The organism is Nocardiopsis sp. CC223A (assembly GCF_030766825.1).
Lineage (GTDB): Bacteria > Actinomycetota > Actinomycetes > Streptosporangiales > Streptosporangiaceae > Nocardiopsis.
Window position 1 is genome coordinate 1 of record NZ_JASFDV010000018.1, and the last position, 94,562, is coordinate 94,562.

Here is a 94,562-nt window from a genome sequence, read left to right on the forward strand (position 1 = left end):
CGTCCCGGCCACCAGCGCGCCCAGCCCCTCCGGCCGCGCCGCGGGCACCCCCGGGGTGCACGCCCACGTGATCGCCGTCCGCCCCGCGGCACCCGCCGCCACCGCCCCGGCCAGCACCGCTCCCGGTGACACCTCCGCCAGCCGGCCCAGCGCCAGCACCTGCGCGCCCAGCACGACGACCAGGGTGATCACGCCGAAGGGGCCGATGTCGGAACGGCGCATCACCTCCAGCGCACCCGCCGCCGGACGGGCGCTGCCCAGCCCGTCGGCCAGATCCGCCAACCCGTCCAGGTGCAGCCCCCGGGTGAACAGCGCCCCGGCGCCCACCCCCAGCAGGGCCGCCAGCGCCGCGGGCAGCCCCGCCGCCGTCCCGACCGCGGCCACCGCCCCGGTCAGCGCGCCCGCCAGCGCCCCCAGCGCGGGGGCCCACAGCATCGCCCACCGGGCGGCCGCCCGGTCCACCCGCTCCACCCGGACCGGGACCACGGTGAACGTCCCCACCGCCAGACGCGCGCCCGCGCCGACGGCACCGCTCACGGGAGCTCCAGTACGCGCCCGGCCGTCACCAGGACGACCTCCTCGGACTCGGCGGCCACCCATTGGTTCAGCCGCCCCAGGTGGTCGCGGAACAGCCGGCCCGACCGGGTCGCGGGCACCACGCCCGAGCCCACCTCGTTGGTCACCGCCACCGCGTAGGCCTGGGTGGCCCGCCAGGCCTCCAGCAGACCGTGCACCTCGGCCTCGACCCGCTCCTCGGCGTCCGGCGGCGGCTCCTCGTCCCACAGGCCGTGCTCGCCCATGACCGCCGTCAGCCAGGTGCCCAGGCAGTCGATGAGCACGGCGCCCCGCGCCCGTTTGAGCAGCGACGACAGGCCGCGGGTCTCCTCGGTCTCCCACCACCACGGCCGGCGGGCGGCGTGCCGGGTCACCCGTTCGGCCCACTCCGGGTCGCGTGCGGGGTCGGCCGGCTCACCGGTGGCCACATAGGACACCTTCGGCTCGGTGAGCAGCCGCAGCTCGGCCTCGACCGACTTGCCCGAGCGGGCGCCGCCGGTGATGAGCACCCGGTGCGGACCGTGCGGCCGCGACTGGGGCCAGACCGCCGGCGGGCACGACATGACGTGGCCGTCCCCGGGGGCGAACGCGCCCCACAGCCGGGCCCGGCGGGCGAACTCCTGCGGGGAGCGGACCCGGTGGTCGCCGCCGACCGCGACCACGGCCGTGGTCACCCCGATCACCCCGCTGCGCCGCAGCTCGCCGATGGCCTCCGGGCGCTGGGCGGCGTCCACGATGACCATGTCCACCTGCTGGGGCGGCGCCGAAGCGAACCCCGAGCCGGGTGAGGTCGCCTCCACCGGGGGCACCGCGGGCAGCGCCGCGGGCCCGGTGCGGGCGTAGAGCAGCCGCCCGCCGTCGGGGCTCGCCACCAGGATGCCGTCGGGCGTGGGCGTCACCGAGTAGTCCGGGGGCACCGGGCCCACCGCCCCGCTCTCGCGGAGCCGGAACCGGTCGTCGACGGTCACGCGCAGCGGCAGGCGACGGTCGGCCTGGGCCTGGTTGCACGAGGCGCAGGTGCACTGGGGGGCGGGCCATCCGGCGTGGCCGGCCGTTCCCGGGAATCGGATTCGCACCTGAAGAAGTAAACCGCATCCTCCACCAAGCCATGGTTAAGCTCGGCATTGGATCGCGGTGACCCGTAGGCCGCGACCTAACGGGACGAAAGGGCGGTCGACGATGGCGTGGACCTGGCGGTACCGCGAGGCCGACGGGGCGGACCAGTTGGCGGGTGACCTCCCCGCGGAGTCGTTCACCTCGCGCGGCGACGCGGAGAGCTGGCTGGGCGAGAACTGGGGCGAGCTCACCGAGGGCGGGGTGGACCGGGTCGTCCTGCTGGAGGACGGCAGGGAGGTCTACACGATGTCCCTGGAGCCCGCCGAGTAGCCGACGGGGCCGCGGGGCCCCGGCCCCCACCCCACGGGGGACCGGGGCCCGGCGTCCTCAGGCGCGGATGTCCTCCGGGCTGCGGGTGAGCGCCGGGTCGCGGTCGACGCTGTCGCCGAGGATCTCGTCGATCCGGGCCAGCAGCTCCGCGTCCAGCTTCACACCGGCCGCCCGGACGTTGTCCTGCACCTGCTCGGGCCGGGTGGCGCCGACGATGGCGGTGGAGACGTTGTCGTTCTGAAGGACCCAGGCCACGGCCAGCTGGGGCAGGGTCAGACCCGCCTCGGCGGCCAGCGGGGCCAGCTTCTGCACCCGCTCCAGCAGCTCCTGGTCGCCGACCCGGTCGGCGATGAAGTGCTTGCTGTTGGGGTCGGTGGCGCGGGTGTTCTCCGGCAGCGGCGCGCCCGGCTTGTACTTGCCGGTGAGGATGCCGCCCGCGATGGGCGACCACACGACCTGGCCCAGGCCCTCACGGCGGGACACCGGGACGACCTCGGACTCGATGACCCGCCACAGCATGTTGTACTGCGGCTGGTTGGAGACGATGCGGTCGAACCCGGACTCGTCGGCGATCTTCAGGGCCCGCTCGATCTGCTCGGCGTTCCACTCCGAGACGCCCACGTACAGGACCTTGCCCTGGCGGACCAGGTCCTCGAAGGCCCGCAGGGTCTCCTCCAGCGGAGCCCCGTTGTCGAACCGGTGGGCCTGGTACAGGTCCAGGTAGTCGGTGCCCAGGCGGCGCAGGGTGTCCTCCACGCCGCGGATGATGTGCTTGCGCGACAGGCCGCGGTCGTTCTTGCCCGGGCCCATCGGCCAGTAGACCTTGGAGAAGATCTCCAGACCGTCGCGGCGCTCGCCCTTGAGCGCCCGGCCGAGGACCTCCTCGGCCTTGCCGCGGGCGTAGACGTCCGCGGTGTCGAACGTGGTGATGCCGGCGTCCAGGGCGGCGCGGACACAGGCGACGGCCGCGTCCTCCTCGACCTGGGAGCCGTGGGTGATCCAGTTGCCGTAGGCGATCTCGCTGACGACGAGACCGCTCTTGCCGAGATGGCGGAATTCCATGGCGGGCACTCTAGCCGGGCACCGGGCCCTTTCGCGAGGGCGGCCCCCGAGAGCGATGGGAACGCTCCCGGTCGCCCTTGCGGAGAAACCCGGGAAAGATCGGGGAAGGCCCGGGGGCGGGTCCGGGGAAAGGTCGGGGGCCGGTGCGCGTGCGCGCACCGGCCCCGGGTGTTCGCGGGGGACGCGGGCTCCCCTGCCCCTCGCCGGTACCAGGGCCCGTCCGGCGGACGCCCCTGTGGGGGACGGCCGTCGGACGGTCTCTCGCAGGACGACGGGCACGGCCCGCCCGGCGCCCGGCGGTGGTGCGGCCGACCCGGAGGCGTTCGGCGGCCCGTCGCAGGGCCGCCCGTGCCGGACGGCTCAGCGGGCCAGGGGCAGGTGCCCGGCAGGACACCGGGACCTCCCGCACATGCGGGCACCACCGTCCAGGCGCCGCCCGGTCGGCAGACCGCGGCAACGTGCGAGCGGGGTCCCGGTCCTCTCGCCGACCCTCACCGCATACCGTCTAGCGCGGGACCGGGACCTCGCCGACCTTGACCTTCGGCTTGGGCAGCCGCAGCCGGCGGAACTGGATCTGGCGCATGACCGCGTACCAGCCGATGCCGCGCAGCATGTCGTCGTCCGGGTAGTGCTCGGCGGTCTCCCGCTTGACCCGGCGCGAGGTGAAGATGCCCTCGATGATCAGCGACACCATCATCAGCGGCCAGGCCACGTACGCCACCCCGACCTGGAACAGCGGGCTGGGCACCATGATCAGCAGGATGACGACGATCGACAGCGGCAGGAAGAACTCGCTGAGCGTGCGGCGGGAATCCACCAGGTCACGGGCGTAGCGGCGGGCCGGGCCCAGGTCGGCGGGGCGGTAGAACCGGGCCTCGTCGGCGGGAACGCCCTTGAGGCCCCCGGAACTCACCTTGCCGACCCCGCGTTTACGTTCGGAGCGGGCGCGGTGGATCTCGTAGGCCTCCTTGCGGGTCTCCGGAGCCTTGACCAGCTTGCGCGGGTTGGACTCGGATTCCTTGCGCTTGGGGGTGGGCACACCCTTCTTCGGGGTATATCCCTTAGGTTGGGTGGCCTCAGAGGCCTCAGGGCTGGCGGATTCGGTGGTCTTCGAATCCGTGTCTGCGGAAGCGGAGCGACGTCGGAACACACCCTCAGGGTAGCCGGTCACAGCTTTATGGCGACCGCGGGTCAGACCGCGTAGGGTTGGGCAAAGCGCCCGCTGGGAACAGCCGATGTACGCACCGAGAAGGGGACGGCCACGCTGATGAGCGTGTTTCAGCGACTTTCCATGATCTTCAAGTCCAAGGCCAACAAGGCCCTGGACTCGGTCGAGGATCCCAGGGAGACACTCGACTACTCGTACCAGAAACAGCTCGAACTCCTACAGAAGGTCCGGCGCGGCGTGGCCGACGTCGCGACCTCCCGCAAGCGGGTCGAGCTCCAGATCCAGCAGCTCGAACAGCAGTCGTCCAAGCTGGAGACGCAGGGCCGGGCGGCCCTCACCCAGGGGCGCGAGGACCTCGCGCGCGAGGCCCTGACCCGCCGCTCCGGTCTCACCCAGCAGATCGACGGCCTGCGCGAGCAGCACGCCAACCTCCAGGGCGAGGAGCAGAAGCTCACCCTGGCGGCCCAGCGCCTACAGGCCAAGGTGGACGCCTTCCGTACCCGCAAGGAGACGATCAAGGCGACCTACACCGCGGCCCAGGCCCAGACGCAGATCAGCGAGGCCTTCACCGGCATCTCCGAGGAGATGGGCGATGTCGGCCTGGCGATCCAGCGCGCCGAGGACAAGACCGCCCAGATGCAGGCCCGCGCCGGGGCCGTCGACGAACTGCTCGCCTCGGGCGCGCTCGACGACGTCACCGGGTCCGGCCCGCGCGACGACATCCAGGCCGAGCTGGACCGCATGGCCAGCACCAGCGGCGTCGAGGACGAGCTGGAGCGCATGAAGCTCGAACTGGGCGGCGGCTCCTCCTCCACCACCCCGCAGATCGAGGGTGGCAACGGCAACTCGGGTCGGGGGGAGGGCGCGTGATCGTCCGCATCATGGGTGAGGGTCAGGTCGACCTCACCGACGCCGACCTCGACCTGCTCAACTCGTTCGACTCCGCGCTGGAGTCGGCGATCGAGAAGGGTGACGAGGCCGCCTTCCGCAAGGCACTGCACGACCTGCTCGACAAGGTGCGCGAGCACGGGACGCCGCTGGCCGCCGACGCGCTGGAGCCCTCGCAGTTCATCCTGCCCCACGCCGACGCCGGCATGGAGGAGGTCCGTCAGATGTTGCAGGACGACGGCCTGATCCCGGGCTAGGGCGTGTCCTCTTGAACCTCCGCTCCGCTTCGGCCCGCCCGTCGCCCACCGCCACCCTCGACGGGTGGCCTGCGGCCACGGACCCGCCACCCGGCCCGGCGCCCTTCGAGGGGTGCCTCGCGCATTTCCGCGGAGCGGGAGGGCGTTGAGAACGGGCCCTGAGCGGCCCGTTTCGACCGGTCCCTGCCACCACCGTCCTCGGCGGGGCCGGCTCGGTGCCTGCGCGCATGCAGCCCCGGGGCCGCCGCGACCTCCCGGTCGCGGCGGCCCCGGCGTGTTCACGTGGGGTTTTCACCCTTTTCTCACTTTCGCGAACTAGACTCCGAGACGTCCGAACCAGCGGGAAGGGCGCAGCGCATGGCGGGTTCCAAGTTCACTCCTGACCGAGGCCTCACCGGCCGGATGGCCCTCACCATGTTCCTGCTGGTCCTGGTGTACGTGGCCTTCGTCGTCGGGTTGGTCGCCGTCGGGCTGAACATCTGGCTGGTCCTGGTCATCGTCCTCGGGTTCGCGCTGTTCAGCTACTTCTCCTCGGACAGGATCGCCATGTTCGCGATGGGCGCCAAGGAGGTCTCCCCCCGGCAGGCGCCCGAGCTGCACGCGCTCATCGACCGGCTGTGCGCCATGGCGGACATGCCCAAGCCCCGGGTCGGCATCGCCGACACCGACGTGCCCAACGCCTTCGCCACCGGGCACAGCAGCAGGACCGCCGTCGTCTGCGTGACCACCGGGCTGCTGCGCCGCCTGGACGGGCCGGAGCTGGAGGCGGTGCTGGCCCACGAGCTGTCGCACATCGCCCACCGCGACGTCACGGTCATGACCGTGGCCGGGTTCCTGGGCATCGTGGCGGGCTTCCTCACCCAGGCCGGGCTGCGCTTCGCCGCCTTCTCCGGGGCGAGCCGGGGGAACAACAACGGTCCGGCCCCGGCGGTGGTCGCCCTGCTGGTGGTGCTGGTCAGCGCCATCGCGTGGGCGCTCAGCTTCCTGCTGACCCGGGCGCTGTCGCGTTACCGGGAACTGGCGGCCGACCGCGCCGCCGCCTACCTCACCGGGCGCCCCTCGGCGCTGGGCAGCGCCCTGACCAAGATCACCGGCGACATGTCGCGGATCCCCAGCCGGGACCTGCGTCAGGTGGAGCCGTTCAACGCCTTCTTCTTCGCCCCGGCGTTCACCAAGGGGTTCAGCCTCAACAGCCTGATCGCCACCCATCCGCCGGTGGAGCAGCGTCTGACGCAGCTCTCCGACATCTCCCGGCAACTGGGCCGGGGGGCCTGACCATCCCCGCCGCCGAGGAGGCAGTGTGAGTTTCTGGAGGGCCCTGCTGGGCCGGTCCAAGCCCGTCCGACCCGACCTGGACGCCCTCTTCGGGCTGCCGTCGGCGGCGGTCACCCTGCGTGCGGCGGCCGGTTTCCGCCCCACCGGGGCGGGGTCGGTGGCCTTCCGGCCGACCGAGGGCGCGGCCTTCGCCGACCTGGAGAAGGACATCACCGCGCTGTTGGAGGCCGGGGACGGCCCGCCGGTCGGCCAGGTCGCCGACGAGTACGGCTACACGTGGCTGGTGGTGCGGTCCGACCACCCGCCGACGGAGCAGGGCGACGTCACCGACCCCGACATCACGGGGCTGGTCACCTCGTTGCACGCGGTCAACTCCACGCTGGAGGAGAACGGGTACGGGCCCTCGCTGCTGTGCTCGCTGGTGGGGTTCACCGACGGAGAGCGCTCACTGGGCCTGGTCTACCTGTACAAGCGCGGCACCTTCTACCCGTTCGCGCCGCTGCCGGGGCAGCGTCGCGACAACGCCCTGGAGCTCCAGGCCGAGGCGGCCATCGGCGGGGATCTGCCGATCGAGTCCGACCGGTCGCGCTGGTTCCCGGTGTACGGCGCACCGGGCCTCTGATTTTCGCATCCCGGAAACGAAAATCCGGGATATGAATTTTTTTGGCTCCGAACCCTGGCGTCGGGCCACGTGACCCAGCACACTGAACACGTGCACATCGTGATCGCACCGGACAAGTTCGCCGGAACCCTCAGCGCCCTGGACGCCGCCCGCGCCGTCGCCGACGGCTGGCGGTCCGCCGACCCCTCCGCCCGCATCGACCTGCTCCCGCTCTCCGACGGCGGCCCCGGCTTCGTCGAGGTCCTGCACACCGCCCTGGGCGGCAGCCTGCGCGAGACCTCCGTCACCGGCCCCCTGGGCGCGCCCGTCGCCGCCAGCTACCTGCTCGTCGGCGACACCGCCTACGTGGAGAGCGCACAGGCCTGCGGCCTGCACCTGGTCCCCGCCGACCGGCGCGACCCCGCCCGCACCACCAGCGCCGGGGTCGGCGAGCTGATCGCCCGCGCCGTCGCCGACGGGGCCCGCACGGTCGTCGTCGGCCTGGGCGGCAGCTCCACCAACGACGCCGGGGCCGGACTGCTCGCCGCACTGGGCGCGACCCCCGCCGCCGACCTCACCCGGGGCGGCGGCGCGCTGGCCGACGTCGACGAGGTGGACCCCGGCCCGGCCCGGGAGGCCGTCGCCGGGGTGCGCCTGGTCGCCGCCACCGACGTCGACAACCCCCTGCTCGGGCTGCACGGGGCCAGTGCGGTCTTCGGCCCCCAGAAGGGCGCCGACCCCGCCCTGGTCCAGCGCCTGGACCTGGCCCTGACCGCATTCGCCGACCGGGTGGACCCCCGGGGGGCGGCCCGCTCCGAGCCCGGCTCCGGTGCGGCCGGCGGCCTGGGCTTCGCCCTGCTGCTGCTCGGCGGCACCGTGGCATCGGGCATCGGCCTGGTGCTGGACGCCGTCGGCCTGGCCGACCGGCTGGCCGGGGCGGACCTCGTCATCACGGGGGAGGGGTCCTTCGACTCCCAGTCCCTGCGGGGCAAGCTGCCCCACGGCGTCGCCCGCCTGGCGGGGGAGCACGCCGTCCCCTGCGTGGTCGCCGCCGGCCGGGTCGCGGTTGGCCGGGCCGAGGCCGCCGCAGCGGGCATCACCGAGACCTACTCCCTGGTCGAGTCCACCGGTTCGGTGGCCGCCGCGATGGAGCACCCCGCCCGGGGGCTGCGGGACCTGGCCGCCTCGATCGCCCGCCGCTGGGCCCGCTGAACCCCGCCGTGCGCCCCCGCCGTCCGGTGTGACGGCGGGGCCGGGTGGGTACCCTGGTGGAACACGCGCAAGTCGGCCCGTACCGGACCCCGCGAGCGGGGCCGGGTGGGGCGGACGGACACGGCGGCGGCACGTCGGAATGCGGCGCCGGGCCCGGGTGTTGGCACCCGTTGAAGAGGACATCCGTCCCGGCGGCGGGCGTCAGACCGGGGCCGCGGGCGCAAGCGGGCCGCAACCCCTTTCCACGAGGAGCTTTACACGATGACGGTTCAGAGCGAGACCACCGAGGGGATCATCCTCACGGAGGACGCGTCCAGCAAGGTCCGGGCGCTTCTCGAACAGGAGGGGCGGGACGACCTGCGCCTTCGCGTCGCGGTCCAGCCGGGGGGCTGCTCCGGGCTTCGCTACCAGCTCTACTTCGACGAGCGCGAGCTCGACGGCGACATCGTCACCGACTTCGGCGGCGTCGAGGTCGTGACCGACCGGATGAGCTCCCCCTACCTCGTCGGTGCCACGATCGACTTCGTCGACACCATCGAGAAGCAGGGCTTCACCATCGACAACCCCAACGCCACCGGTTCCTGCGCCTGCGGCGACTCCTTCAACTAGGACGCGCGGTCCCGGGGCGACCCGGGGAACGCCGACGGCCACCGAGGGGAGGGCGGACCCGGTCCGCCCTCCCCTCGCGCTCCACCGGGAGCCGACCGACGGTGATGGGCGGGTCGGTACCCTGGGTCAGTCCGAAAGGGCGCGCCGTCGGCGTGCTCGGAGCAGTGTCCGGCCCCGGGCCGGCGCGTCCCGACCAAGGAGACCTCGTCCCGTGCGTATCGCGGTTGCCGGATCCATCGCCACCGATCACCTGATGTCCTTCGAGGGGCGGTTCGCGGAACAGATCATCCCCGAGCAGATCCAGCAGTTGTCCCTCTCCTTCCTCATCGACGAACTGGACGTGCGGCGCGGCGGCGTCGCCGCCAACATCTGCTTCGGCCTGGGCGGCTTCGGGCTGTCCCCGGTCCTGGTCGGCGCGGCCGGCGCCGACTTCGAGGACTACCGCGCCTGGCTGGACCGCCACGGCGTGGACACCGCCCACGTCTACATCTCCGAGCTGCGCCACACCGCCCGGTTCATCTGCACCACCGACCGCGACCAGAACCAGATCGCGTCGTTCTACGCGGGCGCCATGGCCGAGGCCCGCAACATCGAGCTCCAGCCGATCGCCGACCGCCTGGGCGGCCTGGACCTGGTCCTGGTCGGCGCCGACGACCCGGCCGCGATGGTCCGCCACAGCGAGGAGTGCCGCACCCGGGGCATCGCCTTCGCGGCCGACCCCTCCCAGCAGCTCGCCCGCATGGAGGGCCCGCAGGTGCGTACCCTGATCGAGGGGGCGACCTTCCTGTTCACCAACGAGTACGAGAAGGCCCTCGCCGAGCAGAAGACCGAATGGTCCGACGCCGAGATCCTGGCCAGGGTCGGTACCCGCATCACCACCCTGGGCGCCAAGGGCGCCCGGATCGACCGCGCGGGCGAGCCGAGCGTCCACGTGCCCGCCGCCGCGGTCGGCGACCTGGTCGACCCGACCGGCATGGGCGACGCCTTCCGCGCCGGGTTCCTGGCCGCCCACTCCTGGGGCCTGTCCCTGGAGCGCGCGGCCCAGGTGGGCAACGCCACCGCGGTGCACTGCCTGGAGGTCGACGGCCCGCAGGAGTACACGCTCACCGGCGCCTCGCTGCTGGACCGCCTGGAGCGTTCCTACGGCGCGGAGGTCGCCGCCGAGGTCCGCCCGTTCGTCTAGGGTCCCCGGACCCCGTAGAGTAGACAGTCGTGACCCCGTGTCCCGTGTGTTCGCATGCCCGGGACGCGACCCGCACGGACCCCGCCGTTCTTCCTCGGCGGGTCCGCCGTGCCCGCCGGTGCGCTGAAACGCGTGCCGGTGTGTAGAGCCCGAACCGTTCGCGCAGGGTCACCGCGACGGTGGGGAACCCGCTCCGTCGGCGCCGCGAGGCGCACGGGGCCCGGGCGTGCCCGCACGCCTCCCAGTTCTAGGTCAGCCTTACCTGGGATTCCCCGCATTCCATGTGAAAGGACATTGCATGCGCTACACCGGACCCAAGGTGCGGTTGTCGCGGCGCGCCGGAATGCCGCTGACCCGTAAGGCGGTCAGCTACTTCGAGAAGCGCCCCTACCCGCCCGGTGAGCACGGCCGTCGCGTTCGCCGCAACAGCAGCGACTTCGCCGTCCGCCAGGCCGAGAAGCAGAAGGTGCGCTGGTACTACGACCTGACCGAGAAGCAGCTGGTCAGGATCTACGAGAACGCCAAGAAGCGCCCCGGCCGCACCGGTGAGGAGATGCTGGCCGAGCTGGAGCTGCGTCTGGCCACGGTCGTGCTGCGCGCCGGCTTCGCCGCGTCGATCTACGCCGCCCGCCAGTTCATCAACCACGGCCACATCACCGTGGACGGCAAGAAGGTCGACATCCCGTCGTACCAGGTCAAGCCGGGCCAGATCATCGAGGTTCGGGAGAAGTCCCGTTCCATGGTGCCGTTCGTCGAGGCCGCCGAGGGCGTCCACGCCGACGACAAGATCGCCGGCTTCCTGGCGGTCAGCCACAAGGACCTGCGCATCGCGGTCGTCGACCGCCCCAAGCGTGAGCAGATCCCGGTGCCCTTCGACGAGCAGCTCGTCGTCGAGTTCTACGCCCGCTAGCGGTCGGCGCCCCCGCGGCGCCGCGTGAGCGAGCACCGGCCGCACGGACCCCCGGGTCCGTGCGGCCTTTCTCGTGCCACCGCACCGCCCGGGATTCGGTGTGCCCGAATCGTTACGGATTGGGAACCGGAACCGGGAACGGTTCAGTACATCCGCCGGATGTGAAACGCGCTACCCCGCGCCAGGGGCACCTCCGCGACGAATTCGTGCATCTTCATCCGGCACCAGGCGGGGATGTCCGCCTTGGCGGCCGGATCGTCCGCGGTGACCGCGATGACCCCGCCGATGGGCACTTCGTGCAGGCGCTGCGCCACCCAGATGATCGGGATCGGGCACTTTCGGCCCACCGCCTCCACGATCACCGACGGCGTGGTCGCCCCTGGCAGCGGCCGTCCCTCGGACACGGGAACCCCCTGTGCGTTGTCGTTCCGTGTCCCAATCTTGACCCCTCCCGCGCGGTAAGGCGAACCCGGTTAAGGGTGTCGTGAACCCAGCGATACGCTCACCTTGTTCTCTCCCCGTGGGACGCCGGAGATCGGACGCACCCGCTGTGGACACGGGCGCCGCCCGACACCCGGACGGGTGCCCCGGCCGCCTCACGGGGGAGGGGCCCGGGGGAACGCCGGGCCGTGCCTCGCCGACCGCCGGAAGGGGTCACCTCCGGCGCGCGGGCGGGTCCGGCTCCACGGACCACCGAGCGTCCCGTATCACGGGCCTTCGGCAACACGCTGACCAGGCAAGCCCATGAACGGGACCCTGGGCGGTTCGCGATAATGTTTCCCCCTGACAAGCTTTGGATACTTAGGCCGCCCGTGGAAGTCCACGGGCTACACCGCTGGGAAGGCAATCCGTGAGTCCGACCCGCCAAGAAAATCGGCGCTCCACTCTGCGCCGATGGGCACCACGCGGCGCCGCGCTCGCCGTGCTGGGGCTGGCCGCGACCGGCTGCGCGTCGAACGAGCTCACTCGTTTGGGCATGCCGGAGCCGATCACCGAGCAGGCCGAGCGTGTTCTCTCGCTCTGGCAGGGTTCCTGGGTGGCGGCGTTCGCGGTCGGCATTCTCGTGTGGGGACTGATGATCTGGTCGATCATCTTCCACCGCAAGCGCTCTGAGCAGCTGCCGCCCCAGGTGCGCTACAACATGCCCATCGAGGCGCTCTACACCGTGCTGCCGATCGTCGTCATCGCGGTGCTGTTCTACTTCACCGCGCGCGATCAGAGCTACCTGCTGGACACCGAGCAGGAGGCCGACGTCCACGTCGAGGTCGTCGCCTTCCAGTGGGCCTGGCAGTTCAACTACCTGGACGCCCCCAAGGACGAGGGCGGCGAGGTGCTGTTCTCCGAGGTGGGCACGCCCAACCCGGACGGTACCGCCGACCCCTCCACCCAGTCCACGCTGGTGCTGCCGGAGAACGCGGTCGTGCACTTCGACCTGTACTCCCCGGACGTCATCCACTCGTTCTGGATCCCGGCGTTCGGTTTCAAGATGGACGTCGTCCCGGGCCGCGACAACGCGTTCCAGGTGAACCTCAACGACGGCACCGCCGGCGAGTACATCGGCCGCTGCGCCGAGCTGTGCGGTGTGGACCACACCCGCATGCTCTTCAACGTCGACGTCCTTCCCGAGGACGAGTACGAGGTGTGGGCCGCCGAGCAGGAGCAGGCCGCGGCCGCCGAGCAGACCGAGGCCGACGAGACCCCCGACACCGCGGACTCCGCTGAGGACACCGGTGCCGAGGGCTCCGGTGCCGAGGGCACGGGCTCCGGTGCCGACGAGGCCGAGGAGACCAACGAGTAATGAGCACGACCACCACCCCCACGCACACCGCGTCGCAGGGGCTGCCGGGCCGCAAGGGCTCGATGATCGTCAACTGGCTGACGTCGACCGACCACAAGATCATCGGGTACATGTACCTGATCACCTCGTTCGGCTTCTTCCTCTTCGGCGGGGTCCTGGCGCTGCTCATGCGCGCCGAGCTGTTCCTCCCGGGCATGCAGGTCATGTCCAACGAGCAGTTCAACCAGATGTTCACCATGCACGGCACGATCATGCTGCTGATGTTCGCGACCCCGCTGTTCGTCGGGTTCTCGAACATCATCATGCCGTTGCAGATCGGCGCCCCCGACGTGGCGTTCCCCCGGATGAACCTGTTCGGGTACTACCTGTTCCTGTTCGGCAGCCTCATCGCCGTCAGCGGGTTCATCACCCCCGGCGGCGCGGCCAGCTTCGGCTGGTTCGCCTACACCCCGCTGTCCGACGCGGTCCGCTCGCCGGGCCTGGGCGGCGACCTGTGGATCCTGGGCCTGGCCGTCTCCGGTCTGGGCACCATCCTCAGCGCGGTCAACTTCATCACCACCGGCCTGTGCATGCGCGCGCCCGGTATGACGATGTTCCGCATGCCGATCTTCACCTGGAACACCCTGCTCACCAGCGTCCTGGTGCTCATCGCGTTCCCGGTCCTGACCGCCGCCCTGATCGCCCTGGGCGCCGACCGCATGATCGGCACGCAGGTCTACAACGCCGAGCACGGCGGTGCGATCCTGTGGCAGCACCTGTTCTGGTTCTTCGGCCACCCCGAGGTGTACATCATCGCGCTGCCCTTCTTCGGCATCGCGACGGAGATCCTGCCGGTGTTCAGCCGCAAGCCGATCTTCGGCTACAAGAGCCTCGTGGCCGCGACGATCGCCATCGCGGGCCTGTCCGTCACCGTGTGGGCCCACCACATGTTCCCGACGGGCGCGGTCCTGCTGCCGTTCTTCTCGTTCATGACGTTCCTCATCGCGGTCCCGACCGGTGTGAAGTTCTTCAACTGGATCGGCACGATGTGGCGCGGCCAGCTCACCTTCGAGACGCCGATGCTGTTCACCATCGGCTTCCTGGTGACCTTCCTCTTCGGCGGTCTCACCGGCGTGCTGCTGGCCTCCCCGCCGATCGACTTCCACGTCACCGACTCCTACTTCGTGGTGGCCCACTTCCACTACGTGGTGTTCGGCACCGTGGTGTTCGCGATGTTCGCGGGCTTCTACTTCTGGTGGCCCAAGTTCACCGGCAGGATGCTCAACGAGTCGCTGGGCAAGGCCCACTTCTGGCTGCTGTTCCTCGGCTTCCACGGCACGTTCCTGGTCCAGCACTGGCTGGGCGCCATGGGCTTCCCGCGCCGCTACGCCGACTACCTGCCCGGTGACGGGTTCACCGAGCTGAACCAGATCTCGTCGGTGTCCTCGTTCGTGCTGGCCGCCTCGACGCTGATCTTCTTCTGGAACATCTACATCACCGCGAAGAGGGCGCCCAAGGTCGAGGTGGACGACCCGTGGGGCTACGGCTGCTCGCTGGAGTGGGCGACCTCCTGCCCGCCGCCGCGGCACAACTTCACGTCGCTGCCGCGGATCCGGTCCGAGCGCCCCGCGTTCGACCTCAACCACCCGCACGCCGCCGCCCCCGGCGCGGTCCCCGTCGGCGCCACGAAGGAGTAGGGGCTCATGAAGACGCAGGCCTATCTGTTCATGGGCGTCTCGACCTTCTTCGGTCTTGCGGCCCTGCTGTACATCTACTGGTCCTGGCAGGACACCGGGGCCATCGAGTGGACCGGCACGACGGCGCTGGTCGTCTCCATCGGCTTCGGCTGGATGATCGGGTACTGGCTCTGGCAGTCGGCCCGCCGCAGCGAGCACTTCCACGGGCTTCCGGCGGAGGAGCGGCTCGACGGTGAGATCGCCGAGAACGCCGGCGAGTACGGCTTCTTCAGCCCGCACAGCTGGTGGCCGATGTTCGTGGCCCTGTCCGTGGCGTTCACCGCGGTGGGCGTGGCCATCGGCTGGTGGATGGTGATCATCGGCGGTTTCGCCATCATCCTCACCGCCATCGGCTGGGTCTTCGAGTACTACCGCAAGGAGTTCCAGCACTAGCCGGAACACCGGGCATCCGCCCCGGCGGCGACCGCACGGTCGCCGCCGGGGCTTTTCCGTGCCCGGACACCGCGGTGCGGGGGTGCGTGAGGTGCTGGGGTGGCAAATGCCGGGATTTCCCTCATGTCCGTTGTAGCCTATTAATTACTTAACGTGACATCTGGGGGTTCTGTCATGAACCGACGAGTCCGGTTCGCCGGGCGTTTGGCCACCGGCACCGTCGCCGCGGCCCTGGCGGCCACGGCCTGCACGGCCACCGAGGAGGAGCCGCAGGAGGCGCCCGGGCCGCGGATCTCCATCACCCCGGTCCCGGGGGAGGCCGGGGTCGCGCCCAACACACCGGTGCGGGTGTCCGTGGAGCACGGCGTCCTCACCGACGTCACCGTCGAGCAGGTCGACCGGGAGCGGTGGGCCGCGGCCGAGACGGCGGACGGCGAGGGGCCCGTGCGGGCACCGGTCACCGGCACGCTCGCCCAGGACGGCTCCGCCTGGGTCAGCGACTGGAACCTGGCCCCCGACGGGCTCGTCGCCGTCTACGCCACGGCCCGGGACGCCGACGGCGAGCGCACCGAGGTCGTCTCCACGTTCGACACCCACGCGGTGGCCGAGGACGCCCGTCTGGCCGAGCCCTTCGTACTGCCCCAGGACGGGCAGACCGTCGGAGTGGGCATGCCCGTCGTCGTCACCTTCGAACAACCGGTGGAGAACCGCGAACAGGTCGAGAACTCCATGCACGTGACCTCGGAGCAGGCCACCGAAGGCGCCTGGAACTGGCCGAACGAGACCACGGCGGTGTTCCGGCCGCAGGACTACTGGGAGCCGCACCAGCAGGTCACCGTCGACCTGCGGCTGACCGGTGTGGAGGCCGCCGAGGGGGTGTTCGGCACCGCGGACCGGCGCATCGGGTTCGAGGTGGGCCGCGAGCTCATCGCCACCATGCACGTCCCCGAGCACCGGATGCACGTGGAGGTGGACGGCGAACGCGTCCGCTCCATCCCGGTCAGCAACGGCAGGGGGGAGCGGCACTTCAACACCACCACATCCGGGATCCACGTCCTCATGGAGAAGTACAGCAGGCTGGTGATGGACTCGGCGACCGTCGGCATCCCGGCGGGCTCGCCCGGCTACTACCGGGTCGAGGCCGACTGGGCGGTGCGCACCTCCAACAGCGGCGAGTTCACCCACGCCGCACCCTGGAACGGGAGCATCGGCTACGCGAACCGGTCCAACGGCTGCACCAACATGTCGGTCTCCGACGCCCGCTGGTTCCACGACAACACCCTGATGGGCGATGTGCTGGAGACCACCGGCACCGCGCGGGAGCTGGAGTGGGACAACGGCTGGGGGTTCTACCAGCGCTCCTGGGAGCAGTGGCTGGAGCACAGCGAGACCGGCGAGCCGCAGGCGACCGACTCCGCCGCCCCGCCCGGCAGCGTCCACGGGGACGACCTGTGAGGGCCGGTGTACTGACCTGAGAGGTCGGGAACACGGGAAGCGGGAGGGCCGCCGATCGCGGTGTGGAACCGGTGGAGATGCCGCGGTCCACACCGACGACCGGAGGCCCTCCTTGCCTGTGCCGGGCGGGGTGGGTGTCACCAACCTCCATGGTCGGTACAGCTAGGCCGTCAGCAGGTCCGTGAGACGTGCTCGGGCCCGGTCCCAGCTCCACTCCCGCCGCACCCATTCCCGGCCGCGTGCGCCCATCCGGGCGGCGCGGTCGGGGTCCTCCAGGAGCCGGATGAGCGCCCGGGCGGCGGGACCGGGGAGGGAGCCGTCGACGACGTGCCCGGTCTCCCCGGGCAGGACCGCGTCCGGGGCTCCCCCGGAGTCGCCCGCCACCACCGGCAGCCCGGTGGCCGACGCCTCCAGGTAGACGATCCCCAGGCCCTCCACGTCCAGACCGCCCCGCCGGGTGCGGCAGGGCATCGCGAACACGTCCCCGGCGTCGTAGTGGGCGGGCAGCTCCGCGGCCGGGACCGGGCCGGTGAACACCACCGAGTCCAGCCCGGCGGCCGCCGACCGCAGCCGCCCCGCGTAGGGGCCGTCGCCGACGATGAGCAGCGCCGCGTCGGGCACGTCGGCCAGCACCCGGGGCCAGGCGCGCAGCAGCGTGTCCTGGCCCTTGCGGGGCACCAGCCGGGAGACGCACACCACGACCGGGCGGCCGCCCAGCCCGTGCCGCCCACGGATCCGGTCGCCGCCCGCACCGGGGCGGAACCGGTCGGTGTCCACCCCCGGCGCGACCCGCCGCATCCGTGCCGCGGCCGGCGCGGACAGCGCGCGGGACAGGTGCCGCCGGGAGTACTCGCCCAGGTAGGTGACGGCGTCGGTGGTGTCGCCGATCCGGCGCAGCGCCTCGCGCGCCCCCGGCAGCAGCGCCCACCCCGTCTCGTGCCCGTGCGTCAGCGCCACCTGGCGGCCAACGACGTCCCGCAGGGGCCCGGCGGCCAGCCCCAGCGGCGCCGCCGCCCCGTACAGCACGGAGTCGCAGTCCTCCAACCGGGCGACGGCGGCCGCCCGCCGCACCACCCGGGGCGAGGGGAGCAGCACCTTCGCGGCGTCGCGCACCACGGGGAACGGCAGCCGCAGGTCGAAGTGGGGGTCGGCGGCACCGTCCGCCGCGGCGGGCGAGGACGTGTACACGACGACGTCGGGCAGGCGCAGCGCCACCTCGTGGACGAAGGCCTCGATACCCCCGGCCCGGGGCGGGAAGTCGTTGGTGATGATCAGCGTTCGCGGCACGCCACGAGCGTAGCGGCCCCCGCAGCGCGCAGCCCCGCACCGAAATACCGGTGCGGGGCTCCGCGGAGACGTTTCGGACACCGCCCCCCGGGGTCCTACGGCGGCTTCGGCGGATCGTTCCGGGCCCGCCCATCGCCCTCAGCGGACACCCTGGGCGCGGTGCTTCCACGGATCCGCGAGGTCGCTCCCAGCGCTCGGCGCAGGCGCCGAGCCACTCGAAGGCATCCGCCGGAAACGCCCTAGGGGCGGACCGCCGCGACGAAGTTGGAGCGGTAGTAGTCGCTCAGGGCCACGGTGCCGATCGGCTTGCCCGAGGTCGAGGCGTGGACCATGATGCCGTCGCCCGCGTACAGGCCCACGTGGCTCGGGCTGGAGCCGTAGAAGAACAGCAGGTCACCGGGCTGCTTGTTCTCCCAGGAGACCCGCTGGCCCGCGTTGACCTGGTCGTAGGTGGTGCGCGGCAGGCTCACGCCCGCCTGGGCCCAGGCGGCCTGGGTCAGCCCGGAGCAGTCGTAGCCGTTGGGACCGGTCCCGCCCCACACGTACGGTTTGCCGATCTGGGCGTAGGCGAAGTCCAGGGCGACCCGGGCGTTGCCCGAGGCCGGACCGGTGTAGCTGCCGCCGCCACCGGTACTGCCCCCGCCCGTGTTGGAGGTGTTGGAGGTGGCGGCGGCCCGCTCGTCCGCGGTCAGCTCGCCGAGCAGGGTCTCCTGCTCCTCCATCTTCTCCTCGGCCTCCTCGGTGGCCTCCTCGGCCTCCTTCAGGGCCTCGGCGGCCTCCTCCTCGGTCTCCTCGGCCTCTGCCTCCAGGGTCTCCAGCTCCTCCAGCTCCTCGATGTACTGTTCGAGGCTGGCGTTGTGCTGCTCGGAGAGGTAGCCCAGGTCGGCCTGGTGGAACATCGCCTCCTCGGGGGCGCCCGAGCCGATGAGCTGGGTGGGGGAGGTGAAGTCGGTGCCGGTGTAGGCGAGGTTGGCCAGGGCGCGCACGCCCCGGCTCAGCGTCTCCACCCGCTCCTCGGCCTCCTCCAGGTCCTTGAGGATGTCCTCCAGCTTCTCCTCGGCGACCTCGTGGGTCTCCTCGGCCTCGTTGTAGGCCGCGTTGAGTTCGGCGAACTCCTCTTCGAGGCGCTCGATCTCCTCACGGACCTCCTCGACGGTCGGCTCGGCGTACGCGACCGACGCGGGCAGCAGGAACGCCCCGCATGCCAGGACGGACACGACCGATACACGGCGCGATACGGACACGGTGGGAAACACCTTCCTCAAGGGAGGCGCCGACCGGAACAGGGGCTTCCGGGGTGCGGTGCGGGGGACCGGACCGGCGCGGTGAAGGGACCGAAAGACGTTCGGCGTTGAACACTAGTGCATCACCGAGACGCTCTCAACCTTTTCGTGATGTTCAGAACCATGGCCGGACATGGCCGAAAAAGGGATGTAAGAAACGCTGTGCGGCCCCGGAAACGCCGCGAGGCCGCCCCCCCGTGAAAGGGGACGGCCTCGGCGGGAACGCAGGGTGCGTCAGGGACGCACGGCGAACTCGAACACGCCCGCCCAGTAGGCGGCCAGCCCGACCACCTCGATGTTGCGGCCGGTGCGCGGGGCGTGCACCATCTGCCCGCCGCCCGCGTACAGGCCGTTGTGGCTCAGCCCGGTGAAGAACATGATGTCGCCCGGCTGAAGGGCGTTGATGTCGTAGATGCGGTTGCCCACCTCGGCCTGCGAGTACGTGGTCCGGGGCAGGTCCACGCCGCCGGCCCGCCAGGAGGCCTGCACCAGGCCGGAGCAGTCGTAGCCGTTGGGGCCGGTGCCGCCGTAGACGTAGGGCTTGCCGATCTGGGCGTAGGCGAAGTCCAGCGCCGCGCCCGCGCTGCCCGAGGCACCGCCGGTGTAGGACTGGCCGCCGGAGTCGTCGGCGCCCTCGGTGGAGACGTCGGCGTCGGGGAACTCGGCGAGCAGCTCCTCCTGCGCCTCGATCTTCTCCTCGACCTCGTCCTTGGCCTCCTCGGCCTCCTCCAGCGCCTCCTCGGCCTCCTTCAGGGCCTCTTCGGACTCGTCCTTGAGGGAGAACAGGCGTTCGGCGGACTCGCCGAACTCGTCGAGCTGCGTCTGCTGGGTCTCGGAGAGGTAGGTGAGGTCGGCGTTCTGCTCCAGCAGCCCCTCGGGGCCGTCGGAGGTCAGGATGTTGGTGATCGAGTCCATGTCGCCGGACTGGTAGGTCGCGTTGGCGAGCTTCTGGACCTTCTCCTTGAGGGCCTCGTAGTTCTCCTGCTCGTCCCCGACCTGCTCGTCGAGTTCCTCGTACCGGGCTTCGGCGACCTCGTGGTCCTCCTTGGCCTGGTTGTACTCCTCGACCGCTGCGGAGGCCTCCTCGTTGAGGCGCTCGATCTCCTCCTCGACCTCCTCACGGGTGGGGTCCGCGTGGGCGGTGCCGGGGACGAGGAGGGAGCTTGCGACGACCGCTCCGATTCCGGTCGAGGCAGCGATGCGGCGAGCCGTACGCCGACCACCGGTGTTCTTCATGGCGGGCCACGCTCCTTGGGGTGTGAGAAGTCCGCACGGGGGTGCTGGGGAGACACGTACAGGGGGAGCGCCCGCGTCCGGGACACGGGCACCGGGTGTGAGTGTGCGGGACCCACCGGGGGCACAAGGGTGGCGTTCTATCCGGTAGAGCACTCACGTTCCCGCTAGAACCTAGCGGACCGCACGGCACGGCTCAACCACACGGCCGAACACATGGCGAGGATCTCAGGGGGACGCGGAAGCGGGTGCGGTGCCCCGGGCACCGCACCCGCTTCACCCGTGCGACTCCAACCTGCGCAGGAAGATGGGCGAGGAGATCGCCCGCGCCCCGGCCCGGCGCACCGCGCCCACGATCTCCCGGTCGGAGGTGACCACGGCGATCGGCCTGCCGGGCGGTTCGGCCCGCACCAGGCGCACGATCAGCTCGTCCGCCGTCTCCCCGGGCGCGCTGAACAGCAGTCGCACCCGGCGGGTCTGCGCCACCGCCGGCGGGGCGTCCACGTCGGCCCCGTCGAAGACACAGGTGATCTCCGCCTTGGTCCGGCTGGCCAGCCCCTCCAGGGAGGACAGCAGCCGGGTGCGCTGGTCGGCCAGCGGCAGGGTCCCGTAGCCCGTCTTGGTGACGTTGTAGCCGTCCACCAGCAGGTGCACGCGCGGCACCGTCAGCAGGTGTTCGAGCAGGCCGGGGTCGTCGTCGGGCAGCCCGCCCAGCGAGACCCGGCGGCGCTCGTCCGCCTCGGCCGCCACCAGGTCGGCGGGGGAGTCCACCGCGGCCGGCAGCGCGAGCTCGCGGCGCAGCCCGTGGGAGGCGTCGACCAGAACGTCCAGCAGGACGCGCAGTCGCGCCTCGTCGGCGTTGCGGCCCGCGCGCACGGCCCGCCGGGCGTTCTCCACCTGCGCCTCGGCCGCCGACAGCCTGGACTTCAGCCGCCGGTTCTCCGACTCCAGGGCACCGACCCGGCCGGTGGCCTCCGCGGCGCGCTCGTCGGCCCGGAGCGCCACCTGCTCGGCGCGGGCCGTCGCCTCCCGGGCGCGGCGCCGCTCGGTGTGCACCTTCTGGCGCAGCTCCGAGATCTCGGCCTTGTGCTCCTTGATCAGGGCGCGCAGCCGGTCCGTCTCGGCCCTGTGCTCCTCGCGGGCCTGGGCCAGGCGGTGGTTCACCTCCTCCAGGGCCTCGGCGGCCTCGTCGGCCTCCTTGGCCCCGGCCTCCCGGTCCAGTTCGCTGTGGACGCCCTCGACGATGTCGACCCACCCCGGTGGGCGCAGCAGGTACGCGCAGGCCCCCACCGCCACGGGGTCGGCGGCCGGGGGCACCACGCCCGAGCGCAGCCCCTCGGCCAGTTCGGGCCACACCTGCTCGACCCGTTCGGCCACCAGGGTCCGAAACGCCGGGTCGGTCTCCAACTGGGCGGCGATTTGCGGCCCCGCCAGCCGGGCCCGGCGGCGCGGCTCGAACTTGGCCACCCGCCGCAGCGGGGCGGGCAGTTCGGCGGCGCGCATGCCGCCCAGCACGTCGGACCCGTAGTCGATGACCCGGGAGCGCACGGCCTCGGGCAGCGGGCGCGGCAGCCGTTCCCCGTCCTCCCCGTTGCCGTGCTCGGGTGCCGCCCCGTTCCCGGAGTCACCGGCCTCCGGGCGGGTGCTCATGCCCGACCCGTCGGGCTCTCCGCCGAAGTGTCGGAGACCGACCGGTCGGCGTCGGGGCGGGCGATGGTCTCGATGCGGTCCGTGGCCCCGCACCAGCGGCACTTCACCTGCTCGATCGTCTCGGACAGGACGGTGCGCTCCTCCACCCGCCCCTCACCGGACAGGTCCAGGTGCACGAAGTCCTGGGAGCGGACCGTGCGCGTCACGTCGAACCGCGTGAGGTTGCCGCATCCGGTGCACCGCCACCGCTCATTGTCACCCGGCATCGCGATCCCCACGGTTCCTCCTCTTGATCGGGTAAGCGGGGGCTTTACGCCCCATCACCCACATCTTTCCACGTCGGGTGGCCCGGACCGGAGGGCGGCCGTGTTCGGTCGTCGGCTCCGATTAACCTGACCGGGTGGTTCGACGGTCCGCGACGCCCACGGGCGACCAACTCGACATCGGTGACATCGGCACTCCGCTGGGCGCCGTGTCCTTCGTCGTGCTGGACCTGGAGACGACCGGTACCAGCGCCACGAACTCCCGGATCACCGAGATCGGAGCGGTGCGGGTGCGCGGCGGACGGGTGGAGGAGGAGTTCACCGCACTCGTGGACCCGGGTGTGGTCATCCCCGCCGAGATCACCCTGCTGACCGGCATCACCCAGTCCATGGTGGCCACCGCCCCGCCCCTGGAGGAGGTGCTGCCCCGGGTGCTCGCCTTCCTCACCGCGCGGGAGCACACCGCCCTGGTCGCCCACAACGCCCCCTTCGACGTCGGGTTCCTCAAGGCGGCCTGCGAGCGCCACGGCGCGGTCTGGCCGGACCCGCCGGTGGTGGACACCCTGCGCCTGGCCCGCGCCGTCCTGCCCCACGGGCAGACCCGCAACCACCGGCTGGGCACCCTGGCCGCGTTCTTCGGCTCGCCGGTCACCCCCAACCACCGGGCCCTGGACGACGCCCGCGCCACCGTCACCGTCCTCACCGGGCTCATCGACCGCCTCACCCCGCTGGGGGTGGGCAGCCTGGAGGAGCTGCGCGCGGTCACCAAACCGCCCACCAAGGCCCAGCGCGCCAAACGGCACCTGGCCGAGGGGCTGCCCGAACGCCCCGGGGTGTACGTGTTCACCGACGCGCGCGGCGCCGACCTGTACGTGGGCAAGAGCAACAACCTGCGCCGCCGGGTCGCCTCCTACTTCACCGCCGCCGAGAACCGGCAGCGCATCCGGGAGATGGCCGGGGTGGTGGCGGGTGTCACCCCCATCGTGTGCGCCACCGACCTGGAGGCGTCGGTGCGCGAGCTGCGCATCATCGCCGAGCGCAAACCCCCCTACAACCGGCGCTCGCGCAACCCCGAGCGGGTCCGCTGGGTCACCCTGACCGCCGAGGCCTACCCCCGCCTGTCGGTCGTGACCACCGTCAAGGCCGACGGCGCGCCCTACATCGGCCCCTACGCCTCGGCCAACGAGGCCGAGCGGGCCAGGGAGGCGCTGCTGCACGCCCTACCGCTGCGCCAGTGCGCGCACCGGCTCACCCCCGGCGGCACAGACGGGGTCGCCCCCTGCGTGCTCGCCCAGATGGGCCGCTGCGGCGCGCCCTGCGACGGCACCGAGCCCCTGGACGCCTACCTGGAGCACGCCGCGGCCGCCCGCACCGCCATGACCGGCGACCCCGACGCCGTCGTGGCCGCCCACACCGACCGCATCGCCGAACTCTCCGCCGCCCTGCGCTATGAGGAGGCCGCCGCGCTGCGGGACCGGCTCGCCGCGTTCCTGCGCGGCGCCCGCCGCGCCCAGCGCATGGCCGCCCTCGCCGCCGTCCCCCACCTGGTCGCCACCCGGCGCGGCCCCACCGGTTGGGACACCTGCGTGGTCCGCCACGGGCGGCTGGCCGCCAGCGCCGTGCTGGAACCCGGAACCGACCCCGCGGCGTTCCTGCGCGCCCTGGCCGCCACCGCCGAGACCGTCGAACCGGCCGTCGCCCCGCAGTCCGCCGCACTGCCCGGCGAGACCGAGCTGATCCTGGCCTGGTTGGAGGACCCCGCCACCCGCCTGGTGGAGATCGACGGGGAGTGGACATGCCCGCTGCGGGCGGCCGAGGCGCACCCGGAGATGACACACTGGGCGCATGGCCGCGCTACCGCTCAATGACGACCACCCCGTCCGCCGCGCCCCCGTCGTCGCCTACCTGCTGATCGCGGCCAACGTCCTGGCCTACCTGATGTCGCCGCAGGCGACCACGGCGGTCTGGTACCCGTCCGACATGGTGGAGCGGTTCTGCTCCATCCAGGACTACTTCATGCGCTGGGGCGCGGTCCCCGCCGAGATGTTCGGGCACACCGCCCTGGCCGACCCGGTCGTCCCCCAGTGCGGGGGCATCGAGGGCAAGCAGGTGTGGCTGTCGGTGTTCGCCTCCATGTTCGTCCACTCCGGCGCCGCCCACCTGGTGGGCAACATGGTCTACCTGTTCGTGTTCGGGCCGGTGGTGGAGGACCGGATCGGACGGCTGCGGTTCCTGGTGCTGTACGTGGTCACCGGCCTGGCCGCCGCCTACGGGTTCGCCCTGGGCGACCCGCAGGGCATGATCCCCATGGTCGGCGCCTCCGGTGCGATCTCCGGAGTGCTCGGCGCCTACCTGGTCGTGCAGTTCCGCAGCCGGGTCACCACCCTGGTGTTCGGGGTGGTCCCCATGCGCCTGCCCGGGTGGGCGCTGGTGGGCAGCTACTTCGTCCTTCAGTATCTTCTCTACGTCACCACATCGAACGCCCCCGGTGCGGGCTCCGGCGTCGCCTACGCGGCGCACGTCTACGGATTCGTGGCCGGGGTGATCGTGGGATGGGTGGTCTACCGGCTGCGATGGCGCTCCGGGACGCGGCTCTCCGACGTCTACTAGCCGTGCGCGGCCCATCGGACCTCCGCCCGCGCCGACACCGCCCAGGAGGCACAGTGATCACCGCGATCGTCATGATCAAGGCCGACGTCCACCGCATCCCCGAGGTCGCCGAGGCCATCGCCGAGATCGACGGGGTGAGCGAGGTCTACTCGGTCACCGGCGGGGTCGACCTCATCGCCATGGTGCGGGTACGCCGCCACGAGGACCTGGCCGAGGTCATCCCCGGGCGGGTCAACAAGGTGCCCGGCGTGATCTCCTCCGACACGCACATCTCCTTCCAGACCTACTCCAAGCACGACCTGGAGTCGGCCTTCGCCATCGGCTGGTAGCCGCACGCGAGGGGGCGGGCACCGTGCGGTGCCCGCCCCCTATGCGCTTCTCGGGGCCCGGGAGGGCGGGAGCCTTCGGTCCTGTGCGGCCGTCCTCGTTCCTCGGGTGTCCGCTACGGGCCTCCAGAACCCCGCCGGCGCCTCGCGTGCTTCTCGGGGCCTCCGTTTCGCTTCGGCCCGTGCTCGGTGCCCCGGGGGCGGGAGCCTTCGGCCCTGCGCGGCCGTCCTCGTTCCTCGGGCGTCCGCTACGGGCCTCCAGACCCCCGCCGGCGCCTCGCGTGCGGTCAGAGGTCCTTGGCGAACTCCTGGCTGGTCTCCACCCAAGTCGCCAGGGTCCGCTCGGCGGCACCGCTGTCGACCGCGGCCTCGGCGCGTTCGTACCCGGCGCGGACCGCGTCCACCAGCGCCCCGTCGATCCCGTCGACGGCCGCCAGCGCCGCGCCCGCGTTCAACAGGACGGCGTCGCGCACCGGACCCTCCCGACCCGCCAGCAGGTCGCGCACCGCACGGGCGTTGAACTCCACGTCGCCGCCGCGCAGCGCGTCCGGCTCCGACCGCGCGATGCCCAGGTCGGCCGGGTCCAGTGTTTCGCGCCGGGCCGCTCCGTCACGCACCACCCACACCGTCGAGGTGGTCGCGGTGGTCAGCTCGTCCAGGCCGTCGTCGCCGCGGAACACCAGCGCCGACACGCCCCGCTCGGCGAACACACCGGCGATGACCTCGCACATGCGCGCGTCGAACACACCGATCGCCGACGCCGTCGGCCGGGCCGGGTTGGTGAGCGGGCCCAGGAAGTTGAACACCGTCGGCACCGCCAGCTCACGGCGCGGCTTGGCCGCGAACCGCAGCGACGGGTGGAACAGCGGGGCGAAGCAGAAGGTGATGCCCGCCTCCAGCGCGGTCCGGGCCGTCAGCTCCGGCGGCAGGTCCAGGACCACGCCCAGCCGCTCCAGCACGTCCGCCGTCCCGCAGGAGGAGGACGCGGCGCGGTTGCCGTGCTTGACCACGCGGGCCCCGGCCGCCGCGGCGACGATCGCCGCCATCGTCGACACGTTCACCGTGTGCGCCCGGTCGCCGCCGGTGCCGACGATGTCCAGGGTGGGGCCGGGCACCTCGATGCGGACCGCGTTGTCGAGCATGCCCCGGGCCAGGCCGGTCACCTCCGACACGCCCTCGCCCTTGGCGCGCAGCGCGATCGCGAACCCCGCGATCTGGGCGTCGGTCGCCGAGCCCGACATGATCTCGCCCATCGCCCACGCCGTGTCGGCGGAGCTGAGGGTGGTCCCGCCCAGCAGGGCGGTGATGAGGTTGGCCCAGGTCCGCTCGGTGACGGCGGAATTCTCTCGGGGCCCGGCGGCGGGAACGTTCATTTTTCGACTCCAGGGTGACAAGGGCATGGGGCCGCACGAACGCGGCGCGGTGGGACCGCGCCGCGGCTCGTCTCAGTGCAGCGGGGGACGGGAGAGTGCGCCGCCACGCCATCGCCCGGTGTCGGCGCCGTGGTTCAGGGCCCCGCCCACCACGCGGCGACGGCGCATGTTCCCCTCGCCGTCGTCACTCGCCACGGAGGTCACCCGCTGAGCGCGGTGAGCCGGCGGCGCATCAGCTCCGCCAGCGAACCGGCCAGCGCGACCGGGTCGATCGGGTGGCTGACCACCTGCTCCGCCTGCGACCAGGTCGCCAGCCAGCCGTCGTCGCGCCGGCCCACCAGCAGCAGCACCGGCGGGCACCGGTAGATCTCGTCCTTGACCTGGCGGCACAGGCCCATGCCGCCGACGGGGGAGGCCTCACCGTCGAAGATCGCCACGTCGATGCGCTCGGCGGGGTCGGTCGACTCCAGCCTGCGCAGCACCATCGGCGCCGTCGCGCACTCGACGATCTCCACCCTGGGCACGTCCGCGGCCGGGCGGCGGCCGATCGCCAGGCGCACCTGCTCGCGGGTGTCGGCCTTGTCGCTGTAGACCAGCACGCGCATCCGGGCACCCGTGTCCGTACCGCTGTCCACCATCGCGCAACCGTCCCATCGCTTCGGACCAGGGCCGCCGCCGTGGGGGGTGCGGCCGAGGCGTTCGTAGGCTGTGTGCCTCTGACTCTATTGCCTTGGGGTCCCGGTGCCCAGGAGTTCCGGATCCGCCGGTGCGGGGCTGAGACCTTCGACACCACAGGATGCCAGTACCTCCCCGGGGTGCGCTAACCGGCCCCGGGGCGGGCGTTGTGCAACGGTGATCGTTTCGTTGCCCCGCCGTTGGGCGAAGGGGATTCAAGGGGCATTCAGGGGGGTACGAATCGCCTTTGGCGTCCAAGGTTCCCGTTCGCGGCCGGACGCGGGCGCGTCGGAGGGGCGCCGACGCGGGCCGGGGCGGTACAGTAACGCCCGAGTCACGGTGCAGGCCCTGCCCCCGGGCCCCGAGACGGTCGATACCGGTACCGATCCGCCGCCTTACGGGGGGTCGAGTACGGACCTTCGCGAGATGCCGTAATAATGCTCCCGTGGCGACAGCAACCGCGAACCCAAAAACAGCACCGACACCAGCCCATGGTGCGGCAAAGCGTCCTGACCTGGTGAGCGTTGGAACCATCGTTTGGTTGGCCAACGAGCTCATGTTCTTCGCTGCGCTGTTCGCGATGTACTTCACCATCCGATCGGTGATCAACGGCAACCCCGACCTGGGGGCCTGGCCCGACACGCACCTCAACGTGCCGTGGGCCTCCACGATCACCGTGGTCCTCGTGGCTTCCAGCTTCACCGCTCAGGCAGGCGTCTGGGCCGCCGAGCGCGGTGACGTGAAGAAGCTGCGCATGTGGTTCTTCATCACGTTCTTCATGGGCCTGTTCTTCGTTCTGGGACAGGCGTACGAGTACTACGAACTCATCGCGCACGAGGGCCTGACCCTCCAGTCCAGTCCCTACGGGTCGATGTTCTACCTGACCACGGGCTTCCACGGACTCCACGTCATCGGTGGTCTGATCGCGTTCCTCATCATGCTGGGACGCACGTACGCAGCGAAGCGCTTCACTCACCAGCAGGCGACCAGTGCGATCGTCGTGTCCTACTACTGGCACTTCGTCGACGTGGTCTGGATCGCTTTGTTCGCAACCATCTACTTCATCCAGTAACCCGAAACGGGGAAACCGTGAAATGGATTACCGCGCGGCGACGGCATCCCCTTGCGGGGTATGTCGTCGTCATCCTCGCGCTAGCCCTGTTCGGGGTGGGGTACGCCGCAGTGGCCCCCACCTCCGACCAGGCGCAGGCGCAGACCCTCGCCGCTGACGTCCAGTCCCCCGAGGACGTGGACGTCGCCGAGGGCAAGACCATCTTCGACCAGACCTGCGCCTCGTGCCACGGTCTGGACGGTTCGGGCGGCGAGTTCGGCCCGGACCTGCGCGATGTCGGTCCTGCGGCGATCGACTTCCAGGTCAGCACCGGCCGCATGCCGTCCATGAACCCGGACGCGCAGATGCCGCGCAAGCCGATGGTCATGACCGAGCAGGAACTGGCCAGCCTGATCGCCTACTACAACGAGTCCATCCGCAACGGCGACAACGGCGCCGACGTCCCGTACGACGTTCCCGACATCGCCCCGGACTTCGCCGACTTCGAGCCGCTCCGCAGCGACTTCGACAGCGAAGAGGACTACCACGAGGCCGTCGAGGAGGCCGAGGCCGAGTACGAGGCCGCCCTCGAAGAGTACGAGGCCGAGTACGACGACTACATCACCGGTGTCGACAACACCGACATGGGGATGCGTCTGTACCTGACCAACTGCGCCCACTGCCACGGCTGGTCCGGCGGCGGCGGCGCGCTCACCGACGGTCGGTGGGCGCCCGAGATCCACGAGTCGACTCCGCGTGAGATCTACGAGGCGATGGTCAGCGGTCCCGGCGCCATGCCCATGTTCAGCGACGGCGTCCTCGTGCCGGAGGAGAAGCAGGAGCTCATCTCCTACGTCAAGACCCTCCAGGCCGAACCGAACGCCGGTGGCATCTTCGACCTCCAGCGGGTCGGCCAGGTCGCCGAAGGCCTGATCGGGTGGGTCGTCGGACTCGCCCTGATCGTCGCCTGCGCGATCTGGATCACCGCGAAGCAGCGTGCCCATGACTGAGAACAACACCAACAGCAACGGTGACGAGACGCCCGAGCGCGTCGTCGGCACCCCCACGGACGACAAGCCCGTCGTGACCGGCGAGCCCCGTCCCGAGGAAGAGCACGCCGGCCCGTACCCGGCGTCGGAGACCCACTTCAACTCGGAAGAGCAGCAGCGGGCCGGCGAGAGGGTCGCCTCCGTCTGGTTCATCCTCGCCTTCCTGGGCGGGATGGGGTTCCTGGTCTCCTACTTCCTCTTCACCCCGGGCCAGATCGCCGACCCGCAACTGGGCCAGTACTCGAACATGCTCCTGGGTGGCACGCTCACCCTCTCCCTGTTCGGCATCGGTGCGGGCATGACGGTGTGGGCCCGCAAGGTGATGCCGCACTACGAGGTCTCCTCGCCCTACGACGAGCTGCCCTCCAGCGACCAGGAGAAGGGGTCCTTCAGCGACTTCTTCATGCAGGGCGCCGACGAGAGCGGGTTCACCAAGCGCCCGCTCATGCGCCGCACCCTCATCCTGGCGATGGTGCCGCTGGGCCTGGCCCCGATCGTGCTGCTGCGCGACACCGGTCCGCTGCCCGGCGACAAGCTGAAGAACACGCCGTGGGAGAACGGCCGCCGCATGTACGTCGAGGGCACGCACCGCTACGTGCGCGCCGAGGACCTGGAGAACGACCCGTACGGGATGATCTCCGCCCTCCCCGCCGTCGACGACGAGCACTACCCGCACGGGATCAGCCTCAACGACTCCGCCAAGTCCGTCATCCTGCTCATCAAGATGCCGGCCGAGGACTGGCAGTCCGGCATGGAGGAGGACATCGAGGTCGACGGGGAGGTGGCCCCGCGTCTGAACTGGACGCACAACGGGATCATCGCCTACTCGAAGATCTGCACCCACGTGGGTTGCCCGGCCGCGCTGTACGAGCGCACGACGCACCGCATCCTGTGCCCGTGCCACCAGTCCACGTTCGACGCGTCGGACGCCGCCAAGGTCGTCTTCGGCCCGGCCCACCGGCCGCTGCCGCAGCTTCCCATCGGCGTCGACGATGAGGGCTACCTCATCGCGCGGGGCGACTTCACCGAGCCGCCCGGTCCGACGTTCTGGGATTACGCGAAGGACTAGTCGATGAGCAAGACCACCCAAGCACCCAAGGCGCTGCGCGGCGTCGGCAACTTCATCGACGACCGCTTCCACGCAGCCAAGATGGGCGAGAAGAACCTGCGCAAGGTCTTCCCGAACCACTGGTCGTTCATGCTGGGCGAGATCGCGCTGTACTCGTTCATCATCCTGCTCGTCACCGGTGTCTTCCTCACGCTCTGGTTCAAGCCGAGCATGATGGAGGTCGTCTACGACGGGCCCTACGAGCGCCTCAACGGCGTCGTCATGTCCGAGGCGTACGCCTCGACGCTGCACATCGACTTCGCGGTCCGCGGCGGGTTCCTGGTCCGCCAGATCCACCACTGGGCCGCGCTGATCTTCGTCGCCTCGCTCGTCGTGCACATGCTCCGCGTGTTCTTCACCGGGGCGTTCCGCAAGCCGCGTGAGATCAACTGGATCATCGGTGTCGTGATCTTCACCCTGGCGATGCTCGAAGGCCTTTTCGGCTACTCGCTGCCGGACGACCTGCCCTCGGGCATGGGCGTCCGCATCCTCCAGGGCGTGATGCTGGCGCTGCCGCTGGTCGGTACGTACATCTCGATGTTCCTGTTCGGCGGGGAGTTCCCCGGCGAGGACATCATCACGCGCCTGTACATGCTGCACGTGCTGGCGATCCCGGCGCTCCTGCTGGGGCTCATCGTCGCGCACTTCATGATCCTGTGGCACCAGAAGCACACCCAGTACCCCGGCCCGGGGAAGACGGACAAGACCGTGGTGGGAACCCCGATGTTCCCCGGCTTCGCGGTCAAGGCCGGCGGGTTCTTCTTCTTCACGTTCGCGGTGACCGCGGGCCTGAGCGCGTTCGTGCAGATCAACCCGATCCACCTGTTCGGGCCCTTCACCCCGACGTCCATCACCTCCGGGCTCCAGCCCGACTGGTACATGGGCTTCATGGAGGGTTCGCTGCGCATCTTCCCGAACTGGTTCGACTTCCAGATCTTCGGCTACGCCGTTCCCATCGGCGTGCTGGTGCCCGGTCTCATCGTTCCGGGCATCATCTTCGGCGGTCTGGGCGCCTGGCCGTTCCTGGAGCAGTGGATCACCGGTGACAAGGAGGCGCACAACGTGGCCGACCGGCCGCGCAACGCCCCGGTCCGCACCGCCGTCGGCGTCGCGGGCATCACGTTCTACGGGATCCTGTGGCTCGCCGGGTCGAACGACATCATCTCGGAGACGTTCTCGATCAGCCTGTACGTGACCACGTACATCTTCCGTGTGCTGGCCATCGTCGGGCCGATCATCGCGTTCATCGTCGCCAAGCGCATCTGCCTGGGCCTACAGCGCCGGGACCGGGAGACCCTGGAGCACGGGTACGAGAGCGGCATCATCCAGCAGCTGCCCAGCGGTGAGTTCATCGAGGTGCACAAGCGCAACTCGGAGGAGACCACGGAGGTCCTGGCCAGCAAGCCGGAGATCACCTCCACGGCCCTCACCGAGCCCGAGACCGACGACAAGGGCGTCAAGAACCCCGAGGCGCGCAAGGCCAAGGGCCGCCTCCGCCGCGCCCTCGCCGAGTGGTACACCAAGGACAACGTGTCCTTGGCCGGAGTGGAGCCGCACAGCGGCCACCACCTCCACCACTCGGACGAGGTCGTGAAGGAGCACGCTTCCCACTGACCCAGGTGAAGCCCCGCAGGGACCCGGCCGTTGGCCGGGTCCCTGCGTTTTACAGGCAGTGCCGACTCCTCCCCGTCCGCCCACAGGGGGTCGTCCACCTGCCCAGAACGCCCGACCACGGCCGGAGGGCGTCGCGAGGTGGTTGCAAGGCCGCGCCGCTCCTCCCAGGCCGGGGGCACGTCTCCTGGGGCGGTGTGGCTTTTGTGCGGGTGTGTTCTTGCGGGTCGTCGCGACGGTCGGTCGGTGTTGGACGGTCATCGTGCCCTGTCGGCACGGTGATCTGGGGTGTTGCCGAAGGCGGTGGCGCACCGGTCCGGCCTGCGCCGCTGAGGCGTGTCCGTGGGAGCGGGGCCGGAAGAGTCGCACCACCCGGCGGGACACCGTCCCGGCCGCCCGCTGAGCGGGGTGGGAGGGCCGCCGAAGGCGGCGGGACACCGACCCGACGAAAGCCGGAGGGGCACGTCTCCTGGGGCGGTGTGGCTTTTGTGCGGGTGTGTTCTTGCGGGTCGTCGCGACGGTCGGTCGGTGTTGGACGGTCATCGTGCCCTGTCGGCACGGTGATCTGGGGTGTTGCCGAAGGCGGTGGCGCACCGGTCCGGTCGGCGCCGCTGAGGCGTGTCCGTGGGAGCGGGGCCGGAAGAGTCGCACCACCCGGCGGGACACCGTCCGCGTGGGCTCGGTCCCGGGGCCGGGCCACGGCCGGGCCATAGCCCAAGGCCCGCCGCGGTTTTCACCCCTGCCCCGGGGCTCCTGCGACGGCGCCGCCGAGGATCGGTGCCCGGTATGTCGGGGGTTTCGGCGGGCCCGAAAAAACCGGTCCTCCTGGAAAGGAGGACCGGTCGGGCCTACGGCCTACGGGCCACGAAGATCAGACCGCGTAGATCTCCTCGATCTCCTTGCTCCACTCCTTGTTCACCACGTGGCGCTTGACCTTCAGCGAGGCGGTCATCTGGCCGCTCTCCTCGGTGAAGTCGGCGGGCAGGATCTTGAACTTCTTGATCGCCTCGGCCTTGGACACCGCCTGGTTGGCGTGGTCGACCGCCTCCTGGATGGCCGCGACCAGGTCCGGGTCCTCGGTGAGGTCCGGGATGCCGCCGGTCTTCTTGTTGGCGGTCTTCCACTGCTCGAAGGACTCGGGGTCGATCGTCACCAGGGCGGCGATGAACTTGCGGTTGTCGCCGACCACCATGCACTGGCTGACCAGGGCGTGGGCGCGAATGCGGTCCTCCAGCACCGCCGGGGCGACGTTCTTGCCGCCCGCGGTGACGATGATCTCCTTCTTGCGCCCGGTGATGCTGAGGAAGCCGTCGTCGTCCAGCGACCCCAGGTCGCCGGTCCGGTAGAAGCCGTCCTCGGTGAACGCCTCCTGGGAGGCCTTCTCGTTGTTCCAGTAGCCCACCATGATGTGGTCGCCCTTGGCGAGGATCTCCCCGTCCTCGGCGATACGGATGGTGGTGCCGGGCAGCGGCTGGCCGACGGTGCCGATCTTGTTGAACTCCGGGCTGTTCACGGAGGTCGGGGCGGTGGTCTCGGTGAGGCCGTAGCCCTCGATGATGGTGAAGCCGATACCGCGGAAGAAGTGGCCCAGCCGCGCGCCCAGCGCGGAGCCGCCGGAGACCGCGTACTCGGCGTTGCCGCCCAGCGCCGCCAGGAGCTTGCCGTAGACCAGCTTGGCGAACAGGGCGTGCTTGAGCTTGAGGGTGAAGGGGATGCGACCGGTGGTCAGCGCCTGGCTGTAGGCGATGGCCGTGTCGGCGGCCGCGGCGAAGATCTTGCCCTTGCCCTCGGCCGTGGCCTTCTGCTCGGCCTTGGTGTACACCTTCTCGAACACGCGCGGCACGGCCAGCAGGAAGGTCGGCTTGAACACCGAGAACTGCTCGATGAGGTCGGGCCCGGTGGAGGGGTAGTGGCCCAGGGTGGCCTTGCCCTCGATGACCATCACCTGCACGAAGCGGGCGAACACGTGCGCCAGCGGCAGGAAGAGCAGGGTGGAGGGGTTCTCCCGGCCGCGCAGGACCTGCTTGGCGGGGCCTTCGAGGGCGCTGTGCGCGATGAACAGGAAGTTCCGGTGCGTCAGCTGGCAGCCCTTGGGGCGCCCCGTGGTGCCGGAGGTGTAGATGAGGGTGGCGGTGTCGTCGGCCTTGGTGGCGGTGCGGCGCTTCTCCAGGTCCTCGTCGGAGACACCGGCGCCGGCGTCGCGCAGCCGGGCGAACTCGGGGCCGTCGAAGCGCCAGACCTCCTTGAGCTCGGGGGCCTTGTCGCGGATGGAGGCGATGCGCTCCGCGTGGGCCTCGTTCTCGACGAAAACGGCCTTGGCGGCCGAGTCGGAGAGGATCCACTCGATCTGCTCGGCGGAGGAGGTCTCGTAGATGGGGACGGTGACGGCGCCGATGGACCAGATCGCGTAGTCGACGACGGTCCACTCGTAGCGGGTGCGCGACAGCAGGGCGACCCGGTCGCCGTGCCCGACGCCGGCGTTGATCAGGGCCTTGGCGTAGGCGGCGATGTCGCCGTGCAGCTCCGCGACGGTGACGTCGCGCCACTGGCCGGACTCCTGTTGGCGGGCGGCGACGGCGTTCGGCTCACCGGCCGCGCGCGCGTAGAGCGTGTCGGTCAGCCGCGCGTCATCGGAGATCTCGGCTTTCGCGGGAGAGCTGTATTCGCGCACGTGATGCTCCTGGACGTGTACGGGTTCTGGATGTTCAAGGACGTGACGACCGTAACAACACCATGCTACTCGTGAGTAGAACGGGTTGCCGTTCGGTATCCAACAGTGATCCTGGTCGGGCGGGTCGTATGTACGCGGGTGCGGCCTGTGACGTCCGGTGAGCGTGCAGGTCAGGAACCCGTTACGCACGCGAACTATACGCCCGGGTTGTGCTTTGTGCACATCAGGAGTCGTTCGCGTCGTGTGTCCGCTTTGTTTCACACTGCGGAACACCGGGGCTTCCCTGATCCTTCCCTGATCCCTCCCGGGGGCACCCGGCACGGCGCCCCCGGGGCGGTTAACGTGAAGCGAGAACCGGCCTGTCGAGGAGGACCTGATGGCGGACAACACCGGCGACATCATCGATGACGCCCTGAGGATGGTCGACGGCCTACAGCGCAAACTGCTGATCGCCGGGGTCAAGCGCGGTGTCGGCGCGGTCACCTCCCCGCCGCCCAAGGGCGACGTGTGGGAGGAGGCCATTCGCCTGGAGACCGAGCCCGAGCCGCGCCCCCTCCTGGAGGAGGTCCTGGGCATCGTGCGGGAGTCGACTCCGGAGATCGCCGGGCACCTGGGGCGCGCGGGCCTGGGTATGGCGAGCGCGCTGGGGCGGACGCTGGGCGCGCTGGAACGCTCGCTGGAGCGCGAGAGGCGCACTTCCGAGCACACCCCGGACACCTCCGCCTCCTGGCGCGCCGAGGAGCGGACCGAGGGGCGCGCAGAGGGGGAGGAACGCCAGGTCACCTCGTGACACATCCGGGGTGTCCACAGCGGCCCGGGCCTGGTTTAATCGAGTGGTTTACACCATTTGAAAAGACCCATGCCATGAGCCTGGCTACTTTTGTCAGAGTTCGGGCGTAAGTGAGAAGGAGCCGTCCCTCATGCTGACCATCGGAGTGGACATCGGCGGGACCAAGGTCGCCGCCGGGGTGGTCGACCACGACGGGCGGATCCTGGACCGGGTCAAGTACCCCACCCCCGCCAACGATCCCCGCGGGCTGGCCGACGTCGTCGCCAAGGCCGTGGACGAGCTGCGCGGTCGCCACGGCGAGGTCCAGGCCGTCGGTGTCGGCGTGGCCGGGTTCGTCGACGAGGACCGGGCCACCGTGCAGGTCGCCGTCAACCTGGGCCTGCGAGACGACCCCCTCAAGGAGCGCGTCCAGGAACGGGCGGGCCTTCCGGTCGTCATCGAGAACGACGCCAACGCCGCGGCCTGGGCCGAGGCCCGCTTCGGTGCGGGCCGCGGCAGCGACCACATCGTCTGCGTCACCCTGGGCACCGGCATCGGCGGCGGCCTGGTCATCGGCGGCCGGCTGCACCGGGGCCGCTTCGGTGTGGCGGCCGAGGTCGGCCACTACCGGGTCGTCCCGCACGGGCGCCGCTGCGCCTGCGGCAACCACGGCTGCTGGGAGCAGTACGCGAGCGGCCGCGCCCTGGTCGCCGCCGGACAGGACCTGGCCCGGACCGACCCGGCGGCCGGCAAGCGGATGCTGGAGCTGGCGGGCGGCGTCGTGGAGCACATCGAGGGCCATGTGATCACCGCGGCGGCGGGGGAGGGCGACGAAGGTGCGCTCTCCTGCTTCCGCACCATCGGCGAGTGGGCGGGCGTGGGCCTGGCCGACCTGGCGGCCATCCTGGACCCGGAGTGCTTCGTGCTGGGCGGGGGCGTGTCCGACGCCGGGGAGTTCATCCTGGAGCCCATCCGCGACTCCTACGCCCGCCACGTCTCCGGGCGCCCGGGCCGCCGCCTGGCCGAGGTGCGCCTGGCCGAGCTGGGCGGCGAGGCGGGCATCGTCGGTGCGGGCGACCTGGCCCGCCACTGAGCCACGGCGCCACCGACCCCTGGGAACACCGAAGGCCCCGGCACGCGCCGGGGCCTTCCGCGTGGTCCGGCCGGGCCTGTTCGAGTGGCCCGGCCGACGGTTCAGCCGGTGGGGGAGTCCTCGGCGGTGGAGCCTTCGGCGGGTGCGTCCCCGTCGCCCTTCGCGGCCTTCTTCGCCGCCTTCTTCTCCGCCCTGCGGGCCCGTCGCTCCTCCTTGCGGCGCGCCTTCTCGGCCCGGCGGCGCTCCTTGCTGTCGGCGCTCTGCTCCTTGCGGGCCTCGCGCGCCTCTTCCTCCAGCTCCGCCTTGACCGCCTGCGCGTAGCGGTCCACGTACTCCTGGCCGGACAGCTCCATGAGCGCGTACATGATCTCGTCGGTGACGGCGCGCAGGACCCGCTGGTCCTTCTCCATGCCGTGGTACCGCGAGAAGTCCAGGGCCTTGCCGAACTTCACCACCGGGCGGATGCCCAACTTGGGAACGGTGCGCCCGGGGGGCATGATCTTGTCGGCGTTGATCATCGCCATCGGCACCACCGGGACCCGCGCCTCCAGTGCGATACGCGCCACACCGGTGCGGCCCCGGTACAGGCGGCCGTCGGGGGAGCGGGTGCCCTCGGGGTAGATGCCCAGCAGGTCGCCGCGCTTGAGCACCTTCAGCCCGGTGCGCAGCGCCGCCTCGCTCGCCTTGCCGCCGGAGCGGTCGATGGGGATCTGGCCCACACCGGAGAAGAACGCCCGGCTGGCCAGCCCCTTGACCCCGGTCCCGGTGAAGTACTCCGACTTGGCCAGGAACGTGATCTTGCGCGGCAGCGGCAGCGGCCCGAAGAAATGGTCGGAGAACGACAGGTGGTTGCCCACCATCAGGGCGGGCCCGCGGCGCGGTACGTTCTCCACGCCCTCGGCGCGGGGCTGCCACAGCACGGCCAGGATCGGCCCCAGAATCGCCTTGACCACCCAGTAGAACATCTCTTCGGATCACCCCTGCACACGCGGGGAGCTCCGGGCAGGGTCTGCCGCGATCCGCTGTCCCGCTCGGCCAGCACTGCGACGAGGATACTCAGTTCATGCCACGTGATGCGCGACACCCCACTTTGGGGACGAGTTCGGAACATGGGTGCCCACCCATGACAAACGGTCCGCGGAACGGTTAGCCTCACGGCTGTGAAGCCGGGGTGACCGCCGCGGCACCGTCGTCCTGTCACGCGCGCCGCGGCGCCGTACGCATCCCTGGGGGAAGTCCCGTGAGACCGACCGAAGCCACCGCACTGATCCCCGGGGCGGAGCCCTTCAGCCACCACGGCTCCGAGGTGGGCGTCCTGCTGTGCCACGGGTTCACCGGGTCCCCCCGCTCCATGCGCCCCTGGGCCGACCACCTGGCCGCGGCGGGCCTGAGCGTGGAACTGCCCCGGCTGCCGGGCCACGGCACCGTCTGGACCGACATGGCCCTCACCACCAGCGACGACTGGTACGCCGAGGTCGAACGGGCGCTGCTGGAGCTGTCCTCGCGCTGCTCCGAGGTCTTCGTCATGGGCCTGTCCATGGGCGGGGCCCTCTCCCTGCGCCTGGCCCAGGACCACCCGGACCTGGTGCGCGGCCTCGTCCTGGTCAACCCCTCGCTGGCGGTCGAGGACCTGCGACTGCCGATCATCGCCCCGTTCCGCACCCTGGCGGCCCGGGTCCTGCCCTACACCCCCGGGGTGGAGAGCGACATCGCCAAGCAGGACGGCGACCGGGGCGAGGGCGGTTACGACCGGGTCCCCACCGCGGCCGCCGCGACACTCCCGAAGCTGTGGCGCACGGTTCAGGCGGGCATGTCCGGTTTGCGTGCGCCGATTCTGGCCTACCGCAGCCCCCAGGACCACGTTGTCGGACCGCGCAGTCTGCGTATGCTCGCTAGGAGAGCGGTCAACACCCGGCTGACGATCCACCTGCTCCACGACAGCTACCACGTGGCGACCCTCGACCATGACGCCGCCGACATCTTCGACGGAAGCCTCGCCTTCGTGCGGGCCCACGCCAGAAGCGGGGAAGGAGCCGACCGATGACGCAACGTCGGGGTAACGGCCTGCTCGCCGACGCCTACGTGCCCCTGATCCTGCTCGCGCCCACGCACGCCGATCTGATGCTGGAGGCGCTGCGGCGCAGCGGTATCGCGGCCTACGCGGTGCCGCTGGCGGAGGACGTCCTGGAGCCTCCCGGCGGTGACGAGGACGATCCGCCCACCGACCACCTGTACGTGGACGCCGAGGAGCGCGTCGCGGCCGAGCAGGTCCTGGGCACCGAGCTGCCGGAACTGGGGGTGCGCTCGGTCCCGGAGACCGAGGAGCGCCGCGAGGACGCCGACGCCGACGGCCAGGACGCCGACGGCCGGGACGCCGCCGTCGGCGGGGACCTGTTGGACGGCCCGCCCGAGAACGTCGACCCGGACGCGCCCCCGGCGCAGTCCGCCGACGAGGATGAGGTGTGGAACGACCTCGTCTCCCGCTTCTACGACGACGACGCTCCGACCTCCCGCGGCGCCCGGTGGCCCGACGCCGAGAACGTCGGTCCCTCCGCGCCCCGCGGGAGGTCGGAGGCGCCGCCGACCCCGGGGGACATCCTCGCCGGCGACCTCGACGACGAGGACGACGAGGAGGCGCTGCGCCGCGCCGAGGACGAACTGGAGGGCCACTACGAGCCGCCGCCCCCGCCGCCGCTGCTCCAGGGCGACCGGCTGGGCATCGCGGCCTGGTTCGGTCTGCTGGGCGGCCCGGCCCTGGTGTTCGGCGCCGCCTTCCTGGGACTGACCCTGCCCAACTGGCTGATGTTCATGGCGGTGGTGGCGTTCCTGGCCGGGTTCGTCATCCTGATCCTGCGCATGACCGACGGCAGGTCGCCGGGCGACAACGGTCCCGACAACGGGGCGGTGGTCTGAGCCCTGGGCTTCGACATCCCCCTGTGGCGCGGCATCTCGCTGTTCCGCGCCGCGGCCCTGGTCTATTCGCTGGTGCTGCTCGTCCAGCACCACGAGCACCTGACCCGCCCCTGGCTGGGCTGGACCGTCCTGGTCGCGATGGCGGCCTGGACGGTGGTCTCCTCCTCCGCCTACGCCCGCCCGGAACTGCGCACCCGGCGGCTGGTCCTGGCCGACCTGGCGGTGGCCTTCACCTGCCTGTTCGCCACCGCCCTGGCCGCCACGCCCTTCTACCTCACCCAGGCGCCGCCGCTGAGCGGCTACTGGTTCGCCGGCGCTGCGCTGGCCGCGGGGGTGGTCTGGGGGCGCCGGGGCGCGGGCGTCGTGGCCGTGCTCTACGGCGTCGCCGACCTCACCCTGCGCGTCATCATGGGCGCCCCCGTCACCCCGGCCACGGCCCGCGGTGTGGTCCTGCTCCTGCTGGCCGGTCTGGCGGTCGGCTACATGGCGCGGGTGGCCGGGCAGGCCGAGGAGAGGTTCGCCCGGGCGGTGGCCCTGGAGGCGCGCCTGCGCGAGCGCGAGCAACTGGCCCGCTCCATCCACGACTCGGTGCTCCAGGTGCTGACCCTGGTGAGCCGCCGCGGCGCCGAGGCCGGGGGAGAGGCCGCCGAACTCGGACGCCTGGCCGGGGAGCAGGAGGTCCGGTTGCGCGCCATGATCACCGACGGGCTCACCGACCTCACCGGAACCACCGGGGTCCCGGCCGACCCGGGGACGGCACGGGCCGCCGCGGCGCCGGGCCCGGTGGACGCGGCGGTCCCGCCCGACACGGAGATCGACCTGCGCGACCCCCTGCGCCGCCTGGAGTCGGTGCGGGTGTCGGTGTCGGCCCCGGCCACCCCGGTGCCGTTGCCCGGCCGCGACGCGGCCGAGCTGCTCGCCGCGGTCGAGGCGGCCCTGGCCAACGTCGAACTCCACTGCCCGCTGGGGACCCGCGCCTGGATCCTGGTGGAGGACGAGGAGGACGCCGTCACCGTCACGGTCCGCGACGAGGGCCCCGGCATCCCGGAGGGGCGCCTGGAGGAGGCGGGCCGGGAGGGACGGCTGGGCATCACCCAGTCCGTGCGCGGGCGCCTGCGCGACCTGGGCGGCACGGTCGAGGTCTTCTCCGCCCCGGGCCAGGGCACCGAGGTCGAGATGCGCCTGCCCCGCTGACCGCCGGGCCGCGCCCGGTCAGAGGGGCGGACCCTCCCCCGGTTCCTCCTGGTGGGAGAAACGCTGCTCACGCCAGGCCTCGGCGCGGTTGTGGTAGCCGCGCTCCTCCCAGAACCCGCGCCGGTCGGCGGTCATGTACTCCACCGCGCGCAGCCATTTGACGCTCTTCCACCCGTACAGGTGCGGCACCACCAGCCGCAGCGGATGGCCGTTCTCCGCAGACAGCGGGGCGCCGTCCCGGTGGGTGGCCAACAGCACGTCCTCGCGCAGGAAGTCGTCCAGGCGCAGGTTCGCGCTGTACCCGTACTCGCCCCACGCCATCACGTGCGTCACCTCGGGCGCGGGCGGGGCCGCCGCCACCAGGTCCAGGGCGCGCACCCCCGACCAGCGCACGTCGGGGACGCTGAACCGCATCACGCAGTGGAAGTCGCTCACGCGCTCGGTGCGGGACAGGCCGGCGAACTCCTGCCAGGTCCACCGGTACGACCCCAGGTCCTCGGTCGCTCCCATGACCCGGAAGTCCCACTTCTGGGGGCGGAAGGCGGGCACCGGTCCGTAGTGCAGGGCCCGGTGCCGGGCGGTGCGCGCGGCCTGTCCGGGCGGCAGCCGCCGGTCGCCGTGATCGTCCAGGTCCTCCGCTGACTCGGACACTCGGTCTCCTGTTCCTCTCGTCCAACGGCCATCCTGCCAGGCCGCGACGAGAGGTAGGTCACGCGCCCCCGTTGTGCGGCGATGCCACGACCATGCGCTATAGTCACAGCCATGCAGCGGAACTTCTGGCGCTTTTATGGCTACCGGCCCCATACCCCGGTCGCCTGTAAAGCGCTGCGCTGACACAGACGACAGGAGCCCCGGGCCGGTAGCGGCCCGGGGCTTTCTGCGTTCCGGTACCGCGCACCGGACCACGGCTCTCCCGCACCGCACCCAACGACAGGCAGGGAAACCCACATGGTCATCGTGATGGCACCGGGCGCCACCGCAGGCGACATCGACTCGATCGTCGAACTGGTCGCCTCCTCCGGCGGCGAGGCCTACGTCACCCGCGGCGTCAGCCGCACCATCATCGGTCTCGTCGGCGATGTAGAGCGCTTCCAGGACCTGGGGCTGGCCGCCAAGCCCGGCGTCGCCGACGTCCTGCGCATCTCCGCCCCCTACAAGCTGGTCAGCCGGGAGAACCACGACAGCCGCACCGTCGTCAGCGTCCGCGGGGTGCCGATCGGCGGCGACAACGTCACCGTCATCGCGGGTCCGTGCGCGGTGGAGACACCCGAGCAGACCCTGGCCGCGGCCCGGATGGCACTGGAGGCCGGCGCGTCCCTGCTCCGCGGCGGTGCCTACAAGCCCCGTACCTCCCCGTACGCCTTCCAGGGGCTGGGCGAGGCCGGCCTGAGGATCCTCGCCGACGTCCGCGAGGAGACCGGGATGCCGATCGTCACGGAGGTCGTGGACGCCGCCGATGTCGAACTGGTCGCCTCCTACGCCGACATGCTCCAGATCGGCACCCGCAACATGCAGAACTTCGCCCTGCTCCAGGCGGCGGGCGCCGCGGGCAAGCCGGTGCTGCTCAAGCGCGGCATGAGCGCCACCATCGAGGAGTGGCTGATGGCCGCCGAGTACATCGCCCAGCAGGGCAACCTCGACATCGTCCTGTGCGAGCGCGGCATCCGCACCTTCGAGAAGGCCACCCGCAACACCCTGGACATCAGCGCGGTCCCGGTCGCGCAGAACCTGTCCCACCTGCCGGTGATCGTCGACCCGTCCCACTCCGGCGGCAAGCGCTCGCTGGTGCTGCCGCTGTCGCGCGCCGCCGTCGCGGTCGGCGCCGACGGCGTCATCGTCGACGTCCACCCGACCCCGGAGACCGCCCTGTGCGACGGCCCGCAGGCCCTGGTCCAGGAGGACCTGGCCGAACTGCGCGACCTCGCCGGGACCCTGGCGGCGCTCACCGGGCGCACGCTCACCCCGGCGGCCGGCCACGAGCTCGCCGGCCTCTGACACCCGCGGCCACGACGACGGGGCCCGCGCGAGATCTCGAATCCACCGATCTCCGCGCGGGCCCCGCCGTGTCGGGTCCCCCCGGGTCCGCCCGGTCCGCCGGGCCGACCGACCCGGTCAGACCTTGACCGCTGCGGCCTTGGCGGGCTCCAGCCGGGCCGGGGCGGCCTCGCCCAGGAAACTGGGCTTGTGCATCTGGGCGGTCGTCACCAGGTACTCGGCCAGCTCCTCGGCGTCCAGGCGCTTCTCGATCTGGCGCAGATCGGGGATCTTGGCCGCGGTCTCCACCTGGCGCGGGGTCAGCATGGTGCAGCAGTCCTCGTCGGGCAGCTCCGAGATGGACAGGGTCCCGATCCGGCGGGCCTGGTCCATGATCTCGGTCTTGTCCATACCGATCAGCGGGCGCAGGATGGGCAGGTCCACCGCGTCGTCCAGCGCCGTCAGGTTGGCCATGGTCTGGCTGGAGACCTGCCCCAGCGCGTCGCCGGTGATCAGGCACTCGGCCTTCAGGTCGTCGGCGAGCACCTCGGCGGTCTTGAGCATGAGCCGCCGCTGGGCGACGATCTGCAACCGCTCGATCCCGGAGCTCTTCAGCTGCTGCTGGGCCTTGCCGAAGGGGATCACGAACAGCCGCGAGCCCACCTGGTAGCGGTCCAGCTGGCGGACCAGGCTGTAGGCCTTGTAGATCGACTCCGGGCCGGTGAACGGCATCCCGGAGAAGTGCAGGAAGTCCACCTTCAGCCCGCGCCGGATCATCCGGTGCGCGGCCACCGGCGAGTCGATGCCGCCCGACATCAGGACCAGGCCGCGGCCGCTCATCCCGGCGGGCAGACCGCCCTGGCCCGGGACGCCGTCGGTGAAGATGAACGCCTCGTCCTTGTCCACCTCGACGTGCAGGGTGTTGTCGGGGCGCTTGAGGTTCACGGGGTAGCCGTGCGCCTTGATGATCTCCGACCCCAGGTACCCGGCCAGCTCCGAGGAGGTCATCTCGAAGCGCTTGTCGCGGCGGCGGGCGCGCACCGCGAAGGTGCCCTCGCGGCCCTCCATGGAGCGCACGGCCACGTCGGTGATCGTGGCCGTGTCCTTGGGCACCCGGCGCACCAGGTGCACCCAGACGACGCCCATGACGTTGGCCATGCGGTCGGCGATCTCGGCGACCTCCAGGTCCGAGGCCCCCGGCTTGCGCACGATGATCACTCCGGAGCCGCGCTGGGAGACGCGGATCTCGCCCAGGTCGCGCACGGACGAGCGGATGTTGTTGTGCAGGCGGCGCTCGAACAGCTTGCGGTTGGAGCCCTTGAGGACGATCTCGCCGAGCTTCATGAGCACGCAGAGTTCGCCCAGCCCGTCTCCGGTTCCACCGACGGGGACCGGCGCGGACTCAAGCGACGCGGACATGGGTGCTACCTCCGGATAGACATGCGTGGGTTCCCGGTTGCCGTGACGGGATCGGCGGTGGCGGGAAACCGGGATCGCCCATCGCCGTACTTCTACCAGTATCGAACATCCTCCCCACCGCTCCATCCATATTTCGGTCCGGACGGAAGACGACGCACCCGGATGACCACCGTGCGTATCCGCCGGGGGAAACCTAGGATCGCGGCATGGCCTTGTTCGTCCACCTCACCCCTGCCGCGAACACCGTGCGCCTGCGCCGCTCGGGGGTCCGTGCGGCAGGCCGCGGCCACGGCGGGGGGCACGGCGTGTACTGCTTCCCGGTGCTGCCCTGCTACACGCTCACCCACCAGTGGTTGCAGGAACTCGCACGTGACGACGACCACCGACGGTTCGTCGCGGTGCACATCCGGCTGGACGACGACCAGCCGGTGACCGTCGGGCACTACACGAACCGGCCGCTGCGGGTCACCGCGGGGGAGGCGGTGCGGATCGTGCGGGCGCTGCCGAACCCGCGGGGATGGGAGGTCTTCGTCCCCCGTACGGTCACGGTGCGTGAGATCCACCGGGTGCGCGGAGTGGCCCCGGACGCGGGGCGACACCCGGAGGGGGCCTTCGACTGCCCCTGCGCCGCCGTCCGGGTCGGCGAACCGGTCCTGTCCTGACAGGGGTGCCCCGCATGCGGCCGCCCCCTCCCGGGAGCCGTGGGAGGGGGCGGCCGGCTGTGGGCTCCGCGGGGGAGCGTGGGGGGCCGGGCCTAGCCGAAGAAGACCTCGGCCTCGGTGTAGCGCTCGACCGGGACCGTCTTGAGGGTGTCGGTCGCCTCGGCCAGCTCCACCCGGACGATGTCGGTGCCCTGGAGGCCGACCATCTTGCCGAACGCCTTGTCGTGCACGGCCTCGATGGCGTTGACGCCCAGGCGGGTGGCGAGCACGCGGTCGAACGCGGTCGGGGTGCCGCCGCGCTGCACGTGGCCCAGGACCACCGAGCGGGCCTCCTTGCCGGTGCGCCGCTCGATCTCGTCGGCGAGGTTCTGGCCGATGCCGCCCAGGCGCACGTGGCCGAAGGAGTCCTTCTCGCCGGTGGCCAGCTCCATCTGCCCCTCCTTGGGGTGCGCGCCCTCGGCGACCACGATGATCGGCGCGTACTGGGTGCGGAAGCGGCTCTCGACGTGCGCGACGACCTCGTCGATGTCGAAGGGGCGCTCGGGGATGAGGATGACGTTGGCGCCCGCGGCCATACCCGAGTGCAGGGCGATCCACCCGGCGTGGCGGCCCATGACCTCGACGACCAGGGCGCGGTGGTGCGACTCCGCGGTGGTGTGCAGGCGGTCGATCGCCTCCATGGCGATGTTGACGGCCGTGTCGAACCCGAAGGTGTAGTCCGTGGCGTTGAGGTCGTTGTCGATGGTCTTGGGCACGCCCACCACGTTGACGCCGCGGTCGTGGAGCTGGCGGGCCACGCCGAGGGTGTCCTCGCCGCCGATGGCGACCAGGGCGTCGACGCCCAGACCGGCCATGTTGTCCTTGACGCGCTCGACGCCGCCCTCGATCTTCATGAGGTTGGTGCGGGAGGAGCCCAGGATGGTGCCGCCGCGCGGGAGGATGCCGCGCACCGCCTCGACGTCCAGGGTCATGGTGTCGCCCTCCAGGGGGCCGCGCCAGCCGTCCCGGAAGCCGATGAACTCGTAGCCGTAGTCCTTGATGCCCTTGCGGACCACGGCCCGGATGACCGCGTTCAGACCAGGGCAGTCGCCGCCACCGGTCAGCACCCCGACGCGCATACGAATCTCCTCGACGTTGTGGGTTCCACGGCGCTTGGCGCCATATGGTCTAGACCATAGTGGTACGGGCGATCCCAGGCCAACCCGGACCGGTGAACAGCGCTCGAACTCCCCCGTGGTCTGCCCGGAACGGGTTCTCTGTACCGTTCTGCGGCGTTCGGAAGGCTCCCGGGCGGAGCCGTCGCCCGACCCGTGGCGGTCGGTCGTCGAGGCCGCGGTCGATGGCGTAGCGCACCAGCTCGACCCGGTTGTGCGGGTGCAGTTTGGTAGGGGTGTTCTGCATGTGGTTCTGCGCCGTTCGGAAGGCTCCCGGGCGGAGCCGTCGCCCGACCCGTGGCGGTCGGTCGTCGAGGCCGCGGTCGATGGCGTAGCGCACCAGCTCGACCCGGTTGTGCGGGTGCAGTTTGGTAGGGGTGTTCTGCACGTGGTTCTGCGCCGTTCGGAAGGCTCCCGGGCGGAGCCGTCGCCCGACTCCGCGGTGGTCAGTCGTCGAGGCCGCGGTCGATGGCGTAGCGCACCAGCTCGACCCGGTTGTGCAGGTGCAGTTTGGTAAGGGTGTTCTGCACGTGGTTCTGCACCGTGCGGTGGGCGATCGACAGCCGCTCCGCGATCTGCTTGTAGGCCAGCCCCTTGGCGACCAGGCGCAGCACCTCGGTCTCGCGCGGGGTCAGCGCGGGGGCGCCGTCGTCGGCGTCGCGCTCGCGTGCGGACGAGAGCCTGCGGTACTCGCCCAGCACCAGCCCGGCCAGGCCGGCGGTGTAGACGGCCTCGCCCCGGTGCACCCGCCGCACCGCGTCCAGGAGCTCGTCGCGGCCCGCCGACTTGACCAGGTAGCCGGTGGCCCCGGCCTTCACGGCGGCCAGCACATCGTCCCCGGCCCCGCTGGCCGACAGCACCAGTACCCGGGGCGGCTCGGCCAGGGCCGTCAGACCCGCCGTCAGCTCGACCCCCGTCATGTCCGGCAGGTGCAGGTCGACGATGGCCAGGGTGGGCCGGGCCGCGGGCGCGATCCGCAGCGCCTTCGCGCCGTCGCCCGCCGTGCCGACCACCGTCAGCCCGGCCTCACCGAGGTCGCGCGCGACCGCGTCGCGCCACATGGGGTGGTCGTCCACGACCAGGACCCGGATCTCCTCGCTGCTCTCCATGGCGGTGACCCTACCCCGGCCCGGTCCGGGGCGCGCCCCCCGTCCCTCACACCGGATCAGTCGTCGTCATCGTCCTCGTTCTCGAACGCGAAGGGCGTGGCGGTGATCGTGATCTCGGTGTCCTCGGGAGCCTTGCCGGTGTGCGACTGCTCCGCGACGATCCGGCCGCCCAGGATGCGCTCGACCTTCACCTTGAACCCGGCCTCCTCCAGCGCCTCCCGGGCGTCGCGGACGTTCATGCCCACGACGTCGGGGATCTCCAGCCCCGGCGGACCGGTGGAGACGGTCAGCTCGACCACGCCGCCCGTGCTCAAGGTGGCGCCGGTGTCGGGGTTCTGGCTGATCACCAGGCCCTTGTCGACGCTGTCGCTCTCGACCTCGACGATGTTCACCGTCAGGCCCAGGTCCGTCAGCGTGCGCTCGGCGTCCTCGACCTTCTGGCCGGTCACCGGTGGGACGTCGATGCCGCGGCTCACCTCGAAGGTGACGGTCGACTCCCGGTCGGCGACCTCCCCGGCCGCCGGGTCGGTGGAGATGACCTGGCCCGGCGGGACGTCCTCGGCGTCGACGACGTTCTGCTCCAGGCGCTCCTGGGCGAACCCCAGTTCCTCCATCTCCTTGAGCGCGTTGGAGATGTCCTCGCCCTGGAAGTCCGGCATCTCGACCTCCTGCGGGCCCTTGGACAGGCTGAGGGTCACCTCGTCCCCGGGGGAGAGCCGCTCGCCGACCGCGGGATCCACCCCGCCGACGGTGCCCGCGGCCTCGTCGCTGTAGACGCTCTCGTCGGCCACCAGGCAGGTCAGCCCCGCCTCGCGCACGGCGGCGCAGGCGGCCTCCTGCTCGGCGCCGATGACCTCGGGCACCTCCTCGAACCGGCCGATGAGGAACCACCACCCGGCGACGAACACGACCAGGGCCAGGGCCGCGGCGCCCGCGCCCAGCAGTACCCCGCGGCGCCGGCCCGGGGGACCGTCCTCGGGGTAGTCGTCCGCGTAGTCGTCGTCATCGTCGTAGGGGGCGCCCGGGCCCATCTCCACGATCATGGTGGCGTTCTCGGTGCCCGGCCCGGCCCCGCCCGCGATGAGCTGCGGGGCGGTGACGGAGGCCGCCGGGGCGGCCGCGGGGACGACCGGGGGCAGCGGGGCGCCGTTGGCCTGCGGGGTCCGCGGCAGCCGGGGCAGCACCTCCAGCACCTTGGCCAGGAACTGCCCGGCGTTGCCCGGCCGGTAGCGGGGGTCGCGCTCGGTGGCCTTGGTGACCAGCGCGTCCACCTCCGGCGGCAGGCCCGGCAGGTAGAACGAGGGACGCGGGACGTCCTCGTTGACGTGCTGGTAGGCGATCGCGATGGGCGTCTCGCCGGTGTGCGGCTGGCTGCCGGTGAGCAACTCGTAGAGCATGATGCCGGCCGCGTACACGTCGGTGCGCGCGTCGGCGGTGCCCCGCTCGATCTGCTCGGGTGCGAGGTAGGCCGCGGTGCCCATGAGGGTGCCGGTGCGGGTCAGGCCCTGGGTGGACTGCTCCACCGCGCGGGCCAGGCCGAAGTCGGCGACCTTGATCCGGCCGTCCTCGGTGATGAGCACGTTCTCGGGCTTGATGTCGCGGTGCACCATGCCGGCCTGGTGGGCGGCGCCCAGCGCGGCCAGCACCGAGGCCATCACCTGGAGCGCGTCGTGGGCGGACAGCCGGCCGCGCTCCTTGAGCAGCGCGCGCAGGGTGCGCCCCGGCACGTACTCCATCGCCAGGAACACGTGCCCCCGGTCCTCGCCCTGGTCGAACACCTGGACGACGTTGGGGTGGGAGAGCTTGGCGACGGAGTGCGCCTCGTTGATGAAGCGCTGAACGAAGGTGGGGTCCTGGGCCAGCGAAGGGTGCATCACCTTCAGTGCCAGCCGGCGGTCCAGCCTCAGGTCGTGGGCGACGTAGACGGTCGCCATCCCGCCTCCGGCGATCCTGGACTCCACGAAGTAGCGTTGGTCCAGGGTGGCGCCCACGAGCGGGTCGGAAGTCGTCATGTCCACGGCGGAGTAGTGTCCTTGCTGCGGGGAGCGCGGGCTGTCGCGGTCGGTGGCGCGTACCCGAACACCGGGTTTCGAACCGACACGATAGCGGAAGCCCGTCCCGGGTCTGCCCCGCGGTTCACGGCCGCGCCGCCCCTGCTCCACGGGGGGTGGGGCGTGCGGTCCTGGGTCGTCCTGGGATGCGCCGTGTCCCGCTGCCGGGCGGTACGCACCCCTCTTCACGGTAGGGGATGGGGGCAACGCCGTGGTGCCGCCGCACCGGTGGCCTTCCCAACGCCCCCCGTTCGACGTCCTGACCAGTGAGAACGCCGTGAGCGGCCGGGTCGGCGCGGTTCGGTCCGGCCTGCGCCGGTCCACCGGGTCGGTGGCCCCGCCCCCTCTGTCTTCGTCGCTCGGCGAGCGCTTTCGGTTCCGGATCGCTCACATGATCACGAAAGGGACCCGATTCCCACGTGTTCGAGGTCTCCTCGACCCGGCCCCGCCGCTCCGGGCGGCGGGACCGGTGCGGCGGGGCGCGCTCAGTCGACGGCCGGGGAGGAGGCGCGGGCGTGCCGCCGCACGGGGATGCGCCCCGCCAGCCGGGCGGCGCGCCCGGCGCGGACCGCGTCGCGCATCGCCCGGGCCATGAGCACCGGGTCCTCGGCGCGGGTCACCGCACTGGCCAGCAGTACCGCGTCGCAGCCCAGCTCCATCGCCAGGGCGGCGTCGCTGGCGGTGCCGATCCCGGCGTCCACGATCACGGGGACCCCGGCCTGCTCCACGATCAGCTCCAGGTTGTGCGGGTTGCGGATGCCCAGCCCCGAGCCGATCGGCGCGGCCAGCGGCATCACCGCCGCGCAGCCCACCTGCTCCAGCCGGCGGGCCAGCACCGGGTCGTCGTTGGTGTAGGGCAGCACGGTGAACCCCTCGTCCACCAGCCGCTCGGCGGCCTCCAACAGCTCCACCGGGTCGGGCAGCAGCGTGTGCTCGTCCGCCACGACCTCCAGCTTCACCCAGTCGGTGCCCAGCGCCTCGCGGCCCAACCGGGCGGTGCGCACCGCGTCGGTGGCGGTGAAGCACCCGGCGGTGTTGGGCAGCGGGCGGATCCCGTTGCGCTCCAGCACGTCCCAGACCGAGCCGCGGGCGCCCGGGGTGACCCGGCGCATGGCCACGGTGGTCAACTCGGTCCCGGAGGTGATCAGCGCCTCCTCCAGGACCTCCGTCGAGGGCGCCCCGCCGGTGCCGGTGATGAGCCGGGACCCGAAGGGGACCCCGGCGATGACCAGGGGGTCGTCGATGTGCGCGGTCACGGTCAGCCCCCCTGCACGGCGGTGAGGACGTCGACGCGGTCGCCCGCGCCCAGCCGGGTGTCCGCCCAGGCTGCGCGGCGCACCACCTCGTCGTTGACGGCGACGGCGATGCCGCCGGGGATCGTGCCGCGCCCGGCGGCGGTCAGGTCGCGCACGATCTCCTCGACCGTGACGGTGTCGGCGGCCCTGCGTGGGTCGCCGTTGACGATCAGCTCCACAGCTCTCAACTCCTCGTCTCGCCGGCGCGGTCGGCGGCGAACCGCTCCGCGTACTCGGGCAGGGTCCCGGTGGTCAGGGCGTGGGCCATGACCTCGCCGGTGACCGGGGTCAGCAGCACTCCGTGCCGGAAATGCCCCGCGGCCAGGTGCAGGCCCCGGACCCGGGTGGGGCCCAGCAGGGGTTCGTTGTCGGGGGAGCCGGGGCGCAGCCCCACACAGGTCTCGGTGACCTCCAGCTCGGTCACCCCGGGGACCAGCTCGCGGGCGTCCCGGAGCACCTGCCACAGCCCGCCCACGGTCGTGGAGGTGTCGTGGCCCAGCTCCTCCTGGGTGGCGCCGATGACGACCTCGCCGTCGGCGCGCGGCACCAGGTAGACGGGGAAGCCCCGGACCAGGCCGCGCACCGTCCGCTCCACGAGGGGCGGTTCCCCGGCGGCCACCCGGGTGCGCAGCAGCTGCCCCTTGACCGGGCGCAGCGGAGGCACCACGGGCTCGGGCAGATCGATCCGGTCGCTCCAGCACCCGGCGGCGATCACCACCCGGTCCGCGGGCAGCTCCCGGCCGTCGCCCAGGACCGCGCCCAGCCGGGCGCCCCCGGCACCGGGCGAGCGCACGGCCGTGACACGCGAGCGGACCTCGGCGACCCCGGCACGCTCCCCGGCCACCGCCAGGGCGTGCAGCAGCAGGCGCGGGTCCACCGAGCGGTCCTCGGGGGCGAGCACGCCGCCGCGCACCGCGGGGGCCAGCATCGGCTCCAGCCGGCGGCACTCGCGGCCGCTCAGGCGCTCGGTGGCCGCCCCCAGGCGCTTGTGCAGGTCGTGCAGGCGGTCCAGGGCCGCCATGTCATCGGCGTCGAAGGCGACCAGCAGCGTGCCGGTGGTGCGGTAGCCGACGTCGAGCCCGCTCGCCGCCTCCAGCTCGGCGACGAAGTCCGGGTACAGGGCGGCCGACCGGATGCAGAACTCCATCAGGGGTTCCTCGCCGAAGACCGCCTCGGTGGCGGGCGTGAGCATCCCCGCCGCGACGGTGGACGCGGCCCGGGCCCCGGCCGGGTCGGTGACGGGGTCGGGCTCGACCAGGGTGACCCGCACCCCGGCCTGTGCCGTCCGCCAGGCGGTCACCCGGCCGGCCAGGCCGCCGCCGACCACGACGACGCCGTGACCGTCCTCCGGCCTGACAGAGGTAGGACGAATCGTGTCGGGGTGCCGATCGGTGTTCGGGGTGCGCACGATGGTGCCTCCGCTCCCTTCGCCGGCATGATCCGGATCAGGTTCGTGCGGTCGGGGGCGGCAGCCCCCCTCTCAGCCGGGTCCACCCGGCTCCCGCGGGACGTCTGTGTTCGCCCCACATACTACGACCCCCGGATCCGGGGAACCGAGCCGGTGCCCGCGGCGCGCAGGGTGTCCGGGGAGGCCGCGCCTGTGGCAGATTGGTGGGGTGACATCTAGTGATTCCAACCTCGACACCCTGGTCGGCGCGTGGCTGACCCTCAAGGAGGCGGCCGCGCCTTTGGGCGTGAGCCCGAACCGCATCAAGACGCTCATCCGCGAGAACCGCCTCATGGGCGTGGTCCGCGGCGGCGAGCTCTCGATCCCGGCCGCCTTCATCGACGGAGACGACCTCGTGAAGGGGTTGCCCGGCACCCTGGTCCTGCTCGGCGACGCGGGCTACTCCACGGAGGAGGCGCTGCGCTGGCTCTTCACACCGGACGACACGCTGCCCGGCACCCCGATCCAGGCGATGCGCGAGAACCGGGGCACCGAGGTGCGCCGCCGCGCCCAGAGCCTGGCCTTCTGAGCCGTCCCCGGGGCGGGCGCGCCCGTGTCGCCCGCCCCCTTGGGTCCGTCCGGGTCAGGGCCTAGGCTGGTGGACGTGAGGACCAGCCACGGAACCAGCCTGCGCAAGCGCCTGGACACATCGCTTCTTTACCTGTGCACCGACGCCCGCCGCGAACGGGGCGATCTCGCCGAGTTCGCCGACGCCGCACTGTCCGGGGGAGTGGACATCGTCCAGCTCCGGGACAAGGGCCTGGAGGCGCGCGAGGAGCTCGCGGCCCTGGAGGTGCTGCGGGAGGCGTGCGAACGCCACGGCGCGCTGCTCGCGGTCAACGACCGCGCCGACATCGCCCGCGCCGTGCGCGCCGACGTGCTCCACCTGGGGCAGCGCGACCTGCCGGTGCCCATGGCCCGCGACATCATCGGGGCCGACCCGCTGATCGGGCGCTCCAACAACGACATCGACACCGCCCGGGCCTGTGCCGAGGAACCGGGCGGCGACTACTTCTGTGTGGGCCCGGTCTGGGCCACGCCCACCAAGCCGGGACGCCCGGCGGCCGGGACCGAACTGGTGGAGCGGGCGGCCGCCCTGGACACCGACCGGCCCTGGTTCGCGATCGGCGGCATCGACCTCGACAACGTGGACCGGGTCCTGGACGCCGGTGCCCGCCGGATCGTGGTGGTGCGCGCCGTCACCGAGGCCGAGGACCCGCGGGCGGCGGCCGCGGCGCTGCGCGCCCGCGTGGCCGCCCGGCAGGGCTGAGCACCGCGGCGGCCCCGGCAGGGTGGGACCAAGGGGCCGGGGCCGCCGCCGTACCGGGGGTGGGCCCGGGGTCAGGGGGTCAGCAGCACCTTGCCCAGGACCCGGCGCTCCTCCAGCGCCCGATGGGCCTCGTCGGCCTGCTCCAGGGGCAGGGTCAGGCCGATGTGCGGGGCCAGCTCCCCGGCCCGGGCCAGTTCCAGGGCCCGGGTCAGGCCGTCGGTCCCGTCCTCGGCCCCGGACTTGACGTCGAACAGGCCGAAGACCCGGACCTTGTGCTCGCGGGCCCGGGCGGGCTCGATCTCCGCGAACCGGCCCCCGGCCGATCCGTGGTTGATGTACCGCCCGCCCTCGGCGACCGTGGTGAAGGCGGCCTCGCCCAGTGACCCCCCGGCCCCGTCCAGGGCCACGTCCACGCCGGTGCCGCCGGTCAGCTCCAGCACCCGGTCGGTCCAGCCCGGCAGGGAGTAGTCGACCGCCTCGTGCGCGCCCAGTCCGCGGGCCAGGTCGAGCTTGGCCTCTCCCCGGGCGGCGGCGATCACCCGCACCCCGGCCCGGCGGGCCAGTTGCACCGACAGGCTTCCGGCACCCCCGGTCGCGGCGGTCACCAGCACCGTCTGACCGGTCCGGTACCCGGCGGTCCGGGCCAGCGCCAGCGCGGTCGGGCCGTCGTGCAGCAGGGCCAGTGCGTCCCGCGGGTCGACCCCCTCGGGGACCCGGACCAGGTCGTCGACCGGGACCACCGCCCGTTCGGCGTATCCGCCGACCGGGAGTCTGGTGCCCGCCTCGTTCGGTTCCCCGGTGTCGGCCACCACCCGGGCCCCGACCCAGGCGGGGTCCACGTCCGGTCCGACCCTGGTCACCGTCCCGGCGACCCCCGTGCCGGGGGTGTACGGGGGGACCACGGGGAAGTGGTCGCGACCCCAACCCGAGCGGATCAGGACCTCCAGGTACATCACGTTGGCGGCCTCGACCGCGATCTCCGCGGTGCCGGGCCCGACCTCGGGGTCGGGGACCTCCCGGGCCACCAGTACCTCGGGTCCGCCGAACCGCTCCACCCGTATCGCACGCATGTGTCTTCCCTCCGGTGGTCGTCCGCCGCGTCCTGTACGCGACACCGTCCACCCTTCATCCTCAACTAATGTTGAGGTCAAGGACCGCGCAGCGGGAACGCGGACACGGGAGCGAAAGTCCCGGGGCGGGGACCGGAACGGGTTCAGGCCGACACGTGTGACAGAGCGCTCGGATGGCGGCGCAGGAAGCCCTCGATCGACCGGGCCGGGTGCCCGGTCAGATCCGGCACCGCCGACGACACCACGTCCAGTTCCCCGGCGGCGATCGCCTCGTAGGAGGAGACCCACCCCGCCACCTCCCAGTCGGGCGCGCCGGTGGCCTTGCGGGACAGCAGCGCCTCCTCCCGGGTCTCGGGCACGTACCGGATGGTCCGGCCGGTCAGTGTGCTCAAGCGGTCCACGGTGGCCCCCAGCGACAGGGCCTCCGGGCCGGTCAGGTCGTAGGTCGCGTTCTCGGCGGCCGCGGCGGCCACCGGGTCGGTCAGCACCGCCGCCGCCACGTCCGCGATGTCGTCGCGGGCCACCCAGGCCACCCGCCCGTCCCCGGCCGGGCCGCGCACCACGCCGTCGTCGTCCACCCAGTGCGGCAGCAGGTCCAGGTAGAGGGTGGGTCTCAGGAACGTGTACGCCACCCCGGTCGACCGGATGTGCGCCTCGGTGAAGAAGTGCGTCCGCGCGAACGTGAACGTCGCGGCGGGCCCGGCACGCAGGAACGACAGGTAGACGATGCGCGAGACCCCCGCCTCGACCGCCGCGTCCACCGCGCTCAGGTGCACGTCGATCCGGTCCTCCGACTCCGTCGCCGAGACCAGGAACAGCGTGTCCACCCCCCGGCAGGCCCGCTCGAACCCACCGGTGTCCTCATAGGCCGCCATGGCCGCGCTGCTGTCGGGATATTCGGGTGCGCGGTTGATGTCGCGCACGATGAGTCGCTGTGCCCGCCCCATCCGTGCGATGCGGGCGGCCACCCGCCCGCCCACCGCCCCGGTGGCCCCGGTCACCCCTATGGTGTGGTTTGTCATGTGATCGTCGCCCATGACACCCCATCCTGAACGACGAGTGCGCGCCGGGCACTCACCGGCGCGCACGTTTTTGCGCGCCCGGATCAGGGAGTGGTGCGCTCTTGGTCCGCGACCTCGGGCGGTCTCCCCGGAGCCTGCACCGCTTCCCGGGTGGTGCGCCGGTAGGAGAGCCTGCGCAGCAGCACCTCGGCGGGTCCCCGCCTGCCCGCCCGTTCCATCAGGTAGGCGGCCACCACCGTGACCAGCCATACCCCGATCGCGTACAGGAACATCGTCCACGAGGTCAGGAACGCGCCCAGGCCCAGACCCCAGGCGGCCAGCACGGGGGCGCACAGCACCGACTGCGCCAGGTACGACGACAGCGACCGCTTACCGGTGGCGGTGACCGCGGTCAGCACGACACCGGGTTCGCGCCCGCGCCGCTGGAGGGCGTGCGCGACCAGGGTGATGAGCGCGACGTAGCCCAGACCGCCGAACAGCCCGGCGAACATGTGCGGCACCGCCAGCATGGAGCCCTGCGCCGCGGTCACCTCCCAGACGCCCACCTGCGCGAGCGCGTCGGGCAGGGCGCCCAGCCAGGCGATCGGGATGCCCAGCCCGGCGGTCCACCGCAGCAGGGTCAGGTGGCGGCCCGGCTCCTCCAGCACCCGGCGGCGCGCCGCCCAGAACGCCAACAGGATCATGGTCGGCACCACCAGGCCCAACAGGCCCTGCATGACGCTGATCAGCGGCCACACGATGACGCGCCCCAGCGCGGCGGCGAGGATCGAGGACTCCCCGGCGCTGTCGGCCATCCCGTCCATCCCGCCGGCCGCGGCGCTCTCGCCCCCGGGCGCCAAGGCGATGCCCACGATGCTGAACGCGGTCAGCAGGCCGAGCAGGCCGATGAACACCCCGGCCCACACCAGCAGGGTGGTGTCCCTGCGGCGCAGGAACAGCCAGGCCAGGAGCAGCCCGGCCAGGCCGTAGGCGCCCAGCACGTCGCCGAACCACAGCAGCAGGGCGTGGAAGAAGCCGAACACCAGGAGCCACAGGTTGCGCCGCCGCAGCAGGGCGTTCACATCGGCGGGGGAGGCTCCGGCGGCCTCCTGGCGCATCGCCAGCTGCACCATGCCGTAGCCGAACAGGAAGGCGAACATCGGATAGCTGCGGCCGTCCACCACCACGATGGTGAAGAACTGTACGACCGCGTCGGCCGCACCCTGGGGCTCGGGGTGCGCGTTCAGCCCACCCATGGGGACCGCCCAGAGGTACCAGACGCTGTTGGCCAAGGCGATGAACAGGAGCATGAAGCCGCGGGCCAGGTCGGGGGCGAGCGCTCGCTCGCCTGCTCCGACCGGACCTCGCGCGGCGGTGTGCCCAGACATGAGGAAGCCCCTCCGGTCGCGATATATCTCTTATCGATTCAACCGGAGGGGCAACTCGGGCACAATGCACTTTCGATGTATGAACGCCCCTGAAATCCCCCCTAGGGGAGAATCCGTGTCAGCGCGCGCGGCGGGTGGCCACCGACACCAGCGTGCGCAGCGGCTCCCGCGCGCAGGCGTCCAGCTCCGGGCTCTCCAGCGCGGCCAGCGCCTCCCCGGCGTAGCGCTCGATGAGCTCCTCGCAGGCGGCCAGCGCCCCGGACGATTCGATCAACCCGCACATCCACTCCACGGACTCCACCGACAGGTCCGCCGCCCCCAGCAGGGCGGAGAACCGCGCGCCGTCGGCCGCGCCGGCGCGGGCCAGGGTCTCGGCGACCACCAGGGTCCGCTTGCCCTCGCGCAGGTCGTCCCCGGCCGGCTTGCCCGTGGTCGAGGGGTCGCCGAACACCCCCAGCACGTCGTCGCGCAGTTGGAAGGCCACGCCCAGCGGCAGGCCGTACGCGGTGTACACGCCCTCCAGCTCCGGCAGCCGCCCGGCCAGCGCGGCGCCCAGGTGCAGCGGGCGCTCGATGGTGTACTTGGCGGACTTGTAACGCATGACCCGCAGCGCCGCCTCGCGGGTGCCGGTGCCGCGCACCTGCTCCAGGGTGTCCAGGTACTGCCCGGCCATCACCTCGGTGCGCATCGCGTCGAAGGGCCGGCGGCCCAGCGCCAGGGTGTCCTGGCCGAACCCGCTGGCCTGGTACATCTCGTCGGACCAGGCCAGGCACAGGTCGCCGATCAAGATGGCGGCGCCCCGACCGAAGCCCTCGCCGTCGCCGCTCCAGCCGTGGTCGGCGTGCAGCCCGGCCAGCCGCTTGTGGGTGGCGGGCAGGCCGCGCCGGGTGTCGCTGTTGTCGATGACGTCGTCGTGGATGAGCGCGCACGCCTGGAGGAACTCCAGCGCCGCCGCGGCCCGCACGATCCGCTCGTCGTCCGCCGCGCCCCCGGCGCCGCGCCAGCCCCAGTAACAGAAGGTGGGCCGCAGGCGCTTGCCGCCGGCGAGCATGGCCTCCAGCGCGTCCATGGCCGGGGCCAGCTCCTCCCCGATCTCCAGCAGAGCGGTCCGGTGGTCGGCACAGAACGCGGCCAGTTCCCGGTCCGTGTCGGCGCGGATCACGGAGACGGGAGAGACGGGTGAGGAAATGGAAGCGGCCATGAACAGCACACTAGCGGCTCACCTCGGGGTTCCCGCCCCGATCCCGTACATCGGAGCCCTTCCACAGGGCGACCAGGACGAACGACACCGTCACCAGCAGCGCCCAGGCGCCCAGCTTGGCCGGGTGGACCAGCGCCCACACATCCGCCTGGTGGGGGTAGCGCCAGGCGTCGAGCAGCGTCGCGATGTTCTCCGCCACCCACAGGAACACGCCGATCAGCAGGAACGACAGCGACAACGGCATGTGCGGGCGCTGCGGCCCCACGGTGAAGTACACCCGTGTCCGCCAGGTCACCGCGATCAGCAGCACCGCCAGCGGCACCCGCAGGTCCGGCAGCCAGTGGTGGGTGAGGAAGTTCGCGTAGATCGCGACGGCCACCGCCGTCACGGCCCAGGGCCGGTAGTTCTCCAGCCCCAGGTCCAGCAGCCGCCAGGCGCGCACGATGTAGGAGCCCACCGCCGCGTACATGAACCCGCTGTACAGCGGCACCCCCCACACCACCGTCCACGCCTGCTCGGGGTAGGACCACGACCCCATGTGCACCTTGAACAGCTCGAACGCCAGCCCCACCACGTGGAAGCCCGCGATCGCGGCGATCTCCCGGCCGCTCTCCAGCCGCAGCGCCCAGAACAGCGCGGTGAGCCCCACCGCGTAGACCAGCAGCGCGTCGTAGCGGGGGATCGGCAGCGGAACGGCCGCGGACAGCGCGAAACCCGCGAACATGCACACCGCGAACGCGCAGGCGCGGGCCTGGAGCACGCCGAAGCGGATCAGTTGGGCCAGTGGGAAGGGAAGGAAGGAAAGTGTCACACGGGGTGGATGCCCGGACGGCGGCGACCGGTTCACCCCGGACACGGGTGTGATCCTCTCGCCGGATCTCACACCGTGGGACGTGTCTTCCATCCGACGGAGGGGGCTTGCATAAGGTGGTGGGCATGCTGGCAGCACCGACGCGCCCCGTGGCGCCACGAACCCCCGCCCCCCGAGCGAGGCACCTGCGTGACCTGCTCCACACGGGCGAGCCGATGTTCTCCTTCGAGTTCTTCCCGCCCCGTACCCCCGCGGCCCAGGAGAAGCTCTGGCTGGCCATCCGCCAGCTTGAGGCCCTGGGCCCCGACTTCGTCTCGGTCACCTACGGCGCGGGCGGCAGCACCCGCGGGATGACGGTGGAGACCACCGAGCGCATCGCCGCCGACACCACGCTGCTCCCGGTCGCCCACATGACCCTGGTCGACCACTCCGTCGCCGAGCTGCGCCACCTCATCGGCCGCCTGGCCGACGCCGGGGTGTCCAACATGCTCGCGGTGCGCGGCGACCCGCCCGGCGACCCCTCCGGCCCCTGGACCAGCCACCCCGAGGGCCTGACCTACTCCGAGGAACTGGTCCGGCTCATCAAGGAGAGCGGCGACTTCTGCGTGGGCGTGGCGGCGTTCCCGTACAAGCACCCGCGCTCGGCCGACGTGGAGACCGACACCGACCACTTCGTGCGCAAGTGCGAGGCGGGCGCCGACTACGCCATCACACAGATGTTCTTCGACCCGGAGGACTACCTGCGCCTGCGCGACCGGGCGGCGGCCCGCGGCTGCGACATCCCGATCATCCCCGAGGTGTTCCCGGTGGTGCGCACCTCGTTCATCCCGCGCTCGGAGAAGCTCTCCGGCGCCCCCTTCCCGGCCGACCTGGCCGAGAAGTTCGCCTCCTACGGCGACGACGCCGCGGCGGTGCGCGCGTTCGGGATCGAGTACGCCAAGAAGATGTGCGAGCGGCTGCTGGACGAGGGCGCGCCCGGTATCCACTTCATCACCTCGAACCAGTCCACCGCCACCAGGGAGATCTACCGGGATGTGTCGGGGCGGCTGAGCCGATGAGCGGTAGCGGCGCCGCCATGATCGAGAAGGGACGGTCGGGGCTGCCGGGGAACGAGAAGTCCTCCAGCACCTCGACGAACCCGCAGGAACGGTAGAGGTGGCGCGCCGCCGTGGGCCCGGTCCGGGTGGACAGCACCGCGGTGCGTTCGGGCCGTCCCTCGCACAGTGCGTGCAGGACGGCCCGGCCGATGCCGCGGTTCTGTGCTTCGGGGCGGACGTGCACCTCGGCGATCTCGAAGGGGTCGGCCAGCCATCGGCGCACCCCGGCCCGGCCGTCCGCGGCGCGCATCCCGGCGGCGACGGTGTCGTGCCACCACTGGCCGCGCACGCCGTGGAAGGCGTAGGCGAAGCCGACCGGGCGGTCGTCCAGCAGCGCGATGATCGACCGGAAGCCCGGGTAGCGGGTGTGGGTGTTCATGACCGAGGCCCGTCCCGGCAGTTGCTCGGGCGGGGGGTCCATGGCCGCCTCGTACACCTGGAGCAGGGCGGGAACGGCGTGCGCGAAGGCGGCGGGGGCCAGCTCGCGCAGCTCGACATCGGCTACCACGGCTTCACCCTAGTCTCCGAGCGGCCCCGCGTGCCGGGGTTCGGCGCGGCCGGTTCCGGCATCGGACACGGTCGGAGGGCGTCGGCGTGTCCGCCCCGGGGTCCTTGACGGGCCGCCGGGGTTGGGGTTGACTGAGCCGTGTCGAACGCCAGTTCGATCAGAGCCGCCGGGGAGACCCGGTGGCGGCGGCGCGGCCGGATCGGGGAGGGGAAGCCCCGTGTCCGTCCGCGCCGTTCGTCGTTCCGGGGCCGGGCCCCGGGAAAGACGAGGACCGGCCCGCCCCCGGTGACGGGGGCGGGCCGGTCCTGCGACGAGCCGGTGCGATCCGTGTCGGAACGGTCAGAAGGAGTCGACGGCGCGACGGGCCTCCGGGTCGAGGATGCCCCAGTTGATGAGCTCCTCGGTCAGGTCGCCGGGCGACTTGTCGTAGATGACGGCGAGCGAGCGCAGGTCCTCGTGGCGGATGGACAGCACGCGACCGTTGTAGTCACCGCGCTGGCTCTGGATGGTGGCCACGTAGCGGGACAGCGGGCCGGCCTTCTCCTGCGGCAGCTGCTGCATGCGCTCCAGGTCGATGACCAGCTTGGGTGTCGGACCCAGGGGCGTGGGCGCGGCGCCGCCGGGCAGCAGCTCCGACATCGGCACCCCGTAGAAGTCGGCCAGCTCGGCCAGCTTCTGCACGGTGACGGCGCGGTCGCCGCGCTCGTAGGAGCCCACCACGACGGCCTTCCAGCGTCCGTGGGACTTCTCCTCCACTCCGTGAAGGGACAGGCCCTGCTGGGTGCGGATGGCACGCAGTCGCGCGCCGAGGGACTTGGCGTATTCGGATGGCATCTTCTTGTCGCTCCCGGCCGTGACAGTGGCTGGCGTGGTGGGGGAGGCGCCCGCGGGGCCCGACGGCGGCGCCGCCGGGGGTCACGGGGTGCAACCCCACCCGGTAATGGTTACAGACAGTGACGGTAGGGGGGTCTGTCCCCCAGGTCAAGCCGTTGGTGTGAAACGCGACTAATCAGTGGCCAAACCGTGCGTAAGTGAGACTCCTCTCATGTCGGGACCGATCGTGATGAGCAGTGCATTGCGGCAGTGCGAAAAGCCCGATCTTTCAGGGGGTTTCGCATTTGTCGACCATGTGGCGTGTGTGCGGAGCGTAGTCGTCGCATTGCTCAGCGGGCTCGCTGTCCCGTTTGTCTGTGTGACGAGAGTCACACTCAAGTGTGTTGTCTCCCGACCCGCCCCCGGTCACCGCGGGCTCCGCTGGTAGCGTTGGCCCGATCGACATCCTTTAACGACCTGTTCAGTGAGGCAGGGAAGGGAGTCACTACTTTGCGTGCACAAAAACCCACAGCAGGTGACGCGGGCGGCGCGGAACCGCCGGAGGTGCCCGAAGGCACCCGGGCCGTCCTCGACGGCAGCGAGATCGACCGCGCGCTGACCCGCATCGCCCACGAGGTCCTGGAGCGCACCAAGGGCGGGCACGGGGTCACCCTCCTCGGAATCCCCTCGCGCGGCGTGCCCCTGGCCGCCCGCTTGGCCGAGCGCATCGAACGCGTCGAGAACCTGGCCGTCCCCCACGGCTCCCTCGACATCACCATGTACCGCGACGACCTGCGCACCGCACCGCCCCGGGCGCTGGGCCGCACGGAGATCCCCGCCGGGGGCCTGGACGACCGCGTGGTCGTCCTCGTCGACGACGTCCTCTTCTCCGGCCGTACCGTCCGCGCCGCCCTGGACGCCCTCAACGACCTGGGCCGCCCCCGCGCCGTCCAGCTCGCCGTCCTCGTCGACCGCGGCCACCGCGAACTGCCGATCCGCGCCGACTACGTGGGCAAGAACCTGCCCACCTCGCTGCGCGAGAGCGTCACCGTCCGGCTCACCGAGACCGACGGCCACGACGCCGTCCTCCTCGGGCCTTCCCGCCCGTCGCCCGCCACCGCCCTCAACCGACGGCCTGCGGCCGAACCCCCTTCCCGCCCGAAGAGGACCTCCGGCACCTCCGGCACCGAGGGGAAGGACTCCTGATGCGCCACCTGCTCTCCACCGGGGACCTCACCCGCGACGAGGCCGTCCTCATCCTGGACACCGCCGCCGAGCTCGCCCAGGTCGGCGACCGCTCCGTCAAGAAGCTCCCCACCCTGCGCGGCCGTACCGTGGTCAACCTCTTCTACGAGGACTCCACCCGCACCCGCACCTCCTTCGAGATCGCGGCCAAACGCCTGTCGGCCGACGTCGTCAACTTCTCCGCCAAGGGCTCCAGCGTCTCCAAGGGCGAGAGCCTCAAGGACACCGCCCTCACCCTCCAGGCCATGGGGGCCGACGGCGTCGTCATCCGCCACAGCGCCTCCGGCGCCGCCCACCGCCTGGCGAACTGGGTGGACGGATCGGTCCTCAACGCGGGCGACGGCACCCACGAGCACCCCACCCAGGCCCTGCTCGACGCCTACACCGTGCGCGCACGCCTGGGCCGCCTGGAGGGCCTGCGCGTCGCCATCGTCGGCGACATCCTGCACAGCCGGGTGGCCCGCTCCAACGTTCTGCTGCTCACCACCCTGGGCGCCCACGTCACACTGGTCGCCCCGCCCACGCTGCTGCCGGTCTCGGTGCACACCTGGCCCTGCGAGGTCTCCTACGACCTCGACGACGTCCTGCCCAAGTCCGACGTCGTCATGATGCTGCGGGTGCAGGCCGAGCGCATGCACGCCTCCTTCTTCCCCTCCGTGCGCGAGTACAGCCGCGGCTACGGGATCGACGGCGCCCGCCTGGCCCGCATGCCCGAGGACGCCATCGTCATGCACCCCGGCCCGATGGTCCGCGGCATGGAGATATCCGCCGAGGTCGCCGACTCCCCGCGCTGCACCGTCGTCGAACAGGTCGCCAACGGCGTCAGCCTGCGCATGGCCGTGCTCTACCTGCTGCTCGGCGGCTCCTGAACCACCCGGCGCGCCCGCACCGGCGCGCCCGGCGCGGCTCCCGGCGGACCACCGCCGCCCGCGCCCGCGCACTTGCCACCAACGACCACTGAGGAACGAAACCGCGATGCCCGACACCCACGGACCGCACCTGATCCGCGGTGCCCGCCCGCTCGGCGGCGACCCCGTCGACATCCTGCTCGCCGACGGCCGGATCGCCGCGATCGGAACCGACCCGACCGCCCCCGAGGGGGCCGAGGTCGTGGACGGCACCGGGCTGATCGCCCTGCCCGGCCTGGTGGACCTGCACACCCACCTGCGCGAGCCCGGGCGCGAGGACGCCGAGACCGTCGAGACCGGCTCCCGCTCCGCCGCCATGGGCGGCTACACCGCCGTGCACGCCATGGCCAACACCGACCCCGTCGCCGACACCGCCGGCGTCGTCGAGCAGGTCTGGCGGCTGGGCCGCGAGGCCGGGTACTGCGACGTGCGCCCCGTCGGCGCCGTCACCGTCGGCCTGGCCGGCGAGCGCCTCTCCGAGATCGGCGCCATGGCCAAGTCCGCCGCCGCCGTCCGCGTCTTCTCCGACGACGGCATCTGCGTCTCCGACGCCCTGCTCATGCGCCGCGCCCTGGAGTACGTCAAGGCGTTCGACGGCGTCGTCGCCCAGCACGCCCAGGAGCCCCGACTGACGGAGGGCGCCCAGATGAACGAGGGCTGCGTCTCCGACCGCCTCGGCCTGCCCGGCTGGCCCGCCGTCGCGGAGGAGGCGATCATCGCCCGCGACTGCCTGCTCGCCCAGCACGTCGGATCGCGCCTGCACGTGTGCCACGTCTCCACCAAGGGCTCGGTCGACATCATCCGCTGGGCCAAGGCCCGCGGCTGCGACGTGACCGCCGAGGTCACCCCGCACCACCTGCTGCTCACCGACGAGCTGGTGGAGAACTACGACCCGATCTACAAGGTCAACCCGCCGCTGCGCACCGCCGAGGACGTGCAGGCGCTGCGCGAGGGCCTGGCCGACGGGACCATCGACGTCGTCGCCACCGACCACGCCCCCCACCCCGTGGAGGCCAAGGAGACCGAGTGGTCCACGGCCGCCATGGGTATGGTCGGCCTCGAAACGGCGCTGGCGGTCGTGCAGCGGACGATGGTCGACACCGGACTGCTGACCTGGGCCGACGTCGCCGACCGTATGTCCGCGGCGCCCGCCCGCATCGGCCGGGTCGCCGACCACGGCCGCGACCTGGCGGTCGGCGAGCCCGCCAACGTGGTCCTGTACGACCCCGCCGCGCCCTACGAGGCGGACGGCGCGGCCATGGTCACCAAGAGCAGCAACACGCCCTTCCGGGGCATGACCCTGCCCGGCCGGGTGCGCGCCACGTTCCTGCGCGGCGCCCCCACGGTCCTCGCGGGGGAGATCAAGTGAACAACGCAGTGAGCAGCGCCCGGGCCGTGCCCGGTGCCGCAGAGGGGGGAAACGTGTCAGAGGCAACCGGCGGACCGGCGATCCTGGTCCTGGAGGACGGCCGGGTCTTCCACGGCCGCTCCTTCGGCGCGACCGGCGAGACCTTCGGTGAGATCGTCTTCAACACCGGGATGACCGGCTACCAGGAGACCCTCACCGACCCCTCCTACCACCGCCAGATCGTCGCGATGACCGCGCCGCACATCGGCAACACCGGCGTCAACGACGACGACCCCGAGTCCGGCCGCATCTGGGTCGCCGGGTACGTCGTCCGCGAACCCGCCCGCATCCCCTCCAACTGGCGCGCCCAGCGCACCCTGGACGAGGAGCTGCGCCGCCAGGACGTCGTCGGCATCGCCATGACCGGCACCCGCGCCCTCACCCGCCACCTGCGCGACAAGGGCGCCATGCGGGCCGCCGTCAGCAGCGTCGAGACCGACCCGAAGGCCCTGCTGGCCCGCGTCCTGGAGCAGCCCCGCATGGCCGGGGCCGACCTGGCCGGCGAGGTCAGCACCGACGCGCCCTACGAGGTCCTGCCGCCCGAGGGCGTCGAGACCCGCTTCCACGTCGCCGCCGTCGACCTGGGCATCAAGGCCATGACGCCGCAGCGCCTCGCCGAGCGCGGCTGCAAGGTCACCGTGCTGCCCTCCTCCGCCACCGCCGAGGACCTCCTCGCCCTGGACCCGGACGGCGTGTTCTTCAGCAACGGCCCCGGCGACCCCGCCACCGCCGACGGCCCCGTCGCCGCCATGCGCGGGGTCCTCGACGCGGGCAGGCCGCTGTTCGGGATCTGCTTCGGCAACCAGATCCTCGGCCGCGCACTGGGCCTGGGCACCTACAAGCTGCCCTTCGGCCACCGCGGAGTGAACCAGCCGGTCATCGACACCGCCACCGGCAAGGTCTCCATCACCAGCCAGAACCACGGGTTCGCCGTGGACGCGCCGCTCGAAGGCACCTTCGAGACCCCCTACGGGCGCGCGCAGGTCAGCCACATCGGCCTCAACGACCAGGTCGTCGAGGGCCTGCGGCTGCTGGACCGCCCCGTGTTCAGCGTCCAGTTCCACCCGGAGGCCGCCGCCGGCCCCCACGACGCCGCCGGACTCTTCGACGAGTTCGTCGACCTGATGTCCGCCGCCCAGCCCACCGCGGCTGCCGAGCAGTAAGGAAGCAAGAGCATGCCGCGCCGTAGCGACCTCTCCTCCGTCCTCGTGGTCGGATCCGGTCCCATCGTCATCGGGCAGGCGGCCGAGTTCGACTACTCGGGCACCCAGGCCTGCCGGATCCTGCGGGCCGAGGGCCTGCGGGTCATCCTGGTCAACTCCAACCCGGCCACGATCATGACCGACCCCGAGATCGCCGACGCCACCTACGTCGAGCCGATCACCACCGAGATGATCGAGAAGATCATCGCCAAGGAGCGCCCCGACGCCCTGCTGCCCACCCTGGGCGGCCAGACCGCGCTCAACGCCGCCGTCGCCCTGCACGAGGCCGGGATCCTCGACAAGTACGGCGTCGAGCTCATCGGCGCCAACATCGACGCCATCCAGTCCGGCGAGGACCGCGAGAGCTTCAAGCGCATCGTCGAGCGCATCGGCGGCGAGTCCGCCCGCTCCAGCATCTGCCACAGCCTCGACGAGTGCCTGGCGGCCGCCGACGAACTGGGCTACCCGGTCGTCGTGCGCCCGTCCTTCACCATGGGCGGCGCCGGCTCGGGCTTCGCCCACGACGAGGCCGAGCTGCGCCGCATCGCGGGCCAGGGCCTTGCGCTCTCCCCGACCACCGAGGTCCTCCTGGAGGAGTCCATCCTCGGCTGGAAGGAGTACGAGCTCGAACTGATGCGCGACACCAACGACAACGTCGTGGTCGTCTGCTCCATCGAGAACCTCGACCCCATGGGCGTGCACACCGGTGACTCCATCACCGTCGCCCCCGCCATGACCCTCACCGACCGCGAGTACCAGAAGCTCCGCGACATCGGCATCGCGGTCATCCGCGAGGTCGGCGTGGACACCGGCGGCTGCAACATCCAGTTCGCCGTGCACCCCACCACCGGCCGGGTCATCGTCATCGAGATGAACCCCCGCGTCTCGCGCTCCTCGGCACTGGCCTCCAAGGCCACCGGCTTCCCGATCGCCAAGATCGCCGCCAAGCTCGCCGTCGGCTACACCCTCGACGAGATCCCCAACGACATCACCAGGGAGACCCCGGCCAGCTTCGAGCCCACGCTCGACTACGTGGTCGTCAAGGCCCCCCGGTTCGCGTTCGAGAAGTTCCCCGGCGCCGACCCGACGCTCACCACCACCATGAAGTCGGTGGGCGAGGCCATGGCCATCGGCCGCTCCTTCCCCGAGGCCCTCCAGAAGGCCATGCGCTCCCTGGAGAAGCCCGGAGTCGGCTTCACCTGGGCCGGCCCGGTCGGCGACAAGGACGAGCTCGTCCGCGCCGCCGCCGCCCCGACCGAGTTCCGGCTGCGCCAGGTCCAGCAGGCCTTCCGCGCCGGGGCCACCGTCGAGGAGCTGTACGAGTCCACGCGCATCGACCCCTGGTTCCTGGACCAGATGCTGCGCCTGGAGGAGACCGCCCGCGCCCTGGCCGCCGCGCCCAAGCTCGACGCCGACATCCTGCGGGCCGCCAAGGAGATCGGCTTCTCCGACGTCCAGATCGGCGAGATCACCGGCAAGAGCGAGGACGTGGTCCGCGAGCTGCGCCACGCCCTGGGCATCCACCCCGTCTACCTGACCGTGGACACCTGCGCCGCCGAGTTCGAGGCCGCCACGCCGTACCTGTACTCCAGCTACGACGAGGAGACCGAGGTCCCCCTCGGCGACAAGCCCAAGATCATCATCCTGGGCTCGGGCCCCAACCGCATCGGCCAGGGTGTGGAGTTCGACTACTCCTGCGTCCACGCCTCCTTCGCGCTGTCCGAGGCCGGGTACGAGACCGTGATGGTCAACTGCAACCCCGAGACCGTCTCCACCGACTACGACACCAGCGACCGGCTCTACTTCGAGCCGCTCACCCTGGAGGACGTGCTGGAGGTCGTCCGGGCCGAGCAGCTCGCCGGGCCCGTCGCCGGCGTCATCGTGCAGCTGGGCGGCCAGACCCCGCTGGGCCTGGCCCGCCGCCTCAAGGAGGCCGGGGTGCCCATCATCGGGACCAGCCCCGAGGCCATCGACCTGGCCGAGGACCGCGGCGAATTCGGCAAGGTCCTCAACGACGCCGGGCTGCCCGCGCCCAAGTACGGCACCGCCTACTCCTTCGCCGAGGCCAAGGCCGTCGCCGACGAGATCGGCTACCCGGTCATGGTCCGCCCCTCCTACGTGCTGGGCGGCCGCGGCATGGAGATCGTCTACAACGAGACGATGCTCGCCGACTACATCGAGCGCAACGCCGAGGTCAGCCCCGAGCACCCGGTGCTGGTCGACCGCTTCCTCGACGACGCCATCGAGATCGACGTCGACGCCCTCTACGACGGCACCGACCTGTACCTCGGCGGCGTCATGGAGCACATCGAGGAGGCCGGCATCCACTCCGGCGACTCCGCCTGCTCCCTGCCCTCCATCACCCTGGGCAAGGAGGACATCGAGCGGATCCGCTACTCCACCGAGGCCATCGCCCGCGGCACCGGGGTGCGCGGCCTGATCAACGTCCAGTACGCGCTCGCCTCCGGCGTGCTCAACGTCCTGGAGGCCAACCCGCGCGCCTCGCGCACCGTGCCGTTCGTCTCCAAGGCGACCGCCGTGCCGCTGGCCAAGGCCGCCGCCCGCGTCATGGCCGGGGCCACCATCGCCGAGCTGCGCGCCGAGGGCATGCTGCCCGCCACCGGCGACGGCGGCGACCTGCCCGCCGACGCCCCGGTGTCGGTCAAGGAGGCGGTGCTGCCCTTCAACCGGTTCATCGACAAGCAGGGCGAGGGCGTCGACACGATCCTGGGCCCGGAGATGCGCTCCACCGGCGAGGTCATGGGCCTGGACGTGGAGTTCGGCGCGGCCTACGCCAAGTCGCAGCTGGCCGTCACCGGCGACCTGCCCGTCAGCGGCCGGGTGTTCGTGTCGGTGGCCAACCGCGACAAGCGCTCGATGATCTTCCCGGTCAAGCGCCTGGCCGACCTGGGCTTCGAGATCCTCGCCACCGAGGGCACCGCCGTGGTCCTGCGCCGCAACGGCGTTCACGCCACCGTGGTGCGCAAGCACAGCGAGGGCCCCGGCCCCGAGGGCGAGAAGACCATCGTCCAGCTCATCCACGACGGGGACGTCGACCTCATCGTCAACACCCCGTTCGGCGGTGCGGGCCAGGCCGGCCCGCGCCTGGACGGGTACGAGATCCGCACCGCGGCCGTGGTGCGCGCCGTTCCCAGCGTCACCACGGTGCAGGGGCTGGCCGCGGCGGTCCAGGCGATCGAGGCCCGGGTGCGCGGCGACGTCGGGGTGCGCTCCCTCCAGGAGCACGCGCAGGCGCTCACCGAGGGCCGGCGCTGATCCCCGGCCCCCGCGCCGGAGCCCCGGCGGCCGTCGCACCGGTACGGCTCTAGGCTGTAGGGAACCGGACGGCGGGGCGCCGCGGTGGGCACACCGCGGCGCCCCCGGGCACACGGCGCTAGGGCGTGTTCCGTGGGTGCTTTCGTTCGGTTCGGCGCTTGCGCCGAGTGAAGGGAGCGGTTCCCGGGCAATCTCTCGCAAGACGCCCAGCGAGAGGCGGCCTGGACCGCGACCCGGAATGATCCGCGGAACACGCCCCGGAGAGGCCACATCCAGACGATGAGCGACTACGGACCGGTGCAGGTCAGGTGCCCCGTGCTGAACGTGCGCAGGGTGGACGCCTACTACGCCATCACCGTCGTCGCCCCCGGGATCGCCGAGCGGTTCCGCTCGGGCCAGTTCGTGTCGGTGGCGGTGGGCGGCGACCACTCCAGCACGCTGCTGCGGCGTCCCTTCGCCATCCACGACGTCAAGCCCGACTACGGCGGCACCGTCGAGTTCCTGTTCGCGGTGCGCGGCACCGGTACGGCCTGGCTGGCCGAGCGGCGCTCCCGCGACCTGCTCGACGTCGTCGGGCCGCTGGGGCGGCCCTTCCCGCTGCCGCGTGACCCGGTCAACTGTGTTCTGGTCGGCGGCGGCTCGGGCAGCGCCCCGCTGTTCCCGCTGGCGCAGTCGCTGCGCCGCCGGGGCTGCCGGGTGGACTTCGTACTGGGCGGGGCCTCCGCCGACCGGGTGTTCAGCGCCATCACGGCCCGCCGGATCGCCGAGACCGCCGTCTTCACCACCGACGACGGCTCCTTCGGGACCCGGGGCCGGGTCACCGACGTCCTGGGTCGGGTCATCGAGGAGTGCCGTTCCGACGTGGTCTACACCTGCGGCCCCATGCCGATGCTGCGCGCGGTCACCGCCGTCGCCGGCACCCACGGCATCCCCGTGCAGGTGTCGGTCGAGGAGACCATGGCCTGCGGCACCGGGATCTGCATGACCTGCGTGATCCCGGTGGTGGGGGAGGACGGCATCACCCGCATGGTCCGCTCCTGCGTGGACGGCCCGGTGTTCCGGGGTGAGCAGGTGCGCTTCGACGACGTGGGCACCATCCCCTTCGACGCGCTGGGCGCGCCCGGCTGGAAGGGCGCCGGGTCCTCCCGACCCGCCGAGTCGGCCCGCGACATCGCCTGACCGTGCGGACGCGCCCGCCGACCCCACACCACAGATCGGGAAGGACACGGTGAACACAGACCTGAGAGTCCGGCTGGGCGCCCTGGAGCTGCCCAACCCGGTGGTGACCGCCGCCGGGTGCGCCGGTTCGGGCCGCGAGCTGGCCCAGTTCTTCGACATCGCCGACATCGGCGCCGTCACCACCAAGTCCGTGATGCTGGAACCGCACGCCGGACGCCCGGCGCCGCGCATGGCCGAGACGCCCAGCGGCATGCTCAGCACCACCGGCATGCAGGGGCCGGGCGTGGACGTGTTCCTCCAGCGCGACCTGCCGTGGCTGCTGGCCCGGGGCGGGCGGGCCATCGTCTCCGTCGCGGGCTCGGGCACCGCCGAGTTCGGCGAGCTGGCCCGGAGGATCTCCGCGGAACCGGGGGTGGGCGCGATCGAGGTCAACCTGTCGTGCCCGGACCCGGCCGACCCCGACGGGCGCCGGTTCGCCGACGACGCCGCGCGGGCGGCCGCCGTGGTGAGCACCGTGCGTTCGCACGCCCGGTCGGACCTGCCGGTGCTGGCCAAGCTCGCGGCGGACGTACCCGACGTGGTGGCGCTGGCGGTCGCCTGCGCCGAGGCCCGTGCGGACGGCCTGTCGATGATCAACACGGTGCGCGGTATGGCCGTGGACCCGCGGACGCTGCGCCCGGCGGTGGCCGGGGGCATCGGCGGCCTGTCGGGCCCTGCCATCCGGCCGTTGGCGGTGGGCTGCGTGTACCGGGTCCACGAGGCGCTGCCGGAGGTGCCGATCATCGGGATGGGCGGTGTGCGCACCGGGGGCGACGTCGTGGAGTTCATGGCGGCCGGGGCCAGCGCGGTCGCCGTGGGAACGGTCAACTTCTCCGACCCCTCGGCGTGCGTGCGGGTGTTGCGCGAGTTCACCGAGGCGCTGGAGGCCAAGGGCGTCCGCCGGGCCGGGGATCTGGTGGGCGCCGCCCACCGACCCGGGGTCGGGGTGTGAGGGGCCCGCCCGGTCCGCGCATGCCCTGACCGGCCTGAACGGCGCTGAGGTGGCGCTGTGCGATCGAACGCCTGCGCCCCGGTGCGGATGGGTCGGAACTCGGGCAAAGGCCGCCTACGGCCGCGTGGGCGGTCGTTACGGCGAAGTGACCCTCATCGGGCGCATGAAGCGCCCGGTTCTGGGAACCGCACACCATGTCGGTGTGCACAGGACGGTGAACGTGCATTCGTAATCACGTTCGTAAGAACGCGGGCGAATGGGACGCATCGGCCACGGGGCCGATGGCACACGAAAGGGAGTAATCGATGACCGCGCCTTCCGCGCCCATCGCAGTCGCGATCGACGCCAAGGAGATCGAGACCGCTGCGATCTGGGCTTCGGCGGTCGCCCCCCACGTCAGCACGGTCAAGGTGGGGCTGGAGCTCTACCTGCGCTACGGCCCCGAGGTCGTCAGCGCGGTGCGCGGCGCCAACCGGGTCGGTGTCTTCCTCGACCTCAAGCTCCACGACATCCCGGCGACGGTCGCGGGGGCGGCGCGCAGCGTCGCCGGGCTCAAGCCCGCCATCCTGACCGTGCACGCCGGGGGAGGGGCGGACATGGTCCGGGCCGCGGTGGAGGCCGCCCCGGACACCAAGATCGCCGCCGTGACGGTGCTCACCTCGATGGACGAGAAGGACCTGGAGCAGGTGGGGCTGCTCGGACCGGCTCGTGACGCGGTGCGCCGGCTGGCGGTGCTGGCGGTGGGCGCCGGGGCCCGTGCCCTGGTCTGCTCGCCCCAGGAGGTGGCCCTCGTGCGCGCCGAAGTGGGCCCCGACATCACCCTCATCACGCCGGGCGTGCGCCCGGCGGGGGCGGACAAGGGTGATCAGTCGCGGGTGGCGACCCCGGAGGAGGCCATCGCGGCGGGGGCGGACCTTCTGGTCATCGGCCGCCCCATCACCCGGGCGCCGGACCCCGGCGCGGCGGCGGCCGCCATCGCGGAGGCCGTGCGCCGTGCCGGGGCCCGGGTCTGACGCCCGGGGGAGGCCAGATTCGGTCACAGAGGGTCACTGATTCGGTATGTCCTAAATGCGGAATCCGCAGCTGAGAGTGACCCGGCTCACCCCTCTGTGACCTGCGCAGGTGGCATGCTTCGCCACCTGCCCAATCGGGACCAAAGTCCTGATTTTCATCTCTTAATGCAATTGAGTCGCTACTCTACGTAGTTAGTTCGATGAAATAGCCTCTGAAAGGGCACTTTACGTTGCCTAACAGGGGTCAGACCTACTAACTTGCGCAGGCGTCCGCCCTCTACAAACGAGTAGAAATCCGAGGTGACCCGGCGTGGCCCTTCCTCCCCTCACACCCGAGCAGCGCAGCGCGGCTCTTGAGAAGGCCGCCAAGGCCAGAAAAGAGCGCGCTGAGGTCAAGAACAAGCTGAAGAACGGCGGCATCTCGCTGTCCAAGGTGCTCGCCGACGGGCTCAAGGACGACGTCATCGGCAAGATGAAGGTCTCCGCCCTGCTGGAGTCCCTCCCCGGCGTCGGCAAGGTCCGCGCCAAGCAGATCATGGAGCGGCTCAACATCGCCGAGTCCCGCCGCGTCCGCGGCCTGGGCACCAACCAGCGCGCGGCCCTTGAGGCCGAGTTCGGCGACCTCACCAAGTAACACCGCGTCCGCGGACCCCGGGCCGCCGCGTCCCCCACAGTCGCGGCGGGCCGGACCGCGTGCGGTGACCACCCCCAGGTGGACCCGCACCGGGCCGTGACCACGGTCGACCCCTCATCACGGGGCGCACCGCGGTCACGGCCCGGTGGTATAAATGAAGCTTCCCGCGCCCGAACGCGAGGATGAACCCCGCACGCACCCGCCGCCCGCGCGGTGGGCGATCCCGGGCCCGGAGCGGCCCCGTCGCCGAGCGCCCCAGAGCGCGCCGCGGGCGGCCGCCCAGGCCCGAAGGGAAGCCCGCGAGAGCCATGCCCAACCCAGGAGAACAACGGCTGATCGTCCTGTCCGGACCCTCGGGTGTGGGCAAGAGCACGGTCGTGGCCGAGCTGCGCCGGGCCCACCCCGACGTCTGGCTCTCCGTGTCGGCCACCACACGCCGGCCCCGGCCGGGCGAGGTCGACGGCGTGCAGTACCGCTTCGTCGACGACAACGAGTTCGACCGCCTCATCGCCGACGGCGAGCTCCTGGAGTGGGCGAGGTTCGCGGGCAACCGCTACGGCACCCCGCGCCGCCCCGTCGAGGAGCGCCTGGCCGCCGGACTGCCGGTCCTGCTGGAGATCGAACTCCAGGGCGCCCGCCAGATCCGCGAGACCATGCCCGAGGCCCTGCACGTCTTCCTGGCCCCGCCCTCCTGGGAGGAGCTGGTGCGCCGCCTCACCGGGCGCGGCACCGAGTCCGAGGAGGTCGTCCAGCGCCGGCTGGAGGCCGCCAAGGTCGAACTCGCCGCCGAGAAGGAGTTCGACACCACACTCGTCAACACGTCCGTCCAGGACGTGTGCGGCGAACTGCTAGCGTTGATCACCGCTTCCGAGGTGTGATAACGGCGCCGGAACCACCGGTTCCGCGTACTCTGTACACCGCGGCGCACCGCGCCTCGCATCCGACCGTTCCCTGGGGGTAATCGAAAGTGGCTGGAACCGAGCCCGTCGCCGAAGGCATCACCAACCCGCCGATCGACGATCTGCTCGATCTGGTGGACAGCAAGTACAGCCTGGTCACCATGGCCTCCAAGCGGGCCCGCCAGATCAACGCGTACTACGCCCAGCTGGGCGAGGGCCTGCTTGAGTACGTGGGTCCCCTGGTGGAGACCCAGGTCCAGGAGAAGTCCCTGTCCATCGCCCTGCGCGAGATCAAGTCCGGGCTCCTCACCGCGGAGCCCTACGAGGGCACCTGAGATCCGACCTGGTAGAACTCCTGTCTGTGAGTGACACAGGAAGCAAACCCCAGGTCGTCCTCGGCGTCGGCGGCGGCATCGCCGCCTACAAGGTGTGCGAGCTGCTCCGCCGACTGACCGAGTCGGGCCACGAGGTCCGGGTCGTGCCCACGGACGAGGCCCTGCGCTTCGTCGGTGAGCCCACCTGGGCCGCCCTGTCGGGCAACCCCGTGGCCACCGGTGTCTGGGACGCCGTGCACGAGGTCCCGCACGTCCGCATCGGACAGTCCGCGGACCTCGTCCTCGTCGCCCCGGCCACCGCCAACATCCTGGCCAAGGCGGCCGCCGGCCTCGCCGACGACCTGCTGACCAACACCCTGCTCACCGCCCGGTGTCCGGTGGTGTTCGCTCCCGCGATGCACACCGAGATGTGGGAGCACCCGGCCACGCAGGCCAACGTGGCCACCCTGCGCTCGCGCGGCGCCGTCGTCCTGGACCCGGCCGTGGGCCGCCTCACCGGCGCCGACACCGGCCGTGGGCGGCTGCCCGAGCCGGCCGAGCTCTTCGAGGCCGCCCGTCGGGTGCTGCGCCGCGGCGCCACCGCGCCCGACCTGTCCGGGGTCCGCGTCGTGATCTCCGCCGGCGGTACCCGTGAGGCCATCGACCCGGTCCGGTTCATCGGCAACCACTCCTCGGGCAAGCAGGGCCACGCCCTGGCCCGCACCGCCGCCGCCCGGGGCGCCGACGTCACCCTGGTCGCCGCCAACGTCGCCCTGCCCGACCCGGCGGGGGTGCGCGTGGTCCCGGTGTCCTCGGCGGTGGAACTGGCCGAGGCCGTGCGGGCCGAGCGCACCGACGCCGACGTCATCGTGATGAGCGCCGCGGTCGCCGACTTCCGGCCCGCGGCCAGCGTCCCCTCCAAGATCAAGAAGTCCGGCGCCGCGCCCGCCCCCATCGAGCTGGTCGAGAACCCCGACGTACTGGCGGGCCTGGTGGTCTCCCGCGCGGAGGAGGGCACCGAACAGGTCATCGTGGGGTTCGCCGCCGAGACCGATGACGTCATCGCCAACGGCCGTGCCAAACTGGTGAGGAAGGGCTGCGACCTGCTCGTGGTCAACCAGGTCGGCGGCGGCCGCGCCTTCGGCACGGAGGACAACCAGGCCGTGGTCCTGGGGGCCGACGGCAGCGCCGTGGAGATCCCCTACGGACCCAAGGAGGACCTCGCCGACCGGGTGTGGGACCTGGTCGCGGAGCGCCTTCCGAGGTGACCCACCGGAACGGGGGACTGGATTTCCTACCATCGGGTACGCCACACTTCGATCGGGCGTCCGCGATCGGCGAGACCGGCCGGGGAATGCCCTTCCCCACCGGCCCCGTTACAGTGGACCGATAACCAACCGCATCGGTCGGTATTGACCGTCCCGGCAGGCAGTCGGGTCGGGACGTGCCCACCGCCACATGTCAGCCAGCAGCCGCTGCAAGGAGTCACGCAACCGTGTCCCGCCGCCTTTTCACCTCCGAGTCGGTCACCGAGGGCCATCCCGACAAGATGGCCGACCAGATCAGTGACGCGATCCTCGACGCGATGCTCACCCACGACCCGGCCAGCCGTGTCGCAGTCGAGACGTTGATCACCACCGGTCAGGTCCACATCGCGGGTGAGGTCACCACTCAGACCTACGTCGACATCCCCGCCATCGTGCGCGAGACCATCCTCCGGATCGGGTACGACTCGTCCGCCAAGGGGTTCGACGGTGACTCCTGCGGGGTCAACGTCTCCATCGACGCCCAGTCCCCCGACATCGCCCAGGGCGTCGACACCGCCTACGAGGCGCGCGTCGAGCACGAGGACGACGTCCTCAACCGCCAGGGCGCGGGCGACCAGGGCCTGATGTTCGGCTACGCCAACCGGGAGACCCCGGAGCTGATGCCGCTGCCGATCAAGCTGGCCCACTCACTGGCCGAGCGCCTTTCCGAGGTCCGCCGCAACGGCACCGTGCCCTACCTGCGCCCGGACGGCAAGACCCAGGTCACCGTCGAGTACGACGGCCAGACCCCGGTCCGCCTGGACACGGTCGTGGTCTCCAGCCAGCACTCCGCGGACATCAGCCTGGAGGAGCTGCTCACCCCGGACATCCGCGAGCACGTCATCGAGCCGGTGGTGGAGGCGTTCGGCCTGGCGTCCGACGACTACCGCCTGCTCGTCAACCCGACCGGCCGCTTCGAGATCGGCGGTCCGATGGGCGACGCGGGGCTGACCGGCCGCAAGATCATCGTCGACACCTACGGCGGCTACGCCCGCCACGGCGGCGGCGCCTTCTCCGGCAAGGACCCGTCGAAGGTCGACCGCTCGGGCGCCTACGCCATGCGCTGGGTCGCCAAGAACATCGTCGCGGCCGAGCTGGCCGAGCGGGCCGAGGTCCAGGTCGCCTACGCCATCGGCAAGGCGCACCCGGTCGGTGTGTTCATCGAGACCTTCGGCACCGAGAAGGTCGCCCCGGACCTGATCGAGAAGGCCGTCAAGGAGGTCTTCGACCTGCGTCCGGCCGCGATCGTGCGCGACCTCGACCTGCTGCGTCCGATCTACTCCAAGACCGCCGCCTACGGTCACTTCGGCCGTGAGCTGCCGGAGTTCACCTGGGAGAGCACCGACCGCGCCGCGGCCCTGCGCTCCTTCGTGGGGGCCTGAACGCCGACGCACCGACGGTGAGGGGGCGGACGACCGAGGGGTCGTCCGCCCCCTCGCCGCATGTCACACCCGCAAAGTGAACACTCCGTGTTATCAAGTAAATACACATAGCAATGTGCTGTACGCGGAGGAAGCACCATGGCCGTAGCCGCGGCGATGGCGGCACTGGGCCTGGCGGCCCTCGTCGCCTTACCCGGAGTCCAGGAGCCGGACCCGGCGGAGCCCCGGGAGGTGGTCCCCGGCGCAGAGACCCTGCACGTGTCGCTCCACAAGACGGCCGAACACGAGAGGCTGTCGCCGGGGGACCGGGTGGAGTACACGATCGGCGTCCGCAACTCCGGTGCCCGGGCGGTGACCGGGGCCGAGATCGTCCACCACCTGCCCCCGACGATGCGCTACGTCACCGGGACACGGGGCGCCGAGGTGGACGGTGGCCGCGTCGTCTGGAGCCGACCGCTGGAGGCGGGGGAGCGGACCTCGTTCACCGTCACCGGGGAACTGACGGCACTTCCCGAGGGGGCGGGACGCCCGGTCGCCACGGCCTGCCTGCGCTCCGGCGCGGACGGTGTGCTCGTCTCCTGCGCGTCGCAGGAGCACGAGGTGCGCAGATCGCTGCTCCCGCTGTGGGCCGGGGTGACCGCGGCGGTGGTCGGGCTGCTCGCCCTGGCCGGTGGGGGCGCCGTGTTCTACCTGCGCACCCGCCGTCCCCGGCCCGCACCCGCACCGTCCGGGGCCCCCGACCCCGACCCCGAGCCGGTGCCCGACGGCGACACCCGCCCCGGGGCCACCGTCCACCGGCTGGACGCCCACCGCCAGGGCGTGTCCGGCTGATCACTCCGGGCCCGCCCTTCGCCGCCCTCGGCGGACGCCTTCGGCGCGGTACCGTCACGGAGCCGTGGGGCCGCCTCCCGCTGCGCCGCCTTCGCTCGGGCGGTCGCTCCCGGGCCGACCTGCGCCCGTCGCTGCTCTCGGTGGATGTTTTCGGCGCGGTACCGTCACGGAGCCGTGGGGCCGCCTCCCGCTGCGCCGCCTTCGCTCGGGCGGCCGATCCCCCGGATGGTGTCCCGCCGAGTGGTGTGACTTTTCCGGCTCCGTCCTGACGGGCGCGTCGGCGGCGGCCTCCGGAGCGGCGTGCGGCCGCATACGGCGACCCGTCCACCCCGGCCAACGGCCCACCGGCGCGCAGCGGCCGCCCGGCATCGGCCAGCATCGCGATGACCTGCAAGGACGCAGTCGCACGCAGGTCATACCGCTCCAGGGGACGTGACCGCCCCCCGGGCCGACCTGCGCCCGTCGTCCTGCGAGGGATCGCCTCGCGGCCGCTCCCGGCACCCGGCACCCGGCGCGAGCGTCGAGCCGCTCGAAGGCATCCGCCGAACACGCCCTGGCCGCAAAAGGGCGGGTCCCGCGTCCTTTCGGACACCGGACCCGCCCGCACGTACCGGGGTCGGGCTCAGCTCAGGTCGCCGAGCGCCTTCTCCGCCTCGGCCAGCCACGAGCGGCGGGCCTCCAGCGCCTCCTCGGCCTCCCTGATGCGACGGGCGTCGTTGTTCGCCCGCGCCTTCTCCAGCTTCTTCTCCAGGTCGGCGATCGCCGTGGACAGCTGCGCCACGGTGTCCCGCGCCCGGGCCTGGGCCTCGGGGTTCTTGCGCTCCCACTCCGACTCCTCGGCGCGGCGCACCTCGTCCTCGATCTGGCGGAAGGAGCCCTCCAGCCGGTCGCGCGCGTCACGCGGCAGTTCCCCGGCCTCCTCCCAGGCCTCCTGGAAGTCGCGCAGCCGGGCGCGGGCCCGGCGCGGGTCCGAGATCAGCCCGCGGATCTCGGTCTGCGCCTCGGCCAGGATCTTCTCCTTGGCGTCGGCGTTGACCCGCAGCTCCGCGTCCCGCTCGGCGAAGACCGCGTTGCGGGCGTCGAAGAACGTGTCCTGGGCGGCCTTGAACCGGGCCCACAGGCGGTCCTCGCTGGTCCGGTCGGCACGGCCGGTCCGCTTCCACTGCTGCATCAGGTCGCGGTAGGCGCGGGCGGTCTCGCCCCACTCGGTGGACCCGGACAGGGACTCGGCCTCGGCGACGATGCGCTCCTTCTCGGACCGCACCGACTCCCGCTCGTGGTCCAGATTGGCGAAGTACGCCTTGCGCCGCTTGGAGAAGGAGTTGCGCGCCGCCGACATGCGCTTCCACAGCGCCTGCTCGGTCGGACGGTCGGCCCGCGGGGCCTTCTTCCACTCCTCGATCAGCTGGAGCATCCGCTCGCCGCCGGACTTCCAGTGCGTCGTCTCGACGGCGACCCGCTCCGCCTCGGCGACGATGCGCTCCTTGATCTCCCGGGCCTCGCCGCGCGCCCGCTCCTGGGCCTGCTTCTGCTCGACCTTGCGGGTCTCGGCGCGTTCGGCCAGCGCGTCCAGCCGGCGGGTGAGGGCGTCCAGGTCGCCGACGGCGTGCGCCTCCCGTACGGCCGAGCGCAGCTTGTCGATGTTCGACATCGCGGCGGCGGCGGACAGGTCGGTGGTGTTGAGCCGCTTCTCCAGCAGCTCAACCTCGGTGACCAGGGAGTCGTACTTGCGGCGGAAGAAGGCCAGGGCCTCCTCCGGCTCCCCGGCCTGCCACGATCCGACGACCCGCTCGCCTTCGCTCGTGCGCACGTAGACCGTGCCGTCGTCGTCTACGCGGCCCCAAGGGTCCGTGGTCACCGTGTCCTCCTGCTGTCATGAACCCGCGGAGAGCGGGTTCTGGTCGTCGCGGTGTCCCTCGCCGATCCGTGATGGAAACCACTGTGCTGACCACGGTATCCATCCGATTCGATGATGACGGCGCGCCGTGTCTCATCCATCCGGGCGGGCATTTCCGGAGCCCGCCGTCGGTGTCCCCGTCGTGCCGGTCCGGAACCGAGAACCGACGGCCCGCTTTTCCGGAAGAGGCGCAGGTCGGGGCCCGGTGCACACGGGACGGTGCCCAATATGGCATTACCACGCGCTTTGGCAAAGAGTCCGGGCGTGTGCGGTGATCGAATGGTGATCAAAAGAGCGCACGGGCGTGCCCTTCCGGTCGCCCCGGCCCCGTTCACGTCGGTAGGCTCTGGGTACCCGCCGCATCACCCGACCGAGGAACAGGACGCCACCCGCCGTGCTCATCGCCGCGCTACCCACCGGACCCCTCGCCGCGAACTGCTACGTCCCGGCGGCGGCTCCGAACGGTGAGTGCGTGGTCGTCGACCCCGGGCAGGACGCGGCCGAGCCCATCGCCAAGGTCCTGGCCGAGCACGGGTTGACCCCCGTCGCGGTCCTGCTCACCCACGGGCACTTCGACCACGTGTGGTCGGCGGCCGAGATCGCCGACGCCCACGGCATCCCGGTGTACGTGCACGCGGCCGACCGCGCCCTGTTCACCGACCCGGGCCGGGGCGTGGACGGCGCCTTCGCCGCGCAGCTGGCCGTCCTGCTGGGCCCGGGCCCCTACCGCGAGCCCGCCCGTGTGGTGGAGGTCTCCGACGGCGAGGTCCTGTCCCTGGGCGGTGTGGACTACACGGTCGCCCACACCCCGGGGCACACCCCCGGGTCGGTCGTCTACACCACCCGCAGCGACGACGGCGTCCCGGTGATGTTCGCCGGCGACCTGGTCTTCGCCGGCTCCATCGGCCGCACCGATTTCCCGGGGGGCGACCCCGCCGCCATGACGCGCAGCCTCGCCGCCGCCGTGCTGGGCGCCGACGACGACACCCGCGTCCTGCCGGGCCACGGCCCGGCCACCACCGTGGGCCGCGAGCGCGCCACCAATCCGTACCTGCGCGATATCGCCGGTTGATCCGCCGTTCGGTCCGCGGCCCGCGCCCGGGCCGGGAATCCCCGGGCCGACCCGTGCCCCGGTGCAGGTCGGGCAGACTTGACACGTACTCGAAGACGTCGAAGGAGAAGTTCGTTGATACGCACGCATGAAGCAGGTGCGTTGCGCGCCGAGAACGCCGGTGAGAGCGTCGTGCTCGCCGGCTGGGTGGCCCGCCGCCGCGACCACGGTGGCGTGGTCTTCCTCGACCTGCGCGAGGCCTCCGGCGTGGTCCAGGTCGTCGTCCGCGAGGACGACCTCGCGCACGACCTGCGCGCGGAGTACTGCATCAAGGTCACCGGCTCGGTCCGGGTCCGCCCCGAGGGCAACGAGAACCCCGACATCCCGACCGGCGCCGTCGAGGTCGTCGCCGACGAGATCGAGGTGCTCAGCGAGGCCGCCCCGCTGCCCTTCCAGCTCGACAGCGCCTCCGACGTGGCCGAGGAGACCCGGCTGCGCTACCGCTACCTGGACATCCGGCGCTCGGAGATGGCCCAGAACCTGCGCATCCGCTCCAAGGCGACCTACATCGCCCACGAGACCATGCGCGACCTGGGGTTCACCTACATCGAGACCCCGTACATGACGCGCTCCACGCCGGAGGGCGCCCGCGACTTCCTGGTCCCGGTCCGCCTCCAGCCGGGCCACTGGTACGCACTCCCGCAGTCGCCGCAGCTGTTCAAGCAGCTGCTCATGGTCGGCGGCATGGAGCGCTACTACCAGCTCACCCGCTGCTTCCGCGACGAGGACCTGCGTGCCGACCGCCAGCCGGAGTTCACCCAGATCGACCTGGAGATGAGCTTCGTCGACGAGGAGGACATCTTCGCCGTCGGCGAGCAGCTGTTCACCCGGCTGCTGCGCGAGGTGCGCGGCATCGAGCTGCCCGAGCACTTCCCGCGGATGCGCTTCGCCGAGGCCATGGACCGGTTCGGCTCCGACAAGCCCGACCTGCGATTCGGCCAGGAGCTGGTCGAGATGACCGGCTACTTCGCCGACACCACCTTCCGGGTGTTCCAGGCCCCGTACGTGGGCGCCGTGGTCATGCCGGGCGGCGCGTCCCAGACCCGCAAGGAGCTGGACGCCTGGCAGGACTGGGCGCGCTCGCGCGGGGCCAGGGGCCTGGCCTACGTGCTGGTCCAGGAGGACGGCACCCTGGGCGGCCCGGTGGCCAAGAACCTGTCGGACGCCGAGCGGGAGGGCCTGGCCGCGAAGGTCGGCGCCGTCCCGGGCGACGCGGTGTTCTTCGCCGCGGGCAAGCGGTTCGAGGCCCAGGAACTGCTGGGCGCGGCCCGCCTGGAGATCGGCCGCCGCTGCGGCCTGATCGACGAGTCCCGCTGGGAGATCCTCTGGATCACCGACATGCCGCTGTTCGAGGAGGCCGACGAGGAGGGCTCCTGGAAGCCGGTGCACCACCCGTTCACCGCCCCGGCCGTCGAGGACGCCGACGACTTCCAGGACCACCCGGGCACGACGAACTCGCGCGCCTTCGACCTGGTGCTCAACGGCTACGAGCTGGTCTCCGGCTCGATCCGTATCCACCGGGCCGAGATGCAGCAGCGCGTCTTCGACACGATCGGCCTGAGCAAGGAGGAGGCCGAGTCCAAGTTCGGCTTCCTGCTGGAGGCGTTCAAGTTCGGCCCGCCGCCGCACGGCGGTCTGGCCGTGGGCTGGGACCGGATCATCATGCTGCTCGCCGGGCAGCCGACGATCCGCGAGGTCATCGCGTTCCCCAAGACCGCTTCCGGCGGCGACCCGCTGACCGGCGCCCCGACGCCGATCACCGCGGAACAGCGGGCCGAGGCCGGGGTGGACGTCGACCCGGAGGCCGAGGAGACCGAGCAGGCCTGAACCCGGTGACCGGGTTCGCGGGGGCGGTGCGCGTCGGCGCGCCGCCCCCGTTCTTTTCGGGTGGGCACGCGAACCCGCCGCCCTTTTGAAAGGGGCCGTGTGCGACACGGTTCCACTTCGGGGTCCGCTGCACGGGCCGGCCGTGAATTCCGGGATTCGCCGAGGCGGCCCGGGCCGGGGGCAGGCGGCCGACCTGTGCATTCGCCCGGGAGCGGGGCGGTGCCCGCGACCCTTGCCGCGCCGCCCGTCCCGCGACCGCCCGATACTTTCGGGAGCTCCACAAAACGGTCATAGGTGACCTATGTGATGGAATTCCTCGGCTTTCCTGGAAAAACCTGGCCGAACATGGCCTCGTGTGACTCCTGTGGATGCGCCCGGCCTTCGCATCCCCTACGGTTGGGGGCGAATCACCCTTCCCCACCACCAAGTGCCGGCGTCCTCGGGAGTGGTCGCGCGGTACGACGGGGGTCTCGTCGCATCGGTGGGCGGAAATGGTGGTGGAGTGCCTTCTGCGCCACCGAGTCACGCGAGCGTAACGATTTGTGCACCGGGGTCGGCCCCGCCGGCCCGTGGGCCCGTGTACGCCGAACACCCCCATGCCGGTGGACCGTGCCGACCCGTGCCGCACGAGGTCGCACGGGTGGTGCGGGCGGGCGGCGGAGCCGGCCGCCTCCAGTGCGCTCCCCGGATACCGCCCCGCCCCCGACACTAGAATGAGCCGAATCGGAATGTCCGCAGGGGTGACCGTGCCCGGGCACGGGTGTGACGTCCGAGACGACATGAGGATTGAGTCCGTGAACGAAGAACGTGCTGTAGGTGGTGGTGCGGAGGGCGCGCTGGCCGGGGCGTTCCTGCACGCGCCCGAGCCCATGGTGCTCACCGCGGCCGATGGCTCGATCCGCCACGCCAACCACGCCTTCCGCGCACTCGTCGACCGTGCGGCCGACGACCTGGCGGGCCGTCGCTGGTACGACCTGCTCGACGGGGACGACGGCCGCGCCGCCCGCTTCCACCAGGAGTCCCTGACCCACCGCACGTCCCCGAACGGCCGACCGCTCCGCCGCCTGCGGATCTCCGTCACCGCCAAGGCCGCCCGCCTGGCCGAGGCCGAGGTACTGCCGGTGGACGCCGGGTCCGCCGTGGTGCTCGTACACGTGCTGTCCACCGAGGAGACCGACCTGCGGGTCATCGGTGAGCTGCGCACCGACAACTCCGACTCCGTCCTGTGGAGCCTGGACCTGGGCAGCGGCCGACTGCACGAACTCTTCGGCCCCACCCCGCTCGGCTCGCTGCTGGCCGGGGAGGACCGCGAGCTGGACCGCATCCTGGAGCGCGTCCACCCCGACGACATCGCCCGGGTCCGCGACGCCATGGCCGCCTCCTTCGCCGGACGCGACTACGAGCAGCGCTTCCGGGTCTTCGACCGCCTCGGCGACGAGCGCTCCCTGCACGTGCGCGCCCGGTTCGTGCCGGGCGAGCCCGACCGCCTCGTCGGCATCGTCGACGACGTCACCGAGCACGTCCAGCTGGTGCGCCGCCTGGCCGACCGCCGCCGCACCGAGGCCGAGCACGGCCGCCTGGTCACCGAGCTGTCGTCCAAGCTCGTCTCGGCCACCACCGTCGACAAGGTCATGGACCTGCTCAGCGAGGAGTTCCTGCCGATCTTCGGCGGTTACAAGGCCACCGCCATGTACGTGGAGAACGGGATGCTGCGCACCTCGCCCGGAGCCCGCGGCCGCGGCAACAACGCCCTCATCGACGGCCGCAGCGCCTACGACACCGACTTCCCCATGGGCGCCGTCATCCAGGACCGCCAGCCCCGCTTCTTCGAGAGCCGCTCCGAGGTGGTCAGCCGCTTCCCCGCCGCCGCCGACCTCATGCGCCGCAACGACTCCAAGTCCCAGGCCTGGGCGACCGTGCCGATCTTCGGCGACGGCAAGGTCGCCCTGGGCGTCTGGCAGATGGTGTGGGACCGCCCCCACCACGCCAGCCGCGACGAGCGCGCCCTCATGCTCACCTTCGCCGGGCTGGCCGGCCAGGCGCTCCAGCGCATCAAGGCCCAGCAGGCCGAGCTGGAGCTGGCCGACGCCGTGCAGCGGCGCATGCTTCCCCGCGAGGTCGCCAGCTTCCCCGACCTGGACATCGCCACCAAGTACCTGCCCTCCCGGGCGGACTGGCGCATCTGCGGCGACTTCTACGACGTCGTCGAACTGCCCGAGGGCCGGGTCGGCCTGCTGGTCGGCGACGTGCAGGGCCACGGTGTGGAGGCGGCCGCCGCCATGGGCCAGATCCGAGCCGCCTTCCGCGCCTACGCCAGCAACCAGTCCGACCCCGGCGTGGTCCTGGGCGAGACCAACCGGCTGCTCACCGACACCGGCGAGATCGTCTTCGCCACCTGCGGCTACCTGGTCCTGGAGCGGGCCACCGGCGCCATGCAGGCCGCCTGGGCGGGGCAGCCGCCGGCCATCCTGGCCGGCCCCGACGGCTACGAGGTGTGGGGACCCGAGACCGGGCCGCCGCTGGGCGTGCTGCCCGACACGGTCTACCCGGTCACCGCACGGGTCCTGGACCCGGGCACCACTTTGCTGCTGTGCACGGACGGGCTGGTGGAGAGCACCGACGTGCTCATGGAGGTCGGCCTGGACAAGGTCGGCGCCGCCCTGGTCGAGCACTGCGAGGACCCCGAGGGCGCCGCCCACGTCCTGGCCGAGATGGCCCCCGCCGGGCGCGGCGACGACATCGCCCTCCTCGTCGCCCGGATGCGCCGCCCGGCCGCCTGAGGGCGGCTCCCGGGCCGCGGCGCCGTACCGGCCGCGAACGTCACCGCCACCGCCTACCCTGGACGGGTGTCTGCAACTCTGTTCGACGATGCCGGGGCCGAGGCGGCCAAGGGGCAGGAACCGCTGGCCGTGCGCATGCGGCCGCGCACCCTTGACGAGGTGATGGGCCAGGGCCACCTGTTGGGCGAGGGCAGCCCGCTGCGCCGCCTGGTCGAGGACGACGCACCCATGTCCGTGTTCCTGTGGGGCCCGCCCGGGACGGGCAAGACCACCCTGGCCACCGTGGTCAGCAGGGCCACCAAGCGCCGTTTCGTGGAGCTGTCCGCGGTCAGCGCCGGGGTCAAGGACGTGCGTGCGGTCATCGAGGAGGCCCGCCGCCGGATGGGCATGAACGGCACCCGCACCCTGCTGTTCGTCGACGAGGTCCACCGGTTCAACAAGACCCAGCAGGACGCGCTGCTGCCCGCCGTGGAGAACCGGTGGGTCAGTTTCATCGGCGCGACCACCGAGAACCCCTTCTTCTCCGTGGTCGGCCCGCTGCTGTCCCGCTCCCTGCTGCTCACCCTGGAGTCCCTGGACGACGCGGACGTGCACACCCTGCTGGAGCGGGCGCTCGCCGACGAGCGCGGCCTGGCCGGGCGCTACACACTCACCGGCGAGGCCGCCGACGACCTGGTCCGGCTGGCCGGCGGCGACGGCCGCCGCTCCCTCACCTACCTGGAGGCCGCGGCCCTGGTGGCCGGTCCGCCCGCCGCCGAGCCGGTCGAGATCACCGCCGCCCACCTCGAACGGGCCGTGGACCGCCACGCCGTGCGCTACGACCGCTCCGGGGACCAGCACTACGACGTCGTCAGCGCGTTCATCAAGAGCATGCGCGGCAGCGACCCCGACGCCGCCCTGCACTACCTGGCCCGCATGATCGAGGCGGGGGAGGACCCCCGGTTCATCGCCCGCCGCATCGTCGTGCACGCCAGCGAGGACGTCGGCATGGCCGATCCCACCGCGCTCCAGACGGCCGTCGCCGCCGCGCAGGCGGTCGAGCTCGTCGGTATGCCCGAGGCGCGCATCAACCTGGCCCAGGCCGTCATCCACATCAGTGTGGCGCCCAAGTCCAATGCGGTGATCAGCGCCATCGGAGAGGCCATCGCCGACGTCCGCGCCGGGCGGGCCGGGCCGGTCCCGCGCCACCTGCGCGACGGCCACTCCAAGGGGTCCAAGGAGCTGGGCCACGGCAAGGGCTACCTCTACGCCCACGACCACCCCGGCGGTGTCGCCCCCCAGGTCCACGCCCCCGAGGGCCTGGTGGGCCGCGAGTACTACCGCCCCACCGAGCACGGCGCCGAACGCCGTGTCTCGGAGGTGCTGCGCCGCATCAAGGAAGTCCTGCGCGGCGGCCGCCCCGACGCCCAGGACCCCTGATCCGACCCGGGCCAGGGCGTCCACGGGGTGCTGGAGGTCCGAAGCGGACGTCTTCGAGGAACGGCCGGTGGCCGCAGGCCGTTCGTCGAGGGCGGCGGGCGGCGACGGGCGGGCGGGGATGTGGGTGTGGGGCCGAGGGTTCCCGTTCCCCGGGTGCCCGAGCACGGCCAAGGGAGGGGGCGCCGGCCGCAGGCCGTCCGTGAGCGGGTGGTTCGTGGCCGTGGGCCGTTCGTCGAGGGCGGCGGACGGGCGGAACGGAGGGCCGAAAAGGGTACCGACTAGTCGGTGAACAGTTCGGTGACCTGGACGATCTCCCGCGGTTCACCCTCGGCGGCCTCCTCCTCGGCGAAGGTGACCTCCACGATCACCACCGGCCCCCACGACAGGTAGTCGATGAAGTCCCGGCCGGTCAGTTCCCAGGTGCCGCGCCCCTCCTCGTCCAGGAAGACGTGGTCGGGGGCGGCGCAGAACTTGGCGCACAGCACCTCGGCCTCGGGGTCGATCACGGCGGCGGCCGGTTCCCCGGCCTCCTCCCACTCCGCCGCCCAGTCCTGGTGGGTGGGCACGCCCCGGCCGCGCTGCGGTTCGTCCTCGCGGTCCACCGGGGTGTACACCCACGGCCCCTCCACGACGTCCTCCTGCTCGGCGGGGTCGAACCGCACCACCAGCGTCCGGGGCTCCTCCTCAGGGGAAGGTGCGGGGGAGGCGTCCTCCTCGGCGGTGTCGACCACCAGCGCCTCGTCGTCGGAGGGGCCCACCAGCCGGGACACCCCCCATACGCCCGCGCCCACCAGCACCGCGACGAGCGCGCCGGCGCCCACCATGAGCGGCACCCGCTGGGAGCGCCGCCGCGGCGGACGCCCCTCCAACCGGATCACCCTCGGCACCCGCTGGTCCGGCTCGACCGCCCGCCACTCGCGCTCCATCAGGACGGCCACCTCCTCGCGGTCGGGGGGCCCGGAGCTCTCGCGGCCGTTCTCCCGCTGCCAGACGGCCAGGACCGAGCCGATCACCTCATGCAGGCTGGGCCGCGCGGCCGGATCGGGGTCCAGGGACCGGGACACCAGCGGCACCAGCCCCTTGGGCAGCCCGGTCAGGTTGTGCTCCCCGGCCGCGACGCGCCCGGCGATCTCCTCGGGCTCACCCGGGCCGAACGGCAGCCGCCCGGTGCCCGCGTAGGCGGTGACCGCTCCCCAGGCGAACACATCGGCGGCGGGGGAGGCCGCCGCGCCCCGGTACCGTTCCGGGCTCAGCCACGTGGCGCCCGAACCGCTCGTGTGGGCGTCGGCGACCGCGCAGTCCATGATGTGCGGCCCGTGCGACTCCAGCAGTACCCGCTCGTGGTTGAGCGACCCGTGCGCGATGCCCCGGGCGTGCAGCGCGGACAACCCCTCGGCCAGGCCCACGGCCAGCGCCAGCAGCTTGCCGGTGCCCAGGCCGCCGCGCCTGGTGATGAAGTGCGAGAGCCGCTGCCCCTCCATGTACGGCATCGCCAGCCACGGTCGGTCGGCCCGGCCGTCGAACGCCAGGGGTACCACCACGCGCGCCGGGTCCACCTGCGCCAGCGCGGTCAGCCGCCGCACCAGCGCCTCGCGTTCGGACTCCCCGGCCGGGGTCTTGACGACCTTCACCGCGACCAGCCGCTCGCCCGCGGTGGGCGAGGCCGCGTCCACCGCGGCGTAGACCGTTCCGGACGCCCCCTGCCCCAGCCGTCCGAGGACGAGGTAGGGGCCTATCCGCGTCGGGTCGTCCGGATACAGCGGGGGAAGGTGCTCCGGTACCAGTACGGAGATCTCTCGGGGAGAACGAGGGCTCATGGGTGTCCTGTCGCGATGCTTCTGGGCCGACGGGGCGGCGGAGTGTCCGGACATCGTAGTGAAGATCCCGCTCCATGGTCATTCTCCCGAAAACGGGGAGTGGAGTCGACGCCCGAGTCCTGCACCGGCCACCGGCCGGCGGCCGGTCGGGCCGCGCACGGCGAGGCCCGCGCACGTCCGTCTGCCCGACGCGATATGGTCGGCCGGAACCCGTCGGTTCGGACGCCCTCACCCCGGAGCGCGGCCGACGGCGGGCGGCCCCCGACGCTCTCCGGCGCGACGCGCGGGGGCAGCGTCGCACACAGACCCTCAGAAGTAACCCCTATCCGCCTTACGGAGCCCGCATGCTTACCGGAGGAGAGGTCGCCGCGCTCGTCGCCGCGGTGGTCTGGGCGGTGCTGGCCACGTTCATCTGCGTGGCGCTCGTCAAACTGATCAAGCTCATCAACGCCGCGACCAGGGTCGTCTCGGAACTGGGCGACCGCACCCCGCCCCTGATGGACGACGTCGCCGCCACGGTCGAACGCGCCAACACCTCGTTGGAGCGCGTCGAGGAGATCACCGCCAACGCCCAGGCCACCACCGAGGACGTGGCCACCATGACCGCGCTGACCCGCTCGGTGGTCACCGGCCCGCTCGTCAAGGCGGCCTCGCTGTCCTACGGGGTCCGCCGGGTCCTGGGCCAGCGCCGCGCCCTGGCGGTCGTGCGCGGCCGCCGCCGGAAGGAGAACCGGTGATCCGGCGACTGCTCTACCTCGCCGCGGGCGCCGCCCTGGGTGGCTACGCCGTGCACCGTGTCCACCAGGCCCGGCGGGCGCTCACCCCCGGCGGCATCGCCGAGCGGGTGGAGGGCCGGGTCGGCGAGTACCGGGGCGCGCTGCGCGAACTGAACGAGGACCTGGCCGAGGCCGTCCGCGAGCAGGAGGAGGAGCTGCTGCGCACCTACGCGCCCCGCCGCTCCCGTACCCTCCCCCCGGGAGAGGACCGCGCCCTCCCCGGGGACTGAGCCGGGCCCGGGAGACGGGGGCGGACCGCCCCTGACAGGGGCTTTTCGTGACTTGTCGGAAACCCTCTGTAGGGTGTGGATCCGGAACCCGGTACCACCGAAAGGCCCGGCATGAACCCCGACCCCCCACGGCAGCCCGCCTCCGGCCCCCAGCCCGCGTTCGGCCCCGCACCGCCCCACGGTGCCGCGCCTGCCGCGTATCCGTCCGTGTCCGGTCCGGGGTCGGGTCATGATTCCGGGTCTTCGGTGTACGGGTCCCCTCCGGTGGTGCCCGCCCCGTACCCGTCGTCGGGCCACGGTGCCGCGCCTGCCGCGTATCCGTCCGTGTCCGGTCCGGGGTCGGGTCATGATTCCGGGTCCTCGGTGTACGGGTCCCCTCCGGTGGTGCCCGCCCCGTACCCGTCGTCGGGCCACGGTGCCGCGCCCCCCGCGTATCCGACCCATCCCGGCGCTCCGTACGCGCCCTACCCGGCGGACGGCCACGGCCACCCGCCCCCGGTGTACGCGCCCGGACCCCCGCGCATGCCGGGCACGGTCATCACCGTCCGGGTGCTGATGTTCATCGGCGCCGCGTTCGGCCTGCTGTTCGCCGCCGCCTTCTCCGTCGTCATCGGGCGCGAGGACCCCCTCGGCATCGTCCTCGGCCTGGGCATCTTCGGCACCTACGGTGTCGGTTCCCTGGTGCTCGCGATCCTGGCCGGGCGCCGCCACCCGGCGGTCCGCTGGACCATCCTGGGCTTCCACATCCTGGCGCTCGCGTACATGTTCCTCGCCGCCGTGGGGGCGTCCTCGACATCCGCAGAACCACCCACCGCGGACAGCTTCCGGCGCATGGCCAACATCTTCACCATCGCCAACATCATCCTCATCTGCGTCCCGGCCAGCGCCCGGTTCTACCGCAACGAGGCGGCCCCGCTCCCGGGCCCCGTCCCGGGGCACCCGCCGTACGGATACCCGCAGCCGCCCTACCCGGGCGCATGAGCGCTTCCGGGAGGCGCCGGGCGGCGCCGACCCCGCACGGGTCCCGCCGACCCGGCGCCTCCCGGTGCCCGACGGCGATAGCCTTGGAACAACCGAGGTCCCGGCATTGTCGTCAACAGGACGGGGCCCGGATCGGCCGCCCCCGCCGGGGTCGGCCGCGCAGGAGAAAACCACAGGCATCCGTGTGGTCGTCCCCCTACCATGGGGCCACCGTTCGACCACGCGCAATCAGGTCCCGGGCAGGGACGGGCCCGCCGAGGGCGGCGGAGCCGAGCACAGGAGGGCATCAATGGAGACGGCAGAGATCGCGCGCCGCTTCCTCAGTTTCTTCGAGAAGAACGGACACACCGTGGTGCCCTCGGCAAGCCTCATCGCCGAAGACCCCACGCTGCTGCTGGTGCCCGCAGGCATGGTCCCCTTCAAGCCCTACTTCCTGGGCCAGCGCACTCCGCCGTACGAGACCGCCACCAGCGTCCAGAAGTGCATCCGCACCAAGGACATCGAGGAGGTGGGCAAGACCTCCCGGCACGCCACCTTCTTCCAGATGCTCGGCAATTTCTCCTTCGGCGCCTACTTCAAGGAGCAGGCGATCCCGCTGGCGTGGGAGCTGGTCACCACCCCGGTGGCCGAGGGCGGCTTCGGCATCGACCCCGAGAAGCTGTGGGTGACCGTCTACCTCGACGACGACGAGGCCGAATCGATCTGGCGCGACAAGGTGGGCGTGCGCCCCGAGCGCATCCAGCGCATGGGGATGGAGGAGAACTACTGGTCGATGGGCGTCCCCGGCCCCTGCGGCCCCTGCTCCGAGATCTTCTACGACCGCGGCCCCGAGTACGGCGCCGAGGGCGGCCCCGAGGCGGACGAGAACCGCTACATCGAGATCTGGAACCTCGTCTTCATGCAGTACGAGCGGGGTGAGGGCGGCGACAAGTCCGGCTTCCCGATCCTCGGCGAGCTGCCCAAGAAGAACATCGACACCGGCATGGGCCTGGAGCGCCTGGCCGCTGTCCTACAGGGCGTCGACAACATCTACGAGACCGACATCATCGGCCGCGTCCTGCACCGCGCCGCCGAGCTGGCCGGGGTCCGCTACGGCGACGACCACGAGAAGGACGTCCTGCTGCGCGTGGTCGCCGACCACGTCCGCAGCGCCGTCATGCTGGTCGGCGACGGCGTCAAGCCCGGCAACGAGAAGGCGGGCTACGTCCTGCGCCGCATCCTGCGCCGCTCCATCCGCAACATGCGCCTGCTCTCGGGCACCGACACCGGGTACATGCACGACCTCACCGCGGTCAGCATCGACGCGATGAAGGACATCTACCCCGACCTGCTCGACAAGGCCGACGTCATCCACGGTGTCATCGACACCGAGGAGAAGAACTTCGCCGACACCCTGCGCGCGGGCACCGCCCTGTTCTCCCGGGCGGCCGAGCGCACCCGGCACGCGGGCGGCACCGTCTTCTCCGGCTCCGACGCCTTCCAGCTCCACGACACCTACGGCTTCCCCATCGACCTCACCCTGGAGATGGCGGCCGAGCAGGGCCTGACCGTGGACGAGACGTCCTTCCGCGAGCTCATGCAGCGGCAGAAGGACACCGCCAAGGCCGACGCCAAGTCCAAGAAGCTCGGCAACGCGGACATCTCCCTGTACGCGCAGCTGCTCGAAGGCGCGGGCACCACCGACTTCCTCGGCTACACCGACGCCCAGAGCGAGTCGACGGTCAAGGGCATCGTGGTCGGCGGGGTCTCCTCGCCCGCCGCACGCCAGGGGGAGAAGGTCGAGGTCGTCCTGGACCGCACCCCGTTCTACGCCGAGAGCGGCGGCCAGCTGGCCGACACCGGCACGCTCACCGTCGACGGGCGCGGGATCGTCGACGTCGAGGACGTCCAGAAGCCCCTGCCCGGCCTGTTCGTCCACCGGGGCACCGTCCGCTCGGGCGAGATCACCGTGGACGACACCGTGCACGCGGCGATCGACGGCGGCCGCCGGCACGCCATCGAGCGCTCCCACTCGGCCACCCACCTCATCCACTCGGCGCTGCGCAACGCGCTGGGCCCCTCGGCGGGCCAGGCCGGTTCGGAGAACAGCCCGGGCCGCCTGCGCTTCGACTTCACGGCCGACAACGCCCTGGGCGAGTCCCGGCTGTCCGAGGTCGAGGAGGAGGTCAACACCGTCCTGTCCGGCGACATCGCGGTGCGCACCGAGGAGAAGAGCCTGGACGAGGCCCTCAAGATGGGCGCCCTGGCCATGTTCGGCGAGAAGTACGGCGACCGCGTCCGCGTCGTGGAGATGAGCGACTACTCCGTCGAGCTGTGCGGCGGCACCCACGTGCCCTCCACCGCGCGGCTGGGCATCGTCAAGCTCCTGGGCGAGTCCTCCATCGGTTCCGGCGTGCGCCGGGTCGAGGCGGCGGTCGGTGTGGACGCGTTCAAGCGCCTGTCCAAGGAGTCGGCGCTGGTCGGTCGCCTGTCCGAGCAGCTCAAGGCGCCGCGCGAGGAACTGCCCGAGCGCATCGACGCCGTGATCTCCCGGCTGCGCGCCGCGGAGAAGGAGATCGAGAAGCTGCGCGCCGCGCAGGTCCTCCAGGCCGCGGGTGCCATCGCGGAGAAGGCCCGCCGCCACGGCCCGGCGCTGGTCGTGGCCGAACAGGCCCCCGAGGGCACCGGCGGCGACGAACTGCGCGCCCTGGCCGCCGACGTGCGCGGCCGCCTGGGCGAGGCCGAGCCCGCAGTGGTGGCGCTGACCGCCGTGCCCAAGGACCGTCCGGTCGTGGTCATCGCGGTGAACAAGGCGGCGCAGAAGGCCGGGATCAAGGCCGGCGACCTGGTGGGCGTGGCGGCCCGCGCGCTCGGCGGCGGTGGCGGCGGCAAGCCCGACATGGCCCAGGGCGGCGGCACCGACGCGAGCAAGGTCGACGAAGCCCTCCGCGCCGTCGAGGCCCGCGTCGCGAGCGCCTAGACACCCTCTGCACGCCGGGGACGGCGACCCTCACCCGGTCGCCGTCCCCGGCGTGGTCTTCGCAACACGGGCGTGGTTACGTACCGTGACATACAACGCCGGGTAGTATCACGACCTGTGATGATTCGGGCGAACGGGGTCGTCCGCGCGCCCGGCCCCGGTCGTGTGCGTGCGATCGGACGCCGTGATGGGGGATTCGTGTGACTTAGACTCGGATGCGGCCTCCACGGCCGCCCCGCATCCCGTGCAGCGGCGGACCGAACGCCCGGACCGTGAACCGGCGCCCACTCCGTGTGACCCGGGCTGCGTGCGGTCATCGAATCGGGCATACTGTGGCGCGTCACAGCCGATCACACGGCTGTCTGCGCGGAACCTTCCCGCGATCCACCTGACGAACAGGACCACCGTGTCGAGGATTTTCCCATCGCGGTGCCGTACCCGTACCGGGACGGCCCGCCCGTGCCGCCTCCCCCGAGCCGGGGGGCGCTCCTCGTGAGGAACGGTGTCCGCCTGGCCGTCGACCCGGGCAACGCTCGCATCGGTGTGGCCGTCAGCGACCCCTCCGGTACACTCGCCAGCCCCCTGGAGACGGTCCCCCGCGGCAGGGGCGACAAGAACCGGATCGCCCTGCTGGTACTGGAGAAGGAGGCGCGGGAAGTCATCGTGGGTTACCCTGCCTCTCTGTCAGGAGAGGAGGGGCCGGCCGCCCGGTCGGCCCGGGAGTTCGCGACGGCGCTGGCCGGACTCCTGCACCCCGTCCCCGTCCGCTTGGTCGACGAACGCCTCACCACGGTGACCGCGCAGGGACATCTGCTCTCCGGAGCCTCCTTCAGTAAGAAGGGCGCCAAGGGCGGACGTGCCCGCCGTACGGTCATCGACCAGGCGGCGGCCACGGTCCTCCTACAGAGCGCCTTGGACCAGGAACGGTCGACAGGCCGGCCCCCGGGCGAGATCGTCCGCTCCAGCCAGGGAGAATCATGAACGACAGGGATGACTACCCCGAAAATCCCTATCGTGGACGTGCCGACCGCGACAGCGGTCACGACTACGACCCGCGCGGCGGCCCCGCGCGCGGCCGCCGCGCCCGGCCGGAGGCCTCCTCGTGGAACGAGTCCGAGGCGTCCGGTCCCCGGCGCACGGGGCCCTCGACCGGTGAGTTCCGCACCCCCCGCTACGCCCCCCGGCCCGATCAGGAGTACGACCCGCTGAACCCGGGCCGCTCCGACCGCGACCAGCAGTCCACCGGTGCGCCGTCGCGCCGCGGCGGCGCCGCCGACGCG

At 71.9% G+C, this 94,562-nt stretch carries 84 protein-coding genes, 2 pseudogenes and 1 riboswitch; of the genes and pseudogenes, 54 read left to right on the forward strand and 32 right to left on the reverse strand.

Annotation, left to right across the window (positions count from 1 at the left end):
• Window positions 1–537 (reverse strand): adenosylcobinamide-GDP ribazoletransferase (locus tag QJS33_RS09660; protein WP_306367552.1); only part of this gene is annotated, 537 nt, incomplete at its 3' end.
• A complete protein-coding gene (locus QJS33_RS09665; protein ID WP_306367623.1) occupies window positions 534–1,523 on the reverse strand; it encodes a bifunctional adenosylcobinamide kinase/adenosylcobinamide-phosphate guanylyltransferase in 990 nt (329 codons plus the stop codon). The genes QJS33_RS09665 and QJS33_RS09660, both read right to left, overlap by 4 nt.
• Window positions 1,524–1,734: 211 nt before the next feature.
• On the opposite strand from QJS33_RS09665, the gene QJS33_RS09670 reads away from it, so the two are divergent.
• On the forward strand, window positions 1,735–1,941 hold the full coding sequence (locus QJS33_RS09670) for a hypothetical protein (protein WP_306367553.1): 207 nt from the start codon (window positions 1,735–1,737) through the stop codon (window positions 1,939–1,941).
• Between the two features lie 57 nt (window positions 1,942–1,998).
• Here the strand turns inward: QJS33_RS09670 and QJS33_RS09675 are convergent, their stop codons facing one another.
• Together QJS33_RS09675 and QJS33_RS09680 are read right to left on the reverse strand one after the other, a co-directional pair.
• On the reverse strand, window positions 1,999–3,003 hold the full coding sequence (locus QJS33_RS09675) for an aldo/keto reductase family protein (protein WP_306367554.1): 1,005 nt from the start codon (window positions 3,001–3,003) through the stop codon (window positions 1,999–2,001).
• 505 nt (window positions 3,004–3,508) lie between these two features.
• Window positions 3,509–4,174, reverse strand: a complete 666-nt coding sequence (locus tag QJS33_RS09680; RefSeq protein WP_306367555.1) for a DUF3043 domain-containing protein — start codon at window positions 4,172–4,174, stop codon at window positions 3,509–3,511.
• A 96-nt stretch (window positions 4,175–4,270) separates the two neighbouring features.
• On the opposite strand from QJS33_RS09680, the gene QJS33_RS09685 reads away from it, so the two are divergent.
• The 8 genes from QJS33_RS09685 (at window position 4,271) to rpsD (ending at window position 11,106) form a co-directional block, all read left to right on the forward strand.
• Window positions 4,271–5,041, forward strand: coding sequence for a PspA/IM30 family protein (locus QJS33_RS09685; RefSeq protein ID WP_306367556.1), 771 nt, complete (start codon window positions 4,271–4,273; stop codon window positions 5,039–5,041).
• Window positions 5,038–5,316, forward strand: coding sequence for a hypothetical protein (locus tag QJS33_RS09690; protein ID WP_306367557.1), 279 nt, complete (start codon window positions 5,038–5,040; stop codon window positions 5,314–5,316). Before QJS33_RS09685 ends, QJS33_RS09690 begins: the two co-directional genes overlap by 4 nt.
• Before the next feature lie 357 nt (window positions 5,317–5,673).
• The gene (gene htpX, locus QJS33_RS09695; RefSeq protein WP_306367558.1) at window positions 5,674–6,591 is read left to right on the forward strand and encodes a zinc metalloprotease HtpX; all 918 of its coding nucleotides are present in this window, start codon (window positions 5,674–5,676) and stop codon (window positions 6,589–6,591) included.
• Window positions 6,592–6,616: 25 nt separating this feature from the next.
• Window positions 6,617–7,213, forward strand: a complete 597-nt coding sequence (locus tag QJS33_RS09700; RefSeq protein WP_306367559.1) for a hypothetical protein — start codon at window positions 6,617–6,619, stop codon at window positions 7,211–7,213.
• A 90-nt stretch (window positions 7,214–7,303) separates the two neighbouring features.
• Window positions 7,304–8,404, forward strand: coding sequence for a glycerate kinase (locus QJS33_RS09705; protein ID WP_306367560.1), 1,101 nt, complete (start codon window positions 7,304–7,306; stop codon window positions 8,402–8,404).
• A gap of 261 nt (window positions 8,405–8,665) precedes the next feature.
• The gene (locus QJS33_RS09710; protein WP_306367561.1) at window positions 8,666–9,013 is read left to right on the forward strand and encodes an iron-sulfur cluster assembly accessory protein; all 348 of its coding nucleotides are present in this window, start codon (window positions 8,666–8,668) and stop codon (window positions 9,011–9,013) included.
• 211 nt (window positions 9,014–9,224) lie between these two features.
• On the forward strand, window positions 9,225–10,196 hold the full coding sequence (locus QJS33_RS09715) for a carbohydrate kinase family protein (RefSeq protein WP_306367562.1): 972 nt from the start codon (window positions 9,225–9,227) through the stop codon (window positions 10,194–10,196).
• Window positions 10,197–10,494: 298 nt separating this feature from the next.
• On the forward strand, window positions 10,495–11,106 hold the full coding sequence (gene rpsD / locus QJS33_RS09720) for a 30S ribosomal protein S4 (protein ID WP_220559886.1): 612 nt from the start codon (window positions 10,495–10,497) through the stop codon (window positions 11,104–11,106).
• 143 nt (window positions 11,107–11,249) lie between these two features.
• Here the strand turns inward: rpsD and QJS33_RS09725 are convergent, their stop codons facing one another.
• A complete protein-coding gene (locus tag QJS33_RS09725; protein WP_306367563.1) occupies window positions 11,250–11,510 on the reverse strand; it encodes a sulfurtransferase TusA family protein in 261 nt (86 codons plus the stop codon).
• Between the two features lie 572 nt (window positions 11,511–12,082).
• On the opposite strand from QJS33_RS09725, the gene coxB reads away from it, so the two are divergent.
• From coxB to QJS33_RS09745, 4 genes are all read left to right on the forward strand, one after another.
• Window positions 12,083–12,904 (forward strand): cytochrome c oxidase subunit II, encoded by an 822-nt coding sequence (coxB, locus tag QJS33_RS09730; protein ID WP_306367624.1) that lies wholly within the window; start codon window positions 12,083–12,085, stop codon window positions 12,902–12,904.
• Complete coding sequence (ctaD, locus tag QJS33_RS09735; protein WP_372339622.1) at window positions 12,904–14,580, forward strand: cytochrome c oxidase subunit I; 1,677 nt, start codon at window positions 12,904–12,906, stop codon at window positions 14,578–14,580. Before coxB ends, ctaD begins: the two co-directional genes overlap by 1 nt.
• Window positions 14,581–14,586: 6 nt before the next feature.
• Window positions 14,587–15,012, forward strand: coding sequence for a cytochrome c oxidase subunit 4 (locus QJS33_RS09740; RefSeq protein WP_306367564.1), 426 nt, complete (start codon window positions 14,587–14,589; stop codon window positions 15,010–15,012).
• Window positions 15,013–15,186: 174 nt separating this feature from the next.
• Entirely contained in the window at window positions 15,187–16,467 is a 1,281-nt protein-coding gene (locus QJS33_RS09745; protein ID WP_306367565.1) for an Ig-like domain-containing protein, read from the forward strand.
• 162 nt (window positions 16,468–16,629) lie between these two features.
• Here the strand turns inward: QJS33_RS09745 and QJS33_RS09750 are convergent, their stop codons facing one another.
• From QJS33_RS09750 to QJS33_RS09770, 5 genes are all read right to left on the reverse strand, one after another.
• The gene (locus QJS33_RS09750) at window positions 16,630–17,754 is read right to left on the reverse strand and encodes a glycosyltransferase family 4 protein (protein WP_306367566.1); all 1,125 of its coding nucleotides are present in this window, start codon (window positions 17,752–17,754) and stop codon (window positions 16,630–16,632) included.
• Between the two features lie 239 nt (window positions 17,755–17,993).
• Window positions 17,994–18,971 (reverse strand): C40 family peptidase, encoded by a 978-nt coding sequence (locus tag QJS33_RS09755; RefSeq protein ID WP_306367567.1) that lies wholly within the window; start codon window positions 18,969–18,971, stop codon window positions 17,994–17,996.
• A 300-nt stretch (window positions 18,972–19,271) separates the two neighbouring features.
• A complete protein-coding gene (locus QJS33_RS09760; protein WP_306367568.1) occupies window positions 19,272–20,273 on the reverse strand; it encodes an NlpC/P60 family protein in 1,002 nt (333 codons plus the stop codon).
• A gap of 273 nt (window positions 20,274–20,546) precedes the next feature.
• Complete coding sequence (locus QJS33_RS09765; protein ID WP_306367569.1) at window positions 20,547–21,920, reverse strand: NYN domain-containing protein; 1,374 nt, start codon at window positions 21,918–21,920, stop codon at window positions 20,547–20,549.
• Window positions 21,917–22,198, reverse strand: coding sequence for a hypothetical protein (locus QJS33_RS09770; RefSeq protein ID WP_220559896.1), 282 nt, complete (start codon window positions 22,196–22,198; stop codon window positions 21,917–21,919). Before QJS33_RS09770 ends, QJS33_RS09765 begins: the two co-directional genes overlap by 4 nt.
• Before the next feature lie 122 nt (window positions 22,199–22,320).
• Between QJS33_RS09770 and QJS33_RS09775 the strand changes: the two genes are divergently transcribed.
• From QJS33_RS09775 to QJS33_RS09785, 3 genes are read left to right on the forward strand one after another with little or no spacing between them, the layout of a single operon-like run.
• On the forward strand, window positions 22,321–24,051 hold the full coding sequence (locus QJS33_RS09775; protein ID WP_306367570.1) for a DEDD exonuclease domain-containing protein: 1,731 nt from the start codon (window positions 22,321–22,323) through the stop codon (window positions 24,049–24,051).
• On the forward strand, window positions 24,029–24,793 hold the full coding sequence (locus QJS33_RS09780; protein ID WP_306367571.1) for a rhomboid family intramembrane serine protease: 765 nt from the start codon (window positions 24,029–24,031) through the stop codon (window positions 24,791–24,793). Before QJS33_RS09775 ends, QJS33_RS09780 begins: the two co-directional genes overlap by 23 nt.
• A gap of 53 nt (window positions 24,794–24,846) precedes the next feature.
• The gene (locus QJS33_RS09785) at window positions 24,847–25,122 is read left to right on the forward strand and encodes an Lrp/AsnC family transcriptional regulator (protein WP_306367572.1); all 276 of its coding nucleotides are present in this window, start codon (window positions 24,847–24,849) and stop codon (window positions 25,120–25,122) included.
• A 284-nt stretch (window positions 25,123–25,406) separates the two neighbouring features.
• On the opposite strand, the gene trpD is transcribed toward QJS33_RS09785, so the two are convergent.
• Complete coding sequence (trpD, locus tag QJS33_RS09790; protein WP_306367573.1) at window positions 25,407–26,492, reverse strand: anthranilate phosphoribosyltransferase; 1,086 nt, start codon at window positions 26,490–26,492, stop codon at window positions 25,407–25,409.
• A 200-nt stretch (window positions 26,493–26,692) separates the two neighbouring features.
• Window positions 26,693–27,130, reverse strand: a complete 438-nt coding sequence (locus tag QJS33_RS09795; protein ID WP_306367574.1) for a hypothetical protein — start codon at window positions 27,128–27,130, stop codon at window positions 26,693–26,695.
• 554 nt (window positions 27,131–27,684) lie between these two features.
• Here QJS33_RS09795 and QJS33_RS09800 point away from each other — a divergent pair.
• From QJS33_RS09800 to QJS33_RS09815, 4 genes are all read left to right on the forward strand, one after another.
• Entirely contained in the window at window positions 27,685–28,239 is a 555-nt protein-coding gene (locus tag QJS33_RS09800; protein ID WP_372339625.1) for a heme-copper oxidase subunit III, read from the forward strand.
• A gap of 95 nt (window positions 28,240–28,334) precedes the next feature.
• On the forward strand, window positions 28,335–29,228 hold the full coding sequence (locus QJS33_RS09805; protein WP_306367575.1) for a cytochrome c: 894 nt from the start codon (window positions 28,335–28,337) through the stop codon (window positions 29,226–29,228).
• Window positions 29,221–30,336: a ubiquinol-cytochrome c reductase iron-sulfur subunit gene (locus QJS33_RS09810; protein WP_306367576.1), complete on the forward strand. Its 1,116-nt coding sequence runs from the start codon at window positions 29,221–29,223 to the stop codon at window positions 30,334–30,336. The genes QJS33_RS09805 and QJS33_RS09810 overlap by 8 nt, the downstream gene beginning before the upstream one ends.
• Window positions 30,337–30,339: 3 nt before the next feature.
• Window positions 30,340–31,989, forward strand: coding sequence for a cytochrome bc complex cytochrome b subunit (locus tag QJS33_RS09815; protein ID WP_306367577.1), 1,650 nt, complete (start codon window positions 30,340–30,342; stop codon window positions 31,987–31,989).
• Between the two features lie 868 nt (window positions 31,990–32,857).
• Here QJS33_RS09815 and QJS33_RS09820 read toward each other — a convergent pair.
• A complete protein-coding gene (locus QJS33_RS09820; RefSeq protein ID WP_306367578.1) occupies window positions 32,858–34,657 on the reverse strand; it encodes a long-chain fatty acid--CoA ligase in 1,800 nt (599 codons plus the stop codon).
• Window positions 34,658–35,033: 376 nt separating this feature from the next.
• On the opposite strand from QJS33_RS09820, the gene QJS33_RS09825 reads away from it, so the two are divergent.
• Window positions 35,034–35,447 carry a hypothetical protein gene (locus QJS33_RS09825; RefSeq protein WP_306367579.1) on the forward strand — a complete coding sequence of 138 codons (414 nt, stop codon included), beginning with the start codon at window positions 35,034–35,036 and terminating at the stop codon, window positions 35,445–35,447.
• A gap of 130 nt (window positions 35,448–35,577) precedes the next feature.
• Window positions 35,578–36,519 carry an ROK family glucokinase gene (locus QJS33_RS09830; protein ID WP_306367580.1) on the forward strand — a complete coding sequence of 314 codons (942 nt, stop codon included), beginning with the start codon at window positions 35,578–35,580 and terminating at the stop codon, window positions 36,517–36,519.
• A gap of 101 nt (window positions 36,520–36,620) precedes the next feature.
• Here the strand turns inward: QJS33_RS09830 and QJS33_RS09835 are convergent, their stop codons facing one another.
• On the reverse strand, window positions 36,621–37,484 hold the full coding sequence (locus QJS33_RS09835; protein ID WP_306367581.1) for a 1-acyl-sn-glycerol-3-phosphate acyltransferase: 864 nt from the start codon (window positions 37,482–37,484) through the stop codon (window positions 36,621–36,623).
• 275 nt (window positions 37,485–37,759) lie between these two features.
• On the opposite strand from QJS33_RS09835, the gene QJS33_RS09840 reads away from it, so the two are divergent.
• From QJS33_RS09840 to macS, 3 genes are all read left to right on the forward strand, one after another.
• Window positions 37,760–38,563, forward strand: a complete 804-nt coding sequence (locus QJS33_RS09840; RefSeq protein WP_306367582.1) for a carboxylesterase — start codon at window positions 37,760–37,762, stop codon at window positions 38,561–38,563.
• Entirely contained in the window at window positions 38,560–39,432 is an 873-nt protein-coding gene (locus tag QJS33_RS09845) for a hypothetical protein (RefSeq protein WP_306367583.1), read from the forward strand. Before QJS33_RS09840 ends, QJS33_RS09845 begins: the two co-directional genes overlap by 4 nt.
• Window positions 39,433–39,504: 72 nt before the next feature.
• Window positions 39,505–40,626 (forward strand): MacS family sensor histidine kinase, encoded by a 1,122-nt coding sequence (gene macS, locus QJS33_RS09850; RefSeq protein WP_372339623.1) that lies wholly within the window; start codon window positions 39,505–39,507, stop codon window positions 40,624–40,626.
• Window positions 40,627–40,644: 18 nt separating this feature from the next.
• Here the strand turns inward: macS and QJS33_RS09855 are convergent, their stop codons facing one another.
• Window positions 40,645–41,190: a molybdopterin-dependent oxidoreductase gene (locus tag QJS33_RS09855; protein ID WP_372339626.1), complete on the reverse strand. Its 546-nt coding sequence runs from the start codon at window positions 41,188–41,190 to the stop codon at window positions 40,645–40,647.
• 384 nt (window positions 41,191–41,574) lie between these two features.
• Here QJS33_RS09855 and aroF point away from each other — a divergent pair, with 384 nt between their 5' ends.
• Window positions 41,575–42,621 (forward strand): 3-deoxy-7-phosphoheptulonate synthase, encoded by a 1,047-nt coding sequence (gene aroF / locus QJS33_RS09860; protein ID WP_306367585.1) that lies wholly within the window; start codon window positions 41,575–41,577, stop codon window positions 42,619–42,621.
• Between the two features lie 117 nt (window positions 42,622–42,738).
• On the opposite strand, the gene thiI is transcribed toward aroF, so the two are convergent.
• The gene (gene thiI, locus QJS33_RS09865; protein WP_306367586.1) at window positions 42,739–44,019 is read right to left on the reverse strand and encodes a tRNA uracil 4-sulfurtransferase ThiI; all 1,281 of its coding nucleotides are present in this window, start codon (window positions 44,017–44,019) and stop codon (window positions 42,739–42,741) included.
• A 206-nt stretch (window positions 44,020–44,225) separates the two neighbouring features.
• Between thiI and QJS33_RS09870 the strand changes: the two genes are divergently transcribed.
• Window positions 44,226–44,681: a hypothetical protein gene (locus tag QJS33_RS09870; RefSeq protein ID WP_306367587.1), complete on the forward strand. Its 456-nt coding sequence runs from the start codon at window positions 44,226–44,228 to the stop codon at window positions 44,679–44,681.
• Window positions 44,682–44,773: 92 nt separating this feature from the next.
• On the opposite strand, the gene QJS33_RS09875 is transcribed toward QJS33_RS09870, so the two are convergent.
• The 7 genes and pseudogenes from QJS33_RS09875 to thiO form a co-directional block, all read right to left on the reverse strand.
• The gene (locus tag QJS33_RS09875) at window positions 44,774–45,799 is read right to left on the reverse strand and encodes a 6-phosphofructokinase (RefSeq protein ID WP_306367588.1); all 1,026 of its coding nucleotides are present in this window, start codon (window positions 45,797–45,799) and stop codon (window positions 44,774–44,776) included.
• A 343-nt stretch (window positions 45,800–46,142) separates the two neighbouring features.
• Window positions 46,143–46,232 (reverse strand): annotated as a pseudogene (locus tag QJS33_RS31370) (DNA-binding response regulator); the annotation flags it as partial.
• A gap of 49 nt (window positions 46,233–46,281) precedes the next feature.
• On the reverse strand, window positions 46,282–46,944 hold the full coding sequence (locus tag QJS33_RS09880) for a response regulator transcription factor (RefSeq protein ID WP_306367589.1): 663 nt from the start codon (window positions 46,942–46,944) through the stop codon (window positions 46,282–46,284).
• Between the two features lie 56 nt (window positions 46,945–47,000).
• The gene (gene pknB, locus QJS33_RS09885) at window positions 47,001–48,962 is read right to left on the reverse strand and encodes a Stk1 family PASTA domain-containing Ser/Thr kinase (protein ID WP_306367590.1); all 1,962 of its coding nucleotides are present in this window, start codon (window positions 48,960–48,962) and stop codon (window positions 47,001–47,003) included.
• A 518-nt stretch (window positions 48,963–49,480) separates the two neighbouring features.
• A complete protein-coding gene (locus tag QJS33_RS09890; RefSeq protein WP_306367628.1) occupies window positions 49,481–50,239 on the reverse strand; it encodes a thiazole synthase in 759 nt (252 codons plus the stop codon).
• Between the two features lie 14 nt (window positions 50,240–50,253).
• Window positions 50,254–50,469 carry a sulfur carrier protein ThiS gene (thiS, locus tag QJS33_RS09895; protein ID WP_306367629.1) on the reverse strand — a complete coding sequence of 72 codons (216 nt, stop codon included), beginning with the start codon at window positions 50,467–50,469 and terminating at the stop codon, window positions 50,254–50,256.
• 5 nt (window positions 50,470–50,474) lie between these two features.
• Entirely contained in the window at window positions 50,475–51,662 is a 1,188-nt protein-coding gene (gene thiO / locus QJS33_RS09900; RefSeq protein WP_306367630.1) for a glycine oxidase ThiO, read from the reverse strand.
• A 33-nt stretch (window positions 51,663–51,695) separates the two neighbouring features.
• Window positions 51,696–51,805: riboswitch (TPP riboswitch) on the reverse strand.
• Between the two features lie 101 nt (window positions 51,806–51,906).
• Here thiO and QJS33_RS09905 point away from each other — a divergent pair.
• Both QJS33_RS09905 and thiE read left to right on the forward strand, forming a co-directional pair.
• Complete coding sequence (locus QJS33_RS09905) at window positions 51,907–52,266, forward strand: Rv2175c family DNA-binding protein (protein WP_306367591.1); 360 nt, start codon at window positions 51,907–51,909, stop codon at window positions 52,264–52,266.
• 75 nt (window positions 52,267–52,341) lie between these two features.
• Window positions 52,342–53,007: a thiamine phosphate synthase gene (gene thiE / locus QJS33_RS09910; protein ID WP_306367592.1), complete on the forward strand. Its 666-nt coding sequence runs from the start codon at window positions 52,342–52,344 to the stop codon at window positions 53,005–53,007.
• Window positions 53,008–53,078: 71 nt separating this feature from the next.
• Here the strand turns inward: thiE and QJS33_RS09915 are convergent, their stop codons facing one another.
• The 5 genes from QJS33_RS09915 to QJS33_RS09935 all read right to left on the reverse strand — a co-directional run bounded on the left by QJS33_RS09915 (window position 53,079) and on the right by QJS33_RS09935 (window position 58,478).
• On the reverse strand, window positions 53,079–54,077 hold the full coding sequence (locus QJS33_RS09915) for a zinc-binding dehydrogenase (protein ID WP_306367593.1): 999 nt from the start codon (window positions 54,075–54,077) through the stop codon (window positions 53,079–53,081).
• A gap of 143 nt (window positions 54,078–54,220) precedes the next feature.
• Window positions 54,221–55,114: an SDR family oxidoreductase gene (locus QJS33_RS09920; RefSeq protein WP_306367594.1), complete on the reverse strand. Its 894-nt coding sequence runs from the start codon at window positions 55,112–55,114 to the stop codon at window positions 54,221–54,223.
• A gap of 68 nt (window positions 55,115–55,182) precedes the next feature.
• A complete protein-coding gene (locus QJS33_RS09925) occupies window positions 55,183–56,466 on the reverse strand; it encodes a DUF418 domain-containing protein (RefSeq protein WP_306367595.1) in 1,284 nt (427 codons plus the stop codon).
• Between the two features lie 118 nt (window positions 56,467–56,584).
• Complete coding sequence (locus tag QJS33_RS09930; protein ID WP_306367596.1) at window positions 56,585–57,667, reverse strand: polyprenyl synthetase family protein; 1,083 nt, start codon at window positions 57,665–57,667, stop codon at window positions 56,585–56,587.
• Between the two features lie 10 nt (window positions 57,668–57,677).
• Window positions 57,678–58,478, reverse strand: coding sequence for a DUF817 domain-containing protein (locus QJS33_RS09935; protein WP_306367597.1), 801 nt, complete (start codon window positions 58,476–58,478; stop codon window positions 57,678–57,680).
• A 215-nt stretch (window positions 58,479–58,693) separates the two neighbouring features.
• On the opposite strand from QJS33_RS09935, the gene metF reads away from it, so the two are divergent.
• Window positions 58,694–59,536, forward strand: coding sequence for a methylenetetrahydrofolate reductase [NAD(P)H] (gene metF / locus QJS33_RS09940; protein ID WP_372339627.1), 843 nt, complete (start codon window positions 58,694–58,696; stop codon window positions 59,534–59,536).
• Here metF and QJS33_RS09945 read toward each other — a convergent pair.
• Window positions 59,469–60,083: a GNAT family N-acetyltransferase gene (locus tag QJS33_RS09945; protein ID WP_306367598.1), complete on the reverse strand. Its 615-nt coding sequence runs from the start codon at window positions 60,081–60,083 to the stop codon at window positions 59,469–59,471. The genes metF and QJS33_RS09945 overlap by 68 nt on opposite strands.
• A 339-nt stretch (window positions 60,084–60,422) precedes the next feature.
• Window positions 60,423–60,917: a transcriptional regulator gene (locus QJS33_RS09950; RefSeq protein WP_306367599.1), complete on the reverse strand. Its 495-nt coding sequence runs from the start codon at window positions 60,915–60,917 to the stop codon at window positions 60,423–60,425.
• Between the two features lie 543 nt (window positions 60,918–61,460).
• Between QJS33_RS09950 and pyrR the strand changes: the two genes are divergently transcribed.
• From pyrR to QJS33_RS10020, 14 genes are all read left to right on the forward strand, one after another.
• Entirely contained in the window at window positions 61,461–62,102 is a 642-nt protein-coding gene (gene pyrR / locus QJS33_RS09955) for a bifunctional pyr operon transcriptional regulator/uracil phosphoribosyltransferase PyrR (RefSeq protein WP_306367600.1), read from the forward strand.
• Window positions 62,102–63,010, forward strand: a complete 909-nt coding sequence (locus QJS33_RS09960) for an aspartate carbamoyltransferase catalytic subunit (RefSeq protein ID WP_306367601.1) — start codon at window positions 62,102–62,104, stop codon at window positions 63,008–63,010. The genes pyrR and QJS33_RS09960 overlap by 1 nt, the downstream gene beginning before the upstream one ends.
• A gap of 106 nt (window positions 63,011–63,116) precedes the next feature.
• On the forward strand, window positions 63,117–64,418 hold the full coding sequence (locus QJS33_RS09965) for a dihydroorotase (protein WP_306367602.1): 1,302 nt from the start codon (window positions 63,117–63,119) through the stop codon (window positions 64,416–64,418).
• Between the two features lie 53 nt (window positions 64,419–64,471).
• Complete coding sequence (carA, locus tag QJS33_RS09970) at window positions 64,472–65,620, forward strand: glutamine-hydrolyzing carbamoyl-phosphate synthase small subunit (protein ID WP_306367603.1); 1,149 nt, start codon at window positions 64,472–64,474, stop codon at window positions 65,618–65,620.
• Between the two features lie 12 nt (window positions 65,621–65,632).
• On the forward strand, window positions 65,633–68,935 hold the full coding sequence (carB, locus tag QJS33_RS09975; RefSeq protein ID WP_306367604.1) for a carbamoyl-phosphate synthase large subunit: 3,303 nt from the start codon (window positions 65,633–65,635) through the stop codon (window positions 68,933–68,935).
• Between the two features lie 279 nt (window positions 68,936–69,214).
• Window positions 69,215–70,114 (forward strand): dihydroorotate dehydrogenase electron transfer subunit, encoded by a 900-nt coding sequence (locus QJS33_RS09980; RefSeq protein ID WP_306367605.1) that lies wholly within the window; start codon window positions 69,215–69,217, stop codon window positions 70,112–70,114.
• A 49-nt stretch (window positions 70,115–70,163) separates the two neighbouring features.
• Window positions 70,164–71,105 carry a dihydroorotate dehydrogenase gene (locus tag QJS33_RS09985; RefSeq protein ID WP_306367606.1) on the forward strand — a complete coding sequence of 314 codons (942 nt, stop codon included), beginning with the start codon at window positions 70,164–70,166 and terminating at the stop codon, window positions 71,103–71,105.
• 305 nt (window positions 71,106–71,410) lie between these two features.
• Window positions 71,411–72,118, forward strand: a complete 708-nt coding sequence (gene pyrF, locus QJS33_RS09990) for an orotidine-5'-phosphate decarboxylase (protein ID WP_306367607.1) — start codon at window positions 71,411–71,413, stop codon at window positions 72,116–72,118.
• Window positions 72,119–72,428: 310 nt separating this feature from the next.
• Window positions 72,429–72,752, forward strand: a complete 324-nt coding sequence (gene mihF / locus QJS33_RS09995) for an integration host factor, actinobacterial type (RefSeq protein WP_073384130.1) — start codon at window positions 72,429–72,431, stop codon at window positions 72,750–72,752.
• Window positions 72,753–73,060: 308 nt separating this feature from the next.
• Window positions 73,061–73,630 (forward strand): guanylate kinase, encoded by a 570-nt coding sequence (gmk, locus tag QJS33_RS10000; RefSeq protein WP_306367608.1) that lies wholly within the window; start codon window positions 73,061–73,063, stop codon window positions 73,628–73,630.
• An 89-nt stretch (window positions 73,631–73,719) separates the two neighbouring features.
• The gene (rpoZ, locus tag QJS33_RS10005; protein ID WP_073384132.1) at window positions 73,720–73,986 is read left to right on the forward strand and encodes a DNA-directed RNA polymerase subunit omega; all 267 of its coding nucleotides are present in this window, start codon (window positions 73,720–73,722) and stop codon (window positions 73,984–73,986) included.
• Window positions 73,987–74,012: 26 nt separating this feature from the next.
• Entirely contained in the window at window positions 74,013–75,233 is a 1,221-nt protein-coding gene (gene coaBC, locus QJS33_RS10010; RefSeq protein ID WP_306367609.1) for a bifunctional phosphopantothenoylcysteine decarboxylase/phosphopantothenate--cysteine ligase CoaBC, read from the forward strand.
• A gap of 227 nt (window positions 75,234–75,460) precedes the next feature.
• Window positions 75,461–76,654 (forward strand): methionine adenosyltransferase, encoded by a 1,194-nt coding sequence (gene metK, locus QJS33_RS10015; RefSeq protein ID WP_306367610.1) that lies wholly within the window; start codon window positions 75,461–75,463, stop codon window positions 76,652–76,654.
• 138 nt (window positions 76,655–76,792) lie between these two features.
• Window positions 76,793–77,485 carry a hypothetical protein gene (locus QJS33_RS10020; RefSeq protein ID WP_306367611.1) on the forward strand — a complete coding sequence of 231 codons (693 nt, stop codon included), beginning with the start codon at window positions 76,793–76,795 and terminating at the stop codon, window positions 77,483–77,485.
• A 622-nt stretch (window positions 77,486–78,107) separates the two neighbouring features.
• Here the strand turns inward: QJS33_RS10020 and QJS33_RS10025 are convergent.
• Window positions 78,108–79,343 carry a DUF349 domain-containing protein gene (locus tag QJS33_RS10025; RefSeq protein ID WP_306367612.1) on the reverse strand — a complete coding sequence of 412 codons (1,236 nt, stop codon included), beginning with the start codon at window positions 79,341–79,343 and terminating at the stop codon, window positions 78,108–78,110.
• 433 nt (window positions 79,344–79,776) lie between these two features.
• Here QJS33_RS10025 and QJS33_RS10030 point away from each other — a divergent pair, with 433 nt between their 5' ends.
• The 4 genes from QJS33_RS10030 (at window position 79,777) to QJS33_RS10045 (ending at window position 86,519) form a co-directional block, all read left to right on the forward strand.
• Entirely contained in the window at window positions 79,777–80,454 is a 678-nt protein-coding gene (locus QJS33_RS10030; protein WP_306367613.1) for an MBL fold metallo-hydrolase, read from the forward strand.
• A gap of 114 nt (window positions 80,455–80,568) precedes the next feature.
• Complete coding sequence (aspS, locus tag QJS33_RS10035; RefSeq protein ID WP_306367614.1) at window positions 80,569–82,320, forward strand: aspartate--tRNA ligase; 1,752 nt, start codon at window positions 80,569–80,571, stop codon at window positions 82,318–82,320.
• An 869-nt stretch (window positions 82,321–83,189) separates the two neighbouring features.
• Complete coding sequence (locus QJS33_RS10040) at window positions 83,190–85,100, forward strand: SpoIIE family protein phosphatase (protein WP_372339628.1); 1,911 nt, start codon at window positions 83,190–83,192, stop codon at window positions 85,098–85,100.
• A 66-nt stretch (window positions 85,101–85,166) separates the two neighbouring features.
• Window positions 85,167–86,519, forward strand: coding sequence for a replication-associated recombination protein A (locus QJS33_RS10045; RefSeq protein WP_306367616.1), 1,353 nt, complete (start codon window positions 85,167–85,169; stop codon window positions 86,517–86,519).
• 278 nt (window positions 86,520–86,797) lie between these two features.
• Here the strand turns inward: QJS33_RS10045 and QJS33_RS10050 are convergent, their stop codons facing one another.
• Window positions 86,798–88,336, reverse strand: coding sequence for a serine/threonine-protein kinase (locus tag QJS33_RS10050; protein WP_306367617.1), 1,539 nt, complete (start codon window positions 88,334–88,336; stop codon window positions 86,798–86,800).
• Between the two features lie 344 nt (window positions 88,337–88,680).
• Between QJS33_RS10050 and QJS33_RS10055 the strand changes: the two genes are divergently transcribed.
• The 6 genes and pseudogenes from QJS33_RS10055 to QJS33_RS10080 all read left to right on the forward strand — a co-directional run.
• Window positions 88,681–89,073, forward strand: coding sequence for a DUF948 domain-containing protein (locus QJS33_RS10055; RefSeq protein ID WP_306367618.1), 393 nt, complete (start codon window positions 88,681–88,683; stop codon window positions 89,071–89,073).
• The gene (locus QJS33_RS10060; protein ID WP_306367619.1) at window positions 89,070–89,342 is read left to right on the forward strand and encodes a hypothetical protein; all 273 of its coding nucleotides are present in this window, start codon (window positions 89,070–89,072) and stop codon (window positions 89,340–89,342) included. The genes QJS33_RS10055 and QJS33_RS10060 overlap by 4 nt, the downstream gene beginning before the upstream one ends.
• Before the next feature lie 522 nt (window positions 89,343–89,864).
• On the forward strand, window positions 89,865–90,323 hold the full coding sequence (locus QJS33_RS10065; protein WP_306367620.1) for a hypothetical protein: 459 nt from the start codon (window positions 89,865–89,867) through the stop codon (window positions 90,321–90,323).
• A gap of 289 nt (window positions 90,324–90,612) precedes the next feature.
• Entirely contained in the window at window positions 90,613–93,282 is a 2,670-nt protein-coding gene (alaS, locus tag QJS33_RS10070; protein ID WP_306367621.1) for an alanine--tRNA ligase, read from the forward strand.
• A gap of 492 nt (window positions 93,283–93,774) precedes the next feature.
• Window positions 93,775–94,263 carry a Holliday junction resolvase RuvX gene (gene ruvX / locus QJS33_RS10075; protein ID WP_306367622.1) on the forward strand — a complete coding sequence of 163 codons (489 nt, stop codon included), beginning with the start codon at window positions 93,775–93,777 and terminating at the stop codon, window positions 94,261–94,263.
• A pseudogene (locus QJS33_RS10080) lies at window positions 94,260–94,562 on the forward strand (hypothetical protein); the annotation flags it as partial. The gene ruvX and the pseudogene QJS33_RS10080, both read left to right, overlap by 4 nt.

Excerpts from the sequence above, each read along its gene's own strand:
- QJS33_RS09670 (WP_306367553.1), top strand. The coding sequence starts at position 1,735 with ATGGCGTGGACCTGGCGGTACCGCGAGGCCGACGGGGCGGACCAGTTG.
- QJS33_RS09675 (WP_306367554.1), bottom strand. The coding sequence starts at position 3,003 with ATGGAATTCCGCCATCTCGGCAAGAGCGGTCTCGTCGTCAGCGAGATC.
- QJS33_RS09685 (WP_306367556.1), top strand. The coding sequence starts at position 4,271 with ATGAGCGTGTTTCAGCGACTTTCCATGATCTTCAAGTCCAAGGCCAAC.
- htpX (WP_306367558.1), top strand. The coding sequence starts at position 5,674 with ATGGCGGGTTCCAAGTTCACTCCTGACCGAGGCCTCACCGGCCGGATG.
- QJS33_RS09710 (WP_306367561.1), top strand. The coding sequence starts at position 8,666 with ATGACGGTTCAGAGCGAGACCACCGAGGGGATCATCCTCACGGAGGAC.
- rpsD (WP_220559886.1), top strand. The coding sequence starts at position 10,495 with ATGCGCTACACCGGACCCAAGGTGCGGTTGTCGCGGCGCGCCGGAATG.
- coxB (WP_306367624.1), top strand. The coding sequence starts at position 12,083 with ATGCCGGAGCCGATCACCGAGCAGGCCGAGCGTGTTCTCTCGCTCTGG.
- ctaD (WP_372339622.1), top strand. The coding sequence starts at position 12,904 with ATGAGCACGACCACCACCCCCACGCACACCGCGTCGCAGGGGCTGCCG.
- QJS33_RS09740 (WP_306367564.1), top strand. The coding sequence starts at position 14,587 with ATGAAGACGCAGGCCTATCTGTTCATGGGCGTCTCGACCTTCTTCGGT.
- QJS33_RS09745 (WP_306367565.1), top strand. The coding sequence starts at position 15,187 with ATGAACCGACGAGTCCGGTTCGCCGGGCGTTTGGCCACCGGCACCGTC.
- QJS33_RS09760 (WP_306367568.1), bottom strand. The coding sequence starts at position 20,273 with ATGAAGAACACCGGTGGTCGGCGTACGGCTCGCCGCATCGCTGCCTCG.
- QJS33_RS09765 (WP_306367569.1), bottom strand. The coding sequence starts at position 21,920 with ATGAGCACCCGCCCGGAGGCCGGTGACTCCGGGAACGGGGCGGCACCC.
- QJS33_RS09780 (WP_306367571.1), top strand. The coding sequence starts at position 24,029 with ATGGCCGCGCTACCGCTCAATGACGACCACCCCGTCCGCCGCGCCCCC.
- trpD (WP_306367573.1), bottom strand. The coding sequence starts at position 26,492 with ATGAACGTTCCCGCCGCCGGGCCCCGAGAGAATTCCGCCGTCACCGAG.
- QJS33_RS09795 (WP_306367574.1), bottom strand. The coding sequence starts at position 27,130 with ATGGTGGACAGCGGTACGGACACGGGTGCCCGGATGCGCGTGCTGGTC.
- QJS33_RS09810 (WP_306367576.1), top strand. The coding sequence starts at position 29,221 with ATGACTGAGAACAACACCAACAGCAACGGTGACGAGACGCCCGAGCGC.
- QJS33_RS09815 (WP_306367577.1), top strand. The coding sequence starts at position 30,340 with ATGAGCAAGACCACCCAAGCACCCAAGGCGCTGCGCGGCGTCGGCAAC.
- QJS33_RS09825 (WP_306367579.1), top strand. The coding sequence starts at position 35,034 with ATGGCGGACAACACCGGCGACATCATCGATGACGCCCTGAGGATGGTC.
- QJS33_RS09830 (WP_306367580.1), top strand. The coding sequence starts at position 35,578 with ATGCTGACCATCGGAGTGGACATCGGCGGGACCAAGGTCGCCGCCGGG.
- QJS33_RS09835 (WP_306367581.1), bottom strand. The coding sequence starts at position 37,484 with ATGTTCTACTGGGTGGTCAAGGCGATTCTGGGGCCGATCCTGGCCGTG.
- QJS33_RS09845 (WP_306367583.1), top strand. The coding sequence starts at position 38,560 with ATGACGCAACGTCGGGGTAACGGCCTGCTCGCCGACGCCTACGTGCCC.
- aroF (WP_306367585.1), top strand. The coding sequence starts at position 41,575 with ATGGTCATCGTGATGGCACCGGGCGCCACCGCAGGCGACATCGACTCG.
- thiI (WP_306367586.1), bottom strand. The coding sequence starts at position 44,019 with ATGTCCGCGTCGCTTGAGTCCGCGCCGGTCCCCGTCGGTGGAACCGGA.
- QJS33_RS09870 (WP_306367587.1), top strand. The coding sequence starts at position 44,226 with ATGGCCTTGTTCGTCCACCTCACCCCTGCCGCGAACACCGTGCGCCTG.
- QJS33_RS09875 (WP_306367588.1), bottom strand. The coding sequence starts at position 45,799 with ATGCGCGTCGGGGTGCTGACCGGTGGCGGCGACTGCCCTGGTCTGAAC.
- QJS33_RS09880 (WP_306367589.1), bottom strand. The coding sequence starts at position 46,944 with ATGGAGAGCAGCGAGGAGATCCGGGTCCTGGTCGTGGACGACCACCCC.
- QJS33_RS09915 (WP_306367593.1), bottom strand. The coding sequence starts at position 54,077 with ATGCGTGCGATACGGGTGGAGCGGTTCGGCGGACCCGAGGTACTGGTG.
- QJS33_RS09920 (WP_306367594.1), bottom strand. The coding sequence starts at position 55,114 with ATGGGCGACGATCACATGACAAACCACACCATAGGGGTGACCGGGGCC.
- QJS33_RS09925 (WP_306367595.1), bottom strand. The coding sequence starts at position 56,466 with ATGTCTGGGCACACCGCCGCGCGAGGTCCGGTCGGAGCAGGCGAGCGA.
- QJS33_RS09930 (WP_306367596.1), bottom strand. The coding sequence starts at position 57,667 with ATGGCCGCTTCCATTTCCTCACCCGTCTCTCCCGTCTCCGTGATCCGC.
- metF (WP_372339627.1), top strand. The coding sequence starts at position 58,694 with ATGTTCTCCTTCGAGTTCTTCCCGCCCCGTACCCCCGCGGCCCAGGAG.
- QJS33_RS09950 (WP_306367599.1), bottom strand. The coding sequence starts at position 60,917 with ATGCCATCCGAATACGCCAAGTCCCTCGGCGCGCGACTGCGTGCCATC.
- QJS33_RS09960 (WP_306367601.1), top strand. The coding sequence starts at position 62,102 with ATGCGCCACCTGCTCTCCACCGGGGACCTCACCCGCGACGAGGCCGTC.
- QJS33_RS09965 (WP_306367602.1), top strand. The coding sequence starts at position 63,117 with ATGCCCGACACCCACGGACCGCACCTGATCCGCGGTGCCCGCCCGCTC.
- carB (WP_306367604.1), top strand. The coding sequence starts at position 65,633 with ATGCCGCGCCGTAGCGACCTCTCCTCCGTCCTCGTGGTCGGATCCGGT.
- QJS33_RS09980 (WP_306367605.1), top strand. The coding sequence starts at position 69,215 with ATGAGCGACTACGGACCGGTGCAGGTCAGGTGCCCCGTGCTGAACGTG.
- pyrF (WP_306367607.1), top strand. The coding sequence starts at position 71,411 with ATGACCGCGCCTTCCGCGCCCATCGCAGTCGCGATCGACGCCAAGGAG.
- gmk (WP_306367608.1), top strand. The coding sequence starts at position 73,061 with ATGCCCAACCCAGGAGAACAACGGCTGATCGTCCTGTCCGGACCCTCG.
- QJS33_RS10020 (WP_306367611.1), top strand. The coding sequence starts at position 76,793 with ATGGCCGTAGCCGCGGCGATGGCGGCACTGGGCCTGGCGGCCCTCGTC.
- QJS33_RS10040 (WP_372339628.1), top strand. The coding sequence starts at position 83,190 with ATGGTGCTCACCGCGGCCGATGGCTCGATCCGCCACGCCAACCACGCC.
- QJS33_RS10050 (WP_306367617.1), bottom strand. The coding sequence starts at position 88,336 with ATGAGCCCTCGTTCTCCCCGAGAGATCTCCGTACTGGTACCGGAGCAC.
- QJS33_RS10055 (WP_306367618.1), top strand. The coding sequence starts at position 88,681 with ATGCTTACCGGAGGAGAGGTCGCCGCGCTCGTCGCCGCGGTGGTCTGG.
- QJS33_RS10065 (WP_306367620.1), top strand. The coding sequence starts at position 89,865 with ATGCCGGGCACGGTCATCACCGTCCGGGTGCTGATGTTCATCGGCGCC.
- alaS (WP_306367621.1), top strand. The coding sequence starts at position 90,613 with ATGGAGACGGCAGAGATCGCGCGCCGCTTCCTCAGTTTCTTCGAGAAG.